General features: G+C 62.9%; 109 protein-coding genes, 1 pseudogene and 1 riboswitch (2 of these 111 running past the window's edge). Of the genes and pseudogenes, 45 read left to right on the top strand and 65 right to left on the bottom strand.

The window, feature by feature from the left end; genetic code table 11:
- Nucleotides 1-816, top strand: partial view of an NAD(P)-dependent oxidoreductase gene (locus ACWGPT_RS15790; RefSeq protein ID WP_452606568.1) — the 3' portion only. 72 nt of this gene lie to the left of the window's left edge; the window shows 816 of its 888 coding nt (coding positions 73-888); its start codon lies off the left edge, out of view; its stop codon occupies nt 814-816.
- 2 nt (nt 817-818) lie between these two features.
- Nucleotides 819-2,606, top strand: a complete 1,788-nt coding sequence (locus tag ACWGPT_RS15785) for an IlvD/Edd family dehydratase (protein WP_452606567.1) — start codon at nt 819-821, stop codon at nt 2,604-2,606.
- A gap of 239 nt (nt 2,607-2,845) precedes the next feature.
- Here the strand turns inward: ACWGPT_RS15785 and ACWGPT_RS15780 are convergent, their stop codons facing one another.
- Both ACWGPT_RS15780 and ACWGPT_RS15775 read right to left on the bottom strand, forming a co-directional pair.
- Nucleotides 2,846-3,613, bottom strand: a complete 768-nt coding sequence (locus ACWGPT_RS15780; protein ID WP_452606605.1) for an SDR family oxidoreductase — start codon at nt 3,611-3,613, stop codon at nt 2,846-2,848.
- 124 nt (nt 3,614-3,737) lie between these two features.
- Complete coding sequence (locus ACWGPT_RS15775) at nt 3,738-4,778, bottom strand: glutamine synthetase beta-grasp domain-containing protein (protein ID WP_452606566.1); 1,041 nt, start codon at nt 4,776-4,778, stop codon at nt 3,738-3,740.
- A gap of 356 nt (nt 4,779-5,134) precedes the next feature.
- Here ACWGPT_RS15775 and ACWGPT_RS15770 point away from each other — a divergent pair, with 356 nt between their 5' ends.
- Both ACWGPT_RS15770 and ACWGPT_RS15765 read left to right on the top strand, forming a co-directional pair.
- Nucleotides 5,135-5,323 carry a DUF2735 domain-containing protein gene (locus ACWGPT_RS15770; protein ID WP_452606565.1) on the top strand — a complete coding sequence of 63 codons (189 nt, stop codon included), beginning with the start codon at nt 5,135-5,137 and terminating at the stop codon, nt 5,321-5,323.
- Nucleotides 5,324-5,437: 114 nt separating this feature from the next.
- A complete protein-coding gene (locus ACWGPT_RS15765; RefSeq protein WP_452606564.1) occupies nt 5,438-6,259 on the top strand; it encodes an SDR family NAD(P)-dependent oxidoreductase in 822 nt (273 codons plus the stop codon).
- Here ACWGPT_RS15765 and ACWGPT_RS15760 read toward each other — a convergent pair.
- Genes ACWGPT_RS15760 through ACWGPT_RS15750 form a run of 3 tightly spaced genes read right to left on the bottom strand, consistent with a single transcriptional unit; the run spans nt 6,192 to nt 9,579 of the window.
- Nucleotides 6,192-7,448, bottom strand: coding sequence for a class I SAM-dependent methyltransferase (locus ACWGPT_RS15760; RefSeq protein WP_452606563.1), 1,257 nt, complete (start codon nt 7,446-7,448; stop codon nt 6,192-6,194). The genes ACWGPT_RS15765 and ACWGPT_RS15760 overlap by 68 nt on opposite strands.
- Nucleotides 7,445-8,230 (bottom strand): DUF1365 domain-containing protein, encoded by a 786-nt coding sequence (locus ACWGPT_RS15755; RefSeq protein WP_452606562.1) that lies wholly within the window; start codon nt 8,228-8,230, stop codon nt 7,445-7,447. Before ACWGPT_RS15755 ends, ACWGPT_RS15760 begins: the two co-directional genes overlap by 4 nt.
- Nucleotides 8,227-9,579, bottom strand: a complete 1,353-nt coding sequence (locus ACWGPT_RS15750; RefSeq protein ID WP_452606561.1) for an NAD(P)/FAD-dependent oxidoreductase — start codon at nt 9,577-9,579, stop codon at nt 8,227-8,229. Before ACWGPT_RS15750 ends, ACWGPT_RS15755 begins: the two co-directional genes overlap by 4 nt.
- Nucleotides 9,580-9,790: 211 nt before the next feature.
- Between ACWGPT_RS15750 and ACWGPT_RS15745 the strand changes: the two genes are divergently transcribed.
- The 7 genes from ACWGPT_RS15745 (at nt 9,791) to ACWGPT_RS15715 (ending at nt 15,258) form a co-directional block, all read left to right on the top strand.
- Complete coding sequence (locus ACWGPT_RS15745) at nt 9,791-10,375, top strand: RNA polymerase sigma factor (protein ID WP_452606560.1); 585 nt, start codon at nt 9,791-9,793, stop codon at nt 10,373-10,375.
- Nucleotides 10,372-11,052: a ChrR family anti-sigma-E factor gene (locus ACWGPT_RS15740; RefSeq protein ID WP_452606559.1), complete on the top strand. Its 681-nt coding sequence runs from the start codon at nt 10,372-10,374 to the stop codon at nt 11,050-11,052. Before ACWGPT_RS15745 ends, ACWGPT_RS15740 begins: the two co-directional genes overlap by 4 nt.
- Before the next feature lie 25 nt (nt 11,053-11,077).
- A complete protein-coding gene (locus tag ACWGPT_RS15735) occupies nt 11,078-11,479 on the top strand; it encodes a DUF2177 family protein (RefSeq protein ID WP_452606558.1) in 402 nt (133 codons plus the stop codon).
- Nucleotides 11,480-11,612: 133 nt separating this feature from the next.
- Nucleotides 11,613-13,811: an ATP-binding protein gene (locus tag ACWGPT_RS15730; protein ID WP_452606557.1), complete on the top strand. Its 2,199-nt coding sequence runs from the start codon at nt 11,613-11,615 to the stop codon at nt 13,809-13,811.
- Nucleotides 13,804-14,262: a response regulator gene (locus ACWGPT_RS15725; RefSeq protein WP_452606556.1), complete on the top strand. Its 459-nt coding sequence runs from the start codon at nt 13,804-13,806 to the stop codon at nt 14,260-14,262. The genes ACWGPT_RS15730 and ACWGPT_RS15725 overlap by 8 nt, the downstream gene beginning before the upstream one ends.
- Nucleotides 14,249-14,707: a response regulator gene (locus ACWGPT_RS15720; protein ID WP_452606555.1), complete on the top strand. Its 459-nt coding sequence runs from the start codon at nt 14,249-14,251 to the stop codon at nt 14,705-14,707. Before ACWGPT_RS15725 ends, ACWGPT_RS15720 begins: the two co-directional genes overlap by 14 nt.
- Nucleotides 14,708-14,715: 8 nt before the next feature.
- The gene (locus ACWGPT_RS15715) at nt 14,716-15,258 is read left to right on the top strand and encodes a sensor histidine kinase (RefSeq protein ID WP_452606554.1); all 543 of its coding nucleotides are present in this window, start codon (nt 14,716-14,718) and stop codon (nt 15,256-15,258) included.
- 12 nt (nt 15,259-15,270) lie between these two features.
- On the opposite strand, the gene ACWGPT_RS15710 is transcribed toward ACWGPT_RS15715, so the two are convergent.
- Both ACWGPT_RS15710 and ACWGPT_RS15705 read right to left on the bottom strand, forming a co-directional pair.
- Entirely contained in the window at nt 15,271-15,645 is a 375-nt protein-coding gene (locus tag ACWGPT_RS15710; protein ID WP_452606553.1) for a response regulator, read from the bottom strand.
- A gap of 86 nt (nt 15,646-15,731) precedes the next feature.
- Nucleotides 15,732-16,193, bottom strand: coding sequence for a hypothetical protein (locus tag ACWGPT_RS15705; RefSeq protein WP_452606552.1), 462 nt, complete (start codon nt 16,191-16,193; stop codon nt 15,732-15,734).
- Between the two features lie 103 nt (nt 16,194-16,296).
- On the opposite strand from ACWGPT_RS15705, the gene ACWGPT_RS15700 reads away from it, so the two are divergent.
- Together ACWGPT_RS15700 and ACWGPT_RS15695 are read left to right on the top strand one after the other, a co-directional pair.
- Entirely contained in the window at nt 16,297-18,129 is a 1,833-nt protein-coding gene (locus ACWGPT_RS15700) for an ABC transporter ATP-binding protein/permease (RefSeq protein WP_452606551.1), read from the top strand.
- An 86-nt stretch (nt 18,130-18,215) separates the two neighbouring features.
- The gene (locus ACWGPT_RS15695; RefSeq protein WP_452606604.1) at nt 18,216-19,670 is read left to right on the top strand and encodes a S10 family peptidase; all 1,455 of its coding nucleotides are present in this window, start codon (nt 18,216-18,218) and stop codon (nt 19,668-19,670) included.
- Nucleotides 19,671-19,703: 33 nt separating this feature from the next.
- Here the strand turns inward: ACWGPT_RS15695 and pcaF are convergent, their stop codons facing one another.
- Genes pcaF through ACWGPT_RS15680 form a run of 3 tightly spaced genes read right to left on the bottom strand, consistent with a single transcriptional unit; the run spans nt 19,704 to nt 22,323 of the window.
- Complete coding sequence (pcaF, locus tag ACWGPT_RS15690; RefSeq protein ID WP_452606550.1) at nt 19,704-20,909, bottom strand: 3-oxoadipyl-CoA thiolase; 1,206 nt, start codon at nt 20,907-20,909, stop codon at nt 19,704-19,706.
- An 8-nt stretch (nt 20,910-20,917) separates the two neighbouring features.
- Nucleotides 20,918-21,619, bottom strand: a complete 702-nt coding sequence (locus ACWGPT_RS15685; protein ID WP_452606549.1) for a CoA transferase subunit B — start codon at nt 21,617-21,619, stop codon at nt 20,918-20,920.
- On the bottom strand, nt 21,616-22,323 hold the full coding sequence (locus tag ACWGPT_RS15680) for a 3-oxoacid CoA-transferase subunit A (protein WP_452606548.1): 708 nt from the start codon (nt 22,321-22,323) through the stop codon (nt 21,616-21,618). The genes ACWGPT_RS15685 and ACWGPT_RS15680 overlap by 4 nt, the downstream gene beginning before the upstream one ends.
- A gap of 113 nt (nt 22,324-22,436) precedes the next feature.
- Here ACWGPT_RS15680 and ACWGPT_RS15675 point away from each other — a divergent pair, with 113 nt between their 5' ends.
- Both ACWGPT_RS15675 and ACWGPT_RS15670 read left to right on the top strand, forming a co-directional pair.
- On the top strand, nt 22,437-23,204 hold the full coding sequence (locus tag ACWGPT_RS15675; protein ID WP_452606547.1) for an IclR family transcriptional regulator: 768 nt from the start codon (nt 22,437-22,439) through the stop codon (nt 23,202-23,204).
- Between the two features lie 144 nt (nt 23,205-23,348).
- Nucleotides 23,349-24,035 carry a L,D-transpeptidase gene (locus tag ACWGPT_RS15670; protein ID WP_452606546.1) on the top strand — a complete coding sequence of 229 codons (687 nt, stop codon included), beginning with the start codon at nt 23,349-23,351 and terminating at the stop codon, nt 24,033-24,035.
- A gap of 108 nt (nt 24,036-24,143) precedes the next feature.
- On the opposite strand, the gene ACWGPT_RS15665 is transcribed toward ACWGPT_RS15670, so the two are convergent.
- The 5 genes from ACWGPT_RS15665 to pcaD are packed head-to-tail and all read right to left on the bottom strand — an operon-like array spanning nt 24,144 to nt 27,786.
- Nucleotides 24,144-25,202, bottom strand: coding sequence for a 3-carboxy-cis,cis-muconate cycloisomerase (locus ACWGPT_RS15665; RefSeq protein WP_452606545.1), 1,059 nt, complete (start codon nt 25,200-25,202; stop codon nt 24,144-24,146).
- A 7-nt stretch (nt 25,203-25,209) separates the two neighbouring features.
- The gene (pcaG, locus tag ACWGPT_RS15660) at nt 25,210-25,827 is read right to left on the bottom strand and encodes a protocatechuate 3,4-dioxygenase subunit alpha (RefSeq protein WP_452606544.1); all 618 of its coding nucleotides are present in this window, start codon (nt 25,825-25,827) and stop codon (nt 25,210-25,212) included.
- Nucleotide 25,828: 1 nt separating this feature from the next.
- Nucleotides 25,829-26,569: a protocatechuate 3,4-dioxygenase subunit beta gene (pcaH, locus tag ACWGPT_RS15655; protein WP_452606543.1), complete on the bottom strand. Its 741-nt coding sequence runs from the start codon at nt 26,567-26,569 to the stop codon at nt 25,829-25,831.
- Complete coding sequence (gene pcaC / locus ACWGPT_RS15650) at nt 26,550-26,984, bottom strand: 4-carboxymuconolactone decarboxylase (RefSeq protein WP_452606542.1); 435 nt, start codon at nt 26,982-26,984, stop codon at nt 26,550-26,552. Before pcaC ends, pcaH begins: the two co-directional genes overlap by 20 nt.
- Before the next feature lie 4 nt (nt 26,985-26,988).
- On the bottom strand, nt 26,989-27,786 hold the full coding sequence (gene pcaD / locus ACWGPT_RS15645) for a 3-oxoadipate enol-lactonase (RefSeq protein ID WP_452606541.1): 798 nt from the start codon (nt 27,784-27,786) through the stop codon (nt 26,989-26,991).
- Nucleotides 27,787-27,877: 91 nt separating this feature from the next.
- Between pcaD and pcaQ the strand changes: the two genes are divergently transcribed.
- Nucleotides 27,878-28,804, top strand: a complete 927-nt coding sequence (pcaQ, locus tag ACWGPT_RS15640) for a pca operon transcription factor PcaQ (protein ID WP_452606540.1) — start codon at nt 27,878-27,880, stop codon at nt 28,802-28,804.
- Nucleotides 28,805-28,812: 8 nt separating this feature from the next.
- Here the strand turns inward: pcaQ and ACWGPT_RS15635 are convergent, their stop codons facing one another.
- Entirely contained in the window at nt 28,813-29,880 is a 1,068-nt protein-coding gene (locus ACWGPT_RS15635) for an ornithine cyclodeaminase (protein ID WP_452606539.1), read from the bottom strand.
- Complete coding sequence (rocF, locus tag ACWGPT_RS15630; RefSeq protein ID WP_452606538.1) at nt 29,880-30,800, bottom strand: arginase; 921 nt, start codon at nt 30,798-30,800, stop codon at nt 29,880-29,882. The genes ACWGPT_RS15635 and rocF overlap by 1 nt, the downstream gene beginning before the upstream one ends.
- Before the next feature lie 114 nt (nt 30,801-30,914).
- Between rocF and ACWGPT_RS15625 the strand changes: the two genes are divergently transcribed.
- Nucleotides 30,915-31,352, top strand: a complete 438-nt coding sequence (locus ACWGPT_RS15625) for an Lrp/AsnC family transcriptional regulator (RefSeq protein WP_452606537.1) — start codon at nt 30,915-30,917, stop codon at nt 31,350-31,352.
- Between the two features lie 6 nt (nt 31,353-31,358).
- Here ACWGPT_RS15625 and ACWGPT_RS15620 read toward each other — a convergent pair whose 3' ends face one another.
- A complete protein-coding gene (locus ACWGPT_RS15620; protein WP_452606536.1) occupies nt 31,359-31,697 on the bottom strand; it encodes a hypothetical protein in 339 nt (112 codons plus the stop codon).
- Between the two features lie 94 nt (nt 31,698-31,791).
- Entirely contained in the window at nt 31,792-32,658 is an 867-nt protein-coding gene (locus ACWGPT_RS15615; protein ID WP_452606603.1) for a helix-turn-helix domain-containing protein, read from the bottom strand.
- A 117-nt stretch (nt 32,659-32,775) separates the two neighbouring features.
- Between ACWGPT_RS15615 and pobA the strand changes: the two genes are divergently transcribed.
- The gene (gene pobA, locus ACWGPT_RS15610) at nt 32,776-33,945 is read left to right on the top strand and encodes a 4-hydroxybenzoate 3-monooxygenase (RefSeq protein WP_452606535.1); all 1,170 of its coding nucleotides are present in this window, start codon (nt 32,776-32,778) and stop codon (nt 33,943-33,945) included.
- Between the two features lie 4 nt (nt 33,946-33,949).
- Here the strand turns inward: pobA and ACWGPT_RS15605 are convergent, their stop codons facing one another.
- From ACWGPT_RS15605 to ACWGPT_RS15585, 5 genes are all read right to left on the bottom strand, one after another.
- Complete coding sequence (locus ACWGPT_RS15605) at nt 33,950-34,360, bottom strand: TIGR02588 family protein (RefSeq protein WP_452606534.1); 411 nt, start codon at nt 34,358-34,360, stop codon at nt 33,950-33,952.
- 7 nt (nt 34,361-34,367) lie between these two features.
- Complete coding sequence (locus ACWGPT_RS15600) at nt 34,368-35,252, bottom strand: TIGR02587 family membrane protein (protein WP_452606533.1); 885 nt, start codon at nt 35,250-35,252, stop codon at nt 34,368-34,370.
- A 164-nt stretch (nt 35,253-35,416) separates the two neighbouring features.
- A complete protein-coding gene (locus tag ACWGPT_RS15595) occupies nt 35,417-36,193 on the bottom strand; it encodes a DUF1194 domain-containing protein (RefSeq protein ID WP_452606532.1) in 777 nt (258 codons plus the stop codon).
- Between the two features lie 109 nt (nt 36,194-36,302).
- Nucleotides 36,303-36,461: a YqaE/Pmp3 family membrane protein gene (locus ACWGPT_RS15590; protein ID WP_452606531.1), complete on the bottom strand. Its 159-nt coding sequence runs from the start codon at nt 36,459-36,461 to the stop codon at nt 36,303-36,305.
- Nucleotides 36,462-36,516: 55 nt separating this feature from the next.
- Entirely contained in the window at nt 36,517-37,503 is a 987-nt protein-coding gene (locus ACWGPT_RS15585) for a 1-phosphofructokinase family hexose kinase (protein ID WP_452606530.1), read from the bottom strand.
- A 214-nt stretch (nt 37,504-37,717) separates the two neighbouring features.
- Here ACWGPT_RS15585 and ACWGPT_RS15580 point away from each other — a divergent pair, with 214 nt between their 5' ends.
- From ACWGPT_RS15580 to thiD, 7 genes are all read left to right on the top strand, one after another.
- Nucleotides 37,718-38,092 (top strand): GFA family protein, encoded by a 375-nt coding sequence (locus tag ACWGPT_RS15580; protein WP_452606529.1) that lies wholly within the window; start codon nt 37,718-37,720, stop codon nt 38,090-38,092.
- Nucleotides 38,089-38,496, top strand: a complete 408-nt coding sequence (locus ACWGPT_RS15575) for an HD domain-containing protein (RefSeq protein WP_452606528.1) — start codon at nt 38,089-38,091, stop codon at nt 38,494-38,496. The genes ACWGPT_RS15580 and ACWGPT_RS15575 overlap by 4 nt, the downstream gene beginning before the upstream one ends.
- Before the next feature lie 68 nt (nt 38,497-38,564).
- Nucleotides 38,565-39,347, top strand: a complete 783-nt coding sequence (locus tag ACWGPT_RS15570; RefSeq protein WP_452606527.1) for an SDR family oxidoreductase — start codon at nt 38,565-38,567, stop codon at nt 39,345-39,347.
- A gap of 134 nt (nt 39,348-39,481) precedes the next feature.
- On the top strand, nt 39,482-41,167 hold the full coding sequence (locus tag ACWGPT_RS15565; protein WP_452606526.1) for a glycoside hydrolase family 13 protein: 1,686 nt from the start codon (nt 39,482-39,484) through the stop codon (nt 41,165-41,167).
- Between the two features lie 78 nt (nt 41,168-41,245).
- A riboswitch (TPP riboswitch) is annotated at nt 41,246-41,340 on the top strand.
- A gap of 39 nt (nt 41,341-41,379) precedes the next feature.
- Nucleotides 41,380-42,186: a hydroxyethylthiazole kinase gene (gene thiM, locus ACWGPT_RS15560; protein WP_452606525.1), complete on the top strand. Its 807-nt coding sequence runs from the start codon at nt 41,380-41,382 to the stop codon at nt 42,184-42,186.
- Complete coding sequence (gene thiE / locus ACWGPT_RS15555; protein ID WP_452606524.1) at nt 42,183-42,818, top strand: thiamine phosphate synthase; 636 nt, start codon at nt 42,183-42,185, stop codon at nt 42,816-42,818. Before thiM ends, thiE begins: the two co-directional genes overlap by 4 nt.
- A complete protein-coding gene (gene thiD / locus ACWGPT_RS15550) occupies nt 42,815-43,630 on the top strand; it encodes a bifunctional hydroxymethylpyrimidine kinase/phosphomethylpyrimidine kinase (protein ID WP_452606523.1) in 816 nt (271 codons plus the stop codon). The genes thiE and thiD overlap by 4 nt, the downstream gene beginning before the upstream one ends.
- A gap of 30 nt (nt 43,631-43,660) precedes the next feature.
- On the opposite strand, the gene ACWGPT_RS15545 is transcribed toward thiD, so the two are convergent.
- From ACWGPT_RS15545 to ACWGPT_RS15490, 12 genes and pseudogenes are all read right to left on the bottom strand, one after another.
- On the bottom strand, nt 43,661-45,154 hold the full coding sequence (locus ACWGPT_RS15545; protein ID WP_452606602.1) for an acetyl-CoA hydrolase/transferase family protein: 1,494 nt from the start codon (nt 45,152-45,154) through the stop codon (nt 43,661-43,663).
- Between the two features lie 192 nt (nt 45,155-45,346).
- Entirely contained in the window at nt 45,347-47,617 is a 2,271-nt protein-coding gene (locus ACWGPT_RS15540) for an FdhF/YdeP family oxidoreductase (RefSeq protein WP_452606522.1), read from the bottom strand.
- A gap of 187 nt (nt 47,618-47,804) precedes the next feature.
- A complete protein-coding gene (locus ACWGPT_RS15535) occupies nt 47,805-48,527 on the bottom strand; it encodes an ABC transporter ATP-binding protein (protein ID WP_452606521.1) in 723 nt (240 codons plus the stop codon).
- Entirely contained in the window at nt 48,524-49,270 is a 747-nt protein-coding gene (locus ACWGPT_RS15530; RefSeq protein ID WP_452606520.1) for an ABC transporter ATP-binding protein, read from the bottom strand. Before ACWGPT_RS15530 ends, ACWGPT_RS15535 begins: the two co-directional genes overlap by 4 nt.
- A complete protein-coding gene (locus ACWGPT_RS15525; protein WP_452606601.1) occupies nt 49,267-50,232 on the bottom strand; it encodes a branched-chain amino acid ABC transporter permease in 966 nt (321 codons plus the stop codon). The genes ACWGPT_RS15530 and ACWGPT_RS15525 overlap by 4 nt, the downstream gene beginning before the upstream one ends.
- 71 nt (nt 50,233-50,303) lie before the next feature.
- Nucleotides 50,304-51,164 carry a branched-chain amino acid ABC transporter permease gene (locus ACWGPT_RS15520; RefSeq protein WP_452606519.1) on the bottom strand — a complete coding sequence of 287 codons (861 nt, stop codon included), beginning with the start codon at nt 51,162-51,164 and terminating at the stop codon, nt 50,304-50,306.
- A 49-nt stretch (nt 51,165-51,213) separates the two neighbouring features.
- Nucleotides 51,214-52,386 (bottom strand): ABC transporter substrate-binding protein, encoded by a 1,173-nt coding sequence (locus tag ACWGPT_RS15515; protein WP_452606518.1) that lies wholly within the window; start codon nt 52,384-52,386, stop codon nt 51,214-51,216.
- Between the two features lie 399 nt (nt 52,387-52,785).
- Nucleotides 52,786-54,303 (bottom strand): malonate--CoA ligase, encoded by a 1,518-nt coding sequence (locus ACWGPT_RS15510; RefSeq protein ID WP_452606600.1) that lies wholly within the window; start codon nt 54,301-54,303, stop codon nt 52,786-52,788.
- Nucleotides 54,295-55,727 (bottom strand): annotated as a pseudogene (locus ACWGPT_RS15505) (malonyl-CoA decarboxylase); the annotation flags it as partial. The pseudogene ACWGPT_RS15505 and the gene ACWGPT_RS15510, both read right to left, overlap by 9 nt.
- A complete protein-coding gene (locus tag ACWGPT_RS15500) occupies nt 55,724-57,040 on the bottom strand; it encodes a TRAP transporter large permease (protein ID WP_452606517.1) in 1,317 nt (438 codons plus the stop codon). The gene ACWGPT_RS15500 and the pseudogene ACWGPT_RS15505, both read right to left, overlap by 4 nt.
- Nucleotides 57,037-57,615 (bottom strand): TRAP transporter small permease subunit, encoded by a 579-nt coding sequence (locus ACWGPT_RS15495; protein WP_452606516.1) that lies wholly within the window; start codon nt 57,613-57,615, stop codon nt 57,037-57,039. Before ACWGPT_RS15495 ends, ACWGPT_RS15500 begins: the two co-directional genes overlap by 4 nt.
- Nucleotides 57,616-57,668: 53 nt before the next feature.
- Complete coding sequence (locus ACWGPT_RS15490) at nt 57,669-58,673, bottom strand: TRAP transporter substrate-binding protein (RefSeq protein ID WP_452606515.1); 1,005 nt, start codon at nt 58,671-58,673, stop codon at nt 57,669-57,671.
- 116 nt (nt 58,674-58,789) lie between these two features.
- On the opposite strand from ACWGPT_RS15490, the gene ACWGPT_RS15485 reads away from it, so the two are divergent.
- Nucleotides 58,790-59,455, top strand: a complete 666-nt coding sequence (locus ACWGPT_RS15485) for a GntR family transcriptional regulator (RefSeq protein ID WP_452606514.1) — start codon at nt 58,790-58,792, stop codon at nt 59,453-59,455.
- A gap of 96 nt (nt 59,456-59,551) precedes the next feature.
- Here the strand turns inward: ACWGPT_RS15485 and bfr are convergent, their stop codons facing one another.
- The 5 genes from bfr to ACWGPT_RS15460 form a co-directional block, all read right to left on the bottom strand.
- Nucleotides 59,552-60,037 (bottom strand): bacterioferritin, encoded by a 486-nt coding sequence (bfr, locus tag ACWGPT_RS15480; RefSeq protein ID WP_452606513.1) that lies wholly within the window; start codon nt 60,035-60,037, stop codon nt 59,552-59,554.
- The gene (locus ACWGPT_RS15475; protein WP_452606512.1) at nt 60,003-60,314 is read right to left on the bottom strand and encodes a (2Fe-2S)-binding protein; all 312 of its coding nucleotides are present in this window, start codon (nt 60,312-60,314) and stop codon (nt 60,003-60,005) included. The genes bfr and ACWGPT_RS15475 overlap by 35 nt, the downstream gene beginning before the upstream one ends.
- A gap of 128 nt (nt 60,315-60,442) precedes the next feature.
- On the bottom strand, nt 60,443-63,862 hold the full coding sequence (locus ACWGPT_RS15470) for an error-prone DNA polymerase (protein ID WP_452606511.1): 3,420 nt from the start codon (nt 63,860-63,862) through the stop codon (nt 60,443-60,445).
- Nucleotides 63,859-65,298, bottom strand: a complete 1,440-nt coding sequence (locus ACWGPT_RS15465; protein WP_452606599.1) for a Y-family DNA polymerase — start codon at nt 65,296-65,298, stop codon at nt 63,859-63,861. The genes ACWGPT_RS15470 and ACWGPT_RS15465 overlap by 4 nt, the downstream gene beginning before the upstream one ends.
- A gap of 13 nt (nt 65,299-65,311) precedes the next feature.
- Nucleotides 65,312-66,232 carry an ImuA family protein gene (locus ACWGPT_RS15460; protein ID WP_452606510.1) on the bottom strand — a complete coding sequence of 307 codons (921 nt, stop codon included), beginning with the start codon at nt 66,230-66,232 and terminating at the stop codon, nt 65,312-65,314.
- 169 nt (nt 66,233-66,401) lie between these two features.
- Between ACWGPT_RS15460 and ACWGPT_RS15455 the strand changes: the two genes are divergently transcribed.
- Nucleotides 66,402-66,839: a metallopeptidase family protein gene (locus ACWGPT_RS15455; RefSeq protein ID WP_452606509.1), complete on the top strand. Its 438-nt coding sequence runs from the start codon at nt 66,402-66,404 to the stop codon at nt 66,837-66,839.
- A gap of 23 nt (nt 66,840-66,862) precedes the next feature.
- On the opposite strand, the gene ACWGPT_RS15450 is transcribed toward ACWGPT_RS15455, so the two are convergent.
- A complete protein-coding gene (locus ACWGPT_RS15450; RefSeq protein WP_452606508.1) occupies nt 66,863-67,069 on the bottom strand; it encodes a DUF1737 domain-containing protein in 207 nt (68 codons plus the stop codon).
- Nucleotides 67,066-67,959: an HpcH/HpaI aldolase/citrate lyase family protein gene (locus tag ACWGPT_RS15445; RefSeq protein ID WP_452606507.1), complete on the bottom strand. Its 894-nt coding sequence runs from the start codon at nt 67,957-67,959 to the stop codon at nt 67,066-67,068. Before ACWGPT_RS15445 ends, ACWGPT_RS15450 begins: the two co-directional genes overlap by 4 nt.
- A gap of 107 nt (nt 67,960-68,066) precedes the next feature.
- Here ACWGPT_RS15445 and ACWGPT_RS15440 point away from each other — a divergent pair, with 107 nt between their 5' ends.
- The 6 genes from ACWGPT_RS15440 (at nt 68,067) to ACWGPT_RS15415 (ending at nt 73,013) form a co-directional block, all read left to right on the top strand.
- A complete protein-coding gene (locus ACWGPT_RS15440) occupies nt 68,067-68,294 on the top strand; it encodes a hypothetical protein (protein ID WP_452606506.1) in 228 nt (75 codons plus the stop codon).
- A gap of 129 nt (nt 68,295-68,423) precedes the next feature.
- Entirely contained in the window at nt 68,424-69,029 is a 606-nt protein-coding gene (gene leuD, locus ACWGPT_RS15435) for a 3-isopropylmalate dehydratase small subunit (protein ID WP_452606505.1), read from the top strand.
- 12 nt (nt 69,030-69,041) lie between these two features.
- On the top strand, nt 69,042-69,431 hold the full coding sequence (locus ACWGPT_RS15430; protein WP_452606504.1) for a RidA family protein: 390 nt from the start codon (nt 69,042-69,044) through the stop codon (nt 69,429-69,431).
- A gap of 94 nt (nt 69,432-69,525) precedes the next feature.
- Nucleotides 69,526-70,635, top strand: coding sequence for a 3-isopropylmalate dehydrogenase (gene leuB / locus ACWGPT_RS15425; RefSeq protein WP_452606503.1), 1,110 nt, complete (start codon nt 69,526-69,528; stop codon nt 70,633-70,635).
- A gap of 370 nt (nt 70,636-71,005) precedes the next feature.
- Nucleotides 71,006-72,040 (top strand): aspartate-semialdehyde dehydrogenase, encoded by a 1,035-nt coding sequence (locus tag ACWGPT_RS15420; RefSeq protein WP_452606502.1) that lies wholly within the window; start codon nt 71,006-71,008, stop codon nt 72,038-72,040.
- A gap of 160 nt (nt 72,041-72,200) precedes the next feature.
- Nucleotides 72,201-73,013, top strand: coding sequence for a lytic murein transglycosylase (locus ACWGPT_RS15415; protein ID WP_452606501.1), 813 nt, complete (start codon nt 72,201-72,203; stop codon nt 73,011-73,013).
- A 9-nt stretch (nt 73,014-73,022) separates the two neighbouring features.
- On the opposite strand, the gene ACWGPT_RS15410 is transcribed toward ACWGPT_RS15415, so the two are convergent.
- Both ACWGPT_RS15410 and pdxY read right to left on the bottom strand, forming a co-directional pair.
- A complete protein-coding gene (locus tag ACWGPT_RS15410) occupies nt 73,023-73,703 on the bottom strand; it encodes a carbonic anhydrase (protein ID WP_452606500.1) in 681 nt (226 codons plus the stop codon).
- Between the two features lie 46 nt (nt 73,704-73,749).
- Nucleotides 73,750-74,619: a pyridoxal kinase PdxY gene (gene pdxY / locus ACWGPT_RS15405; RefSeq protein WP_452606499.1), complete on the bottom strand. Its 870-nt coding sequence runs from the start codon at nt 74,617-74,619 to the stop codon at nt 73,750-73,752.
- Between the two features lie 171 nt (nt 74,620-74,790).
- Here pdxY and ACWGPT_RS15400 point away from each other — a divergent pair, with 171 nt between their 5' ends.
- Nucleotides 74,791-79,563 (top strand): NAD-glutamate dehydrogenase, encoded by a 4,773-nt coding sequence (locus ACWGPT_RS15400; RefSeq protein ID WP_452606498.1) that lies wholly within the window; start codon nt 74,791-74,793, stop codon nt 79,561-79,563.
- A gap of 25 nt (nt 79,564-79,588) precedes the next feature.
- Nucleotides 79,589-80,977 (top strand): MFS transporter, encoded by a 1,389-nt coding sequence (locus ACWGPT_RS15395; RefSeq protein ID WP_452606497.1) that lies wholly within the window; start codon nt 79,589-79,591, stop codon nt 80,975-80,977.
- A gap of 3 nt (nt 80,978-80,980) precedes the next feature.
- On the opposite strand, the gene purH is transcribed toward ACWGPT_RS15395, so the two are convergent.
- The 4 genes from purH to htpX form a co-directional block, all read right to left on the bottom strand.
- The gene (purH, locus tag ACWGPT_RS15390) at nt 80,981-82,597 is read right to left on the bottom strand and encodes a bifunctional phosphoribosylaminoimidazolecarboxamide formyltransferase/IMP cyclohydrolase (RefSeq protein WP_452606496.1); all 1,617 of its coding nucleotides are present in this window, start codon (nt 82,595-82,597) and stop codon (nt 80,981-80,983) included.
- Between the two features lie 78 nt (nt 82,598-82,675).
- On the bottom strand, nt 82,676-84,358 hold the full coding sequence (locus ACWGPT_RS15385; protein ID WP_452606598.1) for a heparinase II/III family protein: 1,683 nt from the start codon (nt 84,356-84,358) through the stop codon (nt 82,676-82,678).
- Nucleotides 84,359-84,458: 100 nt separating this feature from the next.
- Nucleotides 84,459-85,889: an RsmB/NOP family class I SAM-dependent RNA methyltransferase gene (locus ACWGPT_RS15380; RefSeq protein ID WP_452606495.1), complete on the bottom strand. Its 1,431-nt coding sequence runs from the start codon at nt 85,887-85,889 to the stop codon at nt 84,459-84,461.
- A complete protein-coding gene (htpX, locus tag ACWGPT_RS15375) occupies nt 85,844-86,803 on the bottom strand; it encodes a zinc metalloprotease HtpX (RefSeq protein ID WP_452606494.1) in 960 nt (319 codons plus the stop codon). Before htpX ends, ACWGPT_RS15380 begins: the two co-directional genes overlap by 46 nt.
- A gap of 99 nt (nt 86,804-86,902) precedes the next feature.
- Between htpX and ACWGPT_RS15370 the strand changes: the two genes are divergently transcribed.
- Nucleotides 86,903-87,133, top strand: a complete 231-nt coding sequence (locus ACWGPT_RS15370) for a DUF1674 domain-containing protein (RefSeq protein ID WP_452606493.1) — start codon at nt 86,903-86,905, stop codon at nt 87,131-87,133.
- A gap of 344 nt (nt 87,134-87,477) precedes the next feature.
- Here the strand turns inward: ACWGPT_RS15370 and ACWGPT_RS15365 are convergent, their stop codons facing one another.
- Nucleotides 87,478-87,645, bottom strand: coding sequence for a hypothetical protein (locus tag ACWGPT_RS15365; protein WP_452606492.1), 168 nt, complete (start codon nt 87,643-87,645; stop codon nt 87,478-87,480).
- Here ACWGPT_RS15365 and ACWGPT_RS15360 point away from each other — a divergent pair.
- A complete protein-coding gene (locus ACWGPT_RS15360) occupies nt 87,644-88,390 on the top strand; it encodes a DUF3800 domain-containing protein (RefSeq protein WP_452606491.1) in 747 nt (248 codons plus the stop codon). The genes ACWGPT_RS15365 and ACWGPT_RS15360 overlap by 2 nt on opposite strands.
- A gap of 162 nt (nt 88,391-88,552) precedes the next feature.
- Here the strand turns inward: ACWGPT_RS15360 and ACWGPT_RS15355 are convergent, their stop codons facing one another.
- Entirely contained in the window at nt 88,553-89,506 is a 954-nt protein-coding gene (locus tag ACWGPT_RS15355; protein ID WP_452606597.1) for an IS1595 family transposase, read from the bottom strand.
- A 154-nt stretch (nt 89,507-89,660) separates the two neighbouring features.
- Here ACWGPT_RS15355 and ACWGPT_RS15350 point away from each other — a divergent pair, with 154 nt between their 5' ends.
- Nucleotides 89,661-90,074 (top strand): thermonuclease family protein, encoded by a 414-nt coding sequence (locus ACWGPT_RS15350; RefSeq protein ID WP_452606490.1) that lies wholly within the window; start codon nt 89,661-89,663, stop codon nt 90,072-90,074.
- Nucleotides 90,075-90,114: 40 nt separating this feature from the next.
- Here the strand turns inward: ACWGPT_RS15350 and acs are convergent, their stop codons facing one another.
- Nucleotides 90,115-92,067: an acetate--CoA ligase gene (acs, locus tag ACWGPT_RS15345; protein ID WP_452606489.1), complete on the bottom strand. Its 1,953-nt coding sequence runs from the start codon at nt 92,065-92,067 to the stop codon at nt 90,115-90,117.
- A gap of 220 nt (nt 92,068-92,287) precedes the next feature.
- Between acs and ACWGPT_RS15340 the strand changes: the two genes are divergently transcribed.
- Entirely contained in the window at nt 92,288-92,998 is a 711-nt protein-coding gene (locus ACWGPT_RS15340) for a DUF1013 domain-containing protein (protein ID WP_452606488.1), read from the top strand.
- A 93-nt stretch (nt 92,999-93,091) separates the two neighbouring features.
- Here the strand turns inward: ACWGPT_RS15340 and minE are convergent, their stop codons facing one another.
- The 5 genes from minE to ACWGPT_RS15315 form a co-directional block, all read right to left on the bottom strand.
- Nucleotides 93,092-93,352 carry a cell division topological specificity factor MinE gene (gene minE / locus ACWGPT_RS15335; RefSeq protein WP_452606487.1) on the bottom strand — a complete coding sequence of 87 codons (261 nt, stop codon included), beginning with the start codon at nt 93,350-93,352 and terminating at the stop codon, nt 93,092-93,094.
- On the bottom strand, nt 93,349-94,164 hold the full coding sequence (gene minD / locus ACWGPT_RS15330; RefSeq protein WP_452606486.1) for a septum site-determining protein MinD: 816 nt from the start codon (nt 94,162-94,164) through the stop codon (nt 93,349-93,351). The genes minE and minD overlap by 4 nt, the downstream gene beginning before the upstream one ends.
- Before the next feature lie 29 nt (nt 94,165-94,193).
- Entirely contained in the window at nt 94,194-94,925 is a 732-nt protein-coding gene (minC, locus tag ACWGPT_RS15325; protein WP_452606485.1) for a septum site-determining protein MinC, read from the bottom strand.
- Between the two features lie 150 nt (nt 94,926-95,075).
- Nucleotides 95,076-97,007, bottom strand: coding sequence for a propionyl-CoA synthetase (locus ACWGPT_RS15320; RefSeq protein WP_452606484.1), 1,932 nt, complete (start codon nt 97,005-97,007; stop codon nt 95,076-95,078).
- A gap of 91 nt (nt 97,008-97,098) precedes the next feature.
- Nucleotides 97,099-97,758, bottom strand: a complete 660-nt coding sequence (locus ACWGPT_RS15315; RefSeq protein WP_452606483.1) for a YggS family pyridoxal phosphate-dependent enzyme — start codon at nt 97,756-97,758, stop codon at nt 97,099-97,101.
- Between the two features lie 185 nt (nt 97,759-97,943).
- Here ACWGPT_RS15315 and leuS point away from each other — a divergent pair, with 185 nt between their 5' ends.
- The 3 genes from leuS to holA are packed head-to-tail and all read left to right on the top strand — an operon-like array spanning nt 97,944 to nt 102,143.
- Complete coding sequence (gene leuS, locus ACWGPT_RS15310; RefSeq protein WP_452606482.1) at nt 97,944-100,574, top strand: leucine--tRNA ligase; 2,631 nt, start codon at nt 97,944-97,946, stop codon at nt 100,572-100,574.
- Complete coding sequence (locus ACWGPT_RS15305; protein WP_452606481.1) at nt 100,564-101,115, top strand: hypothetical protein; 552 nt, start codon at nt 100,564-100,566, stop codon at nt 101,113-101,115. The genes leuS and ACWGPT_RS15305 overlap by 11 nt, the downstream gene beginning before the upstream one ends.
- Nucleotides 101,103-102,143 (top strand): DNA polymerase III subunit delta, encoded by a 1,041-nt coding sequence (gene holA / locus ACWGPT_RS15300; RefSeq protein WP_452606480.1) that lies wholly within the window; start codon nt 101,103-101,105, stop codon nt 102,141-102,143. Before ACWGPT_RS15305 ends, holA begins: the two co-directional genes overlap by 13 nt.
- Here the strand turns inward: holA and ACWGPT_RS15295 are convergent, their stop codons facing one another.
- The 8 genes from ACWGPT_RS15295 to hemE all read right to left on the bottom strand — a co-directional run bounded on the left by ACWGPT_RS15295 (nt 102,144) and on the right by hemE (nt 110,761).
- Nucleotides 102,144-103,019: a ParB/RepB/Spo0J family partition protein gene (locus ACWGPT_RS15295; protein ID WP_452606479.1), complete on the bottom strand. Its 876-nt coding sequence runs from the start codon at nt 103,017-103,019 to the stop codon at nt 102,144-102,146.
- Between the two features lie 14 nt (nt 103,020-103,033).
- Nucleotides 103,034-103,822: a ParA family protein gene (locus tag ACWGPT_RS15290; RefSeq protein ID WP_452606478.1), complete on the bottom strand. Its 789-nt coding sequence runs from the start codon at nt 103,820-103,822 to the stop codon at nt 103,034-103,036.
- Between the two features lie 21 nt (nt 103,823-103,843).
- The gene (rsmG, locus tag ACWGPT_RS15285; RefSeq protein WP_452606477.1) at nt 103,844-104,458 is read right to left on the bottom strand and encodes a 16S rRNA (guanine(527)-N(7))-methyltransferase RsmG; all 615 of its coding nucleotides are present in this window, start codon (nt 104,456-104,458) and stop codon (nt 103,844-103,846) included.
- Nucleotides 104,458-106,332, bottom strand: coding sequence for a tRNA uridine-5-carboxymethylaminomethyl(34) synthesis enzyme MnmG (gene mnmG / locus ACWGPT_RS15280; RefSeq protein ID WP_452606476.1), 1,875 nt, complete (start codon nt 106,330-106,332; stop codon nt 104,458-104,460). The genes rsmG and mnmG overlap by 1 nt, the downstream gene beginning before the upstream one ends.
- 35 nt (nt 106,333-106,367) lie before the next feature.
- On the bottom strand, nt 106,368-107,666 hold the full coding sequence (mnmE, locus tag ACWGPT_RS15275; protein WP_452606475.1) for a tRNA uridine-5-carboxymethylaminomethyl(34) synthesis GTPase MnmE: 1,299 nt from the start codon (nt 107,664-107,666) through the stop codon (nt 106,368-106,370).
- A 75-nt stretch (nt 107,667-107,741) separates the two neighbouring features.
- Nucleotides 107,742-109,007 carry a transcription termination factor Rho gene (gene rho, locus ACWGPT_RS15270; protein ID WP_139346276.1) on the bottom strand — a complete coding sequence of 422 codons (1,266 nt, stop codon included), beginning with the start codon at nt 109,005-109,007 and terminating at the stop codon, nt 107,742-107,744.
- A 177-nt stretch (nt 109,008-109,184) separates the two neighbouring features.
- Entirely contained in the window at nt 109,185-109,730 is a 546-nt protein-coding gene (hemJ, locus tag ACWGPT_RS15265) for a protoporphyrinogen oxidase HemJ (protein WP_452606474.1), read from the bottom strand.
- Nucleotides 109,727-110,761 carry a uroporphyrinogen decarboxylase gene (gene hemE, locus ACWGPT_RS15260; protein WP_452606473.1) on the bottom strand — a complete coding sequence of 345 codons (1,035 nt, stop codon included), beginning with the start codon at nt 110,759-110,761 and terminating at the stop codon, nt 109,727-109,729. Before hemE ends, hemJ begins: the two co-directional genes overlap by 4 nt.
- Before the next feature lie 406 nt (nt 110,762-111,167).
- On the opposite strand from hemE, the gene ACWGPT_RS15255 reads away from it, so the two are divergent.
- The 3 genes in view from ACWGPT_RS15255 to ACWGPT_RS15245 are tightly spaced (at most 32 nt apart) and all read left to right on the top strand, a layout consistent with a single transcriptional unit that may run on beyond the window.
- Nucleotides 111,168-111,989 (top strand): pyruvate, water dikinase regulatory protein, encoded by an 822-nt coding sequence (locus tag ACWGPT_RS15255; RefSeq protein WP_452606472.1) that lies wholly within the window; start codon nt 111,168-111,170, stop codon nt 111,987-111,989.
- 32 nt (nt 111,990-112,021) lie between these two features.
- The gene (locus tag ACWGPT_RS15250; protein WP_452606471.1) at nt 112,022-112,618 is read left to right on the top strand and encodes a Maf-like protein; all 597 of its coding nucleotides are present in this window, start codon (nt 112,022-112,024) and stop codon (nt 112,616-112,618) included.
- Nucleotides 112,611-112,664, top strand: partial view of a shikimate dehydrogenase gene (locus ACWGPT_RS15245; RefSeq protein ID WP_452606470.1) — the start only. It continues 801 nt past the right edge of the window; the window shows 54 of its 855 coding nt (coding positions 1-54); its start codon is at nt 112,611-112,613; its stop codon lies beyond the right edge, outside the window. Before ACWGPT_RS15250 ends, ACWGPT_RS15245 begins: the two co-directional genes overlap by 8 nt.

Here is a 112,664-nt window from a genome sequence, read left to right as displayed (position 1 = left end):
AAGGCAGGCTTCCCGGTCACCGTCTGGAACCGGGACGCCGCAAAGGCCGCGCCGCTCGTCGCCGACGGCGCGCGGCAGGCAAACTCCGCCGCCGAGGCCGCCGCGGGCGCCGACGTTGTCTTCGCCATGCTGACCAACGGCGCGGCCGTTGCCGAAGTGCTGTTCGAGAAGGGCGTGGCCGACGCCATGGGCAAGAGCGCGATCTTTGTGGATTGCAGCTCAATCGCCCCGCCGATTGCGAAGGAAAACGCCCGCCTGCTCGCCGAGCGGGGTATCCGAAGCCTCGACGCTCCGGTCTCGGGCGGGACCGCCGGCGCTGCCGCAGGCACCCTTGCCATCATGGCCGGAGGCGATGCCGCCGATGTCGCGGCACTCGGTGACGTCTTCTCAGCCCTCGGTCGCGTCACGCATGTCGGCCCGAGCGGCGCCGGTCAGATCTGCAAGCTCGCCAACCAGCAGATCGTCGCAGTGACCATCGGGGCAGTCGCCGAGGCGATGATCCTCGCCGAAGCGGGCGGCGCATCGCGTGCCGCCTTCCGGGACGCTATCCGCGGTGGCTTTGCGGAGAGCCGCATCCTCGAGCTTCACGGCCAGCGGATGGTCGGCCGCGATTTCGTCCCCGGCGGGGCATCCGCCAATCAGTTGAAGGACCTTGACGCGGTCATGGCGATGGCCGAAAGCCTGTCGCTGACCCTGCCGCTAACCCGCCAGGTTCGTCAGGAGTTTGCCGATTTCGTGGCCGAGGGCGGCGCGGACAAGGACCATAGCGGCCTCCTCCTGCATCTCGAAAAGCTCAACCGGAAAGACCAGGCATAAGCATGAGCGACAACAGCAACTCGAAGCGCCGCCTCCGGTCGCAGGACTGGTTCGACAATCCCGACCACATCGACATGACGGCCCTCTATCTGGAGCGCTTCATGAACTACGGGGTCACGCCCGAGGAACTGCGTTCAGGCAAGCCGGTGATCGGCATCGCCCAGAGCGGCAGCGATCTGACCCCCTGCAACCGCGTTCACGTCGAGCTGGTCAAGCGGGTACGGGACGGCATCCGCGATGCCGGCGGCATTCCTATCGAGTTTCCCACCCATCCGATCTTCGAAAACTGCAAGCGTCCGACCGCGGCGCTTGACCGCAATCTCGCCTATCTCAGCCTCGTCGAGGTGCTCTACGGCTACCCGCTCGACGGCGTAGTGCTGACCACGGGCTGTGACAAGACCACCCCGTCGGCGATCATGGCCGCCTCCACCGTCGACATCCCCGCCATCGTCCTCTCGGGCGGGCCCATGCTGGATGGCTGGCACGAAGGCGATCTCGTAGGCTCCGGGACCGTGATCTGGCGCATGCGCCGCAAGTTCGCCGCAGGCGAGATCGATCGCGAGGAGTTCCTTCAGGCGGCGCTCGATTCCGCCCCTTCCGTCGGCCACTGCAACACCATGGGCACGGCCTCGACGATGAATGCGCTGGCCGAGGCGCTCGGCATGTCGCTTACCGGATGCGGTGCCATCCCTGCTGCCTACCGCGAACGCGGCCAGATGGCTTATCGCACCGGTCGTCGGGCGGTCGAACTGGTCTGGGATGATCTCAAGCCCTCCGACATCCTGACGCGCGAATCCTTCCTCAACGCCATCCGCGTCAACTCGGCCATCGGCGGCTCCACCAATGCCCAGCCGCATCTGGCGGCCATGGCCAAGCATGCCGGTGTGGATCTCTATCCGGAGGACTGGCAGGTACACGGTTTCGACATTCCGCTGCTGGCCAATGTCCAGCCGGCCGGACAATTCCTTGGCGAACGCTACCACCGTGCAGGCGGGACGCCTGCCATCATGTGTGAGCTCTTGAAGGTCGGCAAGCTCGACGGTAACTGTCGCACGGTCACCGGCAAGTCTGTGGCCGAGAACCTGAAGGGCAGGGAAGCGACCGACCGCGACGTCATCTATCCGTATGAGCAGCCGCTGAAGGAAAAGGCCGGCTTCCTGGTGCTGAAGGGCAATCTGTTCGACTTCGCCATCATGAAGACCAGCGTCATCTCGCAGGGCTTCCGCGAGCGCTACCTGTCCGAGCCCGGCCGCGAAGGCGTGTTCGAGGGCAAGGCCGTCGTCTTCGACGGGTCGGAAGAGTATCACCATCGCATAAACGACCCTGCGCTCGGCATCGACGAGGACACGATCCTGGTCATTCGCGGCGCCGGCCCTCTCGGCTGGCCCGGTTCGGCGGAAGTGGTCAACATGCAGCCGCCGGATCACCTCCTGAAGAAGGGCATCATGAGCCTGCCGACGATCGGCGACGGGCGACAGTCCGGCACGGCCGACAGCCCCTCCATCCTCAATGCCTCGCCGGAAAGCGCCGCAGGCGGCGGCCTCGCCTGGCTTCGCACCGGAGACATCATCCGTATCGACCTCAACCAGGGACGTTGCGACATGCTGGTTGAGCCCGAGGAGATCGAGCGGCGCAAGGCAGACGGTATCCCGCCGGTTCCCGCCGACGCCACGCCGTGGCAGCGCATTTATCGCAAGTCGGTGACGCAGCTTTCGGACGGGGGCGTCCTCGAGGGCGCCGCCGAATTCCGGCAGATCGCCGCCAAGAGGCCGCCACGGCATAATCACTAGGCATCCTAAGTCCCGGCTCTCGGTCGGACAGGACTTCAGGCAGCTCCTGTTCTACCGACGCCGGGATTAGCCTCGGCCACCGCGGCCTTCTCCGCAGATCACCCGCTACGCCGGTGATATCTGCAGGGAAACCCTTTCTGCGCTGCATGGGAACGCGCTCACCCATCCATTCAGCGAAATCGCTCGGTCAGTCGGCACTTACGCGAAAGGGTTGGCTGGTATGCAATCTGCCGTTGGTGCTAGAGAACCGCGCTCATGCCGCCGTCGACATAGATGATCTGGCCGTTGACATAGGCCGACGCGTCCGATGCCAGGAAGACGGCCGCTCCCACCAGTTCCTCAGGCTTGCCCCATCGCCGTGAAGGGGTTCGGCTTTTGACCCAGCTATCGAATTCGGGATTGTCGATCAGCGCTTGGTTCATGTCCGTCAGCATGTAGCCGGGACCGATGGCATTGGCCTGGATGCCGTGCATCGCCCATTCCGCCGCCATCGCCTGGGTGAGCGTCTTGATGCCCCCCTTGGCGGCCGTGTAGGGCGCTACTGTAGCGCGCCCGAGCCCGCTCATCAGCGACCCGATGTTGATGACCTTCCCGCGCTTGCGTGGCAGCATCCGCTTGGCCGCTTCGCGCGACACCAGGAACGCGCTGGTCAGGTTCGTATCGATGACGCGCTGCCAGTTGGCGCTATCCAGTTCGACGATGGGTTTGCGATACTGGATGCCGGCATTGTTGACCAGGATGTCGACCGAGATGTTCTCCGCGTCGAACCGCTCGAAGGCGGCGACCACCGACACCTCGTCGGTCACGTCGAAAGCGGACGTCGTCACGTCGATGCCGCGCTCCCGCAGCTTTGCCGCGCTCTCCTCAAGCCGCTCCGCGTTGACGCCGTTCAGGATCAGGGATGCCCCGGCCTCGGCGAGACCGGTCGCGATGGCGAGACCCAGTCCGCGCGACGAGCCCGTCACGAGAGCGGTACGCCTTTGCAGGCTGAAGAGCGGATTGTCCAAGAGTGTGTCCCCCATGATGCGCATTCGTGCGGACAGCCATATGCCCGTGGTCAGGCATGTTGTCCAGCGATGCGGGGGGTCGGAAGGTAGCTGCGGCGCCGGTGTCCCCGGCGCCGCAGGCTTATCAGGCGGCCGTGCGGGCGAAGTCTTCGGTCGGCACTTCCGAGATGGTCTTCAGAACCTGCGAGGCGATCTGGTAGGGGCAACCCTGCGAGTTCGGACGACGATCCTCGAGATAGCCGCGATAGCCGTTGTTCACGAAGGAATGCGGAACGCGGATCGATGCGCCGCGGTCGGCGATGCCGTAGGAGAACTTGTTCCACGGCGCGGTCTCATGCTTGCCGGTCAGGCGCATGTGGTTGTCCGGACCATAGACGTCGATATGCTCCTTCCAGTTCCGGGCGAAGGCGGCCATCAGGGCCTCGAAGTATTCCTTGCCGCCGGTTTCGCGCATGTACTTCGTGGAGAAGTTGCAGTGCATGCCCGAGCCGTTCCAGTCGGTATCGCCGAGCGGCTTGCAGTGCCATTCGATGTCGACGCCGTACTTCTCGCACAGGCGAAGCAGCAGGTAGCGCGCAATCCAGATCTGGTCGGCAGCCTTCTTGGAGCCCTTGCCGAAGATCTGGAACTCCCACTGACCCTTGGCCACCTCGGCATTGATGCCTTCGTGGTTGATGCCGGCGGCGAGGCAGAGGTCCAGATGCTCCTCGACGATCTCGCGGGCGATGGAGCCGACGTTCTTGTAGCCGACGCCGGTGTAGTAGGGGCCCTGGGGAGCCGGGAACCCATTCTCCGGGAAACCAAGCGGGCGGCCATCCTCATAGAAGAAGTATTCCTGCTCGAAGCCGAACCATGCGTCCTCGTCGTCGAGGATCGTGGCGCGCGCGTTGGAAGCGTGCGGCGTCACACCGTCCGGCATCATGACTTCGCACATGACCAGAACGCCATTGGTGCGGGCCGGATCGGGATAGAGCGCGACCGGCTTCAGCACGCAATCCGAGCTGTGGCCTTCGGCCTGCATCGTCGAGGATCCGTCGAAGCCCCAAAGCGGCAGCTGCTCGAGCGTCGGAAACGCGTCGAACTCCTTGATCTGCGTCTTGCCGCGCAGGTTAGGAACGGGGGTGTAGCCATCAAGCCAAATGTACTCGAGCTTGTATTTCGTCATCGGAACTCTCTCTTCGTAGACCGCGATCAAACTGCCGTCCGGTTTGGCGCACAGCGCCTGCCGGCTGGTTGAGTAGGGAGAAGCACGTTCCGTGCCAGATTGCTTAATGACGCTTCGGAGCGCCTCTTTTGACCAACCGAGCCGGGCATTTTGGGAAATTTTCGGATCAGATCCCAAGGATTCCATCCATTTGGTCGGACATCCGCGCTGAAAGGAACGCGCAGGAGGGCCGCGCGTTGACCTGGATAGCTCAGCGCCTCAAGAAGGGCGGCGGAAAGGGCATCACGCGTCTAATCTGAGTGCAATTGCGCAAAAACTGTGCGATAGTGATGCCGCGTTCTTGGTGAGGAAACGACATGACCCCAGGTGTGGAGTTCGTATCTGCCCAGATAATAAAATTTCCGGTCGGCCCTGATCGCAGGGCGCGGAGTTCGGAAAAGACGGTCATGGAAAAGGTGCCGAAGCCTGCAACGGCAGCGCTTGATACGTGCTGGTACCACGACGAAGCTATCCGAGAGAGCAGGCCCTCTCCAGTTCGCGATTGACCTAACCACGTTCCGTCCGCCCGGGCCCCGGCACGCCGACCGCGGCTTCGCGCCGTCTTCTCAATCTCAAGCGATCCAGCAGCCCTGCCTTTTCGTAGCATTCTCGAAGGATGAATGCTGTCAGGAGGAATGTCGCTTATGGGGGTAGGGTCTCGAATTGCCTGGGTAACGGGTGCAAGCTCCGGTATCGGGCGGGCAGTCGCGCTGCGTCTTGCCGATGAGGGCTGGAAGGTGGCGGTGAGTGCCCGCAGCCAGGAGAAGCTCTCTCAGCTTGAGACCGAACGGCCCGGAGCCATCATCGCCTATCCGCTGGACGTAACCGATCGCGAGGCAGCCCTTTCCGTCGCGTCCCGCATCGAGGCATCCCATGGTCCGGTTGGGCTCGCCGTATTTTCAGCCGGAAGCTACAGGCGAGAGAGCGTCAGACGCTTCAATTCGCAGGATCTGGCGAAACTCGTGACGCTCAACGTCATCGGCACCGCGCACTGTCTGGAAGCCGTCATGCCGGCGATGCTGGAGCGCGGGTCCGGCAGGATCGCCGTCATGGCATCGGTCGCAGGCTATGTGGGGCTCCCCGGCGGCGCCTTTTATGGAGCCACCAAATCGGCACTCATCACCCTCTGCGAAGGCCTCTATCCGGAACTCAGGCGGTCCGGCGTGCATCTGAGCGTGATCAATCCCGGCTTCGTGGATACACCCTTGACCAAAAGGAACGATTTTCCGATGCCCTTCATGATCGATACGGAAGAGGCGACGAACGCGATACTGAGAGGGCTCTCCACCAACCGGTTCGAGATCATCTTTCCCTGGAAGATGGCGCTGGCGATCCGGTTGCTGCGTGCGCTGCCTCGGTCGCTGCTTTTCAGGATCACCGACCGCATGGTACGGGCCCCGGCCGGGGCGGCGCAGAACCGGACGTCAGGTGAAACTGGATGACATCCAGGCGCTGCGTCCTGAAGCCGACGGCGCAATAATGAAGGTAATAGTGCCACATCCTCTTGAACCGCTCGTCGAACCCGAGCCGCGCGATCCGGGGCCAGTTTCTCTGGAATGCCCTGTCCCACAACAGCAAGGTCTTCTCGTAGTCTCCGCCGAAGCGGTACTCATCTGCAACCGAAAGGCTTCCGCTTTCGGCCGCATGGCGAAATGCGCCAACCGACGGAAGCATGCCGCCCGGAAAGATATAGGTCTGGATGAAATCGGCATTCCGGCGATAATGCTCGAAACGCTCGTCCGCGATCGTGATGGTCTGGATCATCGCATCCCCACCCGGATGAAGCAGGCGACGTACGCGGTCGAAGAAGATCGGCCAGTTCGTTTCGCCGACGGCCTCGAACATCTCGATCGAGACGACCTTCGTGAACTGCCCGCGGCAATCGCGATAGTCTTCGAGACGGATATCCGCGCGATCGGCCATGCCGGCCTGCTCCAGCCTGCGCCGCGCATGATCCGCCTGCTCGGTCGATAGCGTCAGGCAGGTGACGCGGCACCCCGTCTCCCTTATCGCGACTTCGGCGAATCCGCCCCAGCCGCAGCCGATCTCCAGGACGTGATCCTCCGGGCCTATGCCGAGCGTCTCGATGATCCGCCGATACTTGGCCACTTGGGCCATTTCGAGCGGCTGCTCGGCATTTTCAAAGCAGGCCGCCGAATACGTCATCGTCTCGTCAAGCCAGGCCCGGTAGAAGTCGTTTCCGAGATCGTAGTGGAACGAGATGTTCCGCCGGCTGCCTGCACGGGAGTTGGCCCGGAGCCGGTGGCGCAAGCAGGCCATGAGCTTCCTGAGGCCACGACCGACAAGAAGCTGCCCCCACGCTTCGTCATTGGCGACGGCAAGTTCGAGCACCGCTCCGAGGTCCGGCGAATGCCACTCGCCCTCCATGTAGGCGCGGGCAAAGCCGAGGGACCCGCCCGTCAGCAGCCGCCGCACCGGCCGTGCATTGGCAAGCTCGATGATGGCGCTGGGCCCGGGCGCGACGCCCCGGTATGTCCGTTCTGCTCCGCCCGGAAAGCGAAGTGTAAGCTGACCGGCAACGATCCGCTCCGCCCACCGGCAAATCCCCGCCTGCCAGATGGGCTGGCGCAACACCCCACGAGGCGGCGCCACATGCTGGACGTCCGTCATCGCCCCTCCTCCTGCATGATCGTTCGGGTATGCGGGGCCAAACTCTTGATGTGCCGGTGAACCGGTACTCCTTTCAGCCAGAGCCGCAGCGCCTCCCAATGGATCGCCGCGGTAACCTTGAGCGTCATCAGGGGGAAACTGGCCACGGCACGGAAAAGGTTCGCATCGGAGAGCACACGTCGGGTGCTGGCAAAGGACGCGGACAGCAATGGACCGTCGCCATCCGTCTCCCTTATCGCGATCGCCACGCGTGAATCCGGCCGGCGGGTGGTGAAATGATAGGAGCAGTTCATGGGCAGGAATGGCGAGACGTAGAGCGCCTTCTCGCATGAATGCCGCACGACGCCTCGCGTCTCGCCGCCCACCTTGATCACATAGGTGTGCCGCTCATGGAAGGTGTTGCAGACCTCGTAGAGGATTGCCAGCAGGGTCCCGTCCCGCGCCTCGCAGAAATAGACAGTCAGCGGGTTGAAGACATAACCGAACAGGCGCGGATAGCACAGAACCCGAATCCTGACGTCGGGATGATCGACGCCGGCATCGGACAGCTGTGTCTCTACCCATTCCCTGAGCTTGCCCGGTTCGCCCGATCCGTGATCCTTGTCCCAGAAGCTGATCACGGCCCTGCGGTTGTGTCCGAACAGTCGAAGACGCCGATCGAGCGCCGGCAGTTCATCCGCGTCGATGAGAAGCGAGAACACTTTGTAGCGAAGCTTGTGTTCTTTCGGTCGATAGCGACGATGCACGACATCGCCGATGTAGAGTGCGGATCCTTCGGTCATTCGGCGGCCTCTAGCATCGCAGGCGCAAAAATCCTGCCGGACGGGTCCGAGAGCGTCCAAGGCCTCCGCGTGCCGGTCAACTGTTCCGCAACGGCAAGGCCTGCCTGCAGGCCGTCCTCGTGAAAGCCGCTGCCGAAATACGCGCCGCAGAACCAGATCCCCCGCCTTCCCTGGAGGTTCCAGAGCTGGCGCTGCGCCCGCATCGCCGGCTGGTCGAAGAGCGGATGCTTGTAGTCGAACGTCCGGATGACGTGTCCCGGATCGATGTCGCGGCACGGATTGAGCGTGACGAAGATCGGCTTGCTGGTGGAGAGGGTCTGCAGACGGTTCATCCAGTAGGTGACGCACAGCGGCCGCTCACCGCTGGACTGCCTCCCTCCGATATAGTTCCAGCTCGACCATACCTGTTTTCGCCTTGGCATGACCGCCCGGTCGCCATGAAGAACGGCCCGGTTGCGCGTGTAGCGGAAGCAGCCGAGAACTTCCTGCTCCCGCCGACCCGGATCCGCGATGACGGCAAGCGCATCGTCCGCATGCGTCGCCAGGATCACGTGATCGAAACGGTCCTCGTTGCCCGAGGCATCCTTGACGAGCACGCCGCGAGCCTCGCTCCGCACCTCCACGACCCTGCTGCCCAAACGCACCTCGCCCCGGAAATCTCCCATGAGGCGCCGGACATATTCGATGCTCCCGCCTCTGACCGTCCGCCATTGGGGCCGGTCCTTGAACTGCACCAGTCCGTGGTTGCAGAAGAAGCGCAGGAATGCCTTGAACGGATAGTCCCGCATGTCGTTGGCGGTCGTGGACCAGATGGCGGCGCCCATGGGCAGGAGGTGGTCGTCGATGAAGGCTTGCGAATATCCCTCCTGCCTCAGGAAATCGCCGAGGGTGAGATCGTCGAGCTCAGGTCGCTGCAGCATCTGCGGTGCGTCCCGGTAGAAGCGAACGACATCGGACATCATGCGCCAGAAACGGGGACGCGCTGCATTCCGTCGCTGGCCGAACAGCCCGCCGATCCCGGTCCCGGAATATTCGAAGGACCCGTCATCGAGAGAGGCGGCAAAGGACATGTTCGTCGCATCGGTCTGGACCCTCAGGTGCTCGAACAAGGCAACCAGGTTGGGGTAGTTGCGTTCATTGTAGACGATGAAACCGGTGTCGACAGGAACGTTTTCGCCGTCGACTTCGACTGCCACCGTGTTGGAGTGCCCTCCAATGCGATCTTCCGCCTCATAGAGGGTCACTTCGCAGGTCTTGCCGGCAAGCCAGGCGGCCGCCATGCCGCTGATCCCCGTTCCGATGACGGCGATGCGCGTCGTGCCCCCGTCGCCCGAAAATCCCTGTCTCATGCACTGCCCTCGATTCATCCATTTGATGGGGTTCTACGTGCCCCGAAGGTCGCTGGATCGGCTGACCATGGCTACCCGCAGGATTTTTTTGATCCATCATGCAATCGACAGCGTAATGGCCCGCATGAGCTTGAGCATTCCATTTGCACCGCAGGCGTGCCAGAACCAAGCATCCGCGACGCTCCGGCGGCGTGCAAGGCAAGGCGCAGCTATGACAAAGCCGAAGAACCCGGCAGGCGGGACAGATCAACCGACCCCGGCCCAACTCGCCACGCTGCTGGTAACGGTGGGGCGGGCGCGTGACGTTGCCGCGTTCGAGACGCTTTTCCGGTTCTACGCGCCGAAGATACGAGCCTTCATGGCACTCAAGACGAAGGACAGGCAGACGGCAGAAGAGCTGATGCAGGAAACGATGATGGCCGTCTGGTCGAAGTCGGGCCAGTTCGATCCGGCGAGAGGCACCGTATCGGCATGGGTGTTCACCGTGGCGCGAAACATCCGCATCGACGCCTACCGCCGCAAGCTGCCGATGTTCGATCCGCAAGATCCGGCCTTCGTTGCGGACGACGTCCCACCCGCCGACAAGGAAGTCGAACAGGCCCAACAGGCCGTCCTGCTCGGCCGGGCGCTTTCGACCCTTCCGAGCGAGCAGCAGGACGTGCTCAAGAAGGCGTTCTTCGAAGACATTCCGCACTCTGCCATTGCCCAGCAGATGAACCTGCCGCTCGGCACCGTGAAGTCGCGGATCCGGCTGGCCTTCGCAAAGCTCCGCGCGGCGCTGGAGGAACGGCCATGACGGTGCGCCACCATATCAGCGAGGAAATGCTCCTCGACTATGCCGCCGGTACGCTGTCGGAGGGCTGGGCCATCGCCATTGCTTCCCACCTTGCCCTTTGCCCCGCCTGCCGCAATCACCTTGCGGCAATGGAGGGCGCCGCCGGTGCTCTTCTGGAAAAGGTCACCCAGTCGGAGGGCGTCGATGATTCATGGGACATCTTCCGGGAGCGCCTGAAGGATTGCCATGTCGATCCGACGGACGCGGGCCGTGCCCATCAGACAAAAGCGGGAGGCCGGCCTGAGGCACCTAGTGCCGTTCTTCCGGAGCCGCTGCGATCCTACGTGGGCAGCGATGTCGGCGGGCTGAAATGGCGCGCGCTCGGTCGCGGCGCCTATCAGGTCCGCATCCAGACAGATGATCCTTCCACACAGGTGCGGCTGCTTCGAATTCCAGCGGGACGGCCGGTCCCCGAGCACACGCACCAGGGTCGCGAACTCACACTTGTTCTCTCGGGGAGCTTCCGCGACGGCGACCAGATCTTCCAGCGTGGCGATATGGAGGAGGCCGATGACGATCTTCTTCACACGCCGGTAGCGACGGAAGGCGAGGATTGTATCTGCCTTGCCGTGACGGAAGCGCCATTGAAGTTCACCAGCTGGATCATGCGGATGATCCAGCCCATCCTGAAAATCTGATGCAAGACTGGAAAAGGTAAGCCCGATGCCCGCGCCTGTCGTAGCCTATCTTGTCACCGCAATCGCGTTCTTCGCCGTAGACGCGATCTGGCTCGGTCGGGTGGCGACCACGCTATACCGCGGCTGGCTCGGCGACATGATGCTGGAACAACCCAATTTCACAGCCGCGGGCGCGTTCTATTTGGTCTATGTGGCCGGCATCGTCTACTTCGCGGTCATGCCGGCGCTCGCCGACGAAAGCTGGGTGCAGGCGGCCATTGCGGGCGCCGTGCTGGGGCTTGTGGCCTATGGCACCTATGACATGACCAATCTGGCGACGCTGAAGAACTGGTCGCTGGCGATGACCATCACCGACATGGCCTGGGGCACCGCCCTCACCTCCTTCGCCGCCACGGTGGGCTTCTTCGTAACGCAAAAGCTGGCCTGAGGGCACGTCAAAGCCTAACTTCAGGGCAGACGGTTTACATCGGGACACTCCGCTCTATTCTGCCAGCGAGTGATCGGCAGGGCCTTATCCGCGAAAGCCTATCGCCGGAGATCAAGCGGGAAGGAGTGTTCGCGTGCTGCAGCCCGAATCGGACATCGAAGGCTGCGCACGGGAGCCAATCCACATTCCCGGCGCCATCCAGCCGCATGGAGCATTGTTCGTCCTCCGCCCTTCCGACATGTCGCTCATCCAGGCCAGCGCGAATGCGGCAGCCGTGCTCGGCTCAGCGGTGTCGCTTGGCGAGAAGCCGGCCGGCCTCGGCGCCGAAGTGGAACTGCTCAGGCTCTGGTACGAAAGCGGAGAGCCCACGATCCAGATAACCGCACCCGAGCACGGCTTGATGCTGATGGCCCACCGGGCAGACCCGGTTATCGTCGTCGAGGCTGAACATGCCGAGGAGGCTATGGCCTCCGACATATTTCCGGGGCTGCGAAGCTTCGTGGACAGGCTTGCCGCGCAGTCCGACGCTGCCGGCTCCCTCGACGAGACCGTGCGTTTCGTTCACGAGCTCACCGGCTTCGACCGGGTCCTGGCCTATCGGTTCGACGACGACTGGAATGGTCACGTCGTGGCCGAGGCCGGCAACGGAAAACTTCCTTCCTATCTCGACCTGCGCTTTCCGGCGTCCGACATACCCGCTCAGGCAAGAGCCCTTTACGCCAGCAACCGGGTTAGGCTTATCCCGGATGTAAACTACACGCCGGCTCCACTCGAGCCCGCCTTCAATCCCGAGACCGGTCGTCCGCTCGACCTGAGCTTCGCGCAGCTGCGCAGTGTCTCGCCCATCCACCTCGAATACATGCGTAACATGGGCACCGCCGCCTCCATGTCGATCTCGATCATGATTGACGGGCAGTTATGGGGCCTTGTCTCCTGCCATAGTGCCAGGCCGCACAGGATAAGCGCGACGCTTCGGGACCTGTGCGACTTTGTCGTTCAGTCGCTGGCCATGCGGATTGCGGCCCAGGATCGCGCCGAGGGGGCGTCGCAGCGCGTCGATCTCGGCCAGATCACAGCGCGGCTCCTGGCCTCCATGACCGCGCGGGCCGATTGGGTTGAAGGATTGGCGGAGGCCAGCGACGATCTCATGGAACAGGTGAGCGCATCAGGCGCGGCAATCATCACCGATACCCGCTGCGTCCGGCTGGGCGAAACCCCTTCGGAGAAGCAGCTGCAGGCGATCGTACAGTGGCTGGAACGCAATGGAGATACCGAAGAAGTTTTCGCCACGACGTCGCTATGCGCCGGAATGCCTGACGCCGCCGAATTTGCGGACGCGGCGAGCGGTATTCTCGCTATCCGGCTGTCCAAGCTTTATCCCAGCTGGCTGATCTGGGTGAGGCCGGAAATCCGCCGGACCGTCACCTGGGGCGGCAATCCCCACAAGTACGTCAGCGAGAACGGACGCATCCATCCGCGCAAGTCGTTCGAGGCCTGGCAGGAACAAGTGCGAATGCATGCCCGGCCCTGGACGGCGTCGGAGATCGCGGCCGCACGCGACCTCCGCGCCGCAATCGTCGGGATCGTCCTGCGCCGCGCGGAAGAACTCGCCGAACTGACCAGCGAACTGCAACGGTCGAACAAGGAACTTGAGGCTTTCTCCTACTCCGTCTCCCATGACCTGCGGGCGCCCTTCCGCCATATCGTCGGCTTTGCGCAATTGCTGCGCGAACGCGAAGGAGAGATGGACGAAAAGTCCCGGCACTATCTCAGCAACATCTCGGATTCGGCACTTGCCGCGGGCCGGCTGGTGGACGACCTGCTGAACTTTTCCCATCTCGGCCGGACGGCGATCGTTCCCAAGAAGGTGGATATGAACAAGCTTGTTTCCGAGGTGATCAAGAGCGTGATGATCACGCAAGCGGAACGGAAAATCGAATGGCGGGTTTCATCGCTTCCGGTTGCCTGGGGCGATGCAACCCTGCTGCGGCAGGTCTGGTATAACCTGGTCGACAACGCGGTGAAGTACACCAGGGACCAGCATCCTGCCGAAATCTCGATCGCCGGATCTCTTGATGGAAACCAGGTCGTGTACCGCATTTCCGACAACGGCGTGGGGTTCGACATGGCATACGTCGGAAAACTGTTCGGCGTCTTCCAGAGGCTTCAGCGCGCGGAAGACTTCGAAGGGACGGGTATCGGGCTGGCACTGGCCCGGAGAATCATTGACCGTCACGGCGGCTCGATCACCGCAACAGGCGCAGTTGGCAGCGGAGCCGAATTCGTATTCGCGTTGCCGACACGGGAGAGAAAGGGAAGAGCGATTGCCTGAACTGAGACCGATCCTTCTCGTGGAAGACAGTCCGCGAGATCTTGAACTGACACTTGCGGCACTGGAGAAGTGCCAGCTCGCAAACGAAATCATCATCGCGCGCGATGGCGCAGAGGCGATCGACTATCTCTTCGCCACGGGCTCCCACGAGGGTCGGCCCGACGGAGATCCGACCGTTGTCCTTCTGGACCTCAAGCTGCCCAAGATCGACGGCCTCGAAGTGCTCGAGCGCGTAAAGGGCGACGAGAGGCTCCGCCACATCCCCATGGTCATGCTGACGTCCTCGCGGGAAGAGCAGGACCTCGTGAAGAGCTATGAGCTCGGCGTCAACGCCTTCGTCGTCAAGCCCGTCGAGTTCAACGAGTTCTTCAAGGCCATCCAGGACCTCGGCGTCTTCTGGGCGCTCCTGAACGAACCGCCACCGGGATTCCGACGCAATGGACTTGCATAACCCACCCCGCCAGCCCCGTATCCTCGTTCTCGAGGACAGCCAACTCGATGCGGAACTGATCCGCGAGCATCTCGAGACGCTGAACCCGGTGCCGGAGATCCGGTATGCTCAAAATCGGAGAACCTACGAGGAAGCCCTCGACGAAGGAGACTACGACGTCATCCTCGCCGATTTCTCTCTCCCCGATTTCGACGGGATGAGTGCGCTCGAACTGGCCCGCGACGTTGCGCCCGAAGTGCCTTTCATCTTCGTGTCGGGCATCCTCGGCGAGGAGGTCGCAATCGAGTCCTTCAGGCAGGGGGCCACCGACTACGTCCTGAAGCAGCGCCTCATACGCCTGCCGCGGCCGTCGACCGCGCGCTTGCGGAAGCCCGCGAACGCAAAGAGCGTCGAAATGCCGAGCGACAGAAGGAATTGCTGGTCCGCGAACTCAGCCACCGCGTGAAGAACACCATGGCCATGGTCATGTCGCTCGTCCGGCGCACGGTGAAGACGAGTTCCTCCCTCGATGACTACGTCGATAACCTACTCGGCCGGCTGCGGGCACTCGCCGATGCGCACGCCCTCCTGTTCGAGACGAACTGGAACGAGGCGGAACTGCTGGAGGTCGTCCGGCGGACGCTTGCTCCTCAGGATCACGGTACCGAGCGCATCAGGATCGAAGCGGGGCCGTTGACGTTGCTGACGCCGAAGGCAGCCCTGGCGCTGAGCATGGTCCTGAATGAACTGGCCACGAACGCCGTCAAGCACGGGTCGCTCTCCAACGAGCGAGGCACCGTTGATATCTCCTGGCAGACGGATCAGGACGACCACTTGACCCTGCGCTGGCAGGAGAGGGACGGGCCCCCCGTCCACGTCCCGGAAGAGGCGGGCTTCGGCATGACGCTGGTCGAGAGGAGCGTGCGTTACGAACTGGACGGCGAAGTACGTCTCGAATACCCGGATACCGGGCTGCTTTGCGAAATCCGTATCCCTGTGGCAAGCCTTCAGGAATAGTGCGACGAGACGTCAACTGCTGGCGGCTCGCCGCTCCGCAAACGGCGGAAAATGCTCATCCATCAGCTTTGACAGCTTCTGCGGCCTCCAGGGCTTCGCGATCAGGGGAAGGCCGGCAAGCTTCGTCTTGAGTTCAGGAAGCTCCGCGTAGCCGCTGCAGACGATCAGCGGGATCTCAAGCTCCTGCAGCGCCTCGATCACGGGAAAGGAAAGCTCCCCGTTCAGATTGAGATCGAGGATCGCGCCGTCGATCGCGCTTTCCCGGATGGCAGCAAGCGCCTGCGGGATGCGCGCGAAGGGACCAATTACATCGTGGCCCTGCTCGACAAGGTAATCCTCGACGTCCATCGCGAGGAGAACATCGTCTTCCAGAACCAACACATTCATCGCCGCTTGCCTGTATTCAATGCTTTGCCGCTCCCGGCATCCGATACATGGCGAGCTATCTGTCCCCGCGAGCGCGCATTTCAATACTACTTTCGATCTATCTGCGGTTTCTCGCCCGCCATCCTCGTGCCGGCCTCCTGCGCGGTCAGCCACTCGTCCATGGACGCGATGACCCGGAGCCTGAGGCTCCGGCCTTTAGCGAGGGCGCGAACAAGGTCTTTTCCTTCTCCCGGGAAGCCGAGTTCGTCCATCAGGGCGCCGGGTGCCAGGCCACGCCGGATCATGATGGCCTCGATGCGCGTCACGGTGCTTGGCAAAAGGTAGCGGCCATTGGCGATCATGCGCCGCTCGCCGTCCGCGGGTGAACGCACGCTGTCCGCTTGAGCGGCGGCCAGCCCGGCCTCCGCAAGGAACTCGCCTCGCTCCTTTTCGGATGCTCTCCTCCACGCCTTGCGGAGCTTGTGCAAGGGCGACCGCATGGACCCGCGCCGGTCTTCCCCATCGCCGTTCTCACCGTCTGGCCTTTGTTTCTGCTTTTTCTTCGTCATGCTGCCTGCACCCAGGCCGGCGGGTGCCGGATCTTGATCTGCTTCAATGCCTAGTAACCGAGGATCGGCTATAGAGATAGGCGGCGAAGAGGCGGCGTCCGGCATGACGACAGAAGAACTGACCATTCATGACTCGACCGATGAAGCCCAGGCTCATGGGTTGTCCTTCTCAAAGCAGATCGCCTTCATGGCGGCCGCTCTCTGGCGAACTCCCTCCCGAAACCGCATCCTCGCACTCGCAGTCACGCTACTGGCGGTCATCCTTACGACCGTGTACGCCCAATACCGTCTGAATCAGTGGAACGTGCCTTTCTACAACGCGATCGAAAGGCGCGATCTGGATGCCTTCATTGTCCAGCTCGGCGTCTTTGCAGTCATTGGCAGCTCGCTTCTCCTGCTGAACGTCGTCCAGACCTATCTCAATCAGATCACCGCGCTCTACATGCGAGAGGGGCTGGCGCGTGATCTGGTGAACGAGTGGCTGAAGCCCCAGCGCGCCCTGAAGCTCCTCCATGTGCGGACAATGGGCGTCAACCCGGACCAGCGGCTCCACGAGGACGCCCGAAACCTCTCGGAACTGACCACCTCGCTCGCCATTGGGCTGGTCAGCGCGACCATCCTGCTGGTCAGCTTCATCGGCGTTCTCTGGTCGATATCGGAGACATTCAGCTTCAACTTCAACGGCGAGAAGATCACTATCCCGGGATATATGGTCTGGGCCGCACTCGCCTATGCGGGGCTGGCGTCGCTCCTGAGCAATATCGTCGGCAGACGTTTGCCGGATCTGAACGCCGAACGTTACGCCAAGGAGGCCGAACTCCGCTTCGCCCTGATGCGCACGAACGAGAACATTCGCGCGATCACGCTTGCCCGTGGAGAGGAAAGCGAACGGGGGCGGGTACAGAACAACATCACCGTGGTTCTTTACGTGATCCGCAAGCTGGCGCGCGGATATACGGATCTCACCTGGGTCTCCGCGGGTTTCGGATGGCTCTCCACTGTTGCCCCGATCCTGATCGCCGCCCCCGTCTATTTCGCGGGCAACCTCACGTTCGGCGGACTGATGATGGCCGTCGGCGCATTCAACCAGGTCTATGGCGCGTTGCGCTGGTATGTCGACAACTTCCGCCAGATCGCCGACTGGAAGGCGACGCTGATGCGGGTTTCGACCTTCCGCAAGGTACTGCTGTCCCTTGACAAAGATCCCGGAGGGGGAGGCCTGCGCTATCCGCGCACCGAGCAGGATCGACTGGTCATGCGGGGAGTGGAACTCTACACGTCGAAGCCCGGAACGGCCCACAACCAAGGACTGCGCCTGCCGAACGAAGAAACGATCCTTGCAGGCGAGCGCGTCATGACAAACGGAGATGTCGGTGCCAACCGACGATTGCTGTTCGAGGCGCTTACCGGCATCTGGCCATGGGGAAAGGGCGAGATCGCCCTGCCGACCGAGGGACGGGTCGTCTTCATGCCGCAGCAGGGCTACCTGCCGCATGCAAGCCTGCGCGATGTGATCGCGTTTCCCCTCGACCCGGGACAGATCGACGACGAGCGCTTCCACGACGTTCTTGAGCGGGTCGGTCTCTCCCCGCTGGTGGCGGCGCTTGACCTGACGGAGCGCTGGGATCGGAAATTGTCGGAGGAAGATCGGGCGCGCCTGCGGCTGGCAAATCTCCTGGTGATCGAGCCCCGCTGGCTCATCCTGGACGACTTCCTCGAAGGCCTGGAATCCGACGTGCAGCTGGAACTCGCCGCAATACTGGCGGAACTGAACGATACTGCAATCGTCTATATCGGGAGGTCCGAAGCGTTCGAACGCACGTTGAAGCCGCGCCTGATGCGCCTGAAGCCACTTGTCGAGGGCGAGGAACCCGCATCGCCTCACCTGCTCGCCTCTTCGTCCGCAGTTAGGGAAATTGAACGTCCCGAACCTTGAGCACAATCTCGAATCCGCCTTCGCACCTTGCAACCATCGGAGTGAACGCCTTGTCTTTCTGGTCCCGCCTCCTTCTGCCTCTCGTGATGTCCGCCCTATTGGTGTTTCCCGCCGCAGCCCAGCAACGGGACGGAGAGGGAGCTGGAATCTTCAGCCTCCTTCCGGCTGACTCCACGACCGAGCATGTGCTGTCCACGGGGGAAGCGCAGCTGAAATACAAGGCTACCGCCGGCACTCTTGACCTCTACGGGCAGGACGGGGCGCAGACGGCGAAGGTCTTCTATACCGCCTATGTCGCGGACAGCTCTTCCCCGCGCCCGCTGACCTTCGTGTTCAACGGGGGACCCGGTGCGGCCTCGGCATACCTCCATCTCGGACTTGCAGGTCCCAAGATCCTGGATTTCGGCCCGGCCGGCGATAACGGAACCTCGCCGAACCTCGTCGACAATCCCGACAGCTGGCTTCGTTTCACCGATCTCGTCTTCCTCGACCCGGTCGGAACGGGCTGGAGCCGCGCCGCCAGCAACGACATCGCCGGCAACTTCTACGGTGTCGACCGCGACGCCGACAGCATCGCCAAGCTCATCGCGCTCTATGTCCAGAAGAACGGCCGCCTCCAGTCTCCGAAATATCTGCTGGGCGAGAGCTACGGAGGTTTCCGGGCGGCCAAGGTCGCGACGGCCTTGAAGAACGATCAGGGCATACTGGTCTCCGGGATCATCCTGCTCTCGCCGTTGCTGGAAGGTCGCTTCCTGTTCAATTCCGGCAATGACCCGCTGAGCGCGGCTCTGCAGCTTCCTTCGCTCGCAGCCGCGGAGCTTCAACGACGGGGAGAATTCACGCGCGAGGCGCTGGCAGACGCGGAGCGGTTCGCGATGACGAATTATCTCGTCGCCCTCGCCGGCCCACCTCTCCCGGAAGACGCTGCCGTGCCCTTCTACCAGAAAATCTCCAGGCTCACGGGCATCCCGGAGGCTGCGATTGCCGCGAACCGCGGATTCCTCGCCGACATCTACAGCAAGTATTCGGCGGGCAACGGGCAGATCGTCAGCCGTTATGACGCAGGCTATTCAAGGCCCGATCCCTATCCCGAAGCCGTCTACGCACGCCACGACGACCCGATCCTCGACGGCTACACCCGCGCCTACGGCGGTGCCTTCGCGGCCTATGCCAAGGATCACCTCGGCTACGACAGCCCGATGACCTACGCGCTTCTCAACGAGGACGTGAACCGGCGCTGGGAATGGGGTGGCGAGCATGGACAGGGAGGGCGCGCAACCGCCTCCGTGGAGGATGACCTGCGCGACCTGCTTGCGGTCATCCCCGAATTCCGGGTTCTGGTGGCGCATGGCTACAGCGACGCGATCACGCCCTTTGGCATGAGCCGCTACGTCCTCAACCATCTCCCGCCCAAGCTTGCGGAAGGACGCACCGAATTGGTGCTCTATCATGGCGGGCACATGTTCTACACGGACGCCACCTCGAGAAAGCAATTCTTCGAGGATGTGAAAGCGTTCTACGAGGAAGGCGTGCCGAAGTAGGCTACTCCGGCACGCTGCTTAGGGCTGCCGCCCTCAGGCACGCTCCAGCGCCACGGAAATTCCCTGGCCCACGCCGACGCACATTGTCGCCAGCGCGCGCTTCGCATAGCGGATCTGGAGCTCGAGCGCCGCGGTGCCGGTGATCCGCGCGCCGGACATGCCGAGCGGGTGGCCGAGTGCGATTGCGCCCCCATTGGGGTTTACGCGGTCGGAATCCTCGGCGATCCCCAGTTCGCGAAGCACGGCAATGCCCTGCGACGCGAACGCCTCGTTCAGTTCGATGATGTCGAAGTCGCGCGGTGAAAGGCCAAGTCGGGCGCACAGCTTGAGGGTTGCCGGTGCGGGGCCGATCCCCATGATACGGGGCGGAACGCCGGCGGTGGCGCCGCCCAGGATCCGCGCGACAGGCACCAGTCCATGCTTGCGCGCCGCGGCTTCGGACGCAATGATCAGGGCGGCTGCTCCGTCATTCACGCCGGAAGCATTGCCGGCGGTCACCGTGCCGCCTTCCTTCTTGAAGGGCGTGCCGAGCTTGGCCAGCGCCTCGAGCGTGGTGGCACGCGGATGTTCGTCCCGCTCGACGACGACCGGCTCGCCCTTCCGCTGCGGGATGGTGACGGGGACGATCTCTTGGGCGAGACGGCCATTGGCCTGTGCTTCGGCGGCCCTCGCCTGCGAGCGAAGCGCGAACGCGTCCTGGTCCTGGCGGGACACCTTGTAGTCTTCGGCGACGTTCTCGCCCGTCTCCGGCATGGAATCGACGCCGTACTGCTTCTTCATCACCGGATTGACGAACCGCCATCCGATCGTCGTGTCGTAGATCTCGGCATTCCGCGAGAAGGCGGTCTCGGCCTTCGGCATGACGAAGGGCGCGCGGCTCATGCTCTCCACGCCCCCGGCGATCATCAGTTCCGCCTCGCCCGCCTTGATGGCCCGGGCAGCGGTAATCACCGCATCCATCCCCGAGCCGCAAAGCCGGTTCATCGTCGTCCCGCCGATCGAAACCGGCAGACCGGCAAGGAGAAGCGACATGCGGGCAACGTTGCGATTGTCTTCGCCCGCCTGGTTGGCGCAGCCGAAGATGACGTCGTCAACGGCTTCCCAGTCGACCTGTGCATTCCTTTCCATCAGCGCGCGCAGCGGAACGGCACCGAGATCGTCGGCCCTGACCGTGGAAAGAGCACCGCCGAACCGGCCGATCGGAGTGCGGATGTAGTCGCAGATAAAGGCTTCGGTCATGGATATCCTCACAAGGCGGGAACGACGAGATCGGCAACGGGTCCGTCGAGGTGAAGCGGCGCGCCGGTCATGGCCTGAAGCTCCTCGAACGACATGGCCGCAAGCTTTTCCCGCAGGACGAAGCGCCCCTCCGCAATGTCCACGACCGCATGGCTGGTGTAGACGCGCGTAATGCAGCCGACGCCGGTCAGTGGGAAGGTGCAACGGTCGACGAGCTTCGGCTCGCCTTTCTTTGTGACGTGCTCCGTGATGACGCAAACCTGCTTTGCGCCATGCACCAGATCCATCGCACCGCCGACGGCGGGGACACCCTTGGCGCCGACGCGCCAGTTGGCAAGATCGCCGTTCTGGGCAACCTGGTAGGCACCGAGGATGGCGACGTCCAGATGACCGCCCCGGACCATGGCAAAGCTGTCGGCATGATGGAAGAACGCGGCGCCGGGCTTCAGCGTCACGGCCTTCTTGCCGGCATTGATCAGGTCCCAGTCCTCTTCCCCCTCGGGCGGTGCCTCGCCGAAATCCAGGATGCCGTTTTCCGTATGGAAGATCGCCTGGCGGCCAGCGGGCTGATACCGGGCAACCATTTCCGGAAAACCGATCCCGAGATTGACATAGGCGCCGTCGGCGATGTCCTGCGCGGCTCTCCAGGCGATCTGTGCATTGGAGAGCTTGATGTCTTCACGTGTGTTGACGAGGATTTCGGCGGTCATGCGTAGGCCACTCCGGCTCGAATGAGATCTTCTTCCTGTTGGGGCTGGCTGACCTCGACGACACAATCGACGAATATCCCCGGCGTCACGACGACTTCCGGGTCGATGCCGCCCGGAGGGACGATCCTCGAGACCTGCGCGATCGTCTTCGCCGCCGCCATGCACATCAGCGGATTGAAGTTCCGGCCCGCCTTGTTGTAGGTCAGGTTGCCGTGGGTATCGCCCACCTCCCCCTTCACGAGCGCAAAATCTGCCTTCAGCCAGCGCTCCTGGACGTAGCGGCGACCATCGAATTCTGCGATCGGCTTGCCCTCGGCAAGCTCGGTCCCGAAGGCCGTAGGCGTATAGAAGGCTGGAATTCCCGCCCCGCCGGCGCGGATGCGCTCCGCAAGCGTGCCCTGCGGCACCAGTTCCAGTTCGATTTGACCCGCCAGGTACTTGTCGGTGAAGGCGCGCGGATCGCTGGATCGCGGAAAGGAACAGATCATCTTTCGCACCATCCCGGCATCGATCATCGCCGCTATGCCGATCCGACCGTTGCCCGCATTGTTGTTGATGACGGTAAGCCCCTTCGGCCCTTTGTCGATCAGCGCGTGGATAAGTTCGATAGGCGCTCCTGATCCGCCGAAGCCGCCGATCATGACGGTGGCGCCATCCCCGATCCCGGCTACGGCCTCGGCAAGATTTGCGATAGTCTTGTCCATGCGGTCCTTCCTGTCTCCAACGTTCCAAAGGAGTATCGGCCGGCAAACTAGACAGCAAGATTTTTGTGCGTTATTTGATATTTGTTCAATTATCGCACACTGAAAGGATGCCCGTGCAGGAAACCGACTTCCTTGGAGGCTTTGCCAAAGGCCTACGGGTCCTGGAGGCGTTTGCCGATGCAAGGCCCAGACTAACCATTTCGGACGTCGCAAAGCTGACCGGGCTGGACCGGGCGACGACCCGGCGCTGCCTGCTGACCCTGGCCCACCTCGGATACGCCGATTACGACGGGAAGTTCTTCGCGCTGACCCCGCGCGTGCTCCGCCTGGGGCACGCATACCTTTCTGCGACGCCCCTTCCGAGTATCGTTCAGCCCTACCTCGATCGGCTTTCCCGGGAAGTGTCGCAGAGCGCCTCCGTCAGCGTGCTGGACGGCAACGAGATCGTCTACATCGCCCGCGCTTCGCACCAGCGGGTGATGTCCATCAATCTCGTGCCCGGGAGCCGGCTGCCCGCCTACTGCGCATCCATGGGCAGGATCATGCTCGCGGCCCTGCCCCCGCAGGACGCTCTGGAAATTATCCAGAAAAGTGACCTCCGCTCCTTTACCGCGTCGACCCTGACCGATCCGCACGCCCTGATGGAGGAACTCGCTCACGTCCGGGAGAAGGGCTATGCCATCATCGACCAGGAACTGGAGATCGGCCTCTGCTCCATCGCGGTTCCCTTGCGCGACGAAGGGGGACACGTCGTTGCGGCGCTCAACATCGGCGCATCGGCCGCACAGATCCCCGCGTCCGAACTGGCCGATCACTTCCTCGCCCCGCTTCGGAAAACGGCCGACGCACTCGCACCGATGCTTCTTCAGGCGTCGCGATAAGACCGGAGACTTCACGCTTTGGTGACCTGGCGTGAGTTGCCGCCGACCTCCGGGAGGAGCTATTTCTCGATTCGTTTCTCCGCGAAACGTCCGCCCTCATCCCGGCTGCTGAAGCCGGTGTCTCCTGCCCTCCGGAAGCCTGCCTTGTTGAAGTTCACGCGCCGTTCACTGCTGATTGCAGCACCCCTGCTTGCTGCCGGATGCACGACCACCTCTCCTCGCCCGCAAACGATCAAGCCGCTGATTTCCGAAGAATATCTCGCGATGTACGGCGCGATCGAGGGAGAAGCCTTCCCGGTCGCGGCAACCGACCTGACCCGCGTCGACCCGCAATTCCTCCGGCGTGAGGTCGCCTACCCGACCGACCAGCCGCCCGGGACCATCGTGGTCGATACCGAGGCACGCTACCTCTACCTGGTAAGGGAAGGCGGGCGGGCGCTGCGCTACGGGATCGGCGTCGGCAAGGCAGGTCTCGAATTCGAGGGGCAGGCCGTGGTCCAGTACAAGCGGCAATGGCCACGCTGGACGCCGACGCAGGCCATGATCGCTCGCGAGCCCGAGCGCTACGGCCCTCTTGCCGCCGGCATGGAACCCGGCGTCATGAATCCGCTTGGCCCGCGGGCGCTTTACCTCTTCAAGGACGGCAAGGACACGCTCTACCGCATTCACGGCACCACCGAGGCCTGGACCATCGGCAAGGCGGTATCGAGCGGCTGCATCCGGCTCCTGAACCAGGACATCATCGACCTCTATCGACGGGTGCCCAACGGCTCTCGCGTGGTCGTGCTTCAGGGCGCGAATCCGGCTTCCCGGCAACTGCCTCAGGTCTGAGGGCCCGGCCCGCGGCGGAAAACGATCTCTGCTGCATGATGGCGAGCGAAACCCGGCAGACTGGAGCGATCCGCCTGGGTGAGCCTCATGAGCCACGCATTCGTGTCGCTAGGCTTCGCGCCCGAAGCTGCGGATATCGCCGACGAGCCTCTCCGCCAAGCGAAGCGAAGCGCCGGTACAGGCGATCATCGACGGAAGAATCATCCATTCCAGGGTCCACGCGGCCCCTGAGCGTTCCTGCTCGTGCACGAGGGCCTGGTGCAGTCCGCCGACCTGGCTTGCATTGTATCGCGCCAGCGTCACCAGCACTTCCGCGGCCACCGGGTTCTGCTTGTGCGCCATCGCCGACGACGCGCCTCCTCCGGCCAGCGATATTTCATTGCCTGCCTGCGCAAGGAGCGCGATATCCTGGCCGAACTTGCCGAGACTTCCCGTGAGAAGGGAGAGAAGACTTCCGAACCCGGCAATCCTGTCACGCTGGCTCTGCCACTGCGGCGCATCGGAAAGACCGAGTTCTTCCGCCATCGTACGCCGGACCGCTTCCGCCTTGTCTCCAAGCTTCTCCAGCGTCCCGGCGGCACCACCGAACTGGATCACGAGCCCCGTGGCCTCGAACCGCTTCATCTCGGCAGCGTGGCGATCGAGCGGCTCCCGCCAGGCGCGCACGCGATCTGCGACGGTAATGGGAATGGCGGCCTGCATGCGGGTATGCCCCATGAGCACATCTCTGCCGAATGTCTCCTCGACTTTTTCCATCGCCCCCCGCAAGGCGACGAGTCGCGAAAGAAGGATTTTGCAAACACCCTTCAGGCGGAGCACCAGGGCGGTGTCGATGACGTCCTGGCTGGTCGCCCCCATGTGAAGGTGCGGTCTCGCATCATCGCTGAGAGTTTCCCGCAGCTGCTTGACGAGCTCCGGCACCACCACGCCATCCCGGGCAATCCCCGCCCGCAGCCGGTCGAGATCGGGGCTGAACCGCTCGCAGCAGGCCTCGATCTCCGCAGCCGCAACGGCCGGGATCAGCCCCCACCGCGCTTCGGCTCGTGCGAGCGCGGATTCGAAGGCGAGCATGGCCTCGATCTCCGCCTCGAGCGAGAAGAACCCGGCCATCTCGTCGTCGCCGACAAGGGCAGAGAGATAGGGGTGATCGAATGCGGAAAAGGTCATCGGGCCCTCAGACGTCGAAGAATATCGTCTCTTGATCACCCTGGAGGTGGATGTCGAAGGTCACCGTATCGCCGTCTCGCTTGCCGATCAGGGTCGGAACGCGAACCCTGTGCTCGATGCGGGCGAGGATGGGATCCTGCGCGTTCGCCTCCTCCTCGTCGGAAAAGTACATCCGCGTGTTGAGGCCGATGTTGATGCCCCGCGCGACGATCCAGAAATTGACGTGAGGCGCCATCATCCGGCCGTCGCGAAACGGCACACGGCCCGGCTTGATCGTCTCGAAGACGAATTCGCCCGTATTCATGTCGCCCGGGCAGCGCGCCCAGCCGAAGAAATTGGGATCCGCCGTGCCGCGAGTCTCCGACGGGCTGTTGTAGAGGCCCTCCGCATCGGCCTGCCATATCTCGACGAGCGCGTCCCGCAGGGGCGTCCCGCTGCCATCAATCACGCGTCCGCGGATCGTGATCCGCTCGCCGCGCGTCTGGTCGTTGACAAGCGGCCCGGAGCCCAGGTCCGTGTCGAAGACACCGTGGATGCCGGAGAAGTTCGGGGTGCAGCCGATATGCACATAGGGGCCCGCGGTCTGCGACGCGGATTCCTTCAGATAGCCGAGCGACTGAACCATGTCAGTTCCCCTCCATGCGGTTTTCGAACAGGGTTGAGCGACGACCGCGAAGGACGATGTCGAACTTGTAGGCCCGCATGTCGTGAGGAATGGTCGCATTCATGTCCAGCGGCGCGATCAGGCGCTTGATTGCCTCCTCGTCCGGGATGGTCTTTACGATCGGACAAATCCAGATCAGCGGATCCCCTTCGAAATACATCTGGGTCACCAGCCGCTGGGCGAAGCCATGGCCGAAGACGGAGAAGTGGATGTGGGCCGGGCGCCAGTCGTTGACGCCGTTGGGCCAGGGATAGGGACCGGGCTTGATCGTCTTGAACCAGTAGAAGCCGTTCTCGTCGCTGATCGTCCGGCCGACCCCGCCGAAATTGGGGTCCAGGGGCGCCAGGTAGGTTTCCTTCTTGTGGCGATACCGGCCGCCGGCATTGGCCTGCCAGAATTCGACCAGCGCTCCCGCGACACCGATCCCGCGCTCGTCCAGCACCCGGCCGTGAACCAGGATGCGCTGGCCGATCGGCCCTTCGCCGGGCCTGGCGTAGTTCACGATCAGGTCGTTGTCGAACTCGTTGATGATGCTGTGTCCGAACACGGGGCCCGTGATTTCGCTTTTAGTGCCTTCCAGCGAAATCAGCGCCCGCTGCGGCGAACGAAGCACCGTCGTCTTGTACCACGGCGTGTAGGCCGGAGGCTGCATGTCCCGGTCGCGGGCAAAGAAAGGTGTCGTCTCAGGCGGTGCGTTCTTCATTGTCGTCTCCCCCGTCTTCGGTCTTGGCATCCATTTCGGCATAGACCGCCTTGGCGATCTTGAAGGCGTGATTCGCCGCGGGAACGCCCGCATAGACTGCCACATGCATGAGAGCCTCGCAGATGTCGTCCTTCGTCGCGCCTGTCCGCGCAGTGGCCCGAACGTGCATGGCCACTTCTTCGTGGTGCCCGAGAGCCGCCAGCAGCGCGATGGTCACCATCGAGCGCTCGCGCTTCGTCCATCCGGGACGCGACCAAAGCGTGCCCCATGCACCCTCGGTGATGAACTGCTGGAAAGGCCGGTCGAAGGGCGTTTCGCGAGCAAGTGCAGCGTCGACATGGGCGTCGCCCAGGACGGACCGCCTGGTTTCGAGACCCTGCCGATAGCGTTCCGTCTCGTCGAATGAAGCAGCCATCGTCTCAATCCTCGACATCGTTGAACAGAAAATTGCGGACGAGCGCCGCATAGGCCGCAGGCGCCTCGACGCAGGGTATGTGTGCCGCATCCTCGATGATGCTGAACTGTGCCCCGCTTATCAGGTCGGCCAGCGAGCGGACGAGAGCGGGCGACGTGGAGCCGTCGTCTTCACCGGCGATGCAGAGGACGGGAACCGCAATCCTCCGGGCGGCCTCCGTGAAGTCCGCGTCGCGGATCGCCGCGCAGGTGCCGGTGTATCCATCGACGGGCTGGCGAAGCAGCATGTTCCTAAAGCCCTGGTAGGCTGCATTGTCGGGGCCGCGAAACTCCGGCGTGAACCACTTGGACATGATGTCGTCCACCATGCTGCCAATCCCGCCGGCTTCCACCGCCGAGATCCGCTGGTTCCACATCTCCGGCGTGCCGATCTTGTGCGCGGTATTGGAAAGGATCATCGCGCGCACCAGGTCGGGGCGCTTCTCATAGGCGCGCTGCGCTATCAGGCCGCCGACCGAGAGGCCGCAGATGGATACGTCCGACAGTTCGAGATGCTCCAGCAAGCCGACGAGGTCGCCGACATGGTCGTCGATGCTGTAGGGCGGCGTTCCGAGATCGGAGAGCCCATGCCCCCGCTTGTCATAGGTGAGGATCGTGAAGTCTTCGGCGAGCTTCGGCACGACATGGTGCCAGATGCGCAAATCCGTGCCGAGGGAGTTTATGAATACAAGAACCGGCCTGCCGGCGTCCCCTGCCGTGACATCATAATGAACAGTGACGTCGTTTATGCGTACAAACTGCATTGTCTCTCCTCCGCAGATCACCATTGCAGCAATGCCTTGGTTAGGTAAAATGACATTATAGGCCGTTTTACTAACTCACAGGTTATATCAGGTGCTGGACTCCCGCATTAAGTTTCGCCACCTGCATACATTCCTCGAAGTTGCGCGCCAGAAAAGCGTGGTCAAGGCAGCGGCGACCCTGCACGTCAGCCAACCCGCGGTGACGAAGACGATCCGCGAACTGGAGGAGGCCCTGGGCGTCGCCGTCGTTGAGCGCGACGGCCGTGGTATCCGCATCACCCACTATGGTGAGATTTATCTCCGGTACGCGGGCGCCGCGATCACGGCCTTGCGCCAGGGCTTCGATGCCGTCTCGCACGAACTTTTCGATGCCGCCACGCCTGTTCGTATCGGCGCCCTGCCGACCGTTTCGACCCGGATAATGCCCCGCGCCATGTCTCTCTTCCTCGAGCAGAAGACCGCGGGCCGGATCAAGATCGTCACGGGCGAGAACGCGGTATTGCTGGAACAACTGCGGGTTGGCGATCTCGATCTCGTCGTGGGCCGTCTTGCCGCGCCGGAGAAAATGACGGGCTTCACGTTCGAGCACCTCTACTCCGAGCGCGTCGTCTTCGCCGTGCGCGCAGGACACCCCTTGCTGGACGGCAACTCCTCGATCCTCTCCGAACTGCCTAAATTTCCTCTCCTGATGCCGACCAGGGGTTCCATCATTCGCCCCTCGGTCGAGCAACTCCTCGTCGCGAACGGAGTTGGAAGCCTTCCTGTCCAGGTGGAGACCGTGTCCCATGCGTTCGGAAGAGCCTTCGTCCGGTCTAGTGACGCGGTCTGGATCATCTCCGAGGGCGTGGTCTCCGGGGACATGGCAGAGGGATTGCTGGTGGCGCTCCCTGTGGACACCAGCGAAACCAAGGGCCCCGTGGGGCTGACGATCAAGGCGGATCAGCCGCCGTCTCCCCCGCAATCGATCCTGATGCAAACCATCCGGCAGGCCGCCGCCGAGATTATGCCGCTTGCGTGACGAGGGGGCTACGGGGCCCCCGATTGGCCGAGGCGTGCCTTGCGCCGCAACAACATGCCGTAGAGATCCTTTGGCTCGTCCGGGTCTGCCAGCAGGTCCAGCTCCGTACAGTGGCGGCTCCCCTTCAGCTTGTCGTAGACGTAGCGCAGGGCGGAAAAATCCTCGACCGCAAAGCCCACGCTGTCGAAGAGTGTGATCTGGTCTTTCTGCTTGCGGCCCGCTTCCTCCCCGCAGATGACGCGCCATAGCTCGGTCACCGGATGATCCGGGTCGAGTTGCTGGATTTCGCCCTCGATATGGGTCTGCGGCGGATATTCGACGAATATCGTCGAGCGGAGCAGGATATCCCGATGCAGTTCCGTCTTCCCGGGGCAGTCCCCACCCACCGCATTGATGTGGACGCCCGTGCCGATCATGTTGTCCGTGAGGATCGTCGCGTTCTGCTTGTCCGCGGTTGCCGTCGTGACGATGTCGGCACCTTCGACCGCTTCCTCGGGCGATCCGCAGAGGGTGATGGAGAGGCCGAGATCCCCAAGGTTTTTCTGGCAACGCCGCATCGCGTCGGCATCGATGTCGAAGAGGCGCAGGCTGTCGATCCCGAGGAGCGCCCTGAAGGCCCGTGCCTGGAACTCGCTCTGTGCGCCGGTGCCGATCAGCGCCATGGTCCGCGCGTTTTCGGGTGCCAGGTAGCGAGCGGCAACCGCCGACATCGCCGCCGTCCTGAGCGCCGTCAGGATGGTCATTTCCGAAAGCAGCAGCGGATAGCCTGTCTCGACATCGGCGAGCACGCCGAACGCCGTCACGGTCTGGCGTCCGGAGCGCGTGTTCTTCGGGTGTCCGTTGACATACTTGAAACCGTAGAGCCTTTCATCGGCGGTCGGCATCAGTTCGATCACACCTTCTGCCGAATGCGAGGCGACACGCGGGGTCTTGTCGAAATGCGCCCACCGCCGGAAATCCTCCTCGATGTAGCGGGCCAGTTCGATCAGAAAGTCGTCGATGCCTGTCTCAAGCACGAGATCCATCATGTTCTCGACGCTGACGAACGGCACCAGGTTCAGGTCGGAGGTCGCCATCAGTAGCTCCTTGTGGGGCGGTCGAGCACCTGGCGGCCGAGAAGGCTCGCGGCGAGGTCAACCAGAAGGAGGGCGGTACGCCCCCGCTCATCGAGGAAGGGGTTGAGTTCGACGAGATCGAGACTGGTAACCAGTCCGCTGTCGTGCAGCATCTCCATGACGAGGTGGGCCTCCCGGAAAGTCGCGCCCCCCGGGACCGTCGTGCCCACCGCCGGCGCAACGGACGGCTCGAGGAAGTCGACGTCGAGACTGACATGAAGGCGACCGCCCGCAGCCGACACCCGTTCGAGGAAGGCCCTCAGCAGGACCGCGACGCCATGCTCGTCTATGGTCCGCATGTCGTGCACCGTTATGGCCGTCTCCTGCAACGCCGTCCGTTCGGCGGGGTCCACGCTGCGGATGCCGATCATGCAGACATTGGCGCTGTTGACCGGCGCAACGAGCGGAGGCAAGTAGCCGTCGAAACCCGGTCGCCCGGTGAAATATGCCACCGGCACGCCATGCAGGTTTCCGCTTTGGGTCGATTGCAGCGAGTGCAGGTCGGTATGCGCGTCGAGCCAGAGGACGAAGAGAGGCCTTCCATCCTCCGCCGAACGTCGCGACAGACCGGCCACGGTTCCCGCCGACAGGGCATGATCGCCGCCGAGGAAGATCGGCATGCCCTCGCCGCTTTCCCGATAGGCGACTTCGGCAAGCACCTCGGTCCAGGCAGCAATCTTGCCGAGGTTCCTGATGGCCGAATTGGGATGCGGCATCTCGGTCGCTGGTCCTGCATCGACGTTTCCGAGATCGCGAACGTCGTGACCGAGGCTCTCCAGCGTTTCCGCGAGACCCGCGACGCGAAGGGCGCTTGGTCCCATTTCACAACCAAGCTGCGAGGCACCGTCCTGCAGGGGAACGCCGATCAGTTTGCAAAGCATGTATGTCTCCTTTCGCCGGAAGGGAGCATGGCTGACTGGCAGAATGAACAGGTGGAATTGCCAAGAATGATGGCTGGATATAGCAATTTGGCAGATGCTGGAGGCCAAACTGGAATGCATTCCCTCGACGAGAAACTCATACGGCTTCTTCGGCACAATGCTCGCCGAAGCATTTCCGATCTTGCGATCGAACTGGGGACCTCGCGCGCCACGGTCCGGGCACGGATCGACAAGCTTGAACGGGCGGGCAGCATCATCGGATATACGGTCGTGCTGCCGGTCGATGTCGTCGGCTCTGCCGTTCGCGGCATCATGATGGTGGAGATCGAGGGCCGGGTTACGGATCGCGTCATCGCCGCGCTGCAGGCGTTCGCCGAAATCTCTGCGATCCACACCACCAACGGACGGTGGGACCTGATCGTGGAACTGGGTGCCGACACGCTTGCGGATTTCGACTCCGTCCTTCGCAAGATCAGGCTTGTGCCCGGGATCACGGCGAGCGAGACGAGCCTGCTGCTCGCGACGCCGCGGAGCACCCGGGCCAAGCTCTGATCAACGTCATCCCGGGGTAGAGGCAAGCTCGGGAAATGTCCGGGTCATTTCGTCCATGCTGCCGTACACGAACTCGTCCGCGTAAAGCGTCACGGCGATGTTGTCGGCCACGGTCAGCGTCTCCTCGAAATGAACCGCAACAGGCTCCCCTTCCTTCCGGCGCAAGACCGCCTCCTTGCGAAAGCCGTGCTTCAGCAGCCAGTCGCGGGGTGCAGTCAGGCTCAGGCCGACACGAATTGCCCCGTCATCCTCCTTCGTTGCCTTGATCTTGTAGGTGACCGGGGCGCGATCGCCCTCGATGTCGATCTCACCCGGATAGCTCGCCTGCGTGAGATGCTCCTGCATGCCTCTTCTCCCTTGTGTCCACAAAGGGGTCCAATCCCCGGAGGCGCGCTTTGTTCCGGCTGGCGCGACCGACGAAGGCCCCGCCATCCCTGCGTCACCGATCCAGTCTCGCCCGCTCCTCGGACCGGAACTGTGCCGGGGTTCGGCCGGTACGCTTTCGAAACCATCGCGAAAAATATCCCGGATCGGAAAAGCCGAGACTGCCGGCGATCTGCTTGACGCTGGTCGGCGTGAAGACGAGCGCCCGGCTCGCCTCATCCACCACGCGGGTCATGACGAGGTCATGGACGGTCTGTCCCGTGACCTCGCGAACCACGCGATTGAGATGCGTCACCGACAGGTGGAGATGGCGGGCATAGTCCTCCGCCGTCCATTGCTCGCGAAAATGCGTGGCAATGAGGTTGGTGAGCGCCTCCACCCGCGCCTGCTTCGCGTCCCGCACGTCTCTTTCGGGCCGGGTCGGACTTCCGCTCAACAGGATGGCGGTGGTGAGCAGCGCTTCCATGAGACTGCGTCGCTGGCCGCGGTTCGTGTCGAATTCCTCGGCGATCCTGCGAACCGTCGCATCCAGGTAGAACCTCTCCCCGTCGTCGATGAGCGTAACGCGGGGGCCGGAGGGCAAGCCTCCGCGGTCCTGCGGCGAGCGCGAGGTGATCGGCAGCCGGTCGGCGACGACCGTCACGACGAAGCCTTCTATGTCCCTTGAAAAGCGATATCCGTGGCTGACGCCCGGTGGCATGAGCACCACGCATGGAGGCGTGAGCATTATCCGCTCGCCGGCTATGTCCGCATCCCCGGACCCGGTCCGAATGTACAGGAACTGAAAGAAGCTCTCATGCCTGTGCGGCTTGATCTCCCAATGGTGCGCCCTGCTTCTCGCAGCGATCGTCTCGCAATGAACCCAGAAATCGGAGCCTGAATGGCGCTTCTCGCCGTAAAGCTCGTAAGTGGGAACGAACATGCTCTTCAAGTCGGCGCCTCCGGCAATGTTCGTTTTGTCCCATAGGTTGACGGGAATGTCCATTTCTCGGGAGTGCCCGGGACGCTAGCTTCCAGCCCTTGGATGACGGAGGACATCGTGCGCACACAGGTAGCCATTATCGGATCAGGTCCGTCCGGCCTTTTGCTCGGTCAGCTGCTCACCGACGCCGGCATCGACAATGTCATCCTCGAGCGGGTAAGCAGGGACTATGTGCTCGGTCGGGTCCGCGCCGGCGTTCTGGAAGAGGGCATGGTCGCCCTTCTGGACCAGGCGGGCGCCGGTGCCCGCATGCATCGCGAAGGCCTTCCTCATGACGGGATTTCCCTCGCATTCGATGGACGGGATCACCGGATCGACCTGCACGCCCTGACCGGCAAGCGCGTGATGGTCTACGGCCAGACCGAAGTCACCCACGACCTGATGGACAAGCGGGATGCGAGCGGCGCCGTTTCGGTCTATGAGGCCACGAACGTCACACCCTTCGACTTCGACGGCGAGCGCCCGTACGTGACCTATGAAAAGGATGGCGTCAGCCACCGGCTGGACTGCGATTTCATCGCCGGATGCGACGGCTTTCACGGAATCAGCCGGAAATCTGTGCCGCAATCGGCCCTTCAGACGTTTGAGAAGGTCTATCCCTTCGGCTGGCTGGGCATCCTCGCGGACGTCCCGCCTGTCAGCGAAGAACTGATCTATGCGAACCACCCCCGAGGCTTCGCGCTGTGCTCCATGCGCTCCCCGACCCGCAGCCGGTATTACATCCAATGCTCGCTCGACGAACGGCCGGAGGACTGGAGCGACGAACGCTTCTTCGACGAGCTGCGCGCGCGCCTGCCCGCCGTGCATGCGGAGGCGATGGTCACGGGCCCGTCCTTCGAGAAGTCCGTCGCCCCTCTGCGCTCATTCGTTGCCGAGCCGATGCGCTTCGGTCGATTGTTCCTCGTGGGGGATGCCGCCCATATCGTCCCTCCCACGGGCGCGAAGGGCCTCAACCTCGCGGCGAGCGACGTCCACTACCTCTTCGACGGCCTGCGGGAATACTATCTCGACGGCGCGCCGTCGGGCATCGATGCCTATTCGCTCCGGGCGCTGAAGCGGGTCTGGAAGGCCGAACGCTTCTCCTGGTCGATGACGATGATGCTACACCGCTTTCCCGGCACGGGAGGCTTCGAGCAACGCGTCCAGGAAGCCGAGCTGGACTATCTGGTTCATTCGACTGCCGCGTCGACGGCATTGGCTGAAAACTATGTGGGCCTGCCCTACTAAGCGGTCACGGATCGGCATAACCGACGGCACGCAGCCGCAGTTCTTGCCGTGACGGGTCCTGCAGGAGGAAGAGGCCACCGCTCGCCTTCGAGCGCGCAGGGACGTAATCGAGCGTGACCTCCGCCGTGTCGATGACCTGCTGTGCCTGAACGACCTCCCCGCGCACCAGCACACCCGCAGCGGTCGTCGTGCCCTGATTGAGGATATCGAACTCAAGGCGGAAGCCGCCTTCGACGGGGGCAACCCCCGTCACCGCCACGTCAAAACTCGGCGGCACATCCTCCTGCGTCATCGCCTCGACGGCGATCCAGACGATCATGCCGAGCACGAGAAGCAGGGAAACCAAGCCCGTCGCCCATTCGACCCAGTGGGCTTTGCTTGTTTCGAGGTGACGGTTCCTGACGCTTTTCGTCATCGAGACCCTATAGGATGAGCCGTGCGGCGGCGGCACCGACCGCGCCCGGGAAGCTGAGGACGATTGCAGACATCAGGGCTTGCGTGCCGGCGGTGTCGTCCAGCCGTCCGAATGTCCACAGAACATAGAAGCTGATGCCGAGCGCCACCATGTATCCCGGTAGCGTGAAGCGGATGAATGCATGGGAGCGTGGCGTATCCTCCGTCAGTTCATGCGTACCGCGGAAGGCTACGGCATAGACGAAACCGTGCATGATCAGGACGGATGCAACGATCATGGCAAGCGCGTGCCACGGGGTCATCTTGAAGGCGATCAGGATGACTTCCTCGGTCGGCGCCACGTTGAGGCTGAGAAACAGCGCACCGATGGCCATCATGAACAGTTCGCGCGCGTAGCTCGTGCTGAACTCGTGTTCCTCGTTGTCCTCCTGCCCACCGGCCTGCTCGTCGGCATCCCCGTCCTCCTCCCCGCCGAACTGGGACCGCCCGAGAAGGGCGCCGATACTGGCAGGCACCGCCTGGATGGCGATCTTGCCCAGTATTTCGTTCACCGGCATGTCAAGCTTGATACTTCCGAAGACAAGCAGGACGAGGGCGCTCATCACGATGCCGATCGCGTACGCGATCATCGCATCGCGGGAAGCCTCCCGCCACGTGGAGGTCTTCTCGAAGCCGATACGATGCGACAGAACGACGAGCAGCGGTATATTGATCAGGAGAAGCAGCAGCAGGCGGTATCGCTCGATGGTGAAGCCGAGAGCCCAGAGCTCCATCGTCATGAGCATCGGGATGCCGAAGATGAGTGCCCCGGCACCGCCGCGGCCGATCCCGACCAGGAACCGCTGCGTCAGGCGTCGATCCTGCCCCGCCTCTCCTTGCACCCTTGCTGCCAAATTCGCTGCTCCCCCAGGCTCCTCGCCGCGGTATCCGCAGCGGGTTATTCCACGACGACGTGGCGGACCCGCGTGCCGACGGATCGCGGCAACATAGCTAGAACGGCGCCGCCCGAGATCAAGCATTCCCGGGCTACTTTCGGATTGAGGAAGATGCGCGCTTGCTAGCGGTCGAAGAGGTTCTGCCACTGACGTTCGCCGATCAGGCAATCCGTCTGTTGATCGTTGATCCGAACAGGCGCCGGCTGTGGAGCACGGTTGCTGATTTCCAGGACCAGCTTGCGTCGGATAGCAGCCGTGAAATCCTCGATCCTATGGACCGGCAGGACGAAGGAACCGGGCCCGCCAATGACGCAGTCCGCATAGTATTCATCGAGGGGGACGGCGGTGGAGGGACGCAGCATGATTGCAAGCCCGTTTATGACGACGCCTGCCTCGACCGCCCTGTCCCGGACGAGGGCTACCGGCAGCCCGACATTGTTTGCCCCGTCACCCGAGACATCGATGACACGGCGCATTCCCGCATACCGGTTGGAGAGAAGGGTGGCCGTACCTTCCTCGATCGCTGCGGAAATCGACGTCCGCCTGCTGGTTATGATCGGACGTTCCTGGAGAAGTTCGGCGAATGCACGGGCGTCCTCCGGCGTTTCGATCACCGTCCAGTCGATGCGCGAGGCGGGATCGACGACGCCGGCCCATTCGAAGTAGCTGATCGCAATCCGCCCGAGCAGTCCGTCGCGAACGGCGTTGATGAAATCCGGGTGCCGGATCGCCGCGACATAGCCTTCGCGCTGTATGCGGACCTCCTCGAAATCCATGGAGCGGGAGACATCTACCGCCAGCAACAGTTCGACATCGACCTCCCCGCCGTCACCTTGGGCAACAGGCGGCCCGCCGACCGCGCCGGAGAGAGATAAAAGCATCGCAAGCGTGGCAAGCATGGCGGCTCCGATCCTGCGTTTAGCCGAAGAGTAACACAGGATGCCGGGGCCGCGACGCCGGCAGGACGGCAATCGTTCAAAAATGGGTGAGGACTTGCCCCGCGGATAACTACTTGCGGAGAATGACCCAGAGGGCGTGAACGATACCGGGGAGCCATCCGAACAGTGTCAGGAGGATGTTTAGCCAGAAATGCAGGCCGAGACCGACCTGGAGGAAAACCCCGAGCGGCGGCAGAAGGAAGGCGAGCAGAATGCGAATGATGTCCAAGGTCGGCTCCGGATTGCTGTTGAGCGCCTGCACAACGCAATCGACGGACCGAGGTTCATGTGAAATTCGGATCCGGCTGCTCGTCTTCCATCCTTCTGATCATTCCCTCAGAATCCAGGGCATCGGCCCCGTATCGATAGAGCGCCAGCACATCCTCCCGGCGGCACAGCTCGCTCCCTTCCCGCATCACCGTTGCGGCACCGGCGGCGATGCCGAACCGGAATGCGTCTCGGACAGGGTAGTCATGGATCAGCGCCCACAGCATACCGCCGACGAAACTGTCGCCCGCGCCGACCGTCGAGCCAACCCTCACCTGGAAGGAGGGGAGCTTGAGATAACCGTCCGCATTGACCAGCACGGCGCCCTCGCGCGCCAGGGACAAGGCGACATGCTGGACCGAGCCTCGCGCGACAAGATCCTGGCATGCGAGGACGGCCTCCTCGGCGCCCAGGCTGCGCCCGACGATATCCTCCAGCTCGTCGAGGCTGGGCTTGATCAGGTAAAGCCCGCCGGCGTCCAGCGCTGCCGCAAGCGCGGGGCCGGACGCATCCAGGATGATCCTGGTATTCCTGCCCGCCAGTTGGCGCACCATCGAGGCGTAAGAATCCTGGGGCATCCCGCGGGGGATGCCTCCACTCAACACTACGTAGTCCCAGCGCCCACCATCCAGGAAACGATAGACCTGTTCGGATTCCGCGGGGGAAACGATCGGGCCTTCTGGAACGAAGCGGAATTCGTCCCCGGTCTTCAGGTCCTTCACCATGAATGCGATCCGGGTCATGCCGGCGATCTCGATGGTATGGAGCTTCACCTGGAGGCTTCTCGCCGCCTCCAGGAATATCTTGCCGCTCGCGCCGCCCTCCAGGACCAGGAGGTCGCAGGTATCCCCCATTTCGGCAAGAACCCGTGCAACGTTCACGCCCCCGCCGCCGATGCTCTGGCTCTGGTTGCGCGTCCTGATCTTCTTGGTCGGGACCACTCTCGCTGCCTCGTTGGCGATGTCGAGCGACGGATTGAGCGCCACGCAGAGGATTGAGGTCATTGTCCCGGAGCCTTTCGTCGGTTCAGTCCAGTCGACGTCCGTAGAGGGTCGTGCTGGCCTAGCCATTTAGAATGCCACATGCCCGTCGCCAAGATGCCTCGCCCGTTCCATCCGCCTCGATGCGGAACGAACCGCCTCTCGCTCCGTTCAATGGCCACCACGCTTCGAACTACCAGACGCCCCCGATCGGGCGGAGTAATCAAGGGAGGGCTGAATGATAATCCGGTCCGGACGCTGCCTTTGCGGCGACGTCGCCTACACCGTGAAGGGGCCGCCGCTCCGGGTCGGTCTCTGTCACTGCGCCGACTGCCGGAAGGAGAGCGGTTCCAGCTTTGTCACCTTCGCGATCTGGCCTGCACATGCTTTCGAAAGCTCCGGAGATATCGGTCTCTTCCATGGACGGGGCTTCTGCCGGGCTTGCGGCTCCCGGATGTTCAACCCGGGAGAGGAAGAGGTGGAAATTCGCGTCGGATCTCTCGACATGGCGCCTACCGACCTTGAACCGACCTACGAGCTTTGGATCAAGCGCCGCGAGAACTGGCTCCCGCCCGTCCAGGATACCGAACAGTTCCTTGAGGACCGCGAATGATCGCCGGTGCGTCGCGTGCCCGGGAGATCGCGGAGGAGGCTCATGCCGGCGAGATGAAGCGGACCGGGGAGCCGATGATCGATCATGTGCGCCGGGTTGCCGCTTCCGTCTTCGGCGAGGATGCGGTGACCGTGGCCTGGTTGCACGACCTGCCTGAAAACGCACCCGAATGGACGGTCAACCGATTGCGAAGCGAGGGCTTTGCGCCCGCGGTCCTTGCCGCCGTTGACGCCCTGACCAGGCAAGGCGGGGAATCGTACGAAGAACTGGTCATGAGAGCCGGCGCAAATCCATTGGCGAAGGCCGTCAAGCTGGCGGATCTCCGCGACAACCTGGCGGTTACGGAGCGCACCGGAGGCGATGGCGAGAAATATCGCATCGGGCTTCGGCTCCTCGAAGAGTGACGGCAGATGGGCCGGCAGCCGGCATCGCCGCCTTGTCTGCGGCCGAACGAGACGAAGGGATGGACGACATGGAACTGCAATCGCGTGTGGCACTGGTAACCGGTGCCGGATCGGGCATCGGCCGGGCATCGGCGGTGACGCTTGCCGCCCATGGAGCAAAGGTCGCCCTGCTCGGACATACGCGCCGGGATCTGGAAGTGGCGGCCGCTGAAATCACCGCGAGGGGTGGGGAGGCGATCGTGCTGGAGGCGGATGTCGCCGACGAGGCGCAGATGAACGAGGCGGTCTCCCGCATGATCGAGGCATTCGGCCGGGTGGACATCGTCGTCGCCAATGCCGGCATCAACGGGGTATGGGCGCCCATCGACACACTGAAGCCCGAGGAATGGGACCAGACGATCGCGGTGAACCTGCGCGGCACATATCTGACGCTTCACACGACCGTGCCGGTCATGAAGGCCCATGGCGGCGGATCGATCATCATCGTTTCCTCCATCAACGGCAATCGGACGTTTAGTTCGCCGGGGGCCACCGCCTATTCCGCCACCAAGGCGGCACAGGTGGCCATGACGAAGCAGCTGGCACTGGAACTCGGAAGGCACAAGATCCGGATCAACGCGGTCTGCCCGGGGAAGATCTCCACGGAGATCGACGACAACACCAGCATCCGCGATGCCGACGAGACGGCCGTTCCAGTCGAGTGGCCCGAAGGCGACATACCGTTGACGGAGGGCGCGCCCGGCGCCGCCATGGACGTCGCCGATGTGATCCTCTTCCTCGCATCGCACAGGGCCCGGCATGTGACGGGCGTGCCGATCTACGTCGATGGCGGCCAGGGTCTCCTGCGGTAAGTGCGGCGCGCCGCATTCTCGATGATTGCCAACCCCGGGCGGGAAACGTTTCTTGATCGGCCTTGCGTTCAAACGACGGGAACCGCTCCGCTCATCTTGCGTTGGCGATCGTGATCCCGATATCGGAGCCGCGCATGACCGAGCTTGCCGCCAGGCCGCAAAACCTACCGATCCCCGAGCGAAAATGGTGGCATGCCGCAACTGTCTACCAGATCTATCCGCGCAGTTTCTGCGACAGCAACGGAGACGGGGTCGGCGACCTTCCCGGCATCATCAGCCGCCTCGACTACCTGCAGTCCCTCGGCGTTACGGTCCTCTGGCTTTCGCCGATCTACAAGTCGCCGATGGACGACAATGGCTACGACATCGCTGACTATCAGGCTATCGCACCCGAATTCGGTACTCTTGCAGACTTTGACAGGCTCGTCGCGGAGGCGCGCCAGCGGGGCATCGGGATCCTCCTCGATCTCGTGGTCAACCACACGTCCGAGGAGCACCCATGGTTCATCGATGCGCGCAGTTCGCGGGAAAACCGACTGCGCGACTACTACATCTGGCGGCCACCGGCGCCGGACGGCGGTCCGCCCAACGACCTGACGTCTTCCTTTGGAGGTTCCGCATGGACACTCTGCCCGGAGACCGGCGAATACTACCTGCATCTGTTTTCGAAGAGACAGCCGGACCTCAACTGGAAGAACCCCGAGGTGAGGTCTGAAATCTACCGGATGATGAACTGGTGGCTGGATCGGGGCATTGCCGGCTTCCGGATGGACGTGATCGATCTCATCGGCAAGGATGTCGATGCGGGCATTACCGCCGACGGCCCGCACCTCCATGATTACCTTCAGGAAATGAACCGCGAGACGTTCGGGCAGCGGGACATTCTGACGGTCGGCGAGGCCTGGAGCGCGACGCCGGATTCTGCCCTGCTCTATTCGGGAAGGAACCGTCGCGAACTCTCCATGGTGTTCCAGTTCGAGCATGTGACCCAGAGCTGGGACGAAGTGATGGGAAAGTGGCGGCCGAAGCCGATAGACCTCGTCAAGCTGAAGGCGGTTTTCGGCAAATGGCAGCACGCGCTTTCGGAAGACGGATGGAACTCCCTGTTCTGGGGCAACCACGACCTGCCACGCGCCGTCTCGCGGTACGGCAATTCCACGGGCTACCACGTGGAATCGGCCAAGATGCTCGCCACCGTGCTGCATCTCATGAAGGGCACGCCGTTCATCTACCAGGGCGAAGAGATCGGCATGACCAATGCCGCCTTCGCCTCCATCGACCATTACAAGGATATCGAGACACTCAACCTGTATCGCCTGCATCTGGAGGCAGGGCTTCCCGCGGAAGACTTCATCCGCGGCGCAAACGAAAGCGCCCGTGACAACGCGCGCACGCCCATGCAGTGGAGCGCCGATCCCAATGGCGGGTTCACGACCGGCGCTCCCTGGATTGAGGTCAATCCGAACTATGCGACCCTGAATGCCGCGAGCCAGATATCCGACGATCGCTCCATCTGGGCGCACTACCGGGCCCTTACCCGTCTTCGCAAGCAGCATCCCGTGATTGTCTACGGGCGCTATCAGGCCTGGCTGGATCAGCATCCGGATGTGTTCGTCTATACGCGGACGCTGGAGGACGAGGAGCTTCTGGTCGTCGCGAGTTTCGCCCCGCGCGAGGTCGAGGTCACGCTCCCGGACGAATTGCGCCGGCGAGGTCGCTGCCTGATCAGCAACTATGCGCCGATGGAGGAAGTAGGGTCGACTATGAGCCTCCAACCGTACGAGGCCTTTGCGCTCCTGTCGTCCCGCCTCGCGCCTTAGCAGCCCGGAACGGCTCCGTTTGCTCCGGCATTGCGTCGGCAGTTTGAGGATGACAAGCGCCCTATTTCTTCCTAAGTCTGGTGGAGACGGGGGCGTCCGCTGAAGCGGGCTGAGAAGTACCCTTTGAACCTGAACCAGATCATGCTGGCGGAGGGAGTCGCGGGTGGAGATGCCCCTGCCTTGCCCTTGCTGGATGAAGAAAGGGCGATCTCATGACAGATTTTCCGTCCAGTTGCGGGACGATGCTGGAGGCGTTGCGCGCGACCAATCCCCTTGTCCAGTGCATTACAAACGACGTCGCGATGAATATAGCCGCGAACGTCCTACTCGCCGCCGGCGCGTCGCCGGCCATGGTCAGCGCCGAGGAAGAGGCTGCCGAGTTCGCCGGGATCGCGGCCGCCGTGACGATCAATATCGGCACCCTGCGGGCGGCGGGCGTGCCCGGGATGAAAGGTGCGGCCGGCGCGGCGAAGGCCATGGGAAAGCCCTGGATATTCGATCCGGTCGCCCACTATGCCACGAGTTTCCGACGCCGCGTGACAGGAGAGCTTCTGGAACTCGAACCGACGGTTATCCGCGGGAATGCCTCGGAAATCCTCGCCCTCGCGGGCTTCGAGAGCAGGGGTCAGGGCGCCGACAGCGGCGACAGCAGCATCGCGGCGGCATCCGCGGCAGTCGAGCTTGCTCGGCGGCACTCCTGCATCGTCGCCGTCACCGGCGAGAGCGACATGGTCACCGACGGCGATCGCCGGATTTGGATCGAGGGAGGCTCGGAAATCATGCCCAAGGTCACGGCGTTCGGCTGCGCCCTGACCTGCCTCACCGGAGCCTTCGCCGCCATCGCCCCGGACCGGCCGTTGGAAGCAACCGTCGCCGCCATGGCGCTTTTTGCGGTCTGCGGCGAGGATGCCGGCCATCCGGCGCAAGGACCCGGCTCTTTCCCGCCGCTGTTCCTCGATGCCCTCTCGGCCATTGGCCCGCTGAGGCTCCAGGCGGAAGCAAGGATACGCACGGAATGAAGAACTTTGATCTCTCGCTCTACGTCATTCTCGATCCTGACCTCTGCCGCGCCGTCGGCATGGCCGAGACCGCCCGACTCGCCGTCGAAGGCGGCGCAACCATGATTCAGCTCAGGGACAAGCACGCCGACCGCCGCGGCCTGGTCGCTGCCGGAAAATCGGTCCGGGCCGCAATGGCCGGATCGGGAGTGCCCCTGATGGTCAATGACGATGTGGAGGCGGCCCTGGAGATTGGCGCAGAAGGCGTGCACGTGGGGCAGTCGGACATGGCGACGGCGGCGGCGCGTGCTGCCATCGGAAACCGGCTGATCCTTGGCCTCTCGGTCGAGACAAAAGAACTGGCGCGCGGGGTCGATCCTTCCCTCGTCGATTATATCGGTGTCGGCCCGGTCTTCGCCACGGCCACCAAGCCCGACCACAAGCAGCCAATCGGCCCGGAGGGCCTTGCCGCTATCGTCGCGGCTTCTCCGGTTCCGGCGGTCGCGATCGGGGGGCTGAAAAAGGACCATGTCGCTTCGGTCTTGGCGGCAGGTGCGTCCGGCGTGGCGGTCGTCTCCGCAGTGTGCGGCACGCCCGACCCGCTCGGCGCCACCCGCGAACTGCTTGCGGAAATAAGGAGAGCGAGATCATGATCGCCAACATTCTCTCCATCGCCGGCTCCGACCCGTCCGGGGGCGCCGGAATACAGGCCGATCTCAAGACCTTCGCGGCACGCGACACCTACGGAATGGCGGCCGTGACGGCGCTGACTGCCCAGAACACGAAAGGCGTCTACGGGGTTCACGTCGTCCCTGCCGCATTCGTGGCCGATCAGGTCCGTACGGTTCTTGACGATATTCGGGTCGATGCCGTGAAGATCGGCATGATCGCCGATGCCGGGATCGCCGAAACGCTGGCGGACATCCTGTCCCGGCATCCGGATATCCCGATCGTCCTCGATCCGGTCATGATCGCCAAGGGCGGCGCCTCCCTTCTTGCGGACGAGGCGATTGCAGCGCTCAGGGACCGTCTCCTGCCGCTTGCGACCGTCCTCACCCCGAACCTTCCCGAGGCCGCCGCCCTTTTGGGAGAACCGGAGGCGCGGGACCGCAACGCGATGGTGGCGCAGGCCGAGGCGTTGAGAGCGTTCGGGGCGGGGGCCGTGCTGGTGAAGGGGGGGCATCTGCCGGGCGATGAAAGTCCTGACGTCCTTGCGGAGCATAGCGGACCGACATGGTTCGAGGGAAGCCGGGTGAGGACCAGCAACACCCATGGAACGGGATGCACGCTCTCGAGCGCGATTGCCGCGGAACTCGGAAAGGGCAATGCCGTCGCTGCGGCTGTCAGCACCGCCAAACGGTATCTCGCAACGGCAATCGCCCGATCGGGGGAACTCGATGTCGGATCGGGCCACGGCCCCGTGCATCATTTCCACAACACCGGTCGAACCGATCCCGTCGGATAGGGATCGGGCGGGCCGCGGTGCGCCATGTGACTAGCTTTCGTGCATCGTCCCGGTCGCCTGGGAACGGACGTGCCAGGAGAGCGCCTCCTCGAGGAGATGCGGCGTGTGCCCTCCCCTTGCGCAGGCGCGCTCGAAATAGCTCGTCAACGCGTCCCGGAAATCCGGGTGAGCGCAGGTCCGGATGATCTCCAGGGCCCGTTCGCGAGGGGCCAGTTCGCGCAGGTCCGCCAGTCCGTTTTCGGTGACGATGATGTCGACGTCATGCTCGTTGTGATCGACATGCGGCACCATCGGGACGATCGAAGACAGCTTGCCGCCCTTGGCCAGCGATTTGGTCACGAAGATCGACAGGTAGGCATTGCGCGCAAAATCGCCAGACCCGCCGATTCCGTTCATCATGTGCGTGCCGTTGACATGGGTCGAGTTCACGTTGCCGTAGATGTCGACCTCCAGTGCGGTATTGATGCCGATCACCCCCAGCCTGCGGATGACTTCCGGGTGATTGCTGATCTCCTGCGGCCGGAGTACCAGCCGCTCCTTGTACTTAGGGAGATCGGAGAAGACCCTGTCGGCGCAGGCGTCGGAAAGGGTGATCGACGACCCGGAGGCGAAGGCAAGCTTGCCGGCGTCGAAAAGGTCGAACGTGCTGTCCTGGAGGACTTCGCTGTACATGCGCAAATGATGGAACGGGCCGTCGGCAAGACCGCTCAGCACCGAGTTCGCGATGGTCCCGATGCCCGCCTGCAAGGGCTGCAGGGTAAGGTCAAGCCGCCCCTTTTGAACCTCGTGCTCGAACAGACGGATGAGGTGCGACGCGATGGCACTGGTATCGGCATCCTGCGGCTCGACGGTCGACGCGCTGTCCTTCACCTCGGTCACCACGATTGCGGCGATCTTGTCGGGATTGATCGGCACATAGGGGAAGCCGACGCGGCTGTCGCACGTCACGACCGGAATCGGCACCCGGGTCGGCCGCTTGCCGGGGAAGTAGATGTCATGCAGCCCCTCGAGCTCGAGGGGCTGGCTGAGATTGATCTCGACGATGATCTTCTTGGCAAGCACCGCGAAACTCGCGGAATTTCCGACCGAAGTCGAAGGAACGATATTTCCTTCCTCGGTAATCGCCGCGGCTTCAACGATCGCGTAGTCGATCGGGCCGAGCTGGTTCGAACGCAAGTGCTCGACCGTTTCCGAAAGGTGCTGGTCGATGAACATGACCTCCCCGCGGTTTATCGCGGCGCGGAGGGTGCGGTCGGCCTGGAACGGCATGCGGCGGGCAAGAACCTTCGCCTCCGTTAGCATCCTGTCGACATCGTGGCCGAGCGATGCGCCGGTGATCAGCGTGATCTTGAACGGGTCCGTGCGGGCACGTTCCGCCATTGCGACCGGCACCGCCTTGGCATCGCCCGCGCGCGTGAACCCGCTCATGCCGACGATCATTCCATCCCCTATCAGGGCTGCGGCTTCCTCGGCCGAAACGATCTTCTCAAACAGGGCAGGGCGACGAATACGGTCGGCGATCATCTTCTCATCCTTCGATTGCATCAGGCCATCTGATCAGGGGCCGGGCAGCCGTTCAGGCAGGCAAACGCTGCCTGCGTCGGCGCGCACAATATGCGAATGCAAACCTGCAAACATTGAGAAATGTCAAGTCCGTGTCAGCCGCCGCGCAGCCTCGCACCCGGGTCGGCCGCAGGGCATGTCACCGAAAGCCGGTCACACGAGGATGCGAACGGGAACGGCCTTGGACGCCGGCGTATGGGACCGTTTCTCGTGAAGAGAGAGCGGAACGAGCGGGTTCAGCTCCGGGTAGTAGCCGGCAACGCAACCGTCGGGGAGATCGAAAGGGAGCACGCTCAGGTCGCCCACCCTGCGCTCGATGCCGTCGTCCGTATCGGTCTTCAACGCGACCTTCTGCCCCTCGATCAGGCCAAGCCGCGCCATCTCGCGAAGGTTGATCAGCAGGACCTTTCGCGTTCCCTCTATGCCCCGCAGCCGGTCGCTGTAGCCGTAGATGGTGGTGTTGAACTGGTCGTTGCTGCGCAGCGTCATCAACCGGTAGCGGCCTTCCCGATCGTCGAAGCCGGTCGCGGCGAGCCCCTCTGGCACGGTGAGCTCCGCCTTCCCGCTTTCCGTCTTCCATATGCGCTCGCGGGCACTGTTGCCGCGATAGAAGCCGCCGGGGGTGAAGAGCCGCCGGTGGAAGTCATGGAACTGGTCCGGATAGGTATTTTCTATCAGGTCGCGGATCTTGGAATAGTCGCCCTGCCATTCATCCCACTTCACGCTGGGATTGGGAGAAAGGGTGGACTTGGCGAGGCCGGCGACGATGGCAATCTCGGAAAGCAGTTGCTCGCCTGCAGGTTTGTGCTTGCCGACGGAGCCGTGGATGCAACTCAGGCTGTCTTCCATGGTCACCGTCTGCGGTCCGCTCGCCTGCATGTCTTCCTCGCTTCGCCCAAGACACGGCAGGAGATAGGCGATCTCGCCGTTGACGAGGTGACTGCGGTTGAGCTTGGTGGCGATCTGGACGGTGAGCCGCATTCTGGTCCAGGCGGCTTCCATCACGCCATGATCCGGAATGGCGCGCACGAAATTGCCCCCAAGACCTATGAAGGCCCGCACGCGGCCTTCGACGATACCCTCGCAGGCGGCAACGGTATTCATGCCCTTGTCCCGGGGTGGCTCGAACCCGAACATCGAGGCAAGCCGGTCGAGGGGCACCAGTTCCGGCTTTTCCGAAATACCGACCGTACGCTGGCCCTGGACATTGGAGTGGCCACGGACCGGCGAGATGCCCGTTCCGTCCCGGCCGATGTTTCCCTTCAGCAGCAGGAAATTGACGAGCATGGCGATGCTCTCGAAACCGCCGACCTGCTGGGTCAGCCCCATGCCGTAGATGCCGATCACCCGTTCGGCTTCGACATAGACCTGGCCGGCCGCCTCCAGCGAAGCCCGGTCAAGGCCCGATTCGCGCTCGATCTCCTCCCACCCCGTTTCGCGGACCTTCCGTTCGAAGTCATCGAAACCATGGGTATGCTGGGCGACGAAGTCGCGGTCGATCACCGATCTCCCGTTGGCCCTGGCCTCGTCGTCGCGGGCGAAGACGTGCTTGCACATCCCCAGGATCGCGGCGATATCGCCGCCCGTCTTAACCTGGTGATATTGGGAAGAGATCCGCGTGGCATGGCCCGTCAGCATCTCGGTCGGGCTCTGCGGATTGATCATCGCCTCCAGCCCTTTCTCCCTCACCGGGTTGAAGGTGACGATGCGGCAGCCCCGCCTGACGGCCGCCTGCAGAGGATGGAGGAAACGGGGGCTGTTGGAACCGGTGTTCTGGCCGAAGAAAAACATCGCGTCGCATGATGAAAAATCACTGTAGACGGACGTGCCGACCGGCGACCCGATCACCTTCTTCAACGCGACCGACGTCGTCTCGTGACACATGTTCGAACTGTCGGGGAGGTTGTTGGTACCATAAAGCCGGGCAAAGAGCGCATAGAGATAGGATGTCTCGAGGCTGGCGCGACCCGACGCGTAGAAGATCACCGATTTGGGATCGAGAACCTTCAACTCGCTGCCGATCGCCGAAAACGCCTCCTCCCATGAACAGGGCACATAGCGATCCGTTGCGGGCTCGTATCGCATCGGATGTGTCAGCCGGCCCTGCTTTTCCAGGTCATGGTCCGACCAGTTTCGCAGTTCCGCAACCGTGTGCTGCTCGAAGAACTCCGGCGTGCATCGCTTCGGCGTCAGTTCCCAGAGGGTCGCCTTGGCGCCGTTCTCGCAGAACTCCAGGGGATGATGATCAGCCGGTTTCGTCCAGGCACAGGAGACGCACATGAACCCGCCGGGCTTGTTCTGCCGGCGTAGCGTATCGAGCACCGCGGGGGAGTTCAGTTCCTTTGCATAGATGCTGGCAATCCCGCGTACCGAACCCCACCCTCCGGCCGGACCATCGTAATGTACGGTCTCGTTCTTCGACATGGCATCCCCCGATCTACGGATAAAACAGGCCCGTCGACCATGCGTCGACAGGCTAGGATGAACCCCTCGAACAAGCCAAGGTTCCGCGCTTTGCGGGCTTGAGGCAGGCGCGGCGGTCAGACATGCGTGATCGATCCGGCTGAGCTTAAAGGGTCACCGGTTTACGGCAGACTCGGCCGTGGCTCCGTCAGGCCGGGGTGGTCGCCCGGCCGACTCCCAGATGCTGCGCCAGGACGTCGCTGTCGGCGAGCAGGTCCGCGCTCCTTCCCGAATAGACGATCGAGCCACGATCCAGGATCACCGCATCGTCGGTCAGCGGAAGGATCTTGCGGGCCTTCTGTTCGATGATGATGGCAGACATACCTTCGCCCTGGACGATCTGGCGAAGGGCGGCAAGAAGCTCGTCGACGATGATCGGCGCAAGGCCCTCGAGCGGCTCGTCGAGAAGAAGGAGACGGGGGTTGACCATGAGGGCGCGGGCCACGGCGAGCATCTGCTGCTCGCCGCCGGACAGCTGACTGCCGAGGTTCCGGCGCCGTTCTTCCAGGCGCGGGAACATGGAGAAGACACGCGGCAGCGTCCAGGGGCCGGAACGGGCGATGGCCGTCAGGTTCTCCTCGACCGTAAGGGACCTGAAGATATTTCGCTCCTGCGGCACCCAGCCCAGTCCGGCCGCCACCCGGCGATCCGCGCGAAGCTTGGTAATGTCGCGTCCGAGCAGCTTGATGCTTCCCGAATGATGGGTGGTCAGGCCTGCGATCGTATCGACCAGCGTCGTCTTGCCGGTACCGTTGCGTCCAAGAAGGGCGAGCGTCCTGCCCTCATCGATGGTCAGGCTGATCCCGGCCAGCACGCTCGCTTCGCCGTAGCCGGCGACAAGGCGGTCGATCACGAGCAGCGGCTGGTTCATGCATTCTCTCCGAGGTAGACCGCCTTCACGCGTGGGTCGCGCGACACCTCCGCGACCGATCCTTCGGCGAATATCGCTCCCGCAACGAGGACCGTGATCCGGCTCGCGAAGGAGAAGACGAGGTCCATGTCATGTTCGATCAGCAGAACGGTCACGTCCGCAGGCAGGTCGGAGACGATCGCCAGCACCTCGTGGCGCTCGTCCTCGGGAACCCCGGCGGCCGGTTCGTCGAGCAGCAGGACCTTCGGCCTAGATGCCAAGGCCAGCGCAATTTCGAGGAGCCGCTGCTTGCCGTAAGGAAGCGTGGCCGTGCGGTTTCCCATGACGCCGTCGAGACCGAAGCGCGCCAGCAGTTCGGCCGCTTCGTCCACCGCCCGCCTGTAGCTTGCGAGCGGCCGAAAAAGATTGCCGCCTACCCCGTCCCGCTCGCCGATCGCCAGCGCCACCGTCTCCAGCGGGGTATAGTCCAGGAACAGCTGGTTGATCTGGAAGGTGCGGGTCAGGCCCTTCTTCACCCGCCGATGGGCGGCGAGGTCGGTGATGTCCTCGCCGCCGAGGAGGACCTGCCCTGCGCTCGGCTTGAGGACCCCGGTGAGGAGGTTGATGAGCGTCGTCTTGCCGGCACCATTCGGACCGATCAGGGCGTGCCGGGCTCCCTGTTCCACCTGCAGGCTGACGTCATTGGTGACGACGAATGCTCCGAACCGGCATCTCAGCGCCTTGGTTTCCAGTGCAATGGTCATGGCTGCCCGCCTTTCCGACGCGTGAAGCGTTCCGGAAGGAAGCCGATCCAGTTCGAGAGCCGGTCGCGGCCGACGAGGACCAGGACGATGAGCAGCAGCCCGATCCAGAACATCCAGTATTGCGGTGTCACGACCGACAGCCAGTCCCGCAGGAGCGTGAAGACGATCGCTCCGAAAATGCCCCCATAGAGGTAGCCGGTACCGCCGATCACCAGGACGAGGAGGACGTCGGCCGAGCGATGGAATGCAAGGACGTCCGGCGAGACGAAGGACGTGGTCTGGGTCAGGAGAGCCCCGGCGAAACCCGCCATGATCGCGGCAATCGTGTAGGCGAGGATGATGCGGCGGCGGGCGGGAACGCCCACCATGGCCGCGCGGACCGGGTTTGCCTTGATTGCCTTCAGCGACAGGCCGAACGGCGAGAAGGCAAGTCGCCGTGCGATCATGGTCGAGATGAACAGCACGGTCAGGCAGTAGATGTAGCCGTTGCGCCCCCAGAGGTCGAACTCGAACATGCCGAGGATGGGCCCGGGGGTGAAACCGCTGAGCCCATCCGCCCCGCCCGTCAGCCAGCCGAGCTGGTTCGCGGCCTCGGCCAGCATCAGCGCGATGCCGAGCGTCGTCATCAATCGCGTAAGATCGGAACCGCGCAGGATAAGGAAGCTCGTGACATAGCCCAGCAGACCGCTCGCAAGCCCCGCGACAACCAGTCCGACGACCGGTTCCGCGTAGTAGTGCCGCGCAATCAGGCCTGCCACATAGGCCCCGACCCCGAAAAATGCCGTATGCCCCAGCGAGACGATCCCGGCAAATCCCAGGACGAGGTCCAGCGAAACGGCAAACAGCGCAAGTATGGCAATCTCGGTCAGGATGAGCATCTTCGAGGGCAGCACGAAGACGGCGACGACAGCCGCAACCCAGACGATCACTTCATAGAAGCGGATGCGGCTGCGCTGGCGCATCAGGGACTGGGCCTGTCCCGCATCCGCCACGGATTGCGGCACCGCCCTCGACTGCTCGTCCGCCACCACGGTCATCGCGCACCCCCTGGGGCGAACAGCCCGTTCGGCCTTACGATCAGCATGATGATCATCAGGCCGTAGATTACGAAGGGTCCGATCGCCGGAACATAATATTTGCCGGCGACGTCGGCGATCCCGAGCAGGATGGCGGCGAGAAACGGTCCGCTGACCGTCGACGTGCCGCCGACGGCGACGACGATAAGGAAATAGATCATGAACTTCAGGGGAAAATTCGGGTCGAGGCCGAGGATCTCCGCGCCCATGGCTCCACCGAGGCCGGCAAGGCCCGAGCCGAAGGCGAAGGTGAGCGCGAACACGGCCGAAACGTTGATGCCGAGGCCCATGGCCACCCGGCGGTCATCGACGGCGGCGCGAAGCCGGCTGCCGAAGCGGGTCCGCGACAGGATGAGCTGGAGCACAATGGCCAGGATCGCGCAGATGACGATGGTGAAGAGACGGTAGCGGCCGATGCCGATGCCGAGGATTTCGGTCCGCCCGGAGAGTTCCGGCGGCAGCTGTATCAGCTGCTGCTGTCCTCCCATGATGTAGTCGGCGGCCGCCACGGCCATGAAGACCAGCCCGACCGAAAAGAGAACCTGGTCGAGATGGCTCGCTGTATACAGGCGCCTATAGAGCGCCCGCTCCAGGATCGCTCCCAGAGCGGCACTGACGAGAAATGCGGCCGGAATGCACCAGTAGAACGACAGGCCGTACCTGTTCATCATCACGACGGTCACATAGCCGCCGGTCATGGCGAAGGCGCCATGGGCGAGATTGATGAAATTCATCAGTCCGAGCGTGATCGTCAGTCCGCAAGCAAGGATGAACAGGAGCATGCCATAGGCGATGCCGTCGAACAGTATGGTCAGCATTGGCCCTCACGCGATTGGAGGAGCCGGCTTGCCGGCCCCTCGCAGTGGCTCACTGTGCCGAGTTCGGATCGCGGATCTTCTCGTACTTGGTGAACTCCACGTTATAGAGTTCACCGTCCACATCCTTCACCTCGCGGATGTAGATGTCCTGGACGATGTCGCGCGTCTGCGGATCGATCATGATCGTTCCGCGCGGGCTGGTCCATTCGGCACCCTTCATCGCCTCGATGAGTTTGCCGCCGTCCGTGTCGCCGCCCGTCTTTTCGAGCGCCATGTAGGCCAGTTGCATCGCGTCATAGCCGCCGACCGACATGAAGTTCGGGCGCATGTTATTGTTCGACTTGCGGACTTCCTGCACGAAAGCCTTGTTTTCCTGGCTGTCGTGGTTGGCGGAATAGAAATGCCCCGTGATGACGCCCTTGGCCGCTTCGCCGATCCCGTTCAGGAGGTCGTCATCCGTGACGTCGCCGGTTGCGATCAGCTTGATGCCCGCATCCGAAAGACCGCGCTCGACGAACTGCTTCATGAAGAGGGAGCCGACGCCGGACGGAACGAAGACGAAGACGGCATCCGGCTTGGCGTCCCGGACGCGCTGCAGGAAGGGCGCGAAATCGGGATTCTGGAGCGGCACCCGGACGGACTCGACGATCTCGCCACCTTCCTTCTTGTACTGGTCCACAAAGCCCTTCTCGATGTCATGGCCCGGCCCGTAGTCGGTAACGAGCGTAACCACGCGCTTCAAACCGTTTTCGACCGCCCAGGTCGCGACCGGCAGTGCGGACTGCGGCCCGCCCATGCTGGTCCGCACGAAGTAGTCCGACTGCTTCATGATCGCCGAGGTCGTTGCGGACGTTATGATCGCCGGAACCTTCGCCTGGTTGAGAACGGGGGCGACGGACATGGCGAGCGGCGTGAGGCCGAAGCCCATCAGCATGCTGACGCCATCGTTCACCACCAGTTCCTGCGCAATCCGTCGCGTCTGGTCGGCGGTCCCGGCATCATCGCGCAGGACGACCTCGACCTTCTTGCCGCCGGCCGTGTCGCCGTTGATCGCCATGAAGGCCTTGACGCCGGCTTCCACCTGGCGTCCCGTCGAGGCGAAGGGGCCGGTCATCGGCAGGATAAGCCCGACCTTGACGACTTCCTGGGCATAGGCCGGCAGCACCGCCATGGCGCCGAGGGCAACCCCGGCCGCGGCAACGAATGTTCTTCTTGTAAGCATGTCTTTTCCTCCTCCAATATCATGCGCAAGCCTAGCGGGCTGCTGCAGCCATTCCCTGTCCTCATCACCCCCATGTGCACTCCTCCTGCGCATGGCGATGCATCTTGCCTTTGCCGAAACCCTTCCCCGCCTGACAGCACTCGGCTGCGGGCATAATGTATACATTGGGTAGCTTGGTTTCTCGGTGCCTGACACTTACCCACCGTCCTCGCGTTCCCTCCGATATCGGGTCAGCGGTTGACGGTCCGTCATCTCCGATATCGCCTGACCTCCTCTCCAGCGTCTATCGTGAATACCGGAGCGTAATTTGTGTATACAGCTGATGTCAACAAGAAGCCGCGCCTCTCGTTCTTCATCTAGAGATACCGGAAAGCTATGGATGTGCAGTCCGACGTTTTGTCAGCCTTGAGGCGCGTAAAGGTCCGAATAGGCCTCTCGCAGCAGGTTCTTCTGGACCTTGCCCATGGTGTTGCGCGGCAGCTCGTCCACGAAGATGACACGCTTCGGCTGTTTGTATCGCGCCAGCCGGTCGCCGAGGCGATCGAGAATGTCCCGCTCGCTAATTTTGGCATCGGGCTTCCGGACCACCACGGCCGTGACCCCTTCGCCGAAGTCCCCATGGGCCACGCCGATGACGGCACTCTCGAGCACGCCTTCCAGCTGGTCGATCTCCGCCTCGACCTCCTTCGGATAGATGTTGTATCCCCCGGAGATCACGAGGTCCTTGCCGCGACCGACGATGTGGACATAGCCGTCTTCGTCGATCCTGCCGAGGTCGCCGGTGAGGAAGAAGCCGTCCTCGCGGAATTCGGCGGCCGTCTTTTCCGGCATCCGCCAATAGCCCTTGAACACGTTCGGCCCCCTCACCTCGATCATTCCGGTCTGGCCGGAGGGCAGCGTCTTTCCCGTCTCCGGACCGGTGACCCGCAGTTCGACGCCGGGAAGCGGAAACCCCACCGTCCCGGCGACCCGTTCGCCGTCGTAAGGGTTGGAGGTGTTCATGTTCGTCTCGGTCATGCCGTAGCGCTCGAGGATCCTGTGGCCGGTCCGCTCGGCAAAGCTCCGATGGGTCTCGGCAAGAAGCGGAGCCGAACCGGAAACGAAGAGGCGCATCCCCGCCGTCGCCTCACGTGTCAGGCCCTCGTGTTGCAGCAGGCGAACGTAGAACGTGGGCACGCCCATCATCACCGTGGCTTTTGGCATGCGCCGCAGTATCTCGTTGGGATCGAAGCGCGGCAGGAAGTCCATGGAAGCCCCCGACAGGAGCACCACGTTCGATGCGACGAAGAGGCCGTGGGTATGGAAGATGGGAAGCGCGTGGATCAGACGGTCGGAGGACGTGAAGCGCCAGTACTGGCGAAGGGTCAGGGCATTGGACAGGAGGTTTTCATGGGTCAGCATGGCGCCCTTTGAACGCCCCGTCGTTCCGGACGTGTAGAGGATGGCGGCAAGGTCGTCGGGTCCTCGGTCGACGTCCACGAATGCACTGCTTTCCGAACTGGCCCGGTCCGTCAGCGAGCCCTCGCCCCTGTCGTCCAGCGTTTCGACCAGCGCGCCATGCGCTCGTGCAACCCTCTGCGTTCCCTCCCGCACGCGCGGATCGCACACGACGAGCCGCGGCTCCGCATCACCGACGAAATAGTCGATCTCCGCGAGCGTATAGGCGGTGTTGAGCGGCAGGTAGATTGCGCCTGCGCGAAGGCAGGCCAGATAGAGCATCAGGGCCTGCGGGCTCTTCTCGACCTGGGCCGCCACTCGGTCCCCGGGACGCACGCCGAGCGTGTCGAGGGCGGACGCGAGGCGGCCGGACTGATCGAGCATGTCCCGATAGGTCCAGATCCGCCCGTCCGGGGCCTCGATAAAGGTGTCGTCCGGCCTGGCGGCGGATCGGATGGCGTCGAAGAGGTGATTTGTCATGGCGAAGTCTCCGTCGGAACCCGGCGCTGGTCGTCATTCTGGTTGGGGTCGGGGACGGGCGGCGGCACCGCCACAAGGCTGCGAGGTCCGCGATCCGGAGGGATCATCCGGCGTATGGCGGGCGTCGTGGCGACCTCTCCTCTCGCGGCGAATGCCTCGTGATTGGTCTCGATTTCGTCGAGCTTGTAGAGATAGTTCACCATCAGGCCGCGGGCCTGGCGCATGGCACGCGGCGACCGGTCCGCGAGATAGTTGATGCGCTCCAGCCGCGCACCATTGCCGAGATGGAAACGGGCGACGGGATCGATCACCCTTCCCTTGGAATCGCGGGCTCTCAGGAAGTACCAGGCGGCAGCGGCGGTAAGCGACGCCTCCAGGACCTCCGCGCCCTGCCCCTGCCCTTCCCATCCCGGCTCCTCGAGTTGGCGAAGGATCTTCCGGGCGGGTTCAGGAAGGGCATCGGACGCCTCGTTGCGAAGTTCGCGTGCGAGCCAGTCCGAAAAGCCCGGGACGGGCGAGAGCGTGACGAAGTTCTGGAGCTTCGGATGATCCCGCCTTAGGTCCTCCACGACCTGCTTGATTAGGAAGTTGCCGAAGGACACGCCCCGAAGACCCTCCTGACAGTTGGAGATGGAGTAGAAGACGGCGGTCGTCGCTTCGGCAAGGGGAAGAACCGTCCGGTCTTCGCGCAGCAGCGTATCGATGCTGGAGGGCACTTCGCGGGTCAGCGCGACCTCCACGAAGATCAACGGATCGTCGGCCAGTTGCGGATGGAAGAAGGCGAAGCACCGCCGGTCTTCGGGCTCGAGCCGGCGCCGCAGTTCATCCCAGCCCCCGATATCATGGACCGCCTCGTAGCGGATGATCTTTTCCAGGATGTTGGCGGGGGTCGACCAGTCGATCGGCCTGAGGAGAAGGAAGCCCCGGTTGAACCAGGAGCCGAACAGATGGGAGAAATCCGCGTCGACCGCCGCGAGTTCCGGCGCCTCTCGCCTAAGCTCGAGGAGAGCTTCCCGCATCTTCACGAGGGTCCTTATCCCGTCGGGGGCAAGGTTCAGTCGGCGGATCAATTCCTGCCGGCGGGGCTCCGCTGCAAGGTGGAGCTCCAGGAGGGCCTCTGGACCCTGGTCGGTCCGGTAGAGGCCGATGGCGCGCTCCAGCCGCTCAAGGTCCGGACCGAATCGTTGCAGGAGCATCATCATGAACGTCCGCTGCTGCTCACGGGAAAATTCCTGCCAGCGGCCAAGGATGCTCTGCGCCAGCGCCATGCCGGACGCTTCGCCCCGGCTGGAGAGCAGCGTCTCGCAAAGCGCCGTTGCGGCGGCGACGGCATCCTCGTCGTCCCGGGGTGCAAGCGACAGGAAGCGTCGTCCGCGATCGGCGATCGCCTGCAGCATGTCCGCGAACTGGAATGTCCGGCTCATTCCACCACTCCAAGCATCTGGTTCGGCAGCCAGGTAGCGATATCGGGAAAGATGCACAGGATGATGATCGCGAGGAACATGACGAGCACATAGGGAAGCGAACCCCAGAGGATATCCCTCGTCGGGATCGTCGGAGCGATTGCATTGATGACGAACAGGTTCAGCCCGATGGGAGGCGTTATGAGCCCCACCTCCATGTTGATCGTCAGGACGATCGCGAACCAGTAGGGGTCGAAGCCGGCCTGGGTGACGATCGGAAACAGCATGGGCGCCGTCATGACGATGACTGCCACCGGCGGCAGGAACATGCCGCATACGAGCAGGAAGACGTTGATGATCAGCATCAGCACCCAGCGGTTGACATCCATGTCGGCGATAACCGCAGCGATGGTCTGGGTGATGAAGAGCGAGGAGAGCGCAAAGGCGAAGAGTTCGGCGGCCGCCATGATCATCATGATCATCACGCTCTCGCGCATGGCTGAGGCGAAGATGCCGCCGACGGCACGCAACCGGAAGAGCCGGTAGGCGATGATCACGACGAGCAGCGTAAGAAGCGCGCCGGCCCCGGCGGCTTCCGACGGTGTCGCTATGCCGCCGTAGAGCACGTAGAGCGTCCCTGCGATGATCAGCAGGAACGGCAGGATGCGCGGCATGGTCGCCAGCCGCTCCTTCATGGAATAGCGGACCGAGCGGGTCGCGAGTTCGTAGCCCTTCCGTTTGCAGTCGATGACCGCCCAGGCCATGAACATCGCGGTCAGCATGATGCCGGGGATCACGCCCGCCATGAACAGGCGGCCGATCGAGGTTTCCGTGGCAATGCCGTAGACGATGAGGGTGACGGATGGCGGAATGAGGATTCCGAGCGTTCCGCCGGCCGCGATCGAGCCCGTCGCCACCGAATTCGGATATCCCCGGCGCAGCATTTCGGGGATGCCCATCTTGCCGATCGCGGCGCAGGTCGCCGGCGAGGAGCCGGTCATGCCGGAGAATATCGCGCAGGAACCGATATTGGAGAGCACGAGGCCGCCCGGAATCCGGTTCAGCCACCGGTCCAGCGAGGTGTAAAGATCCGACCCGGCCGGCGAGGACGCAACGGCGGCCCCCATCAGCACGAACATCGGGATCGACACATAGGCGAGATTGGCGATCCCGGAGAACATCGTGTCCCCGAGAATGTAGAAGATGTCCATGCCATCCTGCAGGAAGAGCGCCACGAATGCGGCAAGGCCCAGCGCGAACGCGATCGGCATGCCGGTCGCAAGGAGGATGAACAGCAGGGCGATGATGAGGAAGCCTGCTCCGGCGGCGCTCATGGAAGCTGTCCCTTCTCGTTGGCTCCGACCACGGTGGCCGGAAGGGGAAGTTCGGGATTGGGGAGGCTGTCCGCCTCGTCGGCAGGCTGCTCGCCCAGCCCCAGCAGGACCAGGATATTGGCGGTGTATTGCAGGCACAGCAGGAAGAAGCCGGCCGGAAGAGCCGCCAGCGGGATCCATAGCGGTGGCGCCCAGACGCTGGAGTGCTTCCAGTTTCCGGACCAGGCCTCCTCGAACTGGACCCAGGTCGCGGCCAGCATCACGATGCAGAAGCCGAGGCCGAGAAACGCCCCGAGGATACGAAGCCGCGTCCGGTTTTCCTGGCCGAGCAGCAATTCGACGACATCGACGCCGACATGGCCGCCCTTGAGAAGCACGTAGGGGGCCCCGAGGAAGATCGCCGCGGTCGCCGCGAAGACCACGAAATCCGTCTGCCAGATGGTCGGCATGCGAAAGGCGTATCGCATCAGGATCATCTGGCAGACGACCAGCATGGCGAGAATCAGAAGGGCTGTCGCGATGACCGCGGACAGGCGGGACAGCCTTCCCGCCCAACGGATAAAGGAGTTCAGCATCGTAGGGGCTTCCAGTTGAAGGACGGACGGCACGCCGAGGGCGCCGTCCCTGCTCATTCGACTGCGAGTGCCTTCTCGATCAGCTTGTCGCCTCCGGAGACCTTCTCGGAGAAGTTCTTGTAGGCCGACTCCTTGGCGAGCGTCAGCCAGGCGTCGTAGTCCTCCTTGGACATCTCGACCACCTCCACACCCGCTTTCTTGTAGGTGTCGATCATGATCTGGTCGCCCTTGCGGACCTCGGCGTCGAAGAAGGCTTCCGATTTCTCGCCGGCGGCAAGGATCGCCTTCTGCTGTTCCTCGTTCAGCCCTTCGAAGACCTTCTTGGACATCAGGACCGGCTCGTACATGAACCACAGGGAATTCCCGCCCGGTGCCGTCAGGCACTTGGCATGCTCGAAGAGGCGGTAGGAGACGAAGCTCGCCGAGGACGTGTTGGCGGCATCGAGAACCCCGGTCTGCATGCCGGTATAGATCTCGGAAGACGGCATGGACGAGATCGAGGCGCCCGCGGCGACGAGCATTTCCTCGAAGGCCGGACCGGCGGCGCGGATGACCTGCCCCTTGATCGTGTCCGGCGACGTGATGCAGCCCTTCTTCGAGGCGAATGCGCCGGAAAGCCAGGCGTCGGCGATTACCATCGCGCCCGCATCCTCGACCACCTTCTTGATGTCCGCCATGAATTCGGAATCGTTCAGTCGCTTAGCGCGGTCGAAATTGCCGACGAGACCGGGCATCAGCGTCGCCGAGAATTCCGGATGCCGCCCAGAGGCGTAGTCCAGCGGAAAGGACGTCATGTCGAGAATGCCGCGGGTCACCGCATTCCACTGGTCGTTCGGCTTGTACAGCGACGAGCCGGGATAGACCTGGATTTCCAGCCCGACATTCGCGGCGGCCACTTCGCGGGCGATGAGCTGGACCATCTCGTCGCGGATATCGCCCTTGCCACCGGGAAACTGATGGGACGCCTTCAGGACAGTTTGCGCCGGTGCGGCAGAGGCCATCAGGCCGCCGGCCAGCACCGCCACCGAGAAACTCAGTGTTCTTGTGAACCTGGACATTTCATTCCTCCCTATGCCTCGACCCTCCTGTCGAAGCGCGGTGATGATGGAAGAAGCTTGCGCACAATGTCAACTATTTTGTATACAAGCCGGAACATTGTGCATGAGGGTTGGCCGTGACTGCGAATACCAATCAGAAGCTAAGGGATGAAATCGAGAACTGCATCCTGACGGGTGCGTTTCATCCGGGCGAGCGCCTCGACGAGGTTCAACTGGCCGGCCGCTTCAACGTCTCGCGGACCCCGATACGAGAGGCGCTGTTGCAACTGAGCGCGATCGGCCTCGTAGAGATACGGCCGCGGCGGGGCGCGGTTGTCGTTGATCCCGGGCCCGAGCGGGTATTCGAAATGTTCGAGGTAATGGCGGAACTCGAGGGCATGGCGGGTGCGCTCGCGGCGCGGCGGCACCAGGAACAGGACAGGGATGCCATCCTCGAGGCGCTGGCTCGCTGCCAGGAGGCAGCCGAAAGCAACGACACGGACCGGTATTACTATGAGAATGAGGTATTCCACCGCGCCATCTACGCGGCTGCTCACAGCGGCTTCCTGGAGGAACAATGCGCCGGCCTGCACCGGCGTCTTCGCCCCTACCGTCGCCTGCAGCTCAGGGTTCGCAACCGGATGTCCGTGTCGCTTGCCGAGCACAGGCAGATCGTCGAGGCCATACTCGCCGGCGACGCGGACACCGCGCGGGCGAGCCTCCGCCATCATGTTGCCGTTCAGGGGGATCGGTTCGGGGACCTCGTCGCCAATCTGCGTAAGATGGAACGCAGGCGCGCCTGATCGGGCTCCGCGAGAACCGGAAAGCCGCTCGTGCGCGAGCGGGAGATTTCGCCCGGACGCCGATGGCCGCCGGGCGAAGAAGCCAGTTGGATTATGTTACTCGGCGGAATCCGCGGAATCGGCATTGAGGAGGCCGTAGCGTTCCTCGCCGATCTTGTTGAGGAGGTCGATCTGGGTCTCAAGGAAGTCGATGTGACCTTCCTCGTCGGCCAGCAGTTCCTCGAAAAGCTTCATGGAGACGTAGTCCCCGGCGGCATGACAGACGTCGCGCGAAGCCTTGTAGGCGGTGCGGGCGTCATACTCGCCGGCGAGATCCGCCTCCAGGACTTCCCTGACGTCCTGCCCGATGCGCAGGGGCGCGACGGTCTGGAGATTGGGGTGGCCTTCGAGGAAGATGATCCGGTCGATCAGCTTGTCGGCGTGGTTCATCTCTTCGATGGATTCCGCCCGTTCCTTCTTGGCCAGCTTGGTGTAGCCCCAGTCGGATAGCAGCCGGTAGTGAAGCCAGTACTGGTTGACGGCGCCGAGTTCGAGGAACAGAGCCTCGTTAAGCCGCTCGATGACGCTGCTGTCGCCTTTCAATGTCCGCTCTCCTGTGTTCTTCGTGGAATTGTTTCAGGCGGGACATATAATCGATTACTTCAGCGGTCGTCGAGTGGCGCTCGGCGTGATATTCCTCGGTCGTCTTGATGATGATGTCGACGACATTGGGGAAGCAGCCGCAGCAGCGGCCGCGCTTTGACATGGCGTGGTAGACTTTTGCAGGCACAATCAACTGCCAGCAATCTTCATCGAGGAGCTCGATAACGACCTCCCGGATTTCCTTGTCGGTGATGTAATTGCAGCTGCAGACCAGCATTCTCGGGCAACCCGTCAAACATGACCCTTCACGTCCGCTTTTTGCGAAAGAGGACACCATCTGTCAAGATAAAATCACCGAGCCATTAGCATTCGCTTGTGTTGAGGCCGACATCTCACCGGTACGCCCTAGTGGAAATTGCGGCCCTTCGGCATGACGTCCTCGGGATTCCCTTCGTCCGGAAAGAGGCTTCGTCCGCTTCCCGGACTTATCGCCTCCTGTTTCGGCGCCCTCGGCTTGCGGTAGCTGCCACAGCCGGATTCCAGAGTTTCGTCCGAACGCGGCGAGCCGAAGCGCCGGCCTTCCTTCTGAAGCAGGCCGAGCATGGAGGTTATGTCCTCGATCTCCTCGACCACCGTATGGATGACGCCGTTCACGCTCTGCAGCCGACCCCGGATCTTGACCATGCGGGCGCCCATGACGATGGACCGGAACCGTTCGAAAACCTTTGGCCAGACGATTGCATTGGCAATGCCTGTCTCGTCCTCCAGCGTCATGAAGATCACTCCTTGCGCCGAGCCGGGGCGCTGGCGCACGAGCACGAGGCCGGCGATCGTAACCTTCCGGCCGTTGCGTATCTCCAGAAGGTCGATGCTGCGTACCACTCCCATCCGGCTGAAATCGTCCCGCAGGAATGCCGTCGGGTGAGCCTTGAGCGACAGCGACAGGTAGCGGTAATCCTCGATGACCTCCTCGCCCGGCAGCATGTCCGGCAGCTTTGCCGCTGGCTCCACCTGGAGCTCCCCCTGGGTCACCCGGTCGAACAGTGGCAGCTTGTCGGCGGCCTTTCTGGCATCGAGGCCGCGCACCTGCCAGAGGGCCGCGCGACGGGAGAGCCCGATGGAGCCGAAGGCGTCGGCATCCGCGAGACGCTCGAGATCAGCCTTGTCGAGGCCGGAGCGCAGCCAAAGGTCGCGAATGGAGACATAGCCGCTCCCCCGGTTCTCGATCAGCCGTTCGCGAATGGCCCGTTCCGAAAGGCCCTTGATTTGGCGCAAGCCCAGCCGGACAGCCTTGCGGGTGCGTATCACCCGGCGCATCTCGCGATGCCGCGGATCGATATCCTGCGGTCTGTACGACGCGTCCTCCAAGGAACTGTCCCAGTCTGACAGGTTGACGTCGACCGGTCGCACCTCGACCCCGTGCTCGCGCGCATCGCGCACCAGTTGCGCCGGTGCGTAAAACCCCATCGGCTGGGAGTTCAGTAGCGCCGCACAGAAGACGTCCGGGTAATAGGCCTTTATCCAGCACGAGGCGTAGACCAGCAGGGCGAAGGACGCGGCATGGCTTTCCGGAAACCCGTATTCGGCGAAGCCTTCGATCTGGCTGAAGCAGCGCTCGGCGAATTGCCGAGTGTACCCGTTGGCGGTCATGCCCGAGACCAGGTCGTTCCTGAATTCGTTGACGCGGCCGGACCGCTTGAACGTCGCCATCGACCGTCGCAACCTGTCGGCCTTTGCGGGAGAGAAGCCCGCAGCCGTAATGGCGATCTGCATCACCTGTTCCTGGAACAACGGTACTCCCAGGGTGCGCTTGAGAACCTCCTTCAATTCCGGCTTCTCATAGCGGATCTCTTCTCCGCGCAGGACCATTTCGCGCCGCTTCAGGTAGGGATGCACCATATTGCCCTGGATCGGCCCCGGACGAACGATGGCCACCTCGATCACCAGATCATAGAACTCGCGCGGCCTGAGCCGCGGAAGCATGCTCATCTGCGCCCTGCTTTCGATCTGGAAAACCCCAACGGTATCGGCACGGCAGATCATGTCGTAGACATCGTCCCTCTGGTCCTGCAGCAGCCCGGCCAGGGTCCGGACCTCGCGGTAATGGTTTTCCATCAACGCCAGTGCCTTCTTCAGGCAGGTCAGCATGCCGAGCGCCAGCACGTCGATCTTGAGAAGCTTCAGTGTATCGAGGTCGTCCTTGTCCCATTCGATCATGTAGCGGCCCGGCATTGCCGTCTTCATGATCGGGACCACCTCGTCCAGCCGGTCGCGGGTGATCAGGAAGCCTCCCACATGCTGCGTCAGGTGACGGGGAAAGCCCATCAGTTCCCTGGCATGCGCCATGACCTTCCGTGTGGTCGGATTGGCGAGGTCTAGACCCGCCACCTTTGCCTCCCGCTCCGTGATGCCCTCCTCCGACCATCCCCAGACGGTACTGGCCAGTGCCGCCTGCACGTCTTCCGAAAGACCGAAGGCCTTGGCCACCTCGCGGCCCGCCATCCGGGTCCTGTAGCTGGTCACCGCCGCCGTCAACCCGGCATGGCGGTAGCCGTAATGCTGGTAGATGTACTGGATGATCTCCTCCCGCCGTTCGTGCTCGAAGTCGACGTCGATATCCGGCGGCTCGTTCCTCTCCGTCGAGATGAAACGCTCGAAGAGAAGGGTAGTGAAGGTGGGATCCACCTCGGTAATGCCGAGGCAGTAGCAGACGGCTGAATTTGCTGCGGAGCCGCGACCCTGACACAGGATCTTCAGCACATGGCGGGCATGCCAGACGATGTGGCGGACGGTCAGGAAATAGGGCTCGTACTGCATCTCCCGGATGAGGGTGAGCTCGTAGCGGATCAGTTCGGCGACCTTTTCCGGAACCTTTCCCGGATATCGCTCGCGGGCCCCTTGCCAGGTCAGCCTTTCCAGCGTCTCCGACATCGTCTCGCCGGGAACGCTTTCGTCCGGATAATTGTGCTGCAACTCGTCGAGCGAGAATTTAAGCCGGCTAAAGAATTCCGTGGCATTGCTTACCGCCTCCGGATAATCGGCGAAAAGGCGCGCCATTTCCCGCCCTGTCTTCAAATGTCGTTCACCATTCGGCGCCAGCCGGAATCCCGCATCGGCCACGGCAACATGCTCGCGAATTGCCGTCACCACATCGGCAAGCGAACGCCGTTCGGGCAGATGATAAAGGGGCTGGTTGCTTGCCAGGAGCGGAATGCGGCAGCTAGCGGCAACGGTCGCGAAGGCCGCGAAGACGAACCTGTCCTGTCCATCGTAGCTGGGAGAAAGCGTCAGGTAGACAACCGTTCCGAACTTTTCCCGAAGCAGCTTCAGGAAGTCCCCGAGCCTCTTCAGGTAGGCATCGTCCAAGGCACGGACGGGGTCGGGGATGACCGCCAACATCATCTCATGCCCCCATTCCAGAATATCCCATTCCTCCAGAATGCAGCTGCCCTTCTCCGTCCGCAGGTTTCCCCGGCTGAGGAGACGGCACAGATTGCCCCATCCCTTTCGGTTGATGGGATAGGCGAGCACATCGGGTGTCTGGTCGGCAAAGACGAGGCGAGCTCCGGGCTGCATCCGGCAAGAATGGGGAACATCTCTGTCCTCGCTCGCGCCTTCCTTCGCTCGCAGGCTTCTTTCAGTGAGTTCTCTCGCATGGTTATGAGCCCGCACCACCCCGGCCACGGAATTGCGATCGGCAATCCCGAGACCGGCCATTCCGAGGAGCGATGCCGTCAGCACCATTTCTTCCGGCCTGGATGCGCCCTCCAGGAAGGAGAAATTGGTCCGGGTGCCGATCTCGCAGAAGGCAGGGGCCGCGGTCATGCGAAAATGCCGTGCATGTGCCAGGTCGGACGATAGTCCGCCTGGTGATAGTGCCCCTGCCGGTAGACCCAGAAACGGTGCCCGGAGGCGACTTCCAGCCGGAAATAATCGCGCTCCTCGGCCGCCTGATCCAGCCACCATTCCGGCGAGATGCGTTCCGGCCCTTCGGCACGGGCGACATCATGGAGGACGCACCGCCACCGGAAGCGGCTGGGCGGCCCATCCGGGACGATGGCGGCGAAGGCCTCCATCGGCTCGGGTCGCGGCAGGAGCCGCAAGGGCCTTTCCGCCCGGGTGATGGCAGGAGGAGCGGCTTTGCTTCCGTCGACCCCTTGTGAAAGGGCGGGTACCGAACCCACAGCCCGCTCGGGAATATGGCTTTGGTGAAACCGGAAGCGGCGCAGGACTCCCTCCCCCAGTCTCGCCGAGACGCGATCGATCAGGTCCGACAGCGGCTCTTCGTCCGCGTGTCTGCCGACAAGGCTGGCCTGGTCCGCCTCGAAAGGATCGTGATGGAGAACATTGAGACGCAGAAGCTCGAAGCCGAAACCTGCATCCAGCTCGTCATGCACGGCCTTCAGGCGTTCGGTGAACAGGCCGGCGATCCTGGCGGCATCCCGCAGCGGCCGGGACGCCCCGGCGACGATGCGGAAGACGCGGCCATCCACCCGGAAGAGCACGAGTTCGAAAACCCGTCCTCCCGCGCCGCGCGCCTCCAGGCTCGAGCAGAGCGACTGGGCCACGCGGGAAGTGAGTTCCAGGATTTCCTCTTCCGCCTGGATCACTTCCGCCAGCTTGCGCTCGACCGACAGAAAGGCCACCGGACGGCGCGGCGAGATCGGCTCCTCCACCCCGCCCAGCGCCTGGTCAAACCGGAGCAGGAGATGGCTGCCGAACCGGCGTGCCAAGGGCGCCCGCGGCACCGAGAAAAGGTTTCCTACCTGTTTCAATCCGAGCTTGTTCAGCGCCCCGACGGTTTCGCTTCCGATCCTCAGGCAGGCGACCGGCAAGGGCCGGAGCACTTCTTCCGCGGCACCGTTCGGGATCACCCCGCCCGCTCCGAAGCGGCAGGCGGCCCAGGACAGGCCCGGCGACCCTGAAATCGCTCCCTGGACCTTGAACCCCATCTGGAAGAGGCGAAGCAGGATATCGTCGAGCAGTGCCTGTTCTCCGCCGAAAAGATGCGAGCAGCCGGTAATGTCCAGGAACAGGCCGTCACTGCCGTCCAGTGCCACCAGCGGCGTATAGCGATCGCACCAGTCGGCAAGCGCTTCCAGGAGCGTACCGTCGGCCGCGGGATCCTCTTCGACGATATCGATCGTGGGATGCATGGCCCGCGCCTCGGCCAGGCCCTGGCCCTGGCGCAGGCCGAGTTCCGCCGCCTGTTCGTCCAGCGCCGTCAGGCGGATGGCATTGTCCCGCCGTCCTGAACACAGCAAGGGCGGATAATCAGGACGCCCTGTCAAACGCCAGGAGGCGCCCCACAGCCGGCGCGCGATCCGGTCTGTCGGCAGATGCGGGAAGACCAGCGCCAGGATGCGTTGCCCCGTTGACGGAAAGGCGAGCCGGTTCTGGCCGGGCGAGGGAAAATTGGCGGTCACGGGAATTCCACTCCAGGGTAAGAGCGAGCGGAGCCGGGTTGCGGCTCTTCTCAAGCGTCAGACGGAAGACGGGAAAGCCGATGCTGCCGCCAAGCATGGCTCCATTGGGAAGGACCCGCTCCGAAGCGGGACCGGGTTCGGCATGGAAACGGAAGGCGGCGCTGCTCGCCTCCTCCTCGCCCGCATGCCGCAAAAGCAAGATCGGCCGCCTCGCCGACTTTGCCCTCAGGCTGAGCCTCCGGCTCTCGGACAGACCAAAAGACGAAGGATTGCCCCTGATTTCAAGGATGGTCGCGGCCAGGGCGCCGCTCGCCGCAGCCGTTTCGGCCAGCCACAATGCCTCCTCCAGCTTTCGAGGCATGGCATGGAGGAAATGCTCGACCTTGAGACCATATTGCGCAAGCCCCACGGGATAGGGCAAACCAGCCTCGCCACTCGAAAACCTGTCGCTGATCCACAGCAGAGCCGGGATGTGCGCCTGTCTCTGGATAAGCGACGCCAGCGCCAGAACGACCCCGCTGCCCGCCCCGGCATCGCGCATGGCGGAAGTCCTGATTTCCGTCATGGCATCGAGGGGCAGCCCGCCTTCCAGCGCGGCATCCATTTCCGCAACGCCCAGCGAAACTCTTACCGTCGACGGGACAGGGCACGTCGTCCCTCTTACCCGCGGCTGCTTCTCCGCCACCAGCGTCGGTGTCTTGCCTTCCAGCTTGGCAATCGTCTCACGCAGGGCAATAAGTCTCTCCTGCGCCCTGGCGTGCATGGCCATGGCGTCAGCTCCATATTTAGGCATGTTCACTTTATGTTCTAATGGATTCCAGAGCTCTCCCGAAGAGTCAACCACATTTTGGAAGAAGCGCCCGGCTTCTCCGGGAGGCCCATGAATCCTCTCGAAAATTTTCTGGAATAGATTATATGAGCCCCAACAAGGAGCATCTATGGCCCGTATAGACCACACCGACGATTGGCGGGATCGCCACGCGCCGACCATCAGCGCCTTTGAATCGTTGGCAATCGAAGCCTATGGCAATCTTCCGGAGGAATTCCGGGCGCTAACGACCAATCTGACCATCGAGATCGAGGATTTCCCGGACGACGAGATCTTCGAGGACATGGCGCTCGAAACGCCTTTCGACCTGCTCGGCCTCTTCGAAGGACGCGGCATTTCCGAGCGTTTTTCCATGGAAACCGGCGAGCTGCCCAACCGAATCCGGCTGTACCGGCGCCCGATCCTCGACTACTGGGCCGAGAACGAGGAGACGCTGGGCGATATCATCACCCATGTCCTGATCCACGAGATCGGCCACCACTTCGGCCTGAGCGACGATGACATGGAGCGGATCGAGGCGAGTGCCGAAGAGGCTACGGAACGCTGATCCGTAGCTCGTCGTGAACCGGCCTACTGCTCGCCGAGCTTCATCTCGGGATGATACTCCTTGCCCTCGACCGTCTTGGTCACGGCCTGTCCGCAATACATCCGGTTTTCGGCCGCATTGAAGCTGTGGCTGGGCGAGCCATGCAGTTCCCAACCCTTGTTCAAGGCATCGGTGACGCGGTGGCAGAAGGAGGAGTCGTCGGGTCCGGTCAGGAAGCGGTAGAGTTTCATGCCTTGGTCTTTCTTTCAGAGATATACCGGGCCTTGGCCACCAGCCGCTCCGCCTGTTCCAGGTGAAGCCGCTCGACCATTTTGCCGTTCATGTTGATGACGTTGAGGTCCCGGGCCGCCGGTTCGGCAAAGGCGGCGATGATCGCGTCGGCCTCCGCAACCTCCTCGTCGGACGGACCGAACGCCCGGTTGGCGGCCTCGATCTGGCCGGGGTGGATCAGCATCTTTCCGTCAAATCCCATCGCACGGCCCTGGGCGCATTCGTCTGCAAATCCGTCCGCATCCCGGAAATCGTTGAAAACGCTGTCGATCACGTCGAGACCATGCGCGCGGGCCGCAAGGACCACCTGCATGATCCAGGGCACCAGATAGGTTCGTCCCGGCTGCGGCAGGACGCCCGTTTCCCTGCGCAGGTCGTTGAGGCCGAGGACGAAACAGTCGAGCCGCCCTCCGGCCTCCCGCCCCGCCGCCGCTATGGCGCAGGCATTGAGGACGCCGGCGGACGCCTCCATCATGGCCCAGAGCCGCAATCCATCGGGAGCTTCCCCAAGCAGCGCGGCCACCTCCCGGATTTCCTCCGGCCCTTCCACCTTGGGCAGAAGTACGGCGTCCGGCTGAACTTCTAGGACGAGTTCGAGGTCCTCACCGCGAAACTCGGTATCCCGGCCGTTGATGCGGATCACGGTTTTTCGCCCCGCAAGCGGCATCTCCTTGAAGACACGGCGCAAATTGTCGCGCGCTTCCGGCTTCTTCTCGGGGGAGACCGAATCCTCCAGATCGAAGATCACCCCGTCGCAGTCCAGCCCATGAACCTTGTCGAGTGCCCGCTGGTTGATCGCAGGGACACTGAGGAGGGACCGCATCGGCATGTGCTTCAAGGAAATGCTCATCGCGATTTTGTGACAAGCTTTTGGATGCGCCGCAATACGCAAGCGGTCGAAAAGTCTTGCAAGCTTGATGCCGAAGGACCACATTCCCGCAAGAGAAAGGCTGTACCATGCAAAACATTCGTTCCTTCGTGCTGTTCACCTGTGGCGTCGCCCTTTTCGCGCTGGCTGCGCTTTTGACCGCGTCGCTTACCGTTGCCTTCGCGGGCATCCTGGGCGTGCTGACGGCCGGCCGGATCCTGTCGTCGCGGTTGAAGCCGGCACCGGTCAAGGCAAAGGCGGGAAAGAGCGAAATGCGGGTCTGGAACGACGGCCGCGGCACTATCATCGACCTCTGATCCACCCGTTCCACTGACAGGATCGCCTGATTTTCAGGCTCCTGCCGTACCGCCGCAAGCCAAACGGTTCTTCAAATCCGCCGGAATTTGCTTTAAGGGCTTCCGCAGACATCCTTGCGGAGGCAGATCATGGAAAAGTTCACCAAGCTCACCGGCGTCGCAGCGCCGCTTCCGGTCGTCAATGTCGATACGGACATGATCATTCCGAAGGACTACCTCAAGACGATCAAGCGGACCGGGCTTGGAACCGGTCTCTTCGCCGAAGCCCGTTACAATGAGGACGGATCCGAAAACCCGGATTTCGTGCTCAACAAGCCGGCCTATCGCAACGCCAAGATCCTCGTCGCCGGTGACAATTTCGGCTGCGGCTCGTCGCGTGAGCATGCCCCCTGGGCGCTGCTCGACTTCGGCATCCGCTGCGTCATCTCCACGAGCTTCGCCGACATCTTCTACAACAACTGCTTCAAGAACGGCATCCTGCCGATCGTCGTCAGCCAGGACGACCTCGACAAGCTGATGGACGATGCCTCGCGCGGCTCGAACGCCGTCCTCACGGTTGACCTCGAAGCGCAGGAAATCACCGGCCCCGACGGCGGCTCGATCCGCTTCGACATCGATCCCGCCCGCCGCCACATCCTGCTCGAGGGCTTGGACGATATTGCCAGTACCCTGAAGAGCGAGTCCGTGATCGGCAGCTTCGAGCAGAAGGTCAGCGCCCAGCGTCCCTGGCTCTGAGCAACCGCGGCCATGGTCAGGCACATTTCCTCCGGCTCCCCCTTTGAGGCCCGCATCGGCTACTCCCGCGCCGTGGTGGATGGCGACATGGTCTACGTCTCCGGCACCACCGGCTATGACTATGCGCGGATGGAAATGCCGGAAGATGCGGCGAGCCAGGCGCGCAATGCCCTGTCGACGATCGCCCGGGCGTTGACAGAAGCGGGCAGTGGCCTGAAGGACGTCGTCCGCGCCCGCTACTACATCACCGACATGGCCTATTACGATGCGGTCGTGGACGTCCTGGGCGAGGCCTTTGCGGACATAAGGCCGGCCGCCACCATGGTTGTCTGCGGACTGACTACCCCTGAAATGAAGGTCGAGATCGAGGTCACCGCCCGCATCGGCGCTTCAACATCCTGAAAATCAACCGGCCTTCTCTTTCGGCAGGCTCGGAGGAGGTCTCGACAGCACGACGGTCGTGCGGAGGGTGAGCCGCCATCGAGAGGAATAACGAATGACCCGATCTCTCTTCCTGCTTCCCGGCGACGGCATCGGCCCGGAGGCCATGGCGGAAGTCCGCAAGATCATCGCCCATATGAACAGCCGGATGAACGCGGGTTTCGAGACCGACGAAGGTCTTGTCGGCGGATCCGCCTATGACGCGCATGGCTCGGCCATCTCCGAAGAGGACATGGCAAAGGCCATGTCCGCAGACGCGGTCCTCTTCGGCGCCGTCGGCGGTCCGAAGTGGGATGACGTCCCCTATGAGGTCCGTCCCGAGGCCGGGCTTCTGCGCCTGCGCAAGGATCTCGAGCTTTTCGCCAACCTCCGCCCCGCCATCTGCTATCCGGCCCTCGCAAACGCCTCCTCGCTCAAGCCCGAACTTGTCGAGGGGCTGGACATCCTCATCGTCCGCGAACTGACGGGCGGCGTCTATTTCGGCGAACCGAAGGAAATCATCGACCTCGGCAACGGCCAGAAGCGCGGCATAGACACCCAGGTCTATGACACCTACGAAATCGAGCGCATCTCCGCGGTCGCCTTCGAACTTGCCCGCACGCGCAACAACCGTGTCTGCTCCATGGAAAAGCGCAACGTCATGAAATCCGGCGTGCTCTGGAACCAGGTCGTGACGGAAACCCACAAACGCGCATTCTCTGACGTGCAACTGGAGCACATGCTGGCGGATGCCGGCGGCATGCAGCTGGTCCGTGCGCCCAAGCAGTTCGACGTCATCGTCACCGACAACCTGTTCGGGGACATGCTCTCCGACGTGGCGGCGATGCTGACCGGCTCGCTCGGCATGCTGCCGTCGGCCTCGCTCGGCGCCCCGGACGCCAAGACCGGCAAGCGCAAGGCGCTCTACGAGCCTGTTCACGGCTCCGCACCGGACATCGCAGGGCAGGGGATCGCCAACCCGATCGCCATGATCGCCTCCTTTGCCATGTGCCTGCGCTATTCCTTCAACATGGTCGCCGAAGCAGACGGGCTGGAAAAGGCCATCGCCAATGTCCTCGACCAGGGCATCCGCACCGGCGACATCATGGCGGACGGTTGCCGCAAGGTCGGTACGGCCGAGATGGGCGACGCCATCCTGAAGGAATTCGCCGCCCTTTCCGCCTGAGTAGAGGGCTTCCGTGGCGCCCCTGTCGGAGCGCCACGAGTTACCCTCGCTCCGCTTGGAGCAGGTGCGGCGGACGGCGGTCTCCGCTTGACTCCGCATCAGAATCTTCTAAACACCACCTCGAACGGGAAAGCATCCTATGAACCGCCGCGAGTCCTACATCGCTGCAGACCGCCAGCCGGCACGTCGTGCCGGGCTGCACCATTGCTTTTTCGCCTCCAATAAAACCACGGCCAAAACGACGACGAAAACCGTCTGACGTCTCTGGCCCGCCGCTCTCTCCCCGGTTAGGCCGGGGACAAGGAAACCCGCGATCCGTCGCGGCTTCCCCCTCAACGGATCGAGGAGAGGCAGAAAAGAGAGCAAGATCATGGGTTTCAAGATTGCAGTCGTCGGTGCTACCGGCAATGTCGGGCGCGAAATGCTCAACATCCTGTCGGAACGGGGCTTCCCGGCCGACGAAGTGGTGGCGCTGGCCTCCGCCCGTTCGCAAGGCACCGAAGTCTCCTTCGGCGACAAGATTCTGAAGGTTCAGAACCTCGAGAACTACGACTTCTCCGACACCGACATCTGCCTGATGTCCGCGGGCGGCGAGATTTCCAAGAAGTGGTCTCCGAAGATCGGCGCACAGGGCTGCGTTGTCATCGATAATTCATCGGCCTGGCGCTACGACGCCGAGGTTCCGCTGATCGTTCCGGAAGTGAACCCGGATGCCGTTGCCGACTTCCGCAAGAAGAACATCATCGCCAATCCCAATTGCTCCACCGCGCAGCTGGTCGTCGCCCTGAAGCCGCTCCACGATGCTGCGAAGATCAAGCGCGTCGTCGTGTCGACCTACCAGTCCGTCTCGGGTGCCGGCAAGGAAGGCATGGATGAGCTCTTCACCCAGACCCGCGCCGTCTTCGTCGCCGATCCGGTCGAATCCAAGAAGTTCACCAAGCGCATAGCCTTCAACGTCATCCCCCATATCGATTCCTTCATGGAGGACGGCTACACGAAGGAAGAGTGGAAGGTTCTGGCCGAGACGAAGAAGATGCTCGACCCGAAGATCAAGGTGACCTGCACCGCCGTGCGCGTCCCCGTCTTCATTGGCCATTCGGAATCGGTCAACATCGAGTTTGAAAACGAGATCACGGCCGACCAGGCACGCGACATCCTTCGCGAGGCTCCGGGCTGCCTCGTCGTCGACAAGCACGAGAACGGCGGCTACGTCACGCCGGTCGAATGCGCCGGCGAAGACGCGACCTACATTTCACGCATCCGCGAGGACGCAACTGTCGAGAACGGCCTGAACCTCTGGATCGTGTCCGACAACCTGCGCAAGGGGGCTGCCCTCAACGCCGTCCAGATTGCCGAACTCCTCATCAACCGGGGCCTGATCAAGCCGCGCAAGCTCGCCGCCTGATCTTCCCGACGCTAAATACTACCGGTGCCCTCGGGCGCCGGTAGTTCGTTACCTCTCTCACGAAGAATTCACTGCGTTCGCGCCGAAGCCTTCGGTACGATTACCCCCAAAGCTCCATCATTCGCATCGGGCACAAATGCCCTTCGGAACCGGATAAACCATGCTGAACACCTTGCGTCTTGCTACTTTTGCGGCAGCTTTCATGTCCTTCGCCATGCCTGTTGCAGCTGCCCAATGCGGCAATGATAGTTCCGGCTTCTCGCAATGGGTGGAAGCGTTCAAGCCGCAGGCCGTCGCCAACGGCATCAGCCCGCGGGTCGTGGACAGTGCATTCGCAAACGTGTCCTACAACCGCGAAACCATCCGCGCCGACCGCGGCCAGAAGAGCTTCAAGCTCTCCTTCGACCAATTCATGGAAAAGCGCGGCGCCACCACGATCATTTCACGCGGCAAGAAGATGAAGGCCGGCAATGCCCAGCTCTTCGCTTCGATCGAGCGCCGCTACGGGGTGCCGGCCGGCCCGCTTCTCGCCATCTGGGGCATGGAGACCGGCTTCGGCAGCTTCCTGGGCAACCAGCACACGCTGTCAGCCGTCGCCACCCTCGCCTACGACTGCCGTCGCTCCGCATACTTTACCGAGCAGCTCCACGCGGCCCTGACCCTCGTGCAGCGGGGAGACCTCAGCGCGACCGCCAAGGGTGCCGCCCATGGCGAGATCGGCCAGACCCAGTTCCTCCCGGTCAACGTGGTGCGCTATGGCGTCGACGGCGATGGCGACGGACATGTCGACCTCGTCCGCTCGCGCGCCGATGCTCTCGCATCGACCGCCAACTTCCTCGTCGGCCACGGCTGGCGTCCGGGCGCTGGCTACCAGCCGGGCGAGCCCAATTACGTGGCTATCCAGGGCTGGAACGCCGCAACCGTCTACCAGCAGGCAATCGCGCAGATCGCCGCGGCGATCGACGGCCGCTAGGCGGGACCCTCAGGCCGCAGGTTCGGGGCTTTCCGATGCTGCGGGAATCCTGTCGGTGGGGCGCACGAAATCGCCGGTTTCGGCGTCCATCAGCCACAGCTCGCCCGTCGAGATGTCGAACCATGCGCCATGCAGCATGAGCTTGCCCTGTTCTTCCAGGTCGCGCACATAGGGAAACGTCCGCAGGTTGCCGATCGAATTGCGGATCGAGACCCGCTCCAGGGCCGTCTGCCGTTCGCCCGGGGTCATCAGGTCGTTGCTCTGGATCTGATCCGCAGCCGGGCGAACCAGCCCCATCCACTTCCCGATGAAATCGCCGGGCGACAACGGCTCCATGTCGGGGTCGAGAGCGGCCTTGATCCCGCCGCAGCGACCGTGGCCCATGATGACGATATTGTCGATCTTCAGCGCCTGCACGGCGAATTCGATCGCGGCCGACGTGGCATGATATTGTCCGTCCGGCTCGTAAGGCGGCACCATGTTGGCGACGTTGCGCACGACGAAAAGCTCGCCCGGCCCGCAATCGAAGATGGTTTCAGGCGCGGCACGGGAATCGCAACAGGCGACGACGAGCGTATGCGGGTTCTGGCCTGCTTCCGCGAGGCTCCGGTACCTCTCGCGTTCATCCGAATAGCGTCCGCTCATGAAGCTGCGGTAGCCGGTCAGTAGGCGTTCTGGAAACTGCTGCATGGCTGGGGTTTATCCTGAGGTTGTCGCGAGATCAACGGTTGGGAGGCTACCGTCGAATGCGTTGAAGGGGATGGATGAGGCGTCGCATGTGCACCATCGCCATGGGTGTCGTGAGGCTGCTCGCATCGGTTTCCAACGTCAGCTCGTCGCTGCCGCGCCGGGCCGTCCTGGCGAGGATCTCGTAGACGCTGGCGGTCGCCAGCTGGAGCGCCCGCTCCTCGTCTGTGCCCGCCATCAGCCGTGCCAGGAAAAGCGCCGAGAGCAGGTCTCCGAGGCCGTTCGGCGGATTATCGATCAACCTGTGCTCTGCGAGAAGCGCATGCGCTCCGGTGAGATAGAGATTGCCGGTCCCGCCGGCCATCATCGGCACCGCCGACGTGACCAGCATGCGCGACGGCCCGAGAGCCACCCCCGCCTCCATGATGGCGGTATTGCTGTCGAGCTCGCTTCCGGCCAGCCAGGCCAGCTCGTAGCGGTTCGGCGTGGCGAGGTTTGCGAGCGGTATCAGCTCGTCGCGGATCGCCTCGGCCGTCGCCTGCGGGACATAGAGCCCGCCGAGGTCCCCCATCACCGGGTCGCAGACATAGAGAAGGTTCGGATTGCGCTCCTTGAAGGCGCGAACCAGCCTTGCGACCGCCTTCGGCTGATCCGCGTTTCCGAAGTATCCCGTGAGGATCGCCTGGACCTCGCCGCTCCAGGGGGCCTCGATGAGGTCGTCCACGACCTTTTCGAAATCCTCCGGAGAAAAAGTGAGCCGGGTGGAGGGGCCATGACCCGGATGCCACGGCATGACGACGGTAGGCAGCGCCCAGACCGGGAACCCCAGCGTCTCCAGGGCGAACACCGCTGCGCGGTTCCCGACGGAACCCCGCACCACATGGCTGGAAATGACGATCACGGCGCCGGAATTTTGCATGTTCTTGCGTTCCGTTTTGCCTAGCTTGATGATTTCTTCGGGCCTGCTTGTCAATAACCGGCCACGGATGCGTGAAATAGAAACCGACGTCGCGACGGGTCCGGGGCGATTGCCCCTGTTGACGGATCAGGCTTCGCGACAGCATGTTGACGCAATCGCATGGAGAGTGACATGGGCAGGCATAACCCGAAGCGGGACAAGCAGATCGAAATGGCGCACAGGATCGCCGCCGGGGGCGAGGGGGCCTTTCTGGATCCGGCTATCCTTTTCGGCCGCGCCAGTCTGGACGATCTGGAGCACTACACGCCCCAGATGCTTGCGGCCTCCGCAGCCCACGCGGCGAGATGCCTTGAGAACTGGACGAGGGTTCGCCCCTCGATAACGCTCGGACCTGTTGAAGGGGTCAAGCCGGACGGCGCGCCGGCGCATGTCCTGACAGTCATAGACCGGAACATGCCGTTTCTTTTCGATTCGGTCATGGGCGAGGTCACTTCCAGTCATCGGGAAATCTACCTTGCCGTCCACCCGATCCTGGTTCTCGAGCCCGGAAAGGGTCCGGTGCTCCGCTCGGCGGATCGGCCGAGCGATCCGGCGCATCACGTCAGCCTGATCCAGGTCCACCTTCCGCCGCTGTCAGCCTCGGATGCCGACGCACTCATGGCCCGCATCCGCTACGTCCTCGATCAGGTCCATCTCGCGATCGCCGACTGGCGGCCGATGCTGGATCTCCTCGAGGGTGCGGCGGGCCAGTTGCGAACCTATTCCGCCAGCCGGAAGAAGGCCGACAGGGACGAGGCACTCGCCTTCCTCGATTGGCTCCGCGACGACAACTTCACCTTCCTCGGCATGCGGGAATATGTCTATTCCGGCAAGGGGGCGGATGCCCGCGTCGAGCGCAGTAAGGGGCGCGGGCTCGGCATCCTGTCCGACCCGGACGTCCTCGTCCTTCGCCAGGGCAAGGATGCGGTTACCACGACCCCCGAAATCCTGGAATTCCTCGACGGCCCGGATTTCCTGATCGTCACCAAGGCGAATGTGAAGTCGGTCGTCCATCGCCGCGCCTACATGGACTACGTCGGCATCAAGCGCTTCGATGCCGACGGCACGGTGACCGGAGAACTGCGTGTGGTCGGCCTCTTCACCGCGACGGCCTACACCCATTCGGTGCACGATATCCCGCTTCTTCGCGCCAAGGCGCAGCGGGTCCAGGAACAGTTGGCCTTCGATCCGAACAGCCATTCCGGCCGGGTACTGGCCAACGCGCTTGAATCCTACCCCCGCGACGACCTCTTCCAGATCGACGTGCCGACGCTGACACGGTTCTGCGAGCAGATCATGGAACTGAGCGAGCGGCCGCGGGTACGGGCGCTTCCGCGGATCGACCACTTCGACCGCTTCGTCTCGGTGATCGTCTACGTCCCCCGCGAGGATTACGATTCCCGGGTGCGCGAGAAGGTGAGCGACTATCTCGCCAGGGTCTACGAGGGCCACGTCTCCGCATACTACCCAGCGTTTCCGGAGGGCGGGGTAGCCCGCGTCCACATCATAATCGGCCGGCGGGGTGGCCGGACCCCGCGCATTCCCCAGGCGAAGCTGGAGGAAGCGATCCGCGAAATCTCCACGCCCTGGGAACAGAGCTTTGCTGCCCTTGCCGGCACGCAGACCGGCCTCGTTGTCAACAAGGCCTTCCAGGAGGCCTTCGCGCCCGCGGAAGCCGTTGCGGATCTTCGCGATATGGAGGCCTGCGCGAAAGGGGCCTCGATCCGCATCGCCTTCTACACCCGCCCCTCGGATTCGGCGGGCACCCTGCGCCTGAAGATCTTCCATCAGCCCGAACACCTGTCGCTGTCGCGCCGGGTACCGCTTCTGGAAAACCTCGGCTTTCGCGTCGTCAGCGAACAGACTTTCGACATCGACGTCAAAACGGGGGATCGGGTCACCCATGTCGTCTTGCACGACATGGAGCTTGAACTGCGCCAGGAGATGCCCTTCAGCCTCGAACGGGATGCTCCCCGGCTGGAGGAAGCCTTCCTTTTCGCCTTCCACGGCTGGTCGGACAATGACAGCTTCAATCGGCTCGTGCTGCTATCGGGCCTGGACACCCGGGAGACGACCGTCCTGCGGGCCTATGCCCGTTATCTGAGGCAGGCGGGCATCGTGTACTCGCAGGCCCTTATCGCCGATACGCTTGCCCGTTACCCGGCGATCACCCAGGCGATCTTCCGCCTCTTTCACGACAGTTTCGACCCCGCTCTTGGAGAGAGGACGCGGCTGAAGCGACTGGCTGCCCATCACGCCGCGCTGGAAGAAGCCCTTGCGGGTGTCCCGAGCATCGATGATGACCGCATCTTCCGCCGCTACATCAATGCCGTGGATGCAACGCTCCGCACCAATTATTTCCAGCGCGACGAGCACGGCAAGGCGCGCGCCACGCTGGCGTTCAAGTTCGACCCCAACATGCTCGAGGGTCTTCCGCAACCACGTCCGTTCCGGGAGATTTTCGTCTATGGCACCGAAGTCGAGGGCGTGCACCTGCGCTTCGGCAAGGTGGCGCGCGGCGGCCTGCGATGGTCCGATCGCGCCGAGGACTACAGGACGGAAGTCCTCGGGCTTGTGAAGGCGCAGCAGGTCAAGAACTCCGTCATCGTCCCCGTGGGCGCCAAGGGCGGCTTCGTGCCCAAGGCGCTTCCCGCCGGCGGCTCCCGCGACGAGATCTTTTCAGCCGGCCGAGAGGCCTACAAGACCTTCATCCGGACGCTCCTCTCCATCACCGACAACATCATCGACGGCGAGGTCGCCGGGCCTGCGGACACGATTCGCCCTGATGGCGACGATCCCTATTTCGTCGTGGCCGCGGACAAGGGCACGGCGACTTTTTCCGATACCGCCAATGCGCTGGCGCAGGAGGCGGGCTTCTGGCTCGACGACGCCTTCGCTTCGGGAGGCTCGGCCGGCTACGACCACAAGAAGATGGGCATCACGGCGCGCGGCGCGTGGGAAGCCGTCAAGCGGCATTTCCGCGAGCTCGACATCGATATCCAGACGACACCCTTCTCCGTGGCGGGGGTAGGCGACATGTCGGGCGACGTGTTCGGCAACGGCATGCTTCTGTCGAAACACATCCGGCTCGTTGCAGCTTTCGACCACCGCGACATTTTCATCGATCCCGACCCCGATACGGCCGGCGCCTTTGCCGAGCGGCAACGTCTCTTTGCCCTGCCGCGATCGAGCTGGCAGGACTATGACCGCGCCTGCCTTTCGGAAGGCGGGATGATCATTTCCCGCGCCGAGAAATCGGTGAGGCTCACATCTCAGGCGAGGGCGGCGATCGGCATCGAAAAGGATGTGGCGACACCCTTCGAGATCATCACCGCCATCCTGAAGAGCCCGGTCGACCTTCTCTGGTTCGGCGGTATCGGCACCTACATCAAGTCCGTCTCCGAGACCGACGCGGAGGTCGGCGACCGCGCCAACGATCCCATCCGCGTAATCGCCACCGATGTCCGGGCGCGGGTGATCGGGGAGGGCGCCAATCTCGGCGTCACCCAGAAAGGCCGTATCGCCTACGCCCTGCAGGGCGGCCGGCTAAACTCGGATGCGATCGACAACTCCGCGGGCGTCAATTCCTCCGACGTCGAGGTCAACATCAAGATCGCCTTCAGTTCGGCCATGCGCGCCGGCACTCTCACACGCGAAAAGCGGAACCAGCTTCTCGCGTCCATGACCGACGAGGTCGCGGATCTGGTTCTGCGCAACAACTACCTGCAGACCTTGGCCATTTCTCTGACCGAGCGGAAAGGGGCCGACAACCGCGAAGAACTTTCCCGGCTGATGTCGGTTCTGGAGGCGCGGGGGCAGCTGGACCGGACGGTCGAGACGCTGCCCGGCGATGCGGAACTGGCGGAACGCTACCACATCGGCAAGCCGCTGACCCGACCCGAGATCGGCGTCCTGCTTTCCTACGCCAAGCTCACGCTCTTCGATGAACTCCTGGAGAGCACGCTCCCCGATGACCCGTATTTTGCAGGCGTTCTGAAAAACTATTTTCCCTCGAAGATGCAGAAACGGTTCGCCGCCGATATCGAGGGCCATCGCCTGCATCGCGAGATCATCTCGACCGTCCTCGCCAACGAGGTGATCAACCGCGGCGGACCGGGCTTCGTCCAGGCAATGATAGACGGAACCGGGGCGTCTCCCGCGGAAGTCGTCAAGGCGGCCTATCTCGCCCGCGAGGGGTTCGACCTCCCCGATCTATGGGCGGCGATCGACGCGCTGGACGCCAGGCTCCCGGGCGAGGTCCAGAACCGTCTGTATGCGCGGATCGGCGAGGTCTTCACCGATGCGACGCGCCTCATCCTGATTACCCGTTCCGGCCTCGGTCCGATGGATGCGACGATCTCCGGCCTCAAGGCCGGCGCATCCAGGCTGCGGAGCGCGGTGGATGCACTGGGCTTGACCTCCGAGTTGCACGAACGCACCGCGGAACTCGAGGCGGAGGGCGTTCCGGCCGCTCTCGCCAGAGCGGTGAGCCTGCTGCCGACGCTTTCGCTCGTGCCTGAACTCCTGCTGATCGGCAGCCGTACGCAGAGCGAGCTCGGCCGTGTCGCCCAGACCTATTTCGCGGCGACCGAAACGTTCCGGATCAATCGCCTGCTGAGGCTCGGAGAAGCTGTCACTCCCGGCGATCATTATGAAAGCGTTGCCCTGGGGAGAAGCCTCGCGCAGATCGCGTCCGCCCGACGCGAAATCGTCTGCTCGGCGCTCGAATCGCATCCACTGGAGAAGAAACCGCTTGAGCTCTGGTATCGCGACCGGCGCCAGCAGGTGAACAGGCTGGTCAGCGAACTCCTGACCTTGAGCGATTCCAGCGACTTCAACCTTGCCAAGCTGACGGTCGCCGCCGGCCTTCTCGAGGACCTCGCCGCTTCGAGGGCGCAAGCTTGAGCGGCCTGATCAGGAGTGTGCAAAATTGAGCGGGACGGCGCTGCCCGCAACGCCGGCCACGGCATCCCGGCTCGGCATCCGGAGCTGGATGTTGTTCGACTGGGCCGCGCAGCCATTCTTCACGGTCATCATAACCTTCGTCTTCGGACCCTACTTCGTCGCCCGGCTGACGGATGATCCGGTCTCGGCGCAGGCGGCCTGGGGAAACATGGCGACGATCGCATCGATCATGATCGCGCTTCTGTCACCGGTGCTCGGCTCCATCGCCGATCAGGCAGGAGCCCGCAAGCCATGGATAGCGGCCTTCGCTGCGGTCAAGATCGTTTGTCTTCTGCTGCTCTGGTTTGCCGCCCCCGGCACACCCATGATCTGGCCCCTGCTGCTCATGATCCTCGCGATGATCTCGGCGGAGTTCTCCATCGTCTTCAACGATTCCATGATGCCGCGGCTGGTCGGCCCGCAGGAAGTCGGCAAGATATCCAATATCGCTTGGGGACTGGGCTATCTCGGGGGCATGCTGGTGCTGATCCTCGTGGTCGCCCTTCTCGCCGGCAACCCGCTGACAGGGCTGACACTGATCGGCATCACGCCGTTCTTCGGCCTCGATCCGGCGCTTGGAGAAGACGCCCGCATTACCGGACCCATAGCGGCCTGCTGGTATCTGATCTTCATTCTCCCGATGTTTTTCTTCACGCCGGATGCCCCCCGAGGCCTGCCGATGCGCCCCGCGATCCGCAGGGGGCTCGGAGAGCTTCGGGCGACCATCCGGGACCTGAAACAACGGCCGGGGATCACACGGTTTTTCATCGCGCGCATGCTCTATCAGGATGGTGTGGGTGGCCTGCTGATCCTGGGTGGCGCATTTGCGGCCGGCATGTTCGGTTGGGCGACGATAGAGATCGGCGTCTACGGCATTCTCCTGAACTGCGTCGCAATCCTCGGATGCCTGCTGGCCGGGCGTCTCGATCTGCGGCTGGGGTCCCGGATCGTAATCCTGATCGGATTAGTCCTGCTCGTCATCGCGACCGCCGGCATCGTCTCCACCGGTCCCGGCTACGTCTTCTTCGGGCTCCTGCCGCTTGGACTGGAGGATGGCGGCGGCCTGTTCGGCACCGCTGCGGAGAAAGCCTATGTACTTTTCGGGCTCTTAATCGGGGTCGCCTTCGGGCCCGTACAAGCCTCGTCGCGCGCCTATCTCGCCCGCAGCATCGATATCGAGGACGCGGGACGCTACTTCGGCATCTACGCCCTCTCCGGACGGGCGACCAGCTTCATGACGACGCTGCTCTTCTCGCTCGCCACCTACGCCACCGGCTCCTCGCGGATCGGCATGGCGACGCTGCTCCTGTTCCTGGTGAGCGGCTTCCTGGTGCTCCTGCGCACGCCATACCCGGCCAATCGCACCGCCGCCTGAGGCCTAGTGGCGGAAGTGCCGCATGCCGGTGAAGACCATGGCGACGCCGTGCTCGTTTGCGGCATCGATCACTTCCTGGTCCCGCATCGAACCACCCGGCTGGATGACGGCGGTGGCACCCGCCGCAATCGCGGAGAGAAGACCGTCGGCGAAGGGGAAGAACGCTTCCGAGGCGACCGCTGATCCCTTGGTCATCGGCTCAGGCCATCCCATTGCCCTGGCGGCTTCCTCGGCCTTGATCGCGGCAATGCGCGCCGAGTCGATCCGGCTCATCTGTCCCGCGCCGATGCCGGCCGTCTGTCCGTCCTTCGCATAGACGATGGCGTTGGACTTTACGTGCTTGGCCACCTTGTAGGCAAACTTCATGTCCTCCAGTTCCCGGTCCGTGGGGGCTCGTGTCGTGACGACGCGAAGGTCGATGTCTTCGATCATGCCGTTGTCGCGCGTCTGGACGAGGAGGCCGCCGGCAACGGTCTTCGCCGTGATGCCGCGCGAGCGCGGATCGGGCAGGCCGCCGGTCTCGAGAAGCCGCAGGTTCGGCTTCTTTGCAATCACCGCCCGAGCCTCCTCGGAAACCTCCGGCGCGATGATCACTTCGGTGAACAGTTTGACGATTTCCTCGGCTGTCTCGCCGTCGAGCAGCTGGTTGAGCGCGATGATCCCGCCGAAGGCGGAGGTGGAATCGCAGGCGAGCGCGCGAAGGTATGCCTCCTTCAGCGACGAGCCGGTCGCGACCCCGCACGGATTGGCATGCTTGATGATCGCGCAGGCCGGTCCCTGGTGGGGCGCGAACTCCCCGATCAGTTCGAACGCGCCGTCGGTGTCGTTGATGTTGTTGTAGGAGAGTTGCTTGCCCTGCAGGAGCCTCGCGGTTGCGACGCCCGGGCGGTTTTCGCCGGTCACGTAGAAGCCCGCGCTCTGGTGCGGGTTCTCGCCGTAGCGCATCTCTTCCTTGAGGACGCCGCCGATCGTGCGATATTGCGGGGTCTCGATGTCGAGCGCCTCGGCGAACCAGTTGGAGATGGCCGTGTCGTAGGCAGCCGTCCGGGCATAGGCTTTCGCCGCCAGCTTCTGCCGGAAGGCATAGGTCGTCTGGCCGGCATTGGTGCGCAAGGCCTCGATCAGCGCCGGATAGTCGGACGGATCGACGACAATGGTCACATAGGCATGGTTCTTGGCCGAGGCGCGGATCATCGCGGGACCGCCGATGTCGATGTTCTCGACGGTGGTCGGGTAATCGCCGCCGGCGGCGCGGACTTCCTCGAACGGGTAGAGGTTGATGATCGCGAGATCGATCCCCTCGATCCCGTGCGCCTTCATCGCCTCGATATGGTCCTGGTCGTCACGGATGGCGAGGAGGCCGCCATGCACGTTCGGATGCAGCGTCTTGACCCGCCCGTCCATGATCTCGGGAAAGCCCGTAATATCGGAAACGTCCGTGACGTCGAGACCGGCAGCGGAAAGCGCCTTGTGCGTGCCGCCGGTCGAAAGGAGCCGGACTCCCTGAGACGCCAGCCCGGTCGCGAGCTCGACGATACCGGTCTTGTCGGAGACGGAAAGCAGCGCCGTGCGGATTCGAACGTTGTCGGGGACGGGGATCTTCTTGGAAACGACGGCCATCGGGCTCTCCTGCAAACGCGCTTCGGGCGCTGGGGCGGTTGCGGGCCGGTTAGCACAGCTTCGCGGAAGAGGAAACGCCTATTCGAGGCGCTTCAGCATCCACCGGATTTCCGGCGTCTCCGGCGCCGAGAAGTGGATCACGAGCTGCTGGCTGGAGCGCATGCCCGAGACGTCGGCGAAGAAGATGTCTTCCTCGATCTCGACGGAAAGGCCGGGTGCGTTGAACTCCCAGGCTTCGCCGTCGGAAGCGGTGAGCAGGACCCGCTCTCGGTCCTGCCGCGAGAGGGCGATGGCGGGGTGGACATGGAAGCGCGCGGCCGCCGAAACGGCTGGGCGCGTCCGGCCCGCATCCTCCGGGACGAGCAGTCGGTCATGCCCCTTGATCTTGTTGCCGGCGCTGTTCAGCCCGATCGAACGCTCGTGGCAGTAGCCGAACGGCTTCAAGTATCCGTCATGAACGGCCCGGATCCAGTCATTGTCGTGCTGGTCTTCCCGGCGTTCGACATCCACCTCGCTCACGCCCGCCAGGATCGACGATCCGCAAAGCGGAGACCGGAGGAGGCGGCTGGACGAGGTCTCGTTTATCCCGACCGTCGAATGGGCCGCCGTCGAGCGGGCGAGCCTGCGGTACTCGCTCGGCGCGAATTTCGGAGCGCCGCAGTTCACGATGAAGCGATGGCGCCCGGAAGACATCTCGAATGCCAGGCAGCCCGCATGGCTTCTCTGCGATAGTTCCGGCGAAAGCGGCTTTCCGGTATCGACGAGGATTGTCACTCCCGATGCGGACAGGCGATGGTACTGCATGTGGGGAAGCGACTTGAACGGCTGGCCGGCCGTTTCGTCGTAGCGCAGCACCGACATCAGTTCGCTGGCCGGGGTCGAGGTCGCGCCGTTGAAGAGCGCAAGGTCGCCATCCTGGTGCCGGAAGAAACGCAGCGCCGGATACATGCGGTCGATCGTCGGTATCAGCTTGGCAGGCACGTCGTGACCGAGATTGATATAGGTCTGTCGCAGCGGCAGGAGGTCGAGAAGCAGGTCGAGGAGGATCCGCGGATTGCGCGAGACATGTCCCCCATCCGACACGATCTGCCTTTCCAGTTCACGGTCCAGCCGGTTGCCTTCGCGGCGAATGAACGCATTTCGGTTGGGCATCGCGACAGACGCCATGGCAAGGGCGATGCGGATGCGAAGCCGCGTCTCGCCGACGGGCAGGCCGCGAACGATCTTGCGCAGGTAACGTACCTGGTAGGTCAGGCTTCTCATGAACCGGCGGTAGAAGCCGGCCTCGGCACCCTGGAGGACGACGGTGGAATGCGAAAACCAGGCGATGACCCGCTCCGCCGCCACATGCGGCCGCCAGGCCACCCCGCGCGCGCTCCGTCCCTGATTGTTCATCCAGCTTGCCGTGATTGCGCGGGCGCGGGCACAGGCCTCGGGGCTCCGGTCGGCCCGGATGTGGCGCAGCCAGGCAAAGGAATGTAGCCGTTCGGCAAACGCTTCGGTGGGCGCTTCCACCTCGAAAGGCGAGTAGCCTTCCGTGTCGAAGGACGTACCCGCAAGCGGGAAGCGTCCATGGGCGATTTCCTCAGCAACGAAGGGGTCGATGGCGCGAAGATCGGTCGGCGCGACAATCAGCCGGTCGGCAACGGAGGAGGCGGAAGAGGTCAAGGCCAGCCGCAGACCGGCCGTGCGCCGATAGAACCGGCGGCCGATTTCCCGCAAACCGAAGGCGAGAAGCCGTCGGCGATCAGCGAGCTGCATGATCAATCTGGAACACTCCGCAGGAGCGAACGGCCGTCGGCGCCGACGGATCGCCCTTTAGTCAACTCGAATACAATCGACGTTGATGGTAAAGAAACTCCTACCGGCGGCGCAGCACGCTGGCGAAGAAACCATCGAGGCCCCCGGGCATGCCGTCGACCGAAGGCAGCATCGCCGGCGTCGTCCGGAACTCGCCGGACGCAGAGACGGCATCCTCGAGCCCCGGCCAGTCCAAGGGCGAGACCGGCACCCGCTCAAGTCCCGGATCCTCGGCGAGAAGATCGGCGACGAGCTGTTCTCCCTCCAGCGGATCGAGAGAGCAGTTGGAGAACACGATGAGCCCGCCCGGCCGGACGAGCGATACCGCGTGGCGCAGCATCTTCGCCTGCAGCGCCGCAAGCTTGGTTATGTCGATCGGCCCCTTTGTCCAAAGGACGTCGGGATGGCGTCGCGTCGTGCCGGTCGAGGAACAGGGCGCGTCGAGCAGCACGCCGTCGAAGGGCACGTCCGGCTGGAACGAGAAAAGGTCGCCCTGCACCAGCTCGGCCTCGAGCTTCAGCCGTCCGAGGTTCTCCTTCAGGCGAGCCATCCGGTTGGCCGATTGCTCGACGGCGGTGACCTGGGCTCCGGCCGCGATCAGCTGCGCGGTCTTGCCGCCGGGTGCTGCACAGAGATCGGCAATGCGCATGCCCCTGACGTCGCCGAAGAGCCGGGCAGGAATGCTGGCGGCTGCGTCCTGCACCCACCACTCGCCCTCGTCAAATCCAGGAAGCGAGGAGACCGATCCCTCGAACGCGGAAAGACGAATGCTGCCGGTCGGCACCAGCCTGCCGTTCAGTCTGTCTGCCCAGGCCGCGGGTTCCGACTTGACTGTCACGTCGATCGCCGGCGGTGACAGCTGCGCCTCGGCAATCTCCCGTGCCCGGTCCACGCCGTAAGCCGCAACCAACATATCGAGGAACCAGGCGGGAACCGGCGAGACCGATCGTGTCGCATCGAGCACCTCCTGCTTCTCGCGCACGAGGCGCCGGAGAACCGCATTGGCCAGTTTGGCGAACCGACGGTTGCGGGGATCGCGATTGGCCTGCTCCACGGCGATGTCCACCGCCGAATGGGCAGGGACATCGAGATGCAGGATCTGCGCAGCGGCGACGACCAGGACATGATGGAGCGCGCGCGCGCCATCCGGCAGGGGCGAATCCAACATCGCGTCCAGCGCCGCCTCGATGCGGGGCAGGTGTCTGAGGGAGGTGACGAGGATCGCCCGCACGAGGGCCCGATCGGGCTCGCTCAGATGCTTGTACGCGGGGTTACCGTGGACCGGATCAAGAATCCCGTCGAGCGAAATCTTCCTGTCGACAACGGCTGCGAGAAGCTTGGCGGCGGTCATGCGCGCCTCCAGCCCTGCCTTCGGAGCCCCTCCGGAATTTCCGGTCTTCCTTCCGGCAGGCGCGTCGAGCGGCTTGCCGTTCCTTCTTGGCTGGTTCAACTCCAGGGTCCCTTGCGCGGTGCTGATGAACCGCGGCCCCATCCGGTTTGAGGGACGGTGCGCGCGGTGCGCGTCGGTCTAGCAGCAGCAGGCGCCGCCGTCGACCCGCCGCCGAACTCGCTCGCCATCCGCTGGAGGGCGGCGATCCGGTTGGCGGTATTGGGATGCGTCGAGAAGAGATTGTCCATCCGTTCGCCCGACAGGGGATTGATGATGAACATGTGCGCGGTTGCCGGGTTGCGCTCGGCGTCGTCGTTGTGGATGACCTCGGCCGCGCCGGCGATCTTGCCGAGCGCCGAGGCGAGCCAGATCGGATTGCCGCAGATTTCCGCGCCGCGCCGGTCCGCGGAATATTCCCGGGTCCGGCTGATCGCCATCTGCACCAGCATGGCCGCAAACGGAGCGACGATCATGGCGATCAGGACGCCGATGAAGCCGAGCGGATTGTTGTTGTCGCGATTGCCGCCGAAGAAGAAGGCGAAGTTGCCGAGCATGGAGATGGCGCCGGCAAGTGTCGCCGTGATCGTCATCGTCAGCGTGTCGCGGTTCTGGATGTGAGCGAGTTCGTGCGCCATCACGCCCGCGACCTCCTCGGGCGTAAGTCGCTGCAGGAGGCCGGTGGATGCGGCGACGGCAGCATTCTGCGGATTGCGGCCGGTGGCGAACGCATTCGGCTGGGGGCTGTCGTAGACATACACCTTCGGCATCGGCAATCCCGCATTGGCCGAGAGTTGCCGGATCATCTGAAACAGTTCAGGTGCGTTGCGCTCGTCCACGGCCTGGGCGCGGTAGGCCGAGAGGACCATCTTGTCCGAGTTCCAGTAGGAGAACAGGTTCATCCCCGCCGCGATGAAGAAGGCGATCATCATTCCGCCGCGACCGCCGATCAGGAATCCGACACCCATGAACAGGGCCGTCATGAAGGCCAGAAGCATTGCGGTGCGAATCATGTTCATCATCTATCTCCGGGAACGGCTTTATCGCCGGGGTCCGGCGCATTATATGATGTGGTCCATGAGCCCGTTCTTTTCAATATTCCGCCGAGCGGAGTGACCATGCAGACCCCTGACAACGATAACGAACACGACGGCCAGTCCGTCGAGGCGACCGATCCCGCGCCCCGCAAGCCGCTATCGCCCGCCGCAAGACGGGCGCTCGCGGAAGCCGAACAACGGCGAGCAGCCGAAGCCAGGCAGAATCTTCCTCCCGAAGTCGGCGGCCGCGGCGGCGCCGACCCCTCCCGCTTCGGCGACTGGGAGATCAACGGCCGGGCGATCGATTTCTGAGGCTGATATTGGCACTATTATCTTTCACACACCCAGGCGAGTTTGTGGTATGGAGAGTCTCTAGGTTGAAACCGGAGATTGGAAATGTCGGATAAGGGCGCCCCAAACGGCTACGGCACAAAAGAATACGTAGCCTTGAAGCTATACGAGATCATCGCAGAAAAGGACCACCGTGAAACTGGTGCGCGAAGGGACAAGAATTGGGTTCTTGACCTCTATGCGGAGTGCCTTGAGACCGTGAATGGATATCCTCGTTCAAAAGGAACATAACGAAGCGTTCGGCGGTCAAGATCGGGTCGGACGATCCATGTTGAACTGCCAACTCCAGGCAGCGAAGTCTAACGTTATCCATTGCGGCTGTCCTTCTTCTCGTCTTTGGGTGGCGGCGCTTTCGCCACCTTGCCTAGCCGTTCGTTGAAACGACCTTCGTCGTCGTCTGTTTCCAGTTGACGGGCGGCTTCCTTGAATTTTTCCACTTGTGACGGCGCCTGCTCTTTCCGATCATTTGACATGCCATCGTCTCCCTTGATTCTTCATGACCGCCTGCATGACTACGCTGCCTTTTCCGATGAAAGCCATAGCGACGGAACGAACCGCTACATGGTGATCGGCGGGATATTGATGCGCAGTGCCTATGCGCCTGAGTTCTCCGCCAAAATTACCCATCTCATAAACGCGTCACGGTTTCGCGAATCGGTTCACTGGAAGCGCGTGAGCGGGAAGAAGCTCGACCTGTACAAAAGAATTCTAGATGTCACGTCCATCGAGATACAGGAAAGGCGTATCGATTTCGGATGCATAATATTCGACCAGCGCAAGGTGAACCACAAAAAGCACAACGATGGAGACCCCGAGAAGGGTTTCTTTAAGTTCCTGTACCAGCATCACCTCAAGTGGCACCGACATTACAAGCCTAACGGTAGGTTTCGGTGCTTTCATGGGAACATGTCAACAAAATATGACCTCGTGGAGATGTTGCGGTGCCTGAACAACTCGGTGAAAAGCGCACCACCGACAATTTACCGACCGTATCTACAGTTCGACTTCATGCCGGTTAATGAAACCAGATGCCTTCAAGTTTCGGACCTGCTGATCGGTGCAGTCGGCTTTGTTGCGAATGGCGGTACGGTCAAGCACTTAGGAACCCCACGGCATCAAATTGCCGAACACGTCAGACAGTCATTCTGCTTAAATGACCTTGCCGCCGATACTGCGTGGCCGGATCGCGGGTGCCATATTTGGAATTTTCAACTTTGAGAAAGTGGAGCAGATGGCCCTATCCCTTCGGATTCAGGCCCGCTCCGCGAACCCTTTCGGCACCATCCACCCTTGACGCAAATCTAAGGTATTTAGCCGGATTCGTCAAGGAATCCAAAGACCAACTGGTCCTTGTCCCGCCAGTACGCCCACTCCGTTCCCTTAGTTAGTTTGATTGTAGGTGAGGCGCTTGCCGGTTGCGCCAACAAGCGCATTGAAAGCCCTATCGCCATCATCAACGCCAAGCGCGACACGGTTGTTGTAACGGAAATCGAACTCAGCGAGATAGCGGTGCAGGTGCTTCTCAGCGCAATGCTGATAGACGCCCTTCATGCCGCGCTTGAAGATCGAATAGTAGCCTTCAATCGTGTTGGTGTGGACCATGCCGCGAACGTACTCGCCAGCCGAATGCGTGACCGTGCCTGAGTTGCGAACCTCGTTGTGAATGTCCGTGTATAGCCGGCTCTCGTCCGTGTAGAAGGTGCTTTCCTTGCGCATGTTCTGGCGAACGATGGCCGTGACCACCGACTTGTTGACCTTGTCGACATGGAACGAGCGAACCTTGCCGCCACGCTCTACCAGCGAAACAACCACGCGCTTGCCGCCAATGGTCGGCTTGCCCCGAACGGTGCGCTTGCGGATCACTTCGCGGTTGCCGAAGTAGGTTTCGTCTGCCTCCACTACCTTGCCGCGACCGCCCATAGGCTCCAGTTCGCCGGAGCGCATGGCTTCACGGATGCGATGACCGAGGAACCACGCGGACTTGAGCGTGATTTCCAGAACGCGGTGAAGCTGGTTGGCGCTGATGCCCTTCTTGCTGGAGCAGATCAGGTGGATAGCCTGGAGCCACTTATGGAGCGGGATATGGCTTTCCTCGAAGATCGTGCCGATGCGGACCGTGAACTGCTTCCGGCAAGCGGCGCACTTTTTCAGGCCGTGGCGCTCGACGCCCTCCGGGTTCTTTTTCGAGGGCTTGGAATATACTCCGTCGAGTTTGTAGATGCGATCAGCATTGCCACAATGCGGGCAAACCGGGCCTTTCGGCCACAGAACGCTCTCCACATGCTCGAAGGCTTTGGCCTCGTTGTGAAAATATTCCCTGCTCAGTACGGACATGACCAACACCATTGGCTAACTTCTTGAGTTAGTTATGCCAAAATCCGCTGGGTTTGTCAAAGATAATATCGCGCTGATATTCCTATTGACTTTTGGATGATGAAGGAATTTATTCCTTCTCATAAAGTATCTTCCGCTCCTGCCCCTGATCGGCTTGTATGCTCCGCCCACGGCGGCATTCGCGGTCGATGAGATCGACGGGCCGGTCGAGGCGCGGGTCCTGAAGGTGATCGATGGCGACACGCTGCTTGTCGAGGCGCGTCCGTGGCCGCAGCAGAAGGTCGAGGTCTATGTCCGAATCCGCGGCATCGACACCCCGGAGCTTCGATCGAAATGCGCTTCGGAACGGGTGGCCGCCGAAGCGGCGCGAGCAGCCCTTGCGGCGCTCTCGGCATCCTCCCCGACCATCCACCTGAGCCGGATTTCAGGCGACAAGTATTTCGGCCGCGTCGTCGCGGATGTCGCGCTGGAGGACGGGCTGCAGCCCGCGCACCAGCTGGTGCTGGCCGGGCTCGCCGTCAGCTATGACGGCGGGCGGAAGGCGCAAGGCGCCTGTCCCGACCCCTGAAGGAAAAAGGCCGCCCCGGTGGAGCGGCCCTTCGGCATCGTCAGGACGCCTTGTTCTGGCGGTTCTCGATCAGGTCGTCGACGACGCCGGGATCGGCAAGCGTCGAGATGTCGCCAAGCGCGCCGAAGTCGTCCTCGGCGATCTTGCGCAGGATGCGGCGCATGATCTTGCCCGAGCGCGTCTTCGGAAGGCCCGGCGCGAACTGAATCTTGTCCGGCGTCGCGATCGGTCCGATTTCGCTTCGGACATGCTTGATGAGTTCCTGGCGCAGGGCGTCGTCGCCCTCGTGGCCGGACATCAACGTCACGTAGCAGTAGATGCCCTGGCCCTTGACGGTGTGCGGATATCCGACGACCGCCGCTTCCGACACGAAATCGTGGGAAACCAGCGCCGACTCCACTTCCGCCGTACCGAGCCGGTGCCCGGAAACATTCAGCACGTCGTCCACGCGGCCCGTGATCCAGTAGTATCCGTCCGCGTCGCGGCGGCAGCCGTCACCGGTGAAGTACTTGCCCTTGTAGGTGGAGAAGTAGGTCTGGATGAACCGCTCATGGTCACCGTAGACCGTGCGCATCTGCCCCGGCCACGAGTCGGCGATGCAGAGGTTTCCGTCCGCTGCCCCCTCTAGCACATTGCCCTCGTTGTCGACGAGCTCCGGCTTGACGCCGAAGAATGGCACCGTGGCGGAGCCCGGCTTCAGCGCCGTCGCGCCGGGCAGCGGCGTGATCATGTGCCCCCCGGTCTCGGTCTGCCACCATGTGTCGACCACCGGGCAGCGGCTGTCGCCGACGACATGATAGTACCATTCCCAGGCTTCCGGGTTGATCGGCTCGCCCACCGTTCCGAGGAGCCTGAGGCTCGAGCGGGACGAGCGTTTCACGTAATCGTCTCCCGCGCCCATCAGCGAGCGGATGGCGGTCGGGGCCGTGTAGAAGATGTTGACCTGGTGCTTGTCGACGACTTCCCAGAAGCGGCCCTGGTCGGGGAAATTCGGAACCCCTTCGAACATCAGCGTCGTGGCGCAGTTCGCGAGCGGGCCATAGACGATGTAGGAGTGGCCCGTGACCCAGCCCACGTCCGCCGTGCACCAGTAGATGTCCCCGTCGTGGTAGTCGAAGACGTATTCGTGGGTCATGGCGGCATAGACGAGGTAGCCGCCGGTCGTGTGCAGCACGCCCTTCGGCTTGCCGGTCGAGCCCGAGGTATAGAGGATGAAGAGCGGGTCTTCCGCCTTCATCTTCACGGGCTCGCAATGGCCCTTCACACTGGCGATTTCCTGGTGGTACCAGATATCGCGGCCGGGCGCCCATTCGATCTTGCCGCCGGTCCGGCGAACAACGAGCACCTTCTCGACCGTCGTATACTGGCGCGCCGCGATGTGGATCGCCTTGTCGGTATTTTCCTTCAGCGGCACCGGCCTTCCGCCGCGCACGCCCTCGTCGCAGGTAATCACGAAGCTGGACTGGCAGTCGACGATGCGGCCCGCGAGCGCCTCGGGCGAGAAGCCGCCGAAGACGATGGAGTGGACGGCGCCGATACGCGCGCAGGCCAGCATCGCATAGGCAGCTTCCGGGATCATCGGCATGTAGATTGTGACCCGGTCGCCCTTCTTGACGCCGTGCTTCTTCAGGACGTTCGCCAGCCGGCAGACCTGATCATAGAGCTGGTTGTAGGTGATCTTCTTGTCGATATAGGGATTGTCGCCTTCCCAGATGATCGCCGTGCGCTCGCCGTGGGTCTTCAGGTGACGGTCGATGCAGTTGTAGGAAACGTTCGTCAGGCCGTCCTCGAACCACTTGATGGAGACCTTGCCCTTGAAGGAGGTGTTCTTGACCTTCGTGTAGGGCTTGAACCAGTCGATCCGCTTGCCGTGCTTGCCCCAGAACTTGTCCGGGTCCTCGATGCTCTCCTCGTACCACTTCTCGTATTTTTCCTTGTCGATCAACGCCATGGCCTTGTTGGCGCGTGACACCGGATAAACCTTCTCGGACATCGTCTCCTCCCCATTGCATTCCACCCACCGGACCGTAGAATCCGGATCATGCAGCATTCATAACAGGTGAAACAGGGCCAGCAATTAGACAAACGGTTCATGCTGCGCGATATTTGCAATTTCACCACTTTCCGGTTATAGACCCCGTCGAATTTCCGGAAATTGTGGTTGATACCCACGGCCCGCGACCCCGGCGCGGACGTACAGAGGAAGTATATCCATGGCTCAACAATTGCTTATGCCGAAGGCGACGGCTGTCTGGCTTGTCGACAACACAGCGCTCTCCTTCGACCAGATCGCGCAGTTCTGCCGACTGCACCCGCTCGAGGTGAAGGCGATCGCGGACGGCGAGGCGGCACAGGGCATCAAGGGGCTTGACCCGATCGCGACCGGACAGCTCTCGCGCGACGAGATCAAGCGCGGCGAAGCGGACGTCAACTACAAGCTGAAGCTGCAGGAGCCGAAGGTTCGGGTTCCCGAATCGAAGCGCCGCGGCCCCCGCTACACCCCCGTTTCGAAGCGCCAGGACCGTCCGAATGCCATCCTCTGGCTCGTCCGCAACCATCCGGAACTGAAGGACGCGCAGATCTCGCGTCTCGTCGGCACGACCAAGTCGACGATCGAGCAGATTCGCGACCGCACCCACTGGAATTCCGCCAACCTGACGCCGATGGATCCGGTCACGCTTGGTCTCTGCAGCCAGATCGACCTAGATATGGAAGTCGAGAAGGCCTCCAAGGGCCGCCCGCTTCCGAGCGCAGAGGAAGTGGGAGCAACGCTCCAGTCGGCTACCGAAACCGAAAACCTCGGCTTCGACTATCGTACCGAGCGCGAGGAAGAGAAGGAAATCGATGCCGATGCCGTCTTCGCCAAGCTCAGCTCGCTGAAGTCGGCGCCGCGTGACGAAGACGAAGAGGACGAGCGGTTCTGACCGCGGTCCTCCGCCACCATCATGCTGAAAAGCCCGCCGATCGCTCGGCGGGCTTTTTCTTTGCCTCCCGGTTCTTTGATCCCCCGGGTTAGGTCAGGCCGCCGCCCGCGAGGCGCCCAGCGGAATTTCCACGTCGATCTCGAGCAGGGAGAATGTCTCTTCCCGGTCGACCTTGATCTTCACCCGGTCGGCGTCGAGGTCGACATGCTTGGCGATCACGGCGAGGATTTCCTCGCGCAGCACTGCCACGAGGTCAGAGCTGCTTGAGGAGCGCTCGTGAGCGAGCAGCACCTGCAGCCTTTCCCGTGCCATCGGCGCGGAACGTTGTTTCTTGAACAGGTCGAAAATACTCATGCCGCCTTCCTTCCGAAGATCTTGCCGAGAAGGCCGCGCTTCTCGCCGGGAATGGTGACCGGCAGGACTTCTCCGCAGAGACGGCGGGCGGCATCGAAATAGGCCTGGGCCGGGGCGCTGCGCGCGTCGGCCAAGGTCACCGGAGCGCCGATATTCGACGCGCGAAGAACATCCATGCTCTCGGGAATGATGCCGATCAGCGGGATCGACAGGATTTCAAGCACGTCGTCGACCTTCAGCATGTCGCCGCGCTCGGCCCGTAGGGGGTCGTAGCGGGTGAGAAGAAGGTGCTTCTCCATCCGCTCTCCACGCTCGGCCTTCAGGGTCTTTGCGTCCAGCAACCCGATGATGCGGTCGGAATCGCGGACGGAGGAGACTTCCGGGTTGGTCACGACCACCGCAACATCCGCGTGCCGCATCGCAAGCGTTGCGCCGCGCTCGATACCGGCGGGGCTGTCGCAGATCACCCAGTCGAAGACGCGCTTCAGCTCGTTGATGACGGTCTCGACCCCTTCCGGCGTCAGCGCGTCCTTGTCGCGGGTCTGCGAGGCGGGAAGCAGGAACAGCGTCTCTAGCCGCTTGTCGCGGATGAGCGCCTGCGGCAGCTTGGCGTCGCCCTGGATGACATTGACGATATCATAGACGACGCGACGTTCCGCCCCCATCACCAGGTCGAGATTGCGAAGTCCGACGTCGAAATCGACGACGACCACTTTCTCGCCCTTCTGGGCCAGGGCCGCGCCGAGCGCCGCGGACGATGTCGTCTTGCCGACCCCGCCCTTGCCTGACGTCACTACGATGACTTTCCCCATGGTCTTCTCCTGTGTTCCGGCCTTTCGGCTCAGGCGAGTTTCTCTGCCATTATTGTATCGTTCTCGAGCCAGAGCTGGACGGGCTGGCCCTTCAGGTTGGCTGCCATGTTCTCGGCAACCTGGTAGATGCCGTCGATCGCAAGCAGTTCGGCTTCGAGCTTCCGGCAGAAGATGCGGGCGGACGAATTGCCCACCGATCCCGCCATGACCCGGCCGCGCAGCGCCCCGTAGATATGAACGGAGCCGCCTGCGATCACTTCCGCGCCGGAGGCGACCGATCCGATCACGGTGACGTCGCCCTCCGGGAAGATGACGGACTGCCCGGAGCGGATCGGCTCGCGGACGATGATCGACTGCAGCGGCGGGCGGACCTCCCGAATGATCTCCGGGGCAACCTTTCCCGCCGGCGTTTCCACCGCAGGCTCCTTCGCCATGCTGTCCTCGGAGACGGGGCGGCCTCCCTTGAGGCCGGGCGGCATGCCGGGCCCGAGAAGCGACGGGCGGGCACCTTCGATCCCCATGATGCTGACATTGCGGTCGGCGAATGCCGCGAGCAGCTCCTTCAGCTGGGCGCGATCGATGTCGAGATCCGTCACGTCCAGGACGACGGGCCTTCCGAGGAAGAACCCGGCGGAACGCGAGGCAAGATCGTCCAGCCTTGTCAGCCACTCGTCGAGCGGCAGGTCGGGCGACAGAACGACTGCGAGGAAGGAGCGACCCTTGATCCGGATCGAGCGGGCATCTGTTAGCACTTTGGTCATCTACGTAAAGAAATGGTTAGAGCGGTGTAGCGTCGGGATGGTTAACAATATGTTAATATGCTGGTGCGGAGCTTAAGATGTGCAGGCGCCGGAATGCGAAAAGGCCCCGGAACCTGCCGGGGCCTTTTCGCGAAATTGCCGGGGATGGGATCAGGCCGCCGTCTCGGACGCGCCCTTAGCATATCCCTTGGATTTCAGGATCTCGATGATCTCGTCGAGGATCGCGGGATCGTCGATCGTCGCCGGCATCTTCCAGGGCATTCCGTCGGCGATCTTCTGCATCGTCCCGCGCAGGATCTTGCCCGACCGCGTCTTCGGAAGACGGTCGACCACCATCACGGTGCGGAAGGCGGCAACCGGCCCGATCTCGTTGCGGACGAGATCGACGACCTCCTTCTCGATGAGCTTCACGTCCCGTGCGACATTGTTCTTGAGGACGAGGAAGCCACAGGGAATCTGGCCCTTGAGGGCGTCGGCCACGCCCACCACTGCGCACTCGGCGACATCCGGATGCATTGCGCAGACTTCCTCCATGGCGCCCGTCGAGAGCCGGTGGCCGGCGCAGTTGATGATGTCGTCCGTCCTCGCCATCACGAAGAGGTAGCCGTCATCGTCGAGCATGCCGGCATCCGCCGTCTTGTAGTAACCGGGGAATTCCTCAAGGCATCCCTGCCGGAAGCGATCGTCGGCGTTCCAGAAGCTGACGAGGCAGCCCGGCGGCAGCGGCAGCTTGACGACCACGTTCCCCAGCGTATTGGCCGGCACCGGATGACCTTCGTCGTCCAGCACCTCGATCACGTAACCGGGCAGGGGCTTCGTGGCCGACCCCCGCTTAAACGGCAGCAGCCCGAGCCCCACGGGATTGCCCACCATGGGCCAGCCGGTTTCCGTCTGCCACCAGTGATCGATGACGGGAACGTTCAGCACGCCCTCGGCCCATTTCAGCGTCTCCGGATCGGCGCGCTCACCCGCCAGGAAGAGTGCCCGCAGGCCGGAGGGATCGTGTTTCCCGATCAGCGCTCCCTCAGGGTCGTCGCGCCGGATCGCCCTGAACGCCGTTGGCGCCGTGAACAGGACCTTCACGTCGTATTCGTTGATGATCCGCCAGTATGTCCCGGCGTCCGGCGTGCCGACTGGCTTACCTTCGAACAGGATCGTGGTGTTTCCGGTCAGAAGCGGGCCGTAGACCACGTAGGAATGTCCGACCACCCAGCCGATGTCGGAAGCGGCCCAGAACACTTCGCCGGGCTCCACCCCGTAGAGGTTCTTCATCGACCAGGCGAGCGCGGCCATGTGACCGCCATTGTCGCGGATGACGCCCTTCGGCTGCCCGGTCGTCCCGGACGTATAGAGCACGTAGAGCGGATCGGTCGCCGCCACGGGCTCGCATTCCACCACGGTCCCATTGACCTTCTCGCGTTCCACCGCTTGGCGGAAGTCGACATCCCCGTGGCTGTAGCGGAGCGGCGCATGCAATTCGTCCCGCTGCAGGATCAGGCAGGCATCGGGCTTCACCTTCGCCATGTCCAGCGCCTGGTCGAGCAGCGGCTTGTAGGCAACCACCCGGCCGGGCTCCAGCCCGCAGCTTGCGCTGATCACCACCTTGGCCCCGCAATCGTCGATCCGGGCGGCGAGTTCGTGGGCGGCAAATCCGCCGAAGACGACGGAATGGACGGCGCCGAGTCGTGCGCAGGCCAGCATCGAGAACACCGCCTCCGGAACCATCGGCATGTAGATGACGACCCGGTCGCCCTTTCCGACACCATGGTTGCGGAGCACCGCGGCGACCGCCTGTACCTCGACGAGCATCTCGTCATAGGTAAACGTCCTCTTGTCGCCGTTCATCGCGCTGTCGTAGATCAGCGCCGCCTGAGCGCCTCGTCCACCGATGGTGTGCCGGTCTAGGCAATTGTAGCAGGTGTTCGTTTCGCCGCCGACGAACCAGCGTCCATAGACGCCCTGGCCCTGGTCGAAGACCTTGTCGATCGGCTTGTACCAGTGAAGCTTTTCGGCTTGCAGGCGCCAGAAATCCTCCGGGGCCGCCTGCCATTCCCGGTAGACGTCGAAATACCTAGTCTGCATCTGCTCCTCCCATGGTCCCAGTGCAGGATCTGGAACCAGTGTAGGATGATGCAGTCGCCGGCGGAAAGCCAGACTAAATGGCTAACCAGTCCTAACGATTGCCAAAGATGGCCGAGCCCACCCGCACGCTCGTCGCGCCGAACTCGATCGCCGTCTCGAAGTCCCCCGACATTCCCATTGAAAGCTCCCTTACCCCGCCCTGGCCGGCCAGCTTGGCGAGGAGGGCAAAATGCGGGCCCGGATTTACGTCTGCGGGAGGGATGCACATCAGCCCCGCCACGGAAAGCCCGAGTTCGCTCCGGCAGAAATCGACGAATGCCACCGTCTCCTTGGGCGGAATGCCTGCCTTTTGCGGCTCCAGCCCGGTGTTGACCTGCACGAAAAGGCGAGGCTGCCGGCCCTGCTTCTGCATTTCCTCGGCGAGCGCTCGGGCTATCTTTTCCCGGTCGACGGTCTCGATGACGTCGAAGAGCGCCACGGCATCCGCCGCCTTGTTGGATTGAAGCGGGCCGATCAGGTGGAGTTCGATGTCGGTGAACTCCTCCTTCAGCGCCGGCCACTTGCCCTGGCTTTCCTGGACACGGTTTTCGCCGAAGACCCGCTGTCCGGCGGCTATAACTGGCCGTATTTCCTCCGCATCGAAGGTTTTGGAGACGGCCACCAGCGACACCGCTCCGGGCGCGCGTTTGGCCCGTCGCTCCGCGTCGGCGATCCGCGCCTGCACATCCTTCAGTCGTTCCGCCGAGGTCATCGCAATCCCTTTCCTGCCGGTGCTCGAATGCCGCGGACGACTTAACCGGCACTCGCCCGCATGCCAAGTGATGGCCGCGCTCCGAAGCCAAACTTTACCCGCTGCGACACCCTGAAAACTTGACGCTTGGGGGCTTTCATGATGAAGGTCGCCCATCCCAGTTGCATTTTCGGAATATCATAGAAATGGCGAGTGAACGTTACAATCCGCGCGACGCCGAGCCGCGCTGGCAGAAGCTCTGGAGCGAGGCGAAGGTCTTCGAGACCGACAACGCCGATCCCCGCGAGAAGTATTACGTCCTCGAGATGTTCCCCTATCCGTCGGGCCGCATTCACATGGGCCATGTCCGCAACTACGCCCTGGGCGACGTGGTGGCGCGCTACAAGCGGGCGAGGGGTTATAACGTCCTTCACCCCATGGGCTGGGATGCCTTCGGCATGCCCGCCGAAAACGCAGCCCGCGACAACAAGGTCCACCCCAAGGAGTGGACCTACCAGAATATCGCATCGATGAAGTTGCAGCTGAAGGCGATGGGCCTGTCGCTCGACTGGTCGCGCGAATTCGCCACCTGCGATGTCGAATACTACCAGCAGCAGCAGTATCTTTTCCTCGACATGCTGGAAAAGGGCCTCGTCTACCGGAAGCTCTCCAAGGTCAACTGGGATCCCGTCGACCACACCGTCCTCGCCAACGAACAGGTCATCGATGGTCGCGGCTGGCGCTCCGGTGCGCTGGTCGAACAGCGCGAGCTGGTGCAGTGGTTCTTCAAGATCACCGATTTCAGCCAGGACCTGCTGGATGCACTGGAGACGCTCGACCAGTGGCCTGAAAAGGTCCGCCTGATGCAGAAGAACTGGATCGGCCGTTCGGAAGGGATGACGATCCGTTGGGAACTGGTGAAGGAAACCGCTCCCGCAGGCCATTCTGAGGTGACGGTCTATACCACCCGTCCCGACACCTTGTTCGGTGCCTCCTTCCTCGCGATCGCCGCCGATCATCCGCTGGCGAAGGAAGCGGCGGCCGGGAATCCGGCTATCGAAGCTTTCGCCGATGAATGCCGCAGGCAGGGGACATCGCTCGCGGCGCTGGAAACGGCCGAGAAGAAGGGCATGGATACCGGTATCCGGGTGAAGCATCCGCTCGATCCCGACTGGGAACTGCCGGTCTATATCGCCAACTTCGTCCTTATGGATTACGGCACGGGCGCAATCTTCGGATGCCCTTCCGGCGACCAGCGCGACCTCGATTTCGCGCGCAAGTACGACCTCCCCGTCGTTGCCGTGGTCATGCCCGCCGGCGAGGACGCGACGCAATTCGCCATCGGCGACACGGCCTATGACGGCGACGGCGTGATGATCAACTCCCACTTCCTCGACGGGCTGTCGACGGAGGAGGCTTTCGATGCCGTTGCCCGCAGGCTGTCGGAGACCCTGCTCGGCAACATGCCCCAGGGCGAGCGCAAGGTGAACTTCCGCCTGCGCGACTGGGGCATATCCCGACAGCGCTACTGGGGTTGCCCCATCCCCGTGATCCACTGCGAAGTGTGCGGCGTCGTTCCGGTGCCGAAGAAGGACCTTCCGGTCCGGCTTCCCGACGACGTGACCTTCGACCAGCCCGGGAATCCGCTGGACCGGCATGCGACATGGCGGCATGTTTCCTGCCCGCAATGCGGCGGCAACGCCCGGCGTGAGACTGACACCATGGATACCTTCGTGGATTCCAGCTGGTACTTCACGCGTTTCACGGCGCCCTGGCAGGATGAACCGACGGATCCGAAGGCGGCCAACCACTGGCTGCCCGTGGACCAGTATATCGGTGGCATCGAACACGCCATTCTCCACCTTCTGTACTCGCGTTTCTTCACGCGGGCGATGAAGGAAACAGGGCATGTGGACGTGACGGAACCGTTCAAGGGTCTCTTCACCCAGGGTATGGTCGTCCATGAAACCTACCGCCGGAGCAACGGCGCCCAGGGCGAATGGGTGGCCCCCGCCGACATCCGGATTGAGGAGGTTGACGGCAAGCGCCGGGCAACTCTCCTGTCGACCGGCGAAGACGTGGTGATCGGCTCGATCGAGAAGATGTCCAAGTCGAAGAAGAACGTGGTGGATCCGGACGATATCATCGCGTCCTACGGGGCCGACACCGCGCGCTTTTTCGTGCTCTCCGATTCCCCGCCGGACCGCGACGTCATCTGGTCCGAAGCGGGTGTCGAGGGTGCCCACCGCTTCACGCAGCGCCTGTGGCGGCTGATCTCGGAAGCGGCGGAGAACCTCAGGGAGGCCCCGGCCGCGCCGGCGCTCGAGGGAGAAGCGCTTTCCATCTCGCAGGCCGCCCACAAGGCGCTCAAGGCCGTCCAGGATGACTTCGACCGGCTTTCCTTCAACAAGGCCGTGGCGCGCATCTACGAACTTGTAAACACGCTTGCAGCCCCGTTGGCGCGTGTCGCCACTGGCGAGGGCGATGCCGCCTACCGTAGTGCAGTGCGCGATGCGGCGGAGATACTTGTCCAGATCGTTGCACCGATGACGCCGCATCTGGCCGAAGAGTGCTGGGCGGTGCTCGGGCATACCGAGATGCTCTCGCGGACACCATGGCCCCGCTACGACGATGCTTTGGTCGTCGAGAACGAGATCATGCTGCCGGTGCAGATCAACGGCAAGAAGCGCGCCGAATTGACAATCGCCCGCGACGCAGACCAAGATGCCGTCCAGGCGGCGGTTCTACAACTGGATGCGGTGCGTGCAGCCCTGGATGGCCGGGAGCCGAGGAAGATCATCGTCGTTCCACAAAGGATCGTGAACATTGTCGTCTGACATCATCCGCACCCTTCGCCGGATCGGCACCGTCGCTTCGGCCCTCGCTATCGTGACGGTGCTGGCCGCCTGCCAGGTCCGTCCGCTTTATGGGGAGAGCTCGACAACAGGCGCGGAGCTTGCGAGCGTTGCGTTCTCGGACGCCACGAACAGAGTTGAGCAGGTCGTGCGTAACCAGCTGATTTTTCTGAGCACCGGCGGCAAGGGGGAGGCTACGAACCCTGCCTATCAGGTCAACCTGACTGTCGTGTCCATCTATAGCGATATCCTCGACGATGAATCGGCTTCCGCCCTTCAGCCTGGCCGCGTCGTCGTGTCGGGTAACTACACGCTTACGCGTCTTTCCGATGGCGTCGTGATAGGTTCCGGCGCCAGGAACGCCACCGCCTTGCTCGACATCTCCCGCCAGGAGTTCGCGGAAGTTCGCGCCGTGCGTGACGCGGAGAACCGCGCTGCACGGGAGCTGGCGGAGTTCATCAACGCCGACCTGGCCCTCAAGCTTGTTAACCAGCCGCCTCCGCCGGTGACATGGCAGAAATAAAGTCGCACGAGTTCGATCGCTTCGCCGAGAAGGCGCACGATCTCTACCGTGTCTTCGTCATCTACGGTCCGGATCGGGGTCTCGTGTCCGAACGTGCGGCCCTGCTCGCCCGCAAGACCGGCGTTCCCCAGGACGATCCCTTCGCGACGCTGAAACTCGATGTCTCGGATTTGCAGAACGACCCGGGGCGACTGATAGACGAAGTGAATTCCCTTGGTCTCTTCGGGGACAAGAAGCTTGTCTGGCTTCGCAACGCCTCTAACGAGAAGGCGGTCGTCGACGCTCTCGCCGTCCTCGCGGAAAGCAATCCTCCTGCCAATACCCTGATCGTCGAGGCCGGCGACCTCAAGAAGGGAAGCGGCCTGAGGAAGATTGCCGAACCGGCAAAAACGATCGCCATCACCCCCTGCTATCCGGATGACGTGAAGGCGCTCAACGCGCTTATCGATACCTTGCTGGCCGAGGACGGTCTGGCGATCTCGCCGGCGGCCCGGCAGCAGCTCGTCGAACTGCTGGGCGGCGATCGCGTTGCCTCCCGCAACGAGGTGCGCAAGCTCGCCCTCTATTGCCGAGGCAAGGGCATGGTGGAGGAGGCGGACGTTACTGCCATCATAGGCGACGCCAGCGGCGTCTCGCCCGACGAGGCGGTTGATGCTGTGCTCACCGGAGACTTGCCGGGGCTTCGGCATGCGTTGCAGAAGATCGAGACCTCCCGGACGCCGGTATTCCTCGTCCTGCAGTCCTGTCTCAAGCAGTTCCAGATGATGGAACTGATGCGCACCGAGATGGACGAGAAGAAGGTCCAGGCGTCCCAGGTGATGATGACGCTCGGCCGGCACATACACTTCAAGCGCAAGCCGCTGATCGAAAGGGCCCTGGCCCGCTGGCGCACCGAGGCGCTGTCCCGCGAGGCCCATCGCCTGCAGTCGGCGATTCTTCAGTCGCGTCAAAGGCAGAGCCTCGAGCAGAGCATCGCGTTTCAGACACTGATGGCAATTGCGTTGCAGTCCGCCCGTCTGCAGCGCTGATCAGCGTCGCTCCAGAAGCCTGCAGATTTCTTCCAGCTGATCGAGGGTCCGGTAGTTGATGCGGACCTGGCCCGGCCCGCCCCGGTGGTTGATCCGGACCTCAAGCCCCAGTGAATCGGACAGGGTCCGCTCCAGCGCGAGTGTATCGGAATCCTTCTGCTCCACCTTTGATTGAGAAGGTTCCGACTGCGCCTTGATGTCATTCTGCGCCAGTCGCTCGGCGTCACGAACGGACATCCCCTTGGAAACGATCGTGCGCGCAAGTGAAACCGGGTCTGAGGTCGTCACGAGCGCACGCGCGTGTCCGGCCGAAAGATCGCCGGAAGAAAGCATGTCACGGACGGGTTCTGGAAGCTTGAGCAACCTCAGGCTGTTGGCCACATGGCTGCGGCTCTTGCCGATGATCCCGCCCAGGTCGTTTTGCGTATAGCCATACTCCGCAATCAGCTGGTCATAGCCAAGCGCTTCTTCCAGCGGGTTGAGGTCGGCGCGCTGGACGTTTTCGACGATCGCGATCTCCAGCGCCGTCCGGTCATCCACATCCCGGACGATCACGGGGATTTCGCTGAGGCCGGCAAGCTGTGCCGCCCGCCAGCGCCGCTCACCCGCAATGATCTCGAAGCGGTCCCCGACCGGCCGGACCACGACGGGCTGGACAATGCCGTGCTGACTGACCGAACTCGCGAGATCCTGAAGCTCCGCCTCGTCGAACTGCCTGCGCGGGTTTCTGGGATTCCGGCTGACATGCTCGATCGGAACCGTCCGGTCGGCACTGATGCTCTTCGGGGCTGCGTCGACGGGCAGGGGCTGGTCCATCTGTCCGATCAGCGCTGCAAGACCCCGCCCGAGACGGCGCTTCGAAAGATCGTCACTCATACTAGGTCCTTCCGTTACGCCGCTTTCCGGCGACGCTCGCGCTGAATGACTTCCGACGCAAGCTGCAGGTAAGCCTGGCTGCCGGCGCACTTCAGGTCGTACAGGATTGCCGGCTTGCCGTAGCTGGGTGCTTCGGAGACGCGTACGTTCCGAGGAATCAGCGTGTGATAGACTTTCTCACCAAGATAGGTGCGAACATCGTTCACCACCTGTTGGGCGAGGTTGTTCCGCGAATCGAACATGGTCAGCACCACGCCCTGGATATCCAGGGTCGGATTGACCGTCTGACGGACCTGATTCACAGTTTCGAGCAGCTGGCTGAGGCCCTCGAGCGCGAAGAACTCGCACTGCAGCGGAACGAGAACCGACTGTGCTGCAGCCATGGCGTTCATCGTCAGGAGATTGAACGAGGGCGGGCAGTCGACGATGACGTAGGAATAAGGGAGGACAGCTGCCGAAAGGGCGCGCCTCAGCCTGAAGACCCGATCCGCCTCCTGAGAGATTTCCATCTCCAGTCCCAGAAGATCCATGGTCGAAGGAACGATGAACAGGTTCGGGACTGCGGTCGGCAGCACCGTTTGTTCGACCGTATGGCTTCCGATCAAGAGGTCGTAGGAGGAAAGCTCACGATCCCGACGGTCTATTCCGAGGCCGGTGCTGGCATTCCCCTGGGGATCGAGATCAATGATGAGCACCGTCTCGCCGATGGCGGCAAGGGCTGTGGCGAGATTGATGGCCGTCGTCGTCTTGCCGACGCCACCCTTCTGGTTGGCGATTGTGATGATACGATTGCCGTTCGTCATGCCGCACCTGACAACGCTGGATCAAATCTTCTGCCGGAGTCCGCTGATCTCCAGGATCACCGAGTCTCGCTCGACGACACTTGGATGTATTACCAGATCGAAGTCCCACTCGCTACGCGCTTTGTCGATCTCGCGCCGGTAATCCCGGCCTTTGTGAAAGAGTGCCCGACAGGATGTCCCGATCATCCAGTGTGCGGAGTATCGGAAAAGCAGATCCAGTTCCGCCAGGGCCCGCGCGGAAATCATGTCGCATCGCGCCAGACTTGCCGATGCATCTTCTATCCTTACCGGGTGCACGGACCCCCGGGCCTCGCATTCCATGAGCGCAACGCGCAGAAACGAAGCCTTCTTCTGATTGCTTTCGACCAGATTGACCCAGCCGGAGCCCGTTTCTGCCAGCAGGATCGCGGTGATCACCCCCGGAAACCCGCCCCCCGAGCCGAGGTCGATCCAGTCCGCCGGATCAGGATGAAGCTGGAATATCTGGGCGCTGTCCGCGATGTGCCGGTTCCACGCCTCCTCCAGTGTAGAAGGCGCTACGAGGTTAATCCGCCGCGCCCACTTCTGGAACAACCCCGAAAAATGCTCAAGTCGACGCTGCGTTTCACGTGAAACAGATTTGCCATTCAGGAGCATCAGGACACACGCCCCTTTAGGGGAACGTCCTGCTTCCGGAGGTTGGCAAGCAGCAGCGCGGATGCCGCCGGCGTCATCCCTTCAATGCGCGATGCCTGGGCCAGTGTCTCAGGCCGCCTGCTTGACAGTTTTGCCTTCAGCTCGTTCGAAAGCCCGGAAAGTCTGTTATAGTCGAAGTCAGGCGGTATTCGGACACCCTCGTCCCGCCGTAGAGCCACTATATCGCTTTCCTGACGTTCTAAGTATACCGCATACCCCGCTTCAATCGCGAGCGCATCGCCTACGCGCCGAGGCATCGCATTCAGCTCAGGCCAAACTCGCTGAACCGTAGATACATCGATGTTCGGGTAGGCCAGCAAGTCCATCGCCGAGCGCCGTTGCCCGTCGCGATTGAGCTTTATCCCGAATTGCTCCCCTTCGTTCGGCGTCAGGGAAAGGTCTTGCATACGCTGCCGCCATCTTCCAAGATCGGCCTCATAGGCTTTGAAAGCATCCTTGCGACGCGTGGATACGAGACCCAGCCGCACCCCCTCCGGTGTCAACCGTTCGTCGGCATTATCGGCTCGCAAGGACAGCCTGTACTCGGCCCGGGAGGTAAACATGCGATAGGGCTCACTGACGCCCCGGCTCGTCAGGTCATCGATCATCACGCCGATATAAGAGCCCGACCTGCTGAATGCGTGAGCGTCGCGTCCCCCTGCAAGTAGGGCGGCGTTGAGGCCTGCCACGAGACCCTGTGCTGCCGCTTCTTCGTACCCCGTGGTCCCATTGATCTGGCCTGCCAGGAAGAGGCCCGGCATCTTCCTGACTTCAAGGGAGGAGCCGAGTTCGCGCGGATCGACATGGTCATACTCGATCGCATAACCCGGCTGCAGTATCGTCACCTGCTCGAGGCCGGGGATCGTGCGAATGAACGCCTCCTGGACATCGGCCGGAAGCGACGTCGAAATCCCGTTCGGATAGACCGTATCGTCATCCAGCCCTTCGGGCTCCAGAAAGATCTGATGGCCATCGCGTTCGCCGAAGCGAACGATCTTGTCCTCGATCGACGGACAGTAACGCGGACCAACCCCCTCGATCTGACCCGAGTACATGGCCGAGCGATTGATGTTCTCCTCGATGATCCGGTGCGTGGCACTATTTGTCCGCGTGACCCCGCAGGCAAGCTGGCGGACCGTGATACGATCGGTCAGGAAAGAGAATGGCACCGGCTCGTCGTCCGCCTCCTGATGGCCGATGATTTCCCAGTCGATCGTCCGCCCGTCGAGTCTCGCCGGTGTGCCGGTCTTCAGGCGGCCAAGGCGCAAGCCAATTCTCTCAAGAGTTGCGGACAGCCCGACGGAGGGCTCTTCACCCATCCGCCCGGCAGCGAACTTCTCCGTGCCTATGTGGATAAGTCCGCGCAGGAAGGTGCCGGTCGTCAGGACCGCGGCAGCGCACTCATAGCGCCGGCCGTCCGCAAGAACGACGGCGCTTACCCGCCCGCCGTCGACATCGATATCGAAGACGTCCCCCGCGATCACGTCTAGGTTCTGTTGCCCGAGAATTTCCCGCTGCATCGCCTCCCGGTACAGCTTACGATCGGCCTGCGTCCGCGGTCCCCGGACCGCCGGACCCTTTCGACGGTTGAGCATACGGAACTGGATGCCGGAAACGTCCGCCACCCGTCCCATCAGCCCGTCAAGAGCGTCGACTTCCCTCACCAGATGCCCTTTTCCAAGGCCCCCGATGGCAGGATTGCAGGACATTACGCCGATCGTATCGCGTTTGTGGGTGACCAATGCCGTTTGCGCGCCCATCCGTGCAGCCGCGCTTGCAGCTTCGCAGCCCGCATGTCCACCGCCGATGACCACGACGTCATAACGCTTGTTCATGATCCGCCATCCGTTGAGTGTTTCACGTGAATCACTCACTTTCCGATACAAAACTGTGAAAATATGACGTCCAGCAGCTGCTCGACATCGACATGCCCGGTGATTCGACCGAGGGAAACCGCCGCGCGACGGAGATGCTCCGCACGCAATTCGAGTTCGCTGGTATTTAATGCGGCCTGCAGCGAAATGGAAGTATCCCTAAGCAACGTGAGTTGACGCTCGCGCGTCGGAGCTACGGACCCGCTCCAAGCTGAGCGAATCCGGCTAATGATGTTCTCGCGCAGAGTGTCAATGCCATCGCCGGTCACCGTGGAAAGGCAAAGGTCGTAGCTTTGTGACGCCGGGTGGATGTCGGACTTCGTCCCCACCCTGAGCGCGTTCGGGAATTGGCCCACTTCCGCCCCCATCCCGATCTCCTCCAACTGAAGGACCAGATCGGCTTTCTCGATCATCTGTCGTGCCCGTCGGATCCCTTCCTGCTCGATCGCATCCGTCGAGTGACGTATTCCGGCTGTGTCGAAGAGCCGAACCAGGTAGCCATCCATGTCCAGGTCGATATGCAACACATCCCGCGTCGTCCCGGCGACATCCGTCACGATCGCCACGTCGCGATTGGCGAGGTAGTTCAGGAGGCTCGACTTACCGGCGTTCGGAGCACCGACGATAGCGACCTTGAAGCCGTCGCGGATGATCTCGCCACCCTTCGCCGACTTCAGGTGCGCCTCCAGGTCTGCCGCGACGGCGGCGATCTCGCCCGTGACCTGTTCGCCGACGGAGCCCGGCACATCGTCCTCGTCGGCGAAATCGAGTTCTGCCTCGATCATGGCCCGCGCATGCGTCAACCGCTCCGCCCAGGTCTGATAGAGGCGGGATTGGCCTCCGAAGCTCTGCTCTACCGCCAGTCGGCGCTGCATTTCGGTTTCAGCCGAGATCAGCTCAGACAGGCCCTCCGCTTCCACAAGGTCAAGGCGTCCGTTCTCGAAGGCACGGCGGGAAAACTCCCCGGCCTCGGCCGCCCTCAACCCCTCCATGTCGCCAAGCTCAGCGGAGACCGCGTTCACGACCGCCCGGCTTCCGTGCAGGTGCAGTTCGACGACATTCTCGCCGGTGAACGAATGAGGGGCGGGAAATGTGAGGACGAGCGCCTCATCGATCATGCGCCCGTCGCGGCTCCGAATCCGGCGAAGTGCGGCCTTCCGCGGCTCTGGCTGTGCGCTGCTGGTGAGCCGAGAGAGGGCGGGGAAGGCTTCAGGTCCGCTGATGCGAACCACGGCGACCCCGGCTGGAAGGGCGCCGCTGGAAAGCGCGAATATCGTATCCTTCGTAACGCTCATCTGCTCGCCTCGTCCGGAAAGCCGAAAGCGCCCGGCAGGGCCGAGCGCTTTCAAAGCTGTGAATCCGGATAAAGATTAGGTGTTCATGGAGTCGAAGAAATCGCCGTTGTTCTTCGTCTGCTTCAGTTTGTCGATCAGGAACTCGATCGCATCCGTTGTTCCCATCGGCGCAAGAATGCGGCGAAGGACGAAGATCTTCTGCAGATCCTGGCGCGGAACGAGCAGGTCTTCCTTGCGGGTGCCCGACTTGAGGATATCCATGGCCGGGAAGATACGCTTGTCGGCTACCTTGCGGTCAAGCACGATTTCCGAGTTACCCGTACCCTTGAATTCTTCGAAGATCACCTCGTCCATGCGGCTACCGGTATCGATCAGCGCGGTCGCGATGATCGTCAGTGATCCGCCTTCCTCGATATTTCGGGCGGCACCGAAGAAGCGCTTCGGGCGCTGCAGGGCGTTCGCATCGACACCACCGGTCAGGACCTTGCCCGAAGACGGCACGACCGTGTTGTAGGCGCGACCGAGGCGGGTGATCGAATCGAGCAGGATGACGACGTCGCGTCCGTGCTCGACGAGGCGCTTGGCCTTCTCGATGACCATTTCGGCAACCTGGACGTGGCGAACTGCCGGCTCGTCGAAGGTCGAGGAGACCACCTCGCCGCGGACCGAACGCTGCATGTCCGTCACTTCTTCCGGCCGCTCGTCGATCAGGAGAACGATGAGATAGCATTCGGGATGGTTGGCGGTGATCGAGTGGGCGATGTTCTGCAGCAGGACCGTCTTACCCGTTCGCGGCGGCGCCACGATCAGACCGCGCTGGCCCTTGCCGAGCGGTGCCACGAGATCGATCACCCGGGCCGAGAGGTCCTTCGACGTCGGGACGTCGAGTTCCATCTTGAACCGCTCGTTCGGGTAGAGCGGCGTCAGGTTGTCGAAGTGAACCTTGTGGCGGATCTTTTCCGGGTCGTCGAAATTGATCGTATTGACCTTCAGGAGCGCGAAATAGCGTTCGCCTTCCTTGGGACCGCGGATCGGACCTTCCACCGTATCGCCGGTCTTCAGCGAAAAGCGGCGGATCTGCGACGGAGAAATGTAGATGTCGTCGGGTCCCGGCAGGTAGTTTGCATTGGCGGAACGAAGGAAACCGAAGCCGTCCTGCAGCACCTCGACCACGCCTTCGCCGATGATTTCCACGTCCTGACTCGCCAGAACCTTCAAAATCGCGAACATCAGCTCCTGCTTGCGCATCGTGCTGGCGTTCTCGACCTCGAGGGATTCGGCGAAGGTCAGCAGGTCGGTCGGCGACTTGCTCTTGAGTTCTTGAAGCTTCATTTCAGCCATGAAGGGACCACGTAATAGGCGATGAGGGAAAAAGGCGTGCCGGTGAAATTCTCGCCGCGGAGCTTTCCGGGGAGGAGTGGGATTACGAGCATGCCACGAGATGAGATGGCAGAAAATAGCGACTCACGCCGGCCCCCGCAAGGGGAAACGTGCCGATGCCGGCAGAAACCGGGAATCTCAGAACGGCTTCAGCACCACCAGGACGACGATGGCGATCATCAGCACCGTCGGAACCTCGTTCATCATCCGCCAGTAGCGGGCCGTCCGGCGCGGCCCATCTGCTCCAAACGTCCGCATGCCGCGGCTGAACATCACGTGCACGACAGTCAGGACAACCACCAGGGCGATCTTCGCGTGAAGCCAGCCCCCCTGGAAGTCGAAGCTTGCCCAGGCGAGGTAAAGGCCGCTCATCCAGGTGATCATCATCGCGGGGTTCATGATCACCTTCAAAAGGCGGCGCTCCATGACCTTGAAGGTTTCCGACTGGACGGAGCCCACCTCCGCATCCGTGTGGTAGATGAACAGCCGCGGGAGGTAGAACAGCCCCGCCATCCAGGAGATCACGGCGATGATGTGCAGCGCCTTCATCCAGAGATCGAAGCTGTCCGGCTGAAGGAAGTAGAGGGCCGCGATCAGGGCGACGAAGATCCCGATCGCGACATAGGCCTTCCGCGAGGCCCGGCGCCCGGCGCTTTCGTCCGTTTGACGCTCGATTTCCGTCATGGCTTGTATCCTCTCACCTGACGAACCAGGTCGCTCACATGAGCCGGATCCGCATCCGGCGTGATGCCGTGGCCAAGATTGAAAATCAGCGGCCCGTTCCCGAGTGCCTGCAGGATGGCATCGATGCCCTCCGACAATGCACGGCCGCCCGCGACGACCCGCATCGGGTCAAGATTGCCCTGTACGGGCCCCTCCTTCTGCAGCTCCGTCGCAAAGGAGAGGGGGACGCTCCAGTCAAGGCCGATGGCGTTGGCGTCGGTCTGCTGGCGATAGGACTTCAGGTTCATTCCCGCGCCCTTGGCAAAGGCGATGATCCGCGCTCCCGGTCGGGCTGCCCGCACGGTACGGATCATCCGGGCGACGGGTCGGACCGCATAGGCCTGAAACTCCCGTTCACCGAGAACGCCCGCCCAGGAATCGAAGATCTGGACGGCGTCGGCGCCGGCATCGATCTGGGCGATCAGGTATTCTGCCGAAACATCGGCGAGAAAGTCGAGTAGCCGCAGAAAGACCTCGGGGTTCCGGTAGGCAAACAGCCGCGCCGGGGCCTGGTCGGGCGTTCCGTGTCCGGCGATCATGTAGGTGGCGACCGTCCAGGGGGCACCGCAAAAGCCGAGCAGTGCGGTTTCCTCCGGCAGTTCCTTTCGAAGCCGACCCACCGTCTCGATGACGGGCTTCAGGTGGGAAAGCACCCCGTCCCCGTTCAACCGCTCGATGCCGGCAACGTCGATCGGATCCATCTGCGGTCCTTCGCCCTGTACGAAGCGGACGTTGCGTTTCAGGGCATCGGGAATGACGAGGATATCGGAGAACAGGATCGCCGCGTCGAAGCCGTATCTGCGGATCGGCTGCAAGGTCACCTCGACCGCATTGTCGGGCGAATAACAGAGATCGAGGAAGCTTCCCGCCTTGGCGCGTGTCTCGCGATATTCTGGCAGGTAGCGTCCTGCCTGTCTCATGAGCCAGACGGGAGGAGGGGTAACGGTTTTGCCTTCCAGCACGTCGACGATCTTCCGGGATGGGCCGGGCACGTTGTTCTCCTAAAAAATAAGAAAAGATCTTTTAAAGGCTTTCTATTTCTTAGAGTCGGTGGGTATCAAGGATTAAACGTCCTCCACTGGCAACGCGACGATCCGCCGCCCTCGGCAGAGGGATGTGGAGGAAATCCGGACCGATCGCCAACGCAATTGGCCGGATCGAAATTTCCGAAGCAAGATCAGATGGATGAGGCAGAGCGGCAATGCACGCCTCCTGTGGAGAACCTGTTGACAACGGGCAGGGAAGTCGGAACCTTTCCACGGTCTCCACAGAACGCTCCGGAACGTGTCCCCGCGGGACAGGGATGTGGAAAAATCGCAGGTTATCCCAGCCGTGGCAGCCGGCGCCCCCCCCGGGCGGTCTCCTGTCCCGGGTTATCAACAGAGGGTCCAGAACAGCGTGGAGAACCGTAAAAACTACTTCCATCTGCACCTGATTTCTGACTCCACGGGCGAGACTCTGATGTCGGCCGGCAGGGCGGTCTCGGCGCAGTTCCAGGCTTATGCGGCGATCGAACACATCTATCCGCTGGTTCGCAGCCGCCGGCAGCTCGCCTCCGTTCTGGAATCCATCGACCGCGAACCCGGCATTGTCCTTTACACGATCGTCGACGAGGAACTGGCCGGCCTGCTCGACCTGCGTTGCCGCGATCTCGGCATTCCGTCCGTCAATCTCCTCGAACCGGTGATGGCGACGTTCCAGACCTATCTCGGTTCGCCATCGCGTCGGCGGGTCGGTGCGCAGCACGCCCTGGACGCCGATTATTTCGCCCGCATGGAAGCGCTCAACTTCACGATGGATCACGATGACGGCCAGCTGCCGGAGGATTATGACCAGGCCGACGTGGTGCTGATCGGTATCAGCCGCACGTCGAAGACACCCACCAGCATCTATCTCGCCAATCGCGGCATCAAGACGGCGAACCTCCCCGTCGTTCTCGACATGCAGCTCCCGGAAAGTCTCCTGCGCTCGACGCGGCCGCTGATCGTCGGACTGATCGCGACCTCCGATCGCATCGCCCAGGTGCGCGAAAACCGCGAGCTCGGGGTGACCCAGGGCTTCGACCGGAGGGACTACACCGACAAGGCCAATATCCACGAAGAGCTGAAATATGCCCGCAGCCTGTGCGCCCGGCATGGATGGCCGGTGATCGACGTCACGCGACGCTCGATCGAAGAGACGGCGGCCGCCATCGTTGCGCTCAGACCGCGTGTCAGGTAAGCGAATCGGACCATATCCGGATCGCTGTCTCCATGACCTCGCTTGTTCTCGCCTCGTCCAGTCCCTTTCGCCGCATGCTTCTGCAAAATGCCGGCCTATCGTTCGAGGCGCATCCCGCCGGTATCGACGAGCGGGCGATCGAGGGGCGCCTCACCGAAATGCATGCCGGCCCCGAACAGGTGGCTGTGGAACTCGCAAGGGCGAAGGCGCTGGATGTCAGCCGCCGTTTTCCGGGCTTCCTCGTGCTGGGCTCTGACCAGACCATGTCGCTTGGCGAGCGCGTGTTCCACAAGCCCGCGGATATCCGCGAGGCGCGCAGCCACATAGCCGCGCTTTCCGGAAAGACCCATCGCCTGAACAGCGGCGTGGCTCTCGCCAGGGATGGAGCGGTTGTCTGGGATCATGTCTCCCATGCCGACATGACGGTCCGCCCGCTGAGCGAGGCCTTCATCGATCGCTATGTCGCGCGCTGCGGCGAAAAGCTCCTGTCGAGCGTCGGCGCCTATCAGTTGGAGGGAGAAGGCATCCATCTCTTCTCCGCGATTGATGGCGACTATTTCACGATCCTGGGACTTCCCATGCTGCCGCTTCTCGCGAAACTGCGCGAAATGGGAGCGATCGATGGCTGATTCACGTGAAACGGTCGAGGCCTTCGTCACAGGCTGGCCCGTGAAG

The sequence above is a fragment of the Pseudorhizobium sp. NPDC055634 genome (assembly GCF_053618655.1).
Note: the sequence above shows the minus strand (reverse complement) of the source record. Positions and strands in the feature narration are given on the sequence as shown.

Coding starts and splice junctions, on each gene's coding strand:
- ACWGPT_RS15295 (WP_452606479.1), bottom strand. CDS start 103,019: ATGAGTGACGATCTTTCGAAGCGCCGTCTCGGGCGGGGTCTTGCAGCG.
- mnmG (WP_452606476.1), bottom strand. CDS start 106,332: ATGAACAAGCGTTATGACGTCGTGGTCATCGGCGGTGGACATGCGGGC.
- ACWGPT_RS15440 (WP_452606506.1), top strand. CDS start 68,067: ATGCAAAACATTCGTTCCTTCGTGCTGTTCACCTGTGGCGTCGCCCTT.
- ACWGPT_RS15535 (WP_452606521.1), bottom strand. CDS start 48,527: ATGAACCAGCCGCTGCTCGTGATCGACCGCCTTGTCGCCGGCTACGGC.
- ACWGPT_RS15625 (WP_452606537.1), top strand. CDS start 30,915: ATGCATTCCCTCGACGAGAAACTCATACGGCTTCTTCGGCACAATGCT.
- rho (WP_139346276.1), bottom strand. CDS start 109,007: ATGGCTGAAATGAAGCTTCAAGAACTCAAGAGCAAGTCGCCGACCGAC.
- ACWGPT_RS15575 (WP_452606528.1), top strand. CDS start 38,089: ATGATCGCCGGTGCGTCGCGTGCCCGGGAGATCGCGGAGGAGGCTCAT.
- leuB (WP_452606503.1), top strand. CDS start 69,526: ATGACCCGATCTCTCTTCCTGCTTCCCGGCGACGGCATCGGCCCGGAG.
- ACWGPT_RS15290 (WP_452606478.1), bottom strand. CDS start 103,822: ATGACGAACGGCAATCGTATCATCACAATCGCCAACCAGAAGGGTGGC.
- ACWGPT_RS15495 (WP_452606516.1), bottom strand. CDS start 57,615: ATGCTGAACTCCTTTATCCGTTGGGCGGGAAGGCTGTCCCGCCTGTCC.
- minD (WP_452606486.1), bottom strand. CDS start 94,164: ATGGGGAAAGTCATCGTAGTGACGTCAGGCAAGGGCGGGGTCGGCAAG.
- leuS (WP_452606482.1), top strand. CDS start 97,944: ATGGCGAGTGAACGTTACAATCCGCGCGACGCCGAGCCGCGCTGGCAG.
- ACWGPT_RS15525 (WP_452606601.1), bottom strand. CDS start 50,232: ATGCGCCAGCGCAGCCGCATCCGCTTCTATGAAGTGATCGTCTGGGTT.
- ACWGPT_RS15340 (WP_452606488.1), top strand. CDS start 92,288: ATGGCTCAACAATTGCTTATGCCGAAGGCGACGGCTGTCTGGCTTGTC.
- ACWGPT_RS15605 (WP_452606534.1), bottom strand. CDS start 34,360: ATGACGAAAAGCGTCAGGAACCGTCACCTCGAAACAAGCAAAGCCCAC.
- ACWGPT_RS15665 (WP_452606545.1), bottom strand. CDS start 25,202: ATGACCTTTTCCGCATTCGATCACCCCTATCTCTCTGCCCTTGTCGGC.
- ACWGPT_RS15400 (WP_452606498.1), top strand. CDS start 74,791: ATGGGCAGGCATAACCCGAAGCGGGACAAGCAGATCGAAATGGCGCAC.
- thiD (WP_452606523.1), top strand. CDS start 42,815: ATGATCGCCAACATTCTCTCCATCGCCGGCTCCGACCCGTCCGGGGGC.
- ACWGPT_RS15460 (WP_452606510.1), bottom strand. CDS start 66,232: ATGGCCATGCACGCCAGGGCGCAGGAGAGACTTATTGCCCTGCGTGAG.
- ACWGPT_RS15320 (WP_452606484.1), bottom strand. CDS start 97,007: ATGCAGACTAGGTATTTCGACGTCTACCGGGAATGGCAGGCGGCCCCG.
- ACWGPT_RS15355 (WP_452606597.1), bottom strand. CDS start 89,506: ATGTCCGTACTGAGCAGGGAATATTTTCACAACGAGGCCAAAGCCTTC.
- ACWGPT_RS15735 (WP_452606558.1), top strand. CDS start 11,078: ATGCCCGCGCCTGTCGTAGCCTATCTTGTCACCGCAATCGCGTTCTTC.
- ACWGPT_RS15695 (WP_452606604.1), top strand. CDS start 18,216: ATGTCCGCCCTATTGGTGTTTCCCGCCGCAGCCCAGCAACGGGACGGA.
- ACWGPT_RS15365 (WP_452606492.1), bottom strand. CDS start 87,645: ATGTCAAATGATCGGAAAGAGCAGGCGCCGTCACAAGTGGAAAAATTC.
- ACWGPT_RS15250 (WP_452606471.1), top strand. CDS start 112,022: ATGACCTCGCTTGTTCTCGCCTCGTCCAGTCCCTTTCGCCGCATGCTT.
- ACWGPT_RS15450 (WP_452606508.1), bottom strand. CDS start 67,069: ATGAAACTCTACCGCTTCCTGACCGGACCCGACGACTCCTCCTTCTGC.
- ACWGPT_RS15715 (WP_452606554.1), top strand. CDS start 14,716: ATGGCCATGGTCATGTCGCTCGTCCGGCGCACGGTGAAGACGAGTTCC.
- ACWGPT_RS15635 (WP_452606539.1), bottom strand. CDS start 29,880: ATGGCGACCTCCGACCTGAACCTGGTGCCGTTCGTCAGCGTCGAGAAC.
- pdxY (WP_452606499.1), bottom strand. CDS start 74,619: ATGCAAAATTCCGGCGCCGTGATCGTCATTTCCAGCCATGTGGTGCGG.
- ACWGPT_RS15580 (WP_452606529.1), top strand. CDS start 37,718: ATGATAATCCGGTCCGGACGCTGCCTTTGCGGCGACGTCGCCTACACC.
- rsmG (WP_452606477.1), bottom strand. CDS start 104,458: ATGCTCCTGAATGGCAAATCTGTTTCACGTGAAACGCAGCGTCGACTT.
- ACWGPT_RS15370 (WP_452606493.1), top strand. CDS start 86,903: ATGCAGACCCCTGACAACGATAACGAACACGACGGCCAGTCCGTCGAG.
- ACWGPT_RS15710 (WP_452606553.1), bottom strand. CDS start 15,645: ATGAATGTGTTGGTTCTGGAAGACGATGTTCTCCTCGCGATGGACGTC.
- ACWGPT_RS15410 (WP_452606500.1), bottom strand. CDS start 73,703: ATGCAGCAGTTTCCAGAACGCCTACTGACCGGCTACCGCAGCTTCATG.
- ACWGPT_RS15455 (WP_452606509.1), top strand. CDS start 66,402: ATGGCCCGTATAGACCACACCGACGATTGGCGGGATCGCCACGCGCCG.
- minE (WP_452606487.1), bottom strand. CDS start 93,352: ATGAGTATTTTCGACCTGTTCAAGAAACAACGTTCCGCGCCGATGGCA.
- ACWGPT_RS15680 (WP_452606548.1), bottom strand. CDS start 22,323: ATGGACAAGACTATCGCAAATCTTGCCGAGGCCGTAGCCGGGATCGGG.
- ACWGPT_RS15620 (WP_452606536.1), bottom strand. CDS start 31,697: ATGCAGGAGCATCTCACGCAGGCGAGCTATCCGGGTGAGATCGACATC.
- htpX (WP_452606494.1), bottom strand. CDS start 86,803: ATGAACATGATTCGCACCGCAATGCTTCTGGCCTTCATGACGGCCCTG.
- ACWGPT_RS15360 (WP_452606491.1), top strand. CDS start 87,644: ATGCCATCGTCTCCCTTGATTCTTCATGACCGCCTGCATGACTACGCT.
- ACWGPT_RS15765 (WP_452606564.1), top strand. CDS start 5,438: ATGCTGTCAGGAGGAATGTCGCTTATGGGGGTAGGGTCTCGAATTGCC.
- acs (WP_452606489.1), bottom strand. CDS start 92,067: ATGTCCGAGAAGGTTTATCCGGTGTCACGCGCCAACAAGGCCATGGCG.
- ACWGPT_RS15515 (WP_452606518.1), bottom strand. CDS start 52,386: ATGCTTACAAGAAGAACATTCGTTGCCGCGGCCGGGGTTGCCCTCGGC.
- purH (WP_452606496.1), bottom strand. CDS start 82,597: ATGGCCGTCGTTTCCAAGAAGATCCCCGTCCCCGACAACGTTCGAATC.
- pcaF (WP_452606550.1), bottom strand. CDS start 20,909: ATGACCGAAGCCTTTATCTGCGACTACATCCGCACTCCGATCGGCCGG.
- ACWGPT_RS15565 (WP_452606526.1), top strand. CDS start 39,482: ATGACCGAGCTTGCCGCCAGGCCGCAAAACCTACCGATCCCCGAGCGA.
- pcaG (WP_452606544.1), bottom strand. CDS start 25,827: ATGGTTCAGTCGCTCGGCTATCTGAAGGAATCCGCGTCGCAGACCGCG.
- ACWGPT_RS15685 (WP_452606549.1), bottom strand. CDS start 21,619: ATGACCGCCGAAATCCTCGTCAACACACGTGAAGACATCAAGCTCTCC.
- minC (WP_452606485.1), bottom strand. CDS start 94,925: ATGACCAAAGTGCTAACAGATGCCCGCTCGATCCGGATCAAGGGTCGC.
- ACWGPT_RS15475 (WP_452606512.1), bottom strand. CDS start 60,314: ATGCTGGTCTGCAGCTGCAATTACATCACCGACAAGGAAATCCGGGAG.
- ACWGPT_RS15770 (WP_452606565.1), top strand. CDS start 5,135: ATGACCCCAGGTGTGGAGTTCGTATCTGCCCAGATAATAAAATTTCCG.
- ACWGPT_RS15615 (WP_452606603.1), bottom strand. CDS start 32,658: ATGTTCGTTCCCACTTACGAGCTTTACGGCGAGAAGCGCCATTCAGGC.
- ACWGPT_RS15750 (WP_452606561.1), bottom strand. CDS start 9,579: ATGAGACAGGGATTTTCGGGCGACGGGGGCACGACGCGCATCGCCGTC.
- ACWGPT_RS15755 (WP_452606562.1), bottom strand. CDS start 8,230: ATGACCGAAGGATCCGCACTCTACATCGGCGATGTCGTGCATCGTCGC.
- ACWGPT_RS15470 (WP_452606511.1), bottom strand. CDS start 63,862: ATGACCGCGGCCCCTGCCTTCTGCGAGATCGGCACCCGGACCAATTTC.
- ACWGPT_RS15420 (WP_452606502.1), top strand. CDS start 71,006: ATGGGTTTCAAGATTGCAGTCGTCGGTGCTACCGGCAATGTCGGGCGC.
- ACWGPT_RS15490 (WP_452606515.1), bottom strand. CDS start 58,673: ATGTCCAGGTTCACAAGAACACTGAGTTTCTCGGTGGCGGTGCTGGCC.
- ACWGPT_RS15315 (WP_452606483.1), bottom strand. CDS start 97,758: ATGACCTCGGCGGAACGACTGAAGGATGTGCAGGCGCGGATCGCCGAC.
- ACWGPT_RS15430 (WP_452606504.1), top strand. CDS start 69,042: ATGGTCAGGCACATTTCCTCCGGCTCCCCCTTTGAGGCCCGCATCGGC.
- pcaH (WP_452606543.1), bottom strand. CDS start 26,569: ATGAAGAACGCACCGCCTGAGACGACACCTTTCTTTGCCCGCGACCGG.
- holA (WP_452606480.1), top strand. CDS start 101,103: ATGGCAGAAATAAAGTCGCACGAGTTCGATCGCTTCGCCGAGAAGGCG.
- pcaD (WP_452606541.1), bottom strand. CDS start 27,786: ATGCAGTTTGTACGCATAAACGACGTCACTGTTCATTATGATGTCACG.
- ACWGPT_RS15700 (WP_452606551.1), top strand. CDS start 16,297: ATGACGACAGAAGAACTGACCATTCATGACTCGACCGATGAAGCCCAG.
- ACWGPT_RS15775 (WP_452606566.1), bottom strand. CDS start 4,778: ATGACGAAATACAAGCTCGAGTACATTTGGCTTGATGGCTACACCCCC.
- ACWGPT_RS15585 (WP_452606530.1), bottom strand. CDS start 37,503: ATGACCTCAATCCTCTGCGTGGCGCTCAATCCGTCGCTCGACATCGCC.
- ACWGPT_RS15720 (WP_452606555.1), top strand. CDS start 14,249: ATGGACTTGCATAACCCACCCCGCCAGCCCCGTATCCTCGTTCTCGAG.
- ACWGPT_RS15520 (WP_452606519.1), bottom strand. CDS start 51,164: ATGCTGACCATACTGTTCGACGGCATCGCCTATGGCATGCTCCTGTTC.
- ACWGPT_RS15785 (WP_452606567.1), top strand. CDS start 819: ATGAGCGACAACAGCAACTCGAAGCGCCGCCTCCGGTCGCAGGACTGG.
- leuD (WP_452606505.1), top strand. CDS start 68,424: ATGGAAAAGTTCACCAAGCTCACCGGCGTCGCAGCGCCGCTTCCGGTC.
- ACWGPT_RS15445 (WP_452606507.1), bottom strand. CDS start 67,959: ATGAGCATTTCCTTGAAGCACATGCCGATGCGGTCCCTCCTCAGTGTC.
- ACWGPT_RS15530 (WP_452606520.1), bottom strand. CDS start 49,270: ATGACCATTGCACTGGAAACCAAGGCGCTGAGATGCCGGTTCGGAGCA.
- ACWGPT_RS15740 (WP_452606559.1), top strand. CDS start 10,372: ATGACGGTGCGCCACCATATCAGCGAGGAAATGCTCCTCGACTATGCC.
- thiM (WP_452606525.1), top strand. CDS start 41,380: ATGACAGATTTTCCGTCCAGTTGCGGGACGATGCTGGAGGCGTTGCGC.
- ACWGPT_RS15415 (WP_452606501.1), top strand. CDS start 72,201: ATGCTGAACACCTTGCGTCTTGCTACTTTTGCGGCAGCTTTCATGTCC.
- ACWGPT_RS15385 (WP_452606598.1), bottom strand. CDS start 84,358: ATGCAGCTCGCTGATCGCCGACGGCTTCTCGCCTTCGGTTTGCGGGAA.
- hemJ (WP_452606474.1), bottom strand. CDS start 109,730: ATGACGGAAATCGAGCGTCAAACGGACGAAAGCGCCGGGCGCCGGGCC.
- ACWGPT_RS15500 (WP_452606517.1), bottom strand. CDS start 57,040: ATGAGCGCCGCCGGAGCAGGCTTCCTCATCATCGCCCTGCTGTTCATC.
- ACWGPT_RS15540 (WP_452606522.1), bottom strand. CDS start 47,617: ATGTCGAAGAACGAGACCGTACATTACGATGGTCCGGCCGGAGGGTGG.
- ACWGPT_RS15705 (WP_452606552.1), bottom strand. CDS start 16,193: ATGACGAAGAAAAAGCAGAAACAAAGGCCAGACGGTGAGAACGGCGAT.
- thiE (WP_452606524.1), top strand. CDS start 42,183: ATGAAGAACTTTGATCTCTCGCTCTACGTCATTCTCGATCCTGACCTC.
- rocF (WP_452606538.1), bottom strand. CDS start 30,800: ATGCTTTGCAAACTGATCGGCGTTCCCCTGCAGGACGGTGCCTCGCAG.
- ACWGPT_RS15745 (WP_452606560.1), top strand. CDS start 9,791: ATGACAAAGCCGAAGAACCCGGCAGGCGGGACAGATCAACCGACCCCG.
- pcaC (WP_452606542.1), bottom strand. CDS start 26,984: ATGGCTGCTTCATTCGACGAGACGGAACGCTATCGGCAGGGTCTCGAA.
- ACWGPT_RS15545 (WP_452606602.1), bottom strand. CDS start 45,154: ATGATCGCCGACCGTATTCGTCGCCCTGCCCTGTTTGAGAAGATCGTT.
- ACWGPT_RS15760 (WP_452606563.1), bottom strand. CDS start 7,448: ATGACGGACGTCCAGCATGTGGCGCCGCCTCGTGGGGTGTTGCGCCAG.
- ACWGPT_RS15570 (WP_452606527.1), top strand. CDS start 38,565: ATGGAACTGCAATCGCGTGTGGCACTGGTAACCGGTGCCGGATCGGGC.
- ACWGPT_RS15510 (WP_452606600.1), bottom strand. CDS start 54,303: ATGACAAATCACCTCTTCGACGCCATCCGATCCGCCGCCAGGCCGGAC.
- ACWGPT_RS15595 (WP_452606532.1), bottom strand. CDS start 36,193: ATGCTTGCCACGCTTGCGATGCTTTTATCTCTCTCCGGCGCGGTCGGC.
- mnmE (WP_452606475.1), bottom strand. CDS start 107,666: ATGAGCGTTACGAAGGATACGATATTCGCGCTTTCCAGCGGCGCCCTT.
- ACWGPT_RS15380 (WP_452606495.1), bottom strand. CDS start 85,889: ATGGGGCCGCGGTTCATCAGCACCGCGCAAGGGACCCTGGAGTTGAAC.